Genomic DNA, 115,343 nt, shown 5'->3' with positions numbered 1-115,343 from the left:
TACTCGTTATCCAATCTCCTGACCTTCTGGCAGGATAAAACCGTTGATCAGATCAACCCGGAGACGGTCGAGCAGTATTGGAGGTCGAGTTCTCGCAAGCGGTCGACCTGCCGTCGCGAGCTCACGGACCTGAGATCTGCAGTCAATCATTCAATTCGAATGAACCGCTTGCAGGAGTTTCGCTTTCCTGAACTGCCAAAGGACAGCAAACCCAGGAAACGATGGCTGACACAATCCGAATATGTCCGCCTGTTTTGGGCCGCTGGCGATGAGTACCGGAGCAAATTCACTTTGCGGCTGTTTCTGATGATCGCCTACTACACGGGAGCCCGTAAGAACGCGATCATGGAGCTGGAATGGTCGCAAATTGATTTTGAGGCGGGGATGCTGAATTTCAATAAGGACGGGGCGGAGTTCGATGAGGAAGATGATTCCGAAGGTGGCAAACCTCGGTCTCATATCCCGATGCCACCGGAGCTATCGCGGCATCTGAAACGCAGGTTCGACCTTTATGGCGGCAAGACCAACTTCGTCTTTCATCAAAAACATGATCCGGCCAGACGCGTCAAAAGCATCGACAAAGGCTTTCGGCAAGCCGCCAAAAAAGCAGGCTTGAAGCAGGTCACCCCGCACACCCTTCGCCATACCCGTGTGAGTCTTCTGGTTCAGGCGGGCGAGAAAATCTCCGACGTCTCAGAGTACATGGCGATGAGCTTCCAGACCCTGGAGAAGGTCTATTCCCATTTCAATACGGACCATATTCGTGACATGGCGCAGCGATTAGGACGTTCGCGAAATGCTCGCGGAACCAAATCCAGGGAAAGAGAAATCCGGGAAAAATCGGAAAATTTCGAGAACAAAGAAAATCGAGAAATCGCATAAATTCAATATCTTATGGGTTTACACAATCCTCCAAAGGCAGAGGTCACAGGTTCGAATCCTGTCGGGTGCGCCATTTTCCTCATTGTCCGACCCAGATACGTAGATAGCGGTTAGTGCCGGAGACATGGGTTCAACCTTGTGCTGAACGGGGTGTCGATTGTCTGTGGTGTTCTTTGCTCCGCGTTGATGTTTGCCAGATCAGAACTCGAAACGCTGATCGGCCAGGTTTCCTCCTCCCTTTCCTTGATCGAGTGTTTTTCTTCGGTCGTTCGTCTTCGATTTGACGAGGCGGTGACGTTATCTTAAAAGAGAATTTACGATTCTCTTTTAAGATTGGATAGCTCCGATGTCAGATGCGTCTCTCGATATTGATCTTGATGCCACCGGCCAGGCTGAACTGGTCCGTTCAGGTGAGGTGGAGCCGAGGGAATTGCTTGAAGCTGTCAGGCGCAGGGTGGAACGGGTCAACCCGTTGGTGAATGCGCTGGCATCCGTCGACTTTCAGCTCGCTCAAGAGCAAGCGCAGCAGTGCGACCGGAGTGGTGTTTTTGCCGGGGTACCTACGCTCGTGAAGGATCTGAGTGCATATCCCGGCCTGCCTTGCGGATATGGATCACGCTTGTTTCAGGGCTACGTGGCGCAGACGGCCTCGCCTTACATCAATGCACTCAAGGCCTCCGGCCTGGTCGTCTTCGGCAAGTCCACGACATCCGAGTTCGGCTTGATGGGGACCACCGAAAGTCTGGCAACTGGTGCCACACGAAATCCGTGGGATCCAACCCGTTCAACCGGTGGATCATCCGGCGGTGCGGTCGCTGCGGTCGCCGCAGGCATCGTGCCGGTCGCGCAAGCTTCGGATGGCGGTGGGTCGATCCGCGGTCCTTCCTCCCATACCGGTCTGTTCGGGTTCAAGCCAAGCAGGGGGCGAACGGTGCAGGCCGATGTCCCTCCCGAAGCGCCGACGTGGAACATCCTTAGCGAGCATTGCGTCAGCCGAAGCGTTCGCGACAGCGCTGCCTGGCTGCGCGTCACCGAGACCGAGGCACACAGGCTGAATTCCAATGAAGAGCTGCGCGAAAATTGCCCAAGACTGCGAATTGGTGTCCACGCCCGTGATTGTTTCGGACAATACGCCGAGAAGGAGGTTCTTGAGGTCTTCGAGCAGGCGAGCGCATTCTGCGCCTCGCTCGGTCATGAAATCGTGCCTGTCGAAATGCCCCAGCAACCTGACGGGGCCGGTGTGGAAGCCGTCCTCGATCTCATGTCCGCGTCGGTTTTCGGGATCCTGGCGAAGATCGAGCAAATGACCGGAGCCAAACCTCCGTTAGAGGCACTCGAGCCCTATACACGGATGCTCGCGGAGCGAGGAGAGACGCTTGATACGCGCAGCATGATCGCCGCGCAGAAAACACTGGCCGAGTTGGGGGCCTTGGCGGCTCAACCGCTGAACGATGTCGATGTGCTCCTGAGCCCGACCGTTCCGTTTGCCGCATTTCCCTTGGATACCTATGCGCCGGACGCGCCTGTTGAGCGACTGAAACAGCTTTTCCAACGATCGGCGGCCTATACGGCGCCGGCCTCGCTAAGCGGATGTCCGGCGATGTCGGTGCCGCTGTTCGAAGGGCGCTCCGGGCTTCCGATAGGAAGCCATTTCGTGGCCCGGAAGGATCAGGACGCCCTTCTTTTCCAGTTGGCGTTTCAACTGGAAAAGGCCCGTCCGTGGGCGCCGCGCCTGCAAAGCCTGTTTCGAAAGCTCGGCTGATGGTTCAGGTCCTCAAGGAAGAGCTGCGCGAGGCTATTCTGAAAAGCGCAGGAGAGGTCTTCGCCGAACAGGGCTTCAAGGATGCACGCCTTTCCGACATTGCAGCGCGCGCCGGCACAAGCACCAGCAATCTCTACAAATATGCCAAGGACAAGGCGGCCCTGTTCGATCAGGTCGTTCCGAAGGCGCTCGCCGAGCGGTATGCCGGCATCCTGGAACGACGGGTGTCCGAATTTTCGGGGCGGCCCGACTGGCAAGCGTTGACCCACACAGGCTCACGCGATGCGGCAGATCTTCTGCATTTCTGGATAGCTCATCGTCATGTTGCCGTCATCCTGATGAGCCGCGGGGGTGGAACGGCCTACGAAGCATTCGGCGCGCGCATGGTCTCGATGATGGTCGAAAGCACATTGGCCAATAGCGGCGCGGCGGACAACGGGCCTCATGTGCGGATGCTTCTGGAACAGATCTTCACCAACACTTTGACGACACTCTCCAGCATTCTCATGCGCTTTGAGGAAGAGGCGGATATCACCGCCGCGGTTTCCATGTTCTGGCGCTTCCAGCTGGCTGGTCTGACAGCGCTCCATGAAGACGCCACCAAAAGCAAACAGCCCCGGTGATGACCGGGGCTGAGCAATTTAACGGTCTTCAAAACAGGCTGGTTCAGAACTCCAGCGCCCGGTCGCCGTCGGCATCCTTGATGCGGGTCGGCAGGCCGATGCGGTTGAGAATGGCGAGGAAAGGATGCGGCGGCAGCTCTTCCACGTTGGCCATCTTCTTCACGTCCCATTCGCCGGTGGCGATCAGCATGGCGGCCGCGACGGGCGGAACACCGGCGGTGTAGGAAATGCCCTGGCTGCCCACTTCCTCATAGGCTTCCTTGTGGTCTGCCACGTTGTAGATGAAGACCTCGTGGTCCTTGCCGTCCTTGGTGCCCTTGACGAAATCGCCGATGCAGGTCTTGCCGGTATATTCAGGAGCCAGCGAAGACGGGTCCGGAAGACACGCCTTGACCACCTTCAGCGGCACGACCTCTTGCCCTTCAGCCGTCATGACCGGCTGCTCGGACAGAAGGCCGATGTTCTTCAGAACGGTGAAGACGTTGATGTAATGCTCGCCGAAGCCCATCCAGAAGCGGACGTCCGCGCCGTCCATGTTCTTTGAAAGGGAATGCACTTCGTCATGGCCGCACAGATAGGCCATGCGCTTGCCGACGACCGGCAGGTCGTATTCCTTGCCGATCTCGAACATCTTGTTTTCCTGCCACTTGCCTTCCTGCCAGGAATAGACCGTTCCGGTGAATTCGCGGAAGTTGATCTCCGGGTCAAAGTTGGTGGCGAAATAGCGCTGGTGGCTGCCGGCATTGATGTCGACGATGTCGACGTCGGTCACCTTGTCGAGATAGTCGTCCTTGGCAAGGCGCGCATAGGCGTTGACGACGCCCGGGTCGAAACCGGCACCGAGAACGGCGGTAACGCCCTTGGCGGCGCATTCCTCAGTCCGTTTCCATTCGTAGTTCGCATACCAGGGCGGGGTTTCGCAGATCTTGCCCGGCTCTTCGTGAATGGCTGTGTCGATATAGGCGGCTCCCGTCTCCAGACAGGCGCTGAGAACGGACATATTCAAGAAAGCGGTGCCGACGTTGATGACGATCTGCGCGCCGGTCTTGCGGATCAGGGCGCAGGTGGCGGCAACGTCCAGCGCATTGAGTTCATGTCCTTCCAGAACACCCGGCTGCTTCAGGGCTTTCTTGGCATGCACGGTTGCGATGATGTCGTCGCATTTTGACTTGGTGCGCGAGGCAATATGAATATCGCCGAGAACATCGTTGTTCTGTGCGCACTTATGCGCCACCACCTGAGCGACACCTCCGGCGCCGATGATGAGAACAGTCTTTTTCATTTGATAAAGATACCTTCCTTGGACCTTCGGGGTGTTAAGGGTTCAAGTCTCAAGACAGACTTTGTTCGTAGTCCTGGTATGAAAACTCACGAACAACGCGGACCGTTCCGTCCACTTCCTTGACCGCAATCGCGGGCATTTTCACGCCATTAAACCAGTTTTTCTTGACCATCGTGTAACCCGCCGCATCCTGAATGGAAACCCGGTCACCGGTCTTGAGTTCGGCAGGGAAGTTGAACTCGCCGAATATGTCGCCGGCAAGGCAGGACTTGCCGCAGATCATGTAGCTGTGCGGACCTTCGTTCGGCGTCACTTTCGCTGTTTCCCGGTAGATCAGCAGGTCCAGCATATGTGCCTCGATGGACGCATCGACGATGGCGAGGTTCTTGCCGTTGAACAGCGTGTCGAGCACGGTGGTCTCCAGCGTTGTCGAGCGGGTGATCGAGGCTTCGCCCGGTTCCAGGTAAACCTGAACGCCGTATTTTTCGGCGAAAGCCTTGAGGCGGTCTGCGAAAAGGTCGAGCGGGTAGTCGTCTCCCGTGAAGTGGATGCCACCGCCAAGGCTGACCCATTCCGCCCGGTGCAGAAGCGCTCCGAACTTTGTCTCGATATCGCCGAGCATGCGGTCGAACAGCGCGAAATCGGCATTTTCGCAGTTGTTGTGGATCATGAAACCGCTGATCCGGTCCATGACCTTCTCGATCTTGTCGACATCCCATTCGCCGAGGCGGGAGAACGGCCGGGCTGGATCGGCAAGGTCGAAGCTGGACGAGCTGACCATCGGATTGAGACGCAGGCCGCGCACGATGCCGGAGGACTTGTCGGCAAACCGTTCCAGCTGGCTGATGGAGTTGAAGATGATCTTGTCAGCGTGGGAGATCACGTCATCGATCTCGTAATCGGCATAGGCCACGGAGTAGGCATGGGTCTCCTTGCCGAAGCGCTCGTGCCCCAGACGGACTTCGTTCAGCGAGGACGAGGTGGTGCCATCCATGTAGTCGCGCATGAAGTCGAACACACACCAGGTGGCAAAGCACTTGAGCGCCAGCAGGGCCTTGGCGCCGGACTTCTCGCGTACATAGGCGATCTTCTCCATGTTGCGGAGCAGCTTTGCCTTGTCGATCAAATAATAGGGTGTGTCGATCATCTCAGTCTGTCGCCGTCGTTGCCCGCAGCCGGTGGAGGCCACGTGGACAGGTGATTGGGAGCGATTGCGGTAACTCCGGTTATCCGGACCGGCCGGTCCACCGACAGGCGGTCCAGCTTCGCTGCGCGCGTGACGGATACCGTTTCCCGGCACGGCCTTGCAAGGGCCTGAAGTGTCTTTCCTGGCGCTGCCGCCTCACGGAAGGAGCCTGCAGCAGGGCGTTCGGCCAGCCTGCTATGCCATGTGTGAATAGGGCGCAGAACAGTTATGCAAAAATAGGAGGCAGATTAGTGTTTCGACTCATTGAATTCTTAACTTTCTTCCCGTATTTGTCCGGCAGATCAAATATTCACCAGTCCGCTCAAGTAGCGTGCATTTCTGGAGGTCGGTATGACCCGGGACGATCTCATTCGCGAATACAAGTCACAGAGCGGCTCCTGGCCGGCACTGGTAGGTGTGTATGCTGTTATCGTGGGTGCGATGGCTCTTTCCGGCTACCTTATGGTCGGCTGATCCCGCACGCCTGACGGAACACACCGCAGCGTTTCAATCACCCCCGGATTTTCCGGGGGTGATTTCGTTTTTGCGGCCAATTGGCCGCTTGCGGTCAGACGTCGGCCGCTTCGCCGATGGCGTCGGTGCCGCGTTCTTCCAGAAGTGTCGTCAGCCAATTCGGATCCATTTCGGGAACCGAAGACAGAAGCAGATCCGTATAGGGGTGGTGCGGCGGCGTGAACATTTCGTCCTTCGGCCCCTGCTCCACCACCTTGCCTCGTTGCATCACCACCACTTCGTCCGCGATGGAGCGCACTGTTGCCAGGTCGTGGGTGATGAACATATAGGCCAGGTTGAACTCCTGCTGCAGTCTGTCGAGCAGCTTCAGAATGCCTTCCGCCACAAGCTGGTCGAGCGCGCTCGTCACCTCGTCGCAGATGATGAAGGAGGGATCGGCCGCAAGCGCCCTTGCAATGCCCACACGCTGTTTCTGGCCACCGGAAAGTTCCGGCGGATAGCGATTGTAGAACTTTGAGGGCTCCAGCTCGATCAGGTCGAGCAATTCATCGACACGGTTTTTCAGCTTGGCACCGCGCAGCCCGCCATAGAACTGGGCCGGCCGGCCGATGATCTCGCTGATCCGGATCTTCGGGTTCAAAGCGGTGTCGGCCATCTGATAGATCATCTGCGCCTGGCGGAGCTGATCCTTGCTGCGGTCCTGATAGCGCGGCGGCAGCGGTTCACCCTTGAACAGGATCTGCCCCTTCGTCGGTGGCAACAGACCGGTGATACAGCGCGCCGTCGTCGACTTGCCGGAACCCGATTCACCAACGACGGCAACCGTCATGCCCGGATAGATGTCGAAGGAGACATCGTCCAGAACCTTGGTCTTGCCATAGGCAGCGTCGATGCCCTGAACAGAGACGATCGGGAGCGTGTCAGGCTCCGACGGCCGCTGCTTCTGCGGCCGCTGAAAGCTGCGAACCGCCCAAAGGCTCTTGGTGTAGTCCTCCTTGGGCGAATCGAGCATCTGTTCGGTCGGCGCTTCCTCGACCTCCTCGCCTTTCAGCAGCACCTTGATGGTGTCGGCCATCTGCGCCACGACCGCCAGATCGTGGGTGATGTAGATTGCCGCGGTGTTGAACTGGTCGACAATGTCCCGGATCGCTGCCAGAACCTCGATCTGTGTTGTCACGTCGAGGGCGGTTGTGGGCTCATCGAAGATGATCAGATCCGGCCGGCAGGCCATGGCCATCGCGGTCATGGCGCGCTGCAACTGGCCACCGGAGACCTGGTGCGGGTAGCGGAAGCCGATTTCACCCGGGTTGGGAAGACGCAGCCGCTCATAAAGCTGCATGGCGTCTTCCTGCGCCTCGACCCGCTTCTGGATGCGGTACTGGATCGGCGCTTCCGTGTGCTGGTCGATGATCCGGTGTGCCGGATTGAACGAGGCGGCCGCCGACTGGGCGACATAGGCAATGCGCGATCCGCGCAGTGCCCGGAGATCGCTTTCCGGCGTCGTTGTCAGTTCCATGCCGTCGAACTCGATGGAGCCGCCGGAAATCCGGCAGCCATCGCGGGCAAAGCCCATGGCGGCCAGACCGATGGTCGACTTACCGGCGCCGGACTCGCCGATCAGCCCCAGCACCTCGCCCTTGTGAAGGGTGAGATCGACGCCATGGACGATCTCGACCCATTTCTCGTCGGAATAACCCTCGATCCGGAGATCGGAGACCCGAAGCAGAACGTCTTTTCTCGGCACCATTCTCAAACCTCCTTCAGACCGGAAGACCGGAACAGCATCCAGTCGACGACAAAATTCACCGCGACTGTCAGAAGCGCGATGGCTGCTGCCGGGATCAGCGGTGTCATTTCGCCAAATGAGATCAGCGTCGCGTTTTCACGCACCATCGAGCCCCAGTCAGCGGTCGGCGGCTGAATGCCGAGGCCCAGGAACGACAGGCCGGCGATGAGCAGGAACACGAAGCAGAATTCCAGACCGAATTCGGCGATCAGAGGCGCTGTCGAGTTCGGCAGGATTTCCCGCCGGATCAGGTACCAGGTGCCTTCACCGCGCAGCTTGGCCGCTTCGATGTAATCCATGACCACCACGTTGCCGGCAACCGCCCGGGTGAGGCGGAAGACGCGTGGAGAATAAATCACCGCGACCACGATCACGATCACCACCAGGTTGGTGCCGAAGATACTGAGCATCAGCAGAGCGAAAATCAGTGACGGCACAGACATGATGACGTCGGCAAGACGGCCGATGAACTGATCGAACCAACCGCCTTTGGTGGCAGCGAGCAGACCGGCAAATGCGCCCATGAAGAAGGCCAGCAAGGTTGCCAGCAGCGCGAGACCGACAGAGTTGCGCGCCCCATAGATGATGCGGCTGAACATGTCGCGTCCGAGCTGGTCAGCCCCCAGAAGCATGGTTTCATCCGGCGGCGCAAAGGCCGACGAAATCACTTCCGCTTCCCCGAAGGGGGCGATCACAGGGGCAAAGATCCCGGCAAGAGCGTAGGTGAAGATCACGAACATTCCGAAGGAGGCCGTGAGAGGCGCTGTGCGCAATTCCTTGGCGACACCTTCGGGGGTGATGATGATCAGGAATTCACGGAACGCATAGGATGTCCCGGCTGCGAGCGCCAGAGCGCCTGCGGCCGTGGTGATGAACCGCAAGGCCGGAGTACCACCGATGATCCCGGTGATGAAGGAAATCATCGTCAGGGAGAAGACAAGAATGAAGATATTGCGCTTGTTGAAATAGGCTGCCAGGCAGGAAGCCCCGATCAGCAGCGCATAGTAGCCGATAACGAATGTGCTCATGTCGCTGCCCTCATTTCGGATGCCGCAAACGCGGATTGGTCAGGATCGCGCCCACATCGGCTGCCAGGTTCAGCAGGATGAAGGTTGCGGCGAAGATCAGACAACAGGCCTGCACGATCGGGAAATCGCGTTTGGCGACTGCGTCCACCAGAAGCTGGCCAACGCCCGGATAGACGAAGACAACTTCCACCAGGACCACACCGGTGATGAGATAGGCGAGATTGAGCGCAACCACGTTGATGATCGGCGCCCAAGCGTTGGGCAGGGCGTGCTTAACGATCACTTTCCAGGGCGGCACCCCTTTCAGCCGCGCCATCTCGATATAGGGCGAAGCCAGAAGGTTGATGATCGCGGCCCGCGTCATTCGCATCATATGTGCCGTTACCACCAGCACCAGGGTCAGCGCGGGCAGGAACGTTCGATGCAACAGATCTCCAAAGCTCATGTCCGCGCTGAGGCTGGCAATGGCGGGGAAGTAGTTGGTCTTGACCGCCAGATAGAGGATGAGAATGTAGCCGAGAAAGAATTCCGGCGAGGAAATCGATGTCAGCGTGAGAACGTTGGCAACCCTGTCGAACAGGGTGTTGCGCAACAAAGCGACGATCACGCCGAGAACAATGGAAACCGGCACCGCGATGACAGCGGCATAGGTTGCCAGGAACAGCGTGTTGACGAACCGGCCGCTAATGGCCGCGCTGACCCGTTCGCCGGAGACGAGCGAGACACCGAAATCGCCGGTGAGAGCACCGCCGAGCCAATGGACGTATCGAAAGACGGCCGGTTGGTCGAGGCCGAGTTTCTCTCTCAGGGCGGCGACTGTTTCAGGCGTTGCCCCCTGTCCGAGAACGGCCTGGGCGATGTCGCCGGGCAGCAGTTCGACTGCAAAAAAGATCAGGATAGAGACCACAAGCAATGTGATCGCACCTAAGCCAAGTCTCTTTAGGACCAGCTTTAGGATGTCCCCCATATGTCCCTCCAAAATTGGAAAGCCCGGCACGGCTCATGGCGCCACCGGACACACATCGGGCAGGTTTCCTGTCAGCTTTTTTTGATTTGCTTTGGCAGGAGTCCTGTCCGTCCAGGACGGCCCTGTCCCGAGACCGGGGCAGGGCCAGATTGCAGGCAGCGGCATGAGCCGCCGCCCGAGCCTTCAATCAGGACTCGAACCACCAGCGGCTGGCAGCGCGGGCGCCGTCGTTTTCCCAGCTGGCAGCCAGTTTTTCCGGCGTACCCACCTTCGTGCTGTTAGCGTAGACGAAGTTGTTGAAGAACGGAATGATCGTCCCGCCGTCATCACGCGCAAGCATGGCCATCTCGCGATACATTTCCGCACGCCGGGTGTCGTCCAGCTCGGCCTTGGCCTGCAGAAGAAGCTCGTTGAAGCGCGGGTTCTTCCAATGGGACTCGTTCCAGGCCGCGTCGTCCTTGTAGGCCAGCGTGTACATGACATCGGGTGTCGGACGCGCGCCCCAGGACACCAGGCAGAAGGGCTTCTTCAACCAGACGTCCGAGTAGTAGCCATCGTTCGGCTCACGCACGACGTTGATGTTTATACCCGCTGCCTTGGCGTGCTCGGCAAAAAGAACCGCCATGTCGACTGCGCCCGCATAGACACTGTCCGCTGTGCTGAGGCTGACCGTAAGCCCTTCCGCACCCGCTTTCTTGAGCAGGGACTTGGCCTGATCCGGATCGTAGTCGCGCTGCGGGATATCGTCCGGCCAGTAAGGCTGGGCCGGAGAATGGTGGAAGTCATTTCCCTTGGTCGCCGCACCGAAAGTGATCTTCTCGATGATATCGTCGCGGTTGATCGACAGCTTCAGGGCGTTGCGCACGTCCGGATTGTCAAACGGCGCGGTGTCGCAGAACATCGGCATCGTGATCGCACCCGCGGACGGGATGTTGTGGATCTTGATGTTCGGATTGCGCTGCAGCAGACCCATGGTCTTCAGCTCGATCAGCGAGACCGCGTCCACATCGCCGGTGACGAGCGCCGTCTGACGGGCATTCGGGTCGTTCAACGTGATCAGGTCAACCTTGTCGAAGTAGGCACCTTCGCGGTGCCAGCCGTCATGCCGGCTGAGGCTGAACTGGACACCGAATTCGCCGTTGTCGATCTTGTAGGGCCCCGTCCCATCGCCGGACTGCCAATCAATCGTGCCGTCGTCATTGGCCGGGCAGATTGCCAGGTGATAGTCGGTCATCAACCACGGGAAGTCGGCGTTGCCGCCGGAAAGCTTCACGATAACGGTGTAATCACCATCCTTGGTGATGTCGGTGACATCCGTCAGCAGCGCCTTGGCAGCGGATGTGGTCTTGTCGCCACGGTGGTGGTTCAGCGAGGCGATAACATCATCAGCCGTCAGCTTCTTGCCGCTATGGAACGTGGCGTTTTCGGTGAGTTTGAAGGTCCACTCGGACGCATCAGCGCTGGCTTCCCAGCTGTCGGCCAGATCCGGCCCCAGCGAACCGTCGCCCATGATCATGGTCAGGTAGCTGCGGTGGGTATGGGCGAGGAAAATCATTACACGGGTCAGGTAGGTGCCCGGATCGTGGGAGTCTGAGGTGTTGCCATCATGGATCCCCCAGCGAAACGTCCCGCCCTGCTTGGGCTGCGCTTTCGCCTTGGTGGACCAGAGGCCCGTCGCGGTGCTTGCTGTCAGTCCGGCCAACACGGAATAACGAAGAAAATCACGTTTGCTGATTCCTCCCGTGCGGGCCGCTGATTCAAGCCTCTCAAGCATCTCGGCGTCTTTAGACTTTGTCATGTGTCTCCCCTTTCGATCTTTCTTGAGCAGTTTCTTGCCAACTTCACAAATACAGCATCCGAGATTTTTTCGTATCCAAGGCGCTCATTTGCGACATTTACATAACAAAACACGAACCACCCCTGCTCGACCACCCCTTCGGACAAATTCAGAATAAAAAAATGTTTAAGTTAGAACGGCTTCCCACATATTGTGCACAGCAGCATTGCTGTGTAACATATTGTCTTTTCGCAAGACTGTAAAAATGTGGTGATCTTATATTTTTCTCTACTGAGACGTATCTCAAATAATTCTTTTAGAATAAAATCGGATTTCATTGAATACTTTACGTTAAAAGAAGGGGAAGTCTGCAGTTGGACAAGCCCAGGTGGCACAATAGGCACATGCTCCTTGTCAGAAGCGCCGATACGATGAAGCCCAGGCAGTGATCAGAAGACCCGCCATAGGCGATGCCGGCGGTTGGCAGCGGCGCAAAGTAGTGCAGCGTCCGCAGATCATGGGTATTACCAGCCTACCCAGTCTCCCATCCGTCTTGCGTGTCTTCCGCCCGTGACTTAGTTCCTTGTCTGAAGCCGGTCCGGACCGGTTCGCTAACGGAGGCCGCATCCATTCTTCCCATCAGAATTGCCGGCACTGGGCATGCCTTGCCAGCACAGTCCATCACTTCCGTAACGCTTGACCGCCGGCTTGGGTTCCCTGCCGGGCGAATAAAAAATTTGTCAGGCGTTTCAAGCAGGTTCGTCGCAGCAGAGGAAAGCCAGATAGATCTGGCGGTTTCGGCCTGCAAAGCCGCGATGGAAAAAGCGGGCCAAACGCCGAAGGACATCGATCTCATCCTCGGCGCGTGCGGTATTCCCTATCAGACGCTGCCGGCAACCGCGCCGCTGGTGATGCAGAGACTGGGTTTTGCCGATGGCACGGCAGCAGCCTACGACGTCAACGCCACCTGCCTTTCGTTTCTGAGCGCTGTTGAGCTTGCCGCCAGCAAGCTTGCCCTGGGGCAAGCTTCGTCAGTACTGGTGTTTGCCGCGGACATCGCCTCGCGGGCCTTGCCGTGGGAAGACCAGCCCGAAGTTGCCGCCCTGTTCGGTGACGGCGCCGCGGCAGCCGTTCTGACAACAGCAGATGAAACCGGTTCCGGCATTGCAGCCTCGCTGCTGCGGACCTACCCTTCCGCCTATGCGGCGTGCGAGATCGGAGCCGGCGGCACTCGGTTCGATTTTCACAAGGACCTCGAAGCCTTCGCCCGTCACGCGGTGTTTCACATGGACGGCAAGGAGCTCTTCCGGGTCACGCACAAGCACTTTCCGCAGTTTGTTGACGAACTGCTGTTGAAAGCCGGATGGGACCGGCGGGATATCGACCTTGTCGTCCCGCATCAGGCGAGCCCGCTCGCGCTGGAGCACATGATCCGGGAAACCGGGATGGACCGCGACAAGGTGGTCGACATCGGCAACACACACGGCAACCAGATTGCAGCGTCGCTGCCAACCGCACTCGATATTGCCTGGCGTCAGGGCAGGATCGAGCCCGGCATGCGTGTTCTGTTGCTCGGGACATCGGCCGGCGTCACCTTTGGCGGCATGGCGCTGGAGATTTGACCATGGGCCGTCTGCTGGTCACCGGAGCAACGGGATTTCTGGGCGGCGCGCTGATCCGTCATTTGCACGCCAAAGGCTCCAATCCCATCGCACTTGGCCGCAACGAAGTGCCCTGTCAGCAGCTTGAGGCCGAGGGCTTCGACGTCGTTCGCATGGATCTGTCCCAACCCTGCGACCCACAGCGGTTCGCGCCCTTTGGCCCGGTCAGCGCCATCGTTCACTGCGCAGCACTCTCTGCGCCCTGGGGACCGCGCAGCGCCTTTCAGGCGGCAAATGTCAGCGGGACAAAACACCTGCTTCGTCTTGCCGGTGCGCTTGGCGTGCGCCGCTTCGTCAACATTTCCTCCCCCACCGTCTGTTTCGAGATGAAGGACAAGGAAAACCTTCAGGAAGACGACCCGCTGCCGCCGCCCATCAATGCGTATGCGGCAACCAAAGCGGACGCTGAGCGGCTGGTGCTTGCACGCGCCGACCTTGGCCCCATCAACCTGCGCCCACGCGGCCTTTATGGTGCTGGTGACACGACCCTCCTGCCCCGGTTGCTGACGGCGGCCCGCAAGCGCCCCCTGCCACTTTTCCGGGAGGGAGCCGCCTCCATTGACCTGACCCATGTCGATGATCTGCTCTCAGCCGTCGACGCCGCCTTTGCAGCCCCTCCCGCGTGCGAAGGAGAGACATTCAACATATCCGGCGGCGAGCCCTTGCCCGTGCGTTTCATTGTCGACCGTGTCTGTGCTGCCAAGGGGGTTCCCGTGCGCTGGCGGAAACGCCCGCTTGCCCCGGCAGTTCTCGCCGCGAAACTCCTGGAGCGCGCGAGCCTGATGATGCCGGGTGTGGGCGAACCTCCGGTAACGCCCTACACGCTCGGCCTGTTCGCCTTCCGCCAGAGTCTCGATATTTCCAAGGCGGCGCGGCTGCTCGGCTGGCGCCCGCAGATCGACTTCGAAACCGGCCTTGCAATAACACTCGGCGAAGGGAAAGCCCGTTGACCCCGGTGTTTGCAAACAGCGCGTTCGTCTCCGCGCCGGAACGGTTGGTGGTCCGAGGCGGTGGGTGGAACCTGCTTCACCTCAAGGTACGCTATGGCGTTTATCAGCACCCGGCAGCCGGACTGGTGCTGATCGATACGGGTTACGGCCCCAGGGTTACCGAAGGACCGGGACGCAGCCTGCCGCTTCGGCTTTATGCCAATCTGCTGCGGCCAAAGCTGGTCGAAGAGCATCAGCCGGCCCGTGTGCTTGATCGGCTGGGCGCGCGTCCAGCGGATGTGACAGCCATCGTGCTGACCCATTTTCACGCCGACCACGTTGCCGCGCTCCATCTTTTTCCAGAAGCGAGGGTCTATGCGAAAGCAGCAACGCTCGCGCGTATCCAGGCACGCTCCAGGTTCGCGAACCTGCGCCACGGTATCTTTGATGAGCTGCTGCCGCACGACCTTGCCACTCGGACCGTCGATATCGACAGGCTGTCGGTCAGGGCAGCCCCCCATGGGCTTGGTCAGGGAGCCGATCTTTTTGGCGACGGCACCCTGCTTGCCGTCGACCTGCCAGGCCATGCCGAGGGCCACTTCGGCATCTGCTTTGCCGAGCTGCCTATGCCGCTGCTTTATGCGGTCGATGCCCAATGGTGTGCGGCGGCTCTTGAGCCCGGCAAGGCACCCGGGCTGCCCGCCGCACTTGTTTCTTCGGATCGAAGGGCGCTCGCCTCCAGCACCCGCCGGGTCGCCGCGTTTCGCGAGCAAGGCGGTGATGTTCTGTTGTGCCACGATCCGTCCGTCAGCCCTTACGACCTGCCGGGGCCTCCGAAATGAGCGGGCGTTTTCAGACAGGCGTTGCCTTTGCCGAAACGCTCTGGACCAGCCGCCGGGGCCGATCCCGACAGGCTTTCGAAGACTGGCAGAAACGACGGCTGGATGCCTGGCTGCGCCAGTCACTTCCCAAGGTCGATTTCTACCGCGATGCGCCACCTCGCCTCGACCAACTCCCTATCATCGACAAAGCCATCGTGATGAGCCGGTTCGAGGCCTTCAACAGGGCCCGGATCACCACAGAGGCCGGATGGCAGGCCTTGGAGACGGGCGGCCAGATCAACGGGATAAACATCGGCGCCAGCACGGGCACCAGCGGTAACAGGGGTCTTTATGCCATTACCGCGGCGGAGCGGTTCCGCTGGCTCGGCACCATTCTGGCCAAAACGCTACCCGGCTTTCTGTGGCACCCGGAACGGGTTGCTATCCTTCTGCCGCAGTCCTCATCGCTTTACGAAAGCCCGACCAAACTGCGGCAATTGCAGTTGCGGTTCTTCGATCTGCGCCAAGGCATTGCCGCCTGGCAGGACGATCTGGAAACCTTCGGCCCGACGACCATCGTCGCACCACCCAGGGTGTTGCGGCATCTGGCGGAAACATCGAACCGCCTTTCGCCCCGCAAGCTCTATGCCGGGGCGGAAACGCTCGACCCTGTCGATCGGGTCGCCATCGAGCAGAGGTTCGGCCTCACACTCGGACAGATATACATGGCAACCGAAGGCCTTTTTGCCGTCACATGCGCCCATGGCCGTCTGCACCTTGCCGAGGATGCCAATTTTTTCGAGTTCGAGCCGATTGCCAACGGTCTTGTCACCCCGCTGGTGACAGGCTTTCGCCGCGATTTCCAGATCATGGCCAGATACCGGATGAACGACCTCTTGCGTCTGTCTTCGGAACCCTGCACCTGCGGTTCGCCGCTTCAGGCCCTCGATGACGTGGTCGGGCGGATGGACGATATCTTTGTCTTCGCCAACGCGGCGGGAGTGGACGTGCCTGTCACACCCGACATCCTGCGCAATGCGGTTCTGGACGCTTCCCGCGTGATTTCCGATTTTCGCCTTGTGCAGGAAGACGATGGATCGGTGACCCTGCTGCTGCCACCCGATCTGCCGGATACAAGTGCTGAAGCGGCGCGCATGGCACTCGGCAAGACCCTGAGCACACAGGGGCTGACACCAGAAATTTCCCTTCGCCGGGAACGTTTGCCTCTGGAAAGCTCCCGCAAGCTGCGGCGGGTGGAATGCCGGCTGAAGCGGCAGGTCCGGCCATGACGACCGCACAGGATCCTGCCATTCGGGCCACTTCAGACCGCGAAGGTGTGCGCAATGACCCGGAGACCGTCCGCGCCTTCGTGCGCTTGTGCAACGATTTTGCAATGCCGGATCTTGTCGCCAACCTCACAACACGCGTCAGTTTGCTGGAGATTGCCGGGCGCTGTTTTCCGGTGACGATCAACGAATCGAGCCACCCACCGACGTGTTACATCTGCTCACCCAGCGCCGCCTATATCGACTATGCCATCGAGGAAACGCGCAACTTCCTGAAGTCGCCGCTGACCTACCGCCTGGTGCGACCGCTGATCCGGGCCTATGCGCCGCTGATCGCGGCCAGTGGGCTTGACCGGCAGGTGCAGGTGAACAACTGGCTGCTGTCGACCAATCCCGTGCCGGAGATCGACCCGGCCGCAGCCCGCGAGATTGCCAGCACCCTATCGCAGCGCCATCCCGAGCATGCCATCGTCATCCGGTCGCTCAATGGCCGGGCCGACCGAACAACGATGAATGCCCTCAGGCAGGCGGGGTTCAGGCTTCTGGCCGCCCGGCGGATCTATCTCTATTCGGGCGACAAGACGCCAGACAAGCAGACGCAAAACCGCCGTTATGACGCGAAGCTGATGCAGCGTACGTCTTATCGGCTCGCGGAAAACGACAGTTTCAGCGGGCAGGATTTTGCCCGCGCCGCAGAGCTCTACAAGATGCTCTATCTCGACAAGTACACCCCGCTCAATCCGCAGTACACGGCAACCTACATCCGCGAATGTCACCAACGGGGCCTGTTCCAACTGCTTGGGTATCGCGACGCGGGCGGCCAGTTGGCAGCGGTCGCCGGTTTCTTTGCAAACGGCCGCACGTTGACGCAGCCGCTGGTCGGATACGATACCCGCATGCCGCTGAAGGATGGGCTCTATCGGCTGGTGATGGCAGCGGGCCAGGAGATCGCCGAACGGCACACTCTCTTTTTCAACATGAGTGCGGGCGCAGGCCTCTTCAAACATCTGCGGGGCGCAGAGCCGGAAATCGAATTCAACGCCGTCTACACCGGCCACCTTTCTCGGCGCAAACAATTGGCGGTGAGGAGCCTTGAAACGCTTCTGTCGCGCATCGGCATCCCCCTTCTGGAGGCCTTCGACCTATGACTTCATCAAAGGATATCTGGCAGGCCGCCGCGCTTGTGAAAGATGTCAGTCGGCAGCCGTTGCGGCTTGAGTTCGGCGGCGAACCGGTGGTGCTGTTCAACAGCGGGACCGGCATCGCGGCTCTGGCCGATCGTTGCCCGCACCGGCTGATGGAACTGTCGAAAGGAAAGGTCGTCGGGGGCGAGATCGAATGCCCCTATCACGGCTGGCGGTTTGACGGCAGCGGACGCTGCACCACCATTCCGGGTCATCTGGGAGACGTGCCGGGATACCGCATTCCCGGCCTCAAGACATTCGTGAAGGACGGCGTGGTTTTTCTCTCCAGAGGAGACCCGGCCGGCGAACCTTACCTGCACCCGATCGAAGGCAGAAAGGTGCTGGTGCGACTGGTGCGCAGCAGCACTAGGTCGACATTGATCGATACCGCTGAAAACATCCTCGATGCGACCCACACCCACTTCACCCACAAGGGCCTGCTGCGCGGCCTCAGCAGCAAGCGCCACCGGGTTCGGGTCGATATCACCGGCGGACCGGGCTGGGTCGAGGCCGTCTATACGGGAGAAGACCGGCAGCACGGTCTGATCAGCAAGCTGCTGGAAGCCGGACGGATGCGGACAGTCGGGCGCTATCGGTTTCCCGGTATCGCCGAGCTGGAATACTGGGGCGAAAACGGCCTCGCGTTGGCAACCACCTTTCATCTGCGGCAGGCGGCCGATGGACGTGTTGAAGGCATCGGTTGCCTGATCGGTCCGCACAAGAGCGTCCTCGACCGGATCAAGTCCTGGGTGTTCCAGCCCATGTTCCGCATCGCTCTGGAACAGGATCGCCGCGTGCTGACATCCTCGCTTGAAAACGCAGCGCGGTTTCCGGACGCAAGGCCCCTGATCGGGCCGCTCGACTTTTTGCGCCGGGACATCGAGGCAATTGAACAAGGCGAGCTACCGGGCGCTGCGCAGTCCCCCAGAACCGCCTATATCGAACTTTGATCCGGCCCGTTCCACTCGATATCCCTTGTGCTAGCGCTCTGAAGACTGATGCGATTGCGAAGGGCAACCGCCGCGATTTCCAGCAAGGCGGGTATTTGTGCACGGCCGGGCGCGGGATCGACTGAGGTTCCAAGGATCTCCTCTGCCGCGCCGAGCACCTTGCGGAAGTGCCGGATGTTCCGTGAGCGGAGCGCTGCGGGCAAGCCATAGACCCACATGGCAAGACGCACGGCCTGAATACGTGCCACGTCCGGCAAGACTTCCTCGCCACCTTTCACAAGCGCGCGAACGAAGCTGTCCGCGTCCTTGAAAAAGTGAAGTCCGCTGGTCGCGCGCGGATTGCATTCCAGCGGTCGCACCGAGCCATCTTCAAGACGCATCAGGTCAAAGGAGACCTGACCGGTCCAGCCGCTGTTGCGGGCGAATGTTTCGACAAAGTCCCGTGCTGCTGTGTCCCTGACCGGTTCAAAGCAAACCCCGGCCCCTGCTCCCGCCCGGTAAAGCGAGCGGTAGATCGATACTGCCAGCACCTTACCGCCGCGTGCCACAGCAAAGGCGCTGATTTCCTCTCCCGGCACCCGCTCCTGGGCAACCCATGGCATGGCGGCGCTCGGCACCACCTGTTGCAACTTTCCAGCGGTGGGCGAAACGAGAACCTGACCGGCGAAGCGGGACCAGACCGGTTTGAACACTAGGTTTCTCGCTTCCGCACGCAGGTCAGTGAGATCCTCCTGGGACGTCAGCAGCCTTGTTTCCGGCACGGCGATGCCGAACCTCTCACACAGCCTGATGAAGTCATGCTTGTTGTGGGCAGCCTGAAGCAGGTCGAAACCCGGTGCGAACAGATCCACCGCAAGCCCGCGCCTCTCCCGAAGAGCGGCCAGATAGAAGATCTCCTCGCAGGTCGGGATGATCAGCGACGGCTTTTCGCGCTCAAGCAAATCGTCGAGCGCATCGGCGAATTCTTCCGGATGGAACCTCGGCGATGGCAGGCGCTGATAGCAGGCGCAGGCACGGCTTGAACTGGAAAGTGGCCGAGCGGGCATGTCGGCCAGAACAACGCGCCATCCGGCCGCATGAAACAGCCGGGCGTGATGCAGGGCAACAGGTGCCCGAGCACCGGTTATCAGAATGGTCTGGCCGGAGGATGCTCGGAAGGCAGGCGGCATCGTCGTCAGCTTCCTTTAACGAATGCAGATCACCGGCACCCTTCAGCGTTCGGCTTCGTAGCGCGCCCGAGTTTCCTCGTTCATCGGGTAGAGCCCCGGGAGGCGCGCACCGGCGTCGACCTGTTCGACAATCCAGGCTTCCATCCGCTCCTGCTCCGGCGCTTCCTTCAGAACCTCATCGAGAGTGGCTGCCGGGATCACGACCGCGCCATCGCCGTCGGCCACGATGATATCGCCCGGAAGAACGGCAACACCGCCGCAGCCAATGGTTTCCTGCCAGCCGACGAATGTTAGACCAGCCACCGAAGGCGGGGCGGACACGCCGCTGCACCAGACCGGAAGATCCGACGCCAGGACGCCGCTGAGATCGCGCACCGTGCCGTCGGTCACCATGCCGGCAACATTGCGCTTGCGCATGCGGGCACACAGGATATCGCCGAAGACACCGGCATCGCGGACGCCCATTGCATCAATGACCGCAACACATCCTTCCGGCATCTCCTCAATGGCCGCCCGCGTTGAAATGGGAGAGCCCCAGGAGGCGGGCGTTGCCAGGTCTTCGCGCGCGGGCACGAAGCGAAGGGTGAAGGCTGGTCCGACAATCCGCGGCCTGGCGCGATCGAGCGGCATCGCCCCGCGGATCCAGACATTGCGCAGGCCCTTTTTCAAGAGGATCGTGGTGAGCGTCGCGGTGCTGACGGATTTCAGGATTTCGACGGCTTCAGCAGACAGGGTCATAAAGGTCTCCGGAAGATGGCGCTGACATGAGCAGGGCGGGAGCAACGTTTCAAAAGCCATGTCGCTGGACCCGTTCGGGGCGTTGGCCTGGAGAACAAGCCAGCGGTGCGAGCATCATATTCAGCCGGATCGCATTGCCGGCCAAGTGATTTTTGAACTGTCAGATCTGAAGGCGGGTAGGTGGGTAAAGCACCGAATGCGCGCTTCAACCGCGGCGGCCCGGACTTTGAAACGCCTCGGTTTCAAGATCTCTGGAATTCAAAACGGCTGGGGAGGCTGGCCGTCAGGTTCGGCAGAAGATTTAAGCGCTCATCTGGTGGAGCGCAGTCCATGCCCCAACGACAGTCACAAAACATCCGGCGCTCTTGAAACCGAGGCCGGAAGTTTGCGGGCATTTCCGGTGTGCTTGCAGCAGGCTGCAGGATCAGGAAATCGTCAGTTCAAGCGCCGGGTGCAGACGCTGCAGGTTGCGGAGCGATTTCGACTGCCAGGGAATGGACTTGGACCCGAGAACGCGAACGCCGACTTCCGGCTGCTTTCTGATTTCGATCGTGAATTTGGCGAGCAGGTTGATGCCGGAGCTGTTCAGAAATTCCAGGCTTGTCAGATCCATGGTGATAAGCTCCGGCTTGGCTGCCAGAACGGAATTCATGATCTCCAGAATAGGGGCATAGGCGTCCGTTCCTGAAAGCCGCATCGTTCCTTCGTAGTGGATGTCGGAGCCTTCAGTCCAAACGCGGTAATCGTTCGTGCTGATTTCCATTTTGGTATCTTCCTTTGGAATTTGTCAGCGATCAGGAAAGTCGCAAAGACGCATATGTCGTCAACTCAACGCCTTCACTTACACGCTCAGACGCGAAAGACCAGCCCAATTTGGCTTCGTAGTCGCTCATAAGTGTGAGCAAACCGAGGCCCGAGCCGGAGGAATCCGGGTCAAGGGCGTTCTCCTCGATACGCTCCAGAAGCAGCTCTCCCGGTTCGCGTTCGAGTAGGCTTTTCAGGTGACCTTGAAACCTTGTGGCCGTTTCGTGGTCGATGCAGTTCACGATCCGGATTTCGAAGGTCTGTTCTTCCAGCGAGCTGTGAATCGTGACGTCACCGCCGTGACGGAACTTGATCGCATTTTCAAGGATCTCGTTGATCATGTAACTGATGCTGTGGCGCGCATCGACCTGGTCGATGCCCTTGCCGCAGGCCCGGCTGAAATATTCCCCGATAAAATCCGACGTAAGGCCGCAGTGATGCCAGCTCAGCTCCAGCGGCTCTGCCTTCAACGTGAGACAAAACTGTCTCGCGTCTCCGCCGTTCACAGCCGTCGTCTCTCCAAAATCCTCGACCATGCCTTACCTATGCTTCAACACAACAAGAGTGATGTCATCAAATACCTTGTAGTCGCCGATATGCGACTTCACATCATGAATGACCGCCGCCGCAATACCTTTCGCGGTTTTTTCGCGGTTTTCATGAGCGCTCTGGGCAAGCCGGTCGAGGCCATACATCTCGCCCTTGTCGTTTTCCGCCTCCGTGATCCCGTCCGTGTGCAGGATGAGAATGTCCTCCGGTCCGAACGCGAGATCCAGTGTCGCCACGAAGGGAGAAATATCAGCCTCTAGCCCGACCGGGAAACCGAGATCCATCGTATCGATGCGCTCGGTGTCTCCATTGGCACGGATGATCAGCACTTCCTCATGCTGGCCGGACAGGGTGACCTGGCCGTCCTCATAATCGACGAAGGCGAGCGTCAGGTGCTTGTCGGATCTGGTGCGGGTGATGTTCTTGTAGACGGCACGGTTCAGCACATCCAGGAAGGCGATCGGGTCCTTGTCGCCTTTTTCCTGAAGCGCCCGGGCAACCGACTGCACCATCAGCATCAGGACGCCGCTTTCCAGACCATGGCCGGTCACATCGCCGATACCGACCTTGATGCGGCTGCCGTCGAACAGAACGTCGTAATAATCGCCGCCGACCTCGTCCGCCGGTTCCATGAAGGCGGCAATCTCGATCTGCGGAATGACTTCCAGTTCGCTGAGGCGCGGCAGAACCATTTCCTGAATGCGCTTGGCAACATCCAGTTCCGCCCCGAGGCGCAGGTTTTCCGACTTCAACCGCTTGTTGAGCTCGCCGATTTCGCGGTTCGCGGTTTCCAGCTTGCTGGTGCGCTCCTCAACGAGATTCTCAAGGTTCTCGGTGTGATAGCTGATCTCTTCCGCCATGCGGTTGAAGGCCAGCCCCACAGCCGCGACCTCGTCGCGGGTCGGAATGGCAACGCGGACCGAATAGTCCTTGTTCTGAAGGGCGCGCGCCGCTTCGGCCAGTTGTGACAGGCCCTTGGTGATGCGGCCGGAGATGGCATAGACCGCGACGAACACCACGAAAATACTGACGCAGAAAGCAATGAGCTGATAGTTCAGAATGCGGGCCGTCGCTTCCGAGATGTTGTTGGTGGCATCGATCAGCGACTGGTAGATCTCGCGTTCGGACACGACGAAACCGAGCGTCATCGTTTCCGAGGTGATACCGGCACCATCCCAGAGGTTCGTCGGATTGAGCTGCTTGAGAACCAGAAGATAGGGGATCTCTTCGCCATCGTTCTCAAGGAAGATGTGCTGGATGACGGTCTCGTCCTTGGCGCTCAGCTCAAGAGACGCGATGGCCGGCTGGCTGCTTTCCTTGAGGTTCCGGTTCACGCCGGTCACCCCTTGGCCGCTGACATCGCTGGAGACCAGACCCAGGGTCTGTTCGCCGGCCTTCGGAGTTGCCACGACATTGCCGTCGGACATCGTCAGGAAACCGAAGCCGTTTTCCGAGATCTCAAGGCTTTCGACAAGCGAGGTCAGCTGCTCAAGCGTGATGTCGACCGCGACCATGCCCGCAACGTCCTTGCGATCCTGCGTCCACAGGGGATGGAAGAAGCTGACGATCAGCTTGCCCGTGATCGCATCGATATAGGGGGCGGTGGTGACGATATTGGAGTCCACCGGTCTGGAGGACGGATCCTTGATCCAGTCCTGCCAGCCTTCGTAGACGCCGGGAAAGAAGAAATCCCAGAAGTTCGCACCTTCGTTGTGACCGGGATACAAGAGGTCGAATGTCTGCGCCTGTTCCGAATAAGGCGTCGCACGCATGATCGACGCGTCCTTGGGGCCGACGTAGTAGATCTGCAGCTTAGGCGCGCCTGTCGACATCATCGACGGACCGACAAGGCTGAGGAAGGAACTGTGCTTCAGCTCTTCGGCGGCCTTGGGAACCGGGTTCTTGTTTTCATCCAGCAAATAACCCCAGACGCTGACCGCAGACGGAACACCCGCCGTATTCTGCGACCAGCCGCCCGTTTCGTCATAGACCAGGTCAGACGAAAACGCTGGACTGCCTTCGATGGTGTTTCCGACCGCTTCCTGCACCTGCGGGTGGTCGATCAGTGTCTGCATCGACGAGGCGAGCGTCTCAAGTTCGGAATGGACGCGCTCAATCAGGAGGTCGGCCCGGAAGGCCGTGGTGTCGATATAGGTCTGCAGATAGTCTTCCGTGGCGGTGGTCAGACCTTCACCGACCTGCTCCGTCGCATCCCTGGACAGTTTCTGCACGTTCCAGATGCCGATGCCGCCGGCGAGCGCGAGATCGAACAGAACTGCGACGCCGACCACAAGCATGAATTTGGCCCGAAAGCTTCGCATGGAAAAGCGGCCGATCTGCTTTTCGGTCTGAGGATCCGTTACAGGTGCATTCATAGCGGCTTACGTCCCGAAGCAACCCAGATCGGCCAGCCTGCATATCCCTTGGGATGGAGCGCTGCGAAGATATGGTCGTCGAACCCTTTGGCGAAACGTTCGATGAATTCGGCGCTGTCGCCGCGTTCCTCAGCCATTTTGCCGGCAAAGAGATTTTTCCACGACGCAATCACATCCGCGAAGTCCTGCGGATCGCCATCCGTGTTGGTGACCATGAAGGACCCGATGGTCACATTTTCAAAGCCACCGTCGATCAGGAGGCGCCGGCTCTTCGGGCCGATTTCGATATCCATATCGAAATGGTGCCAGAGTTTGGCGACCTCATTGTAGGTCCACTGAATGCTTTCCGATCTCGGTTCGCCAAGGCAGTGCGAGTTCTTTTCGTTGGTAACGTAGATACGGCCACCCGGCTTGCAGATGCGGTAAAGCTCCTTCAGGATCAGCTCCGGCTGGTCGAAAACCTGCAGGGAATGGCGGCAGGTCACGAAATCGAACTGATTGTCTTCCAGCAGCATGTCCGCAGCATCGCCGAAGACGTATTCAATGCCCCTGACACCGAAATCGGCCGCGACACGGCGCGCATAGTCGAGGCTGGATCTGGAGTGGTCCAGTGCGACCAGCCTATCCGGCTCGAATTCCTTTTGCAGAAGCACGGCAAAATCGCCGATGCCGCAGCAAATGTCGGCCACCTGCATGCCCGGTTTCAGGCCGTGCTTGCGCAGAAGTTCCTTTTCGTGCCGCCAGGTAAGTTTGGTCTGCGTCCGCAGAACATGAATGAACTCGCTGTCCTCAACGAACGACTGACCCGGATAGAATTCGTTGTCGTATTCGCTGACGGTGATCTTGTCGGACATTGTCTCAAGCACGGCGAACTTGCGCGTTGCCCAGCCAACCACGCTCGAGGTCGTGACGTGAACGCTCAGGTCGCTTCGGTTGCGCACAAGATCCAGAATTTTGCCGGCAAAGGCATGGAAGGCGACGTTGTTCATGCGCACAAGGCGTCTGACATTGACGTAGAACTTGCCGCTCACCTTGCCGACGGACTGCTCCATCGCGGAAAAGCAGCCATTCAGCTCATCGGCCCGCTCGGGGCGCAAGCTGCCATGCAGGGAGAACTCCTGATCGTTCTCGTTAAAGGTCCACTGAAAGGCCTGTGTCATATTATCAGCGATCATTCTGCGTCGTCCTCAAGCACAAGCTCCGCGACCAGTCTCATGCGGCCGTCTTCAATCCGTCCGATGGCAAGCCGGGCGCCGTAATCGACGCCGAGTTCCAAAAGTCCAAGACTCGCATCCGGTTCGGCGTCAGCAAAAAGCGCCTCCAGATACAGCGTTTCGGCGTCATCGCCGTTTACTTTGGCAATCGCCGCCTCGTAGACCTTGTAGGTCTCCTCATCGACCGGAAAGGTCAGTTCGATCCGGTCGACATTGCCGTCGCGCTGAACCGCGCATTGCAGTTTTCCGCTCGAACCATGCGTCCGGTAGACGGCTTCCAGCAGTTCGTTCAAGGCCGACGAATAGAGATTGGAGAACAGGAGCGAATCCAGCCGGTTGTGGCTGACCATCCGGGCGATGTACCCCGACATGAGATCGCAATGGGTCCAGTCGGTGCAAAAGTCCTTGATGTCCAAATCCAGGTGAATCATCTGCGGCAGACCGGAATTCAAGGATATGCCTTCAGAAGGTGCCTGCATTTTTATTCCCCCGCTGGCGTGGTCAATTGCACCAGCAAAGGGTGCACTTCTGTTTTTATACGAGAAAGCTGGAATTTCTGGCCGATTGAACTCGCGTCATCGATAGGTCACGTCTTTAGCAATACGGCGTCTCTCACTGCCAAGAGTATATCAACCGCGATTGGTTACTGAATTGTACCTGATTAGCATAGCAGCCCAACTCTAAACTTTGAGTTTCCACCGCACGTGTGTAGCGACACCTTGGTCAGAGCAACGCAAAGACCAGGAATTACCGCATTGATCCAAAGCCGCATGCTTTTGCCGACGACGTCGCAAGGCCGTGGACACCTTGAAAAAGACACGCCGACCAAGGCAGCCTTCCCCCGCGCAAGCTTTCGCCCGCCTCGATAATAGGTTTGCAGACACCTGCGCCTCCCGGCGGCAAGATGCCTGCATCCTGTCGCTGGCGCTGCCTCAATCGCGGAGATTTACCGTCTTATCGTTTTGGCACGATGTTGTGCTCCGGGCCGAACGGAAAGCCGGTGATGTTTTCAGCCCCGTCTTCCGTGACGATCAGAATGTCATGTTCGCGATAACCGCCCGCGCCGGCCTGACCTTCCGGGATCATGATCATCGGTTCCATGGAAACGACCATGCCTGGCTGAAGCACGGTCTCGACATCCTCGCGCAGTTCCACCGAGGCTTCCCGGCCGTAGTAATGGCTGAGCACGCCGAAGGAATGACCGTAGCCGAAGCTGCGGTATTTCAGGAGATCATGGCTGCGGTAGATGTCGTTGAGCTCGGTTGCGATATCGCAGCAGCGTGCGCCCGGCTGGATGCGCTTCAGCCCCTCGCGGTGAACATGGCAGTTGATCTCCCACAGGCGCAGATGTTCGTCGGAAGCATATTCACAGAACAACGTCCGCTCCAGTGCGGTGTAATAGCCGAAGATCATCGGGAAACAGTTGAGGCTGAGGATGTCGCCCGCTTCCACCCTCTTGTTGGTCACCGGGTTGTGGGCTCCGTCCGTATTGAGACCCGACTGGAACCAGGTCCAGGTGTCCATCAGTTCAACGAACGGAAAGGACTTCGCGATTTCCCGGATCATGGCATTGGTCGAGGCCATGGCGATTTCGTGCTCGGGAACACCGGCCTGAACCGCTTCTACCAAGGCTGCCCCGCCGATATCACCGATGCGCGCACCCTCGCGGATCAGAACGTGCTCCTCGTCGCTCTTGATCGTGCGCTGCGCCATGGCATCGGCAGCAATATCGACCAGTTCCACACCCGGCAGCGCCGCTTCCAGAAGCTTCAGCATGTCGAGGGAAACGTGATCGTACTCGATGCCGATGCGCTTGACCGACGGATTGGGCATGCCAAGCAGTGACTGGATGGCGTGGAAATAATTGTCCCGGCGCCAGTCGGTATAGATCACCGTATCGCCATGGGTCCTGCGCCAGGGCTGGCCCCCATCGATACCGGCTGCAATCGTGGTTGCCTTGTCCTGGGTCACCAGGAAGCCGTACTTGCGGCCGAAGTAACAATAGAGGAAGCCCGAGTAGTAGCAGATGTTGTGATAGGAGGTGAACAGGGCGGCATCTATCTGCCGGTCTTCCATCAGCTTGCGAAGCTTCGCCTGGCGGCTGTCCATTTCGGCGGCTGAGAAGGGTGAAAACGCCTTCTCTCCGTTGTTCATTTCATAAATGCGGATCATGTCGTTGCTCATTGAAGGCTCCTTCCGTTTGGTCCGGTTTCGGTTTCCGGGGCCTGAAACGCAAAACGGGCCGGCTTCCGCGAAGAAGCCGGCCCGCCAGGCCCAAATTCACAATGTCATGCTACCGGGAGACCCTGTCTCCACCCGGTGACTGGCGTTCCGCCACCGGCTCAATTTGAAAGCAGCGGGGCGCTCTTCACGCCCGTCCGGGATCAGCCCGGCGACAGACCTCTCAGGCGTTCGGACCTGCGGCGCAGCAGCTCCAGCACAGTCAGCAGACAGATGGAAATAGCCACCATCAGCGATGCCACGGCCAAAATGGTCGGCGAGATTTGTTCACGCAGCCCGGTGAACATCTGCCAAGGCAGGGTCTTCTGACCGGCAGAGCCGAGGAACAGCACCACCACCACTTCGTCGAAGGACGTGATGAAGGCAAACAGCGCACCGGAGACGACACCTGGAATGATCAGCGGCATCTGCACCTTGAAAAAGGTGGTGACCGGGTTTGCACCGAGGCTTGCCGATGCCCGCACAAGGCTTCGGTCGAAGCCGACCAGCGTCGCCGTCACAGTGATGATGACGAAAGGCGTGCCAAGTGCGGCATGGGCCAGAACGACCCCCCAATAGGTACCCTGAAGACCAATGCGCGAATAGAAGAAGTACATGCCCGCCGCAGAAATGATCAGCGGCACGATCATCGGCGAGATCAGCACTGCCATGATCGCGGACTTGTAAGGCACATGGGACTGGGACAGGCCGATGGCCGCCAGCGTCCCGAAACCCGTTGCCAGGATTGTCGCCACCGGCGCGATCAGCACCGAATTGGTCAGCGCCTGCTGCCAGTCCGGATTGGTGAAGAAGTCCTGGTAGTGCTTCAGGGAATAGCCGGCCGGGTCAAGCGCCAGCATTTCCTTGGTGAAGGTGAAGAAGTTCTCCGCGTTGAAGCTGAGCGGCAGGATCACCAGGATCGGGAAGATCAGGAAGAAGAAGATCAGTCCACAGATCACCCGGAACGAATAGTACCAGGTCCGCTGGAGAGGAGACGCGTAGGGAGGAAGTGCACTCATGCCGCCACCTATCCGAGTTTCACGTTATCGATGCCGACGATCTTGTCGTAGACAACAAAGAGGACCATGACCGCCACGAGCAGCAACGTGCCGAGCGCCGCGCCCAGACCCCAGTTGAGCGAGGACGAGATATGGTAGGCGATCCGGTTCGAGATGAAGATGCCCGACGTGCCACCCACCAGTTCCGGGGTGATGTAGTAGCCGATCGACAGAATGAAGACGAGCACGGCACCCGCGCCGATACCTGGAATGGTCTGCGGGAAATACACCCGCCAGAAGGCCGTCCAGTCATTGGCGCCAAGGCTCTTGGCCGCACGCACATAGGACGGCGAAATGGTTTTCATGACCGAATAGAGCGGCAGGATCATGAACGGCAGCAGGATATGCGTCATGGCGATGATCGTACCTGTCTGGTTGTTGATCATCACAAGTCGTCCGGCGTCACTTATGATACCTGTCCAGACAAGGAAATCGTTGATGACCCCCTGTTGCTGCAACAGCACCTTCCAGGCGGACGTCCGCACCAGAAGCGATGTCCAGAAGGGCAGTAGCACCAGGATCATCAGCAGGTTGGACGAGCGCAGTGGCAAGGCCGACAGCAGGTACGCGATCGGATAGCCCAGAAGCAGACAGGACAAGGTGATCGCGACGGACAGGAACAGGGTGCGGCCGAACAGGAACATGTAGATCCGTTCGTCTTCCGGCTTCAGTTCGATACCGTTTGCGGTTTGCTGCGCGTCGAAGGCATTCAGGAAATAACCGGGCGTGTAACGCGGTGAGAACCGTTTGAGCACCTGCCAGGTTTCGACGGTGCCCCAGTCTTTGTCCACGTCGATGAACTGTTCCTTGTAGGGACCGGCTTCATCCATACGCTTGACGCCACGTCCCGTCTTTCGGAACAGGCTGGAGAGGCCGGTTTCCTCATAGTTGAGGCGTGAACCGAGGCGGGTGTGGGTCTTCTCTTCCACGGCGACAACCATGTCGTCATAAAGGGCCGCGAAGACGGTTTCGTCAGGCGCCTGGCCGGACGTCGGATCCCACTCCTGCAAAGCGACAACGGTCTTGGGAAGAGTGTCTTCCACGATCCCGTTTTCGACCGAGCGGAACAGCATGTCCACGATCGGCGCTACAAAGGTGAGCAGAACAAAAATCAGCAGAGGCGCAATCAGCGCCAGGGCGCGCAGCTTCTCGCGGCGCAGCGCCTTGGCAAGAGATGCCTTCAGCGGCTTGCCGTCTTTCGTCGTCAGAACCTCGCCCGCGTGGGTATCGCTCATGAAACAGTCTTCCGCAAATCCGTTGGGAGATCCGGGTGGAGCGCTGCCCCACCCGGACCGGTTTCTCATCTGGCCGCATTCATCCGAACGCGGACAGCTTCAGATGATTACTGAGCCAGCCACGCCTGGAATTTGGCGTCGATGTCGTCACGGTAATCAGCCCACCACTCGTAGTTATAGAGGAAGGTGTTCTTGGCGTTTGCCGGATCGGTCGGCATGTGCGGAGCCATATCGATACCGAGATCGGCATGCTTGCCAACCAGCGGAGCCGAAGACTTGCGAGCCGGGCCGTAGGAGATGTATTTCGCCTGATCCGCCAGACGCTGAGTGTCGGTGGCGAATTTGACGAAGTCCTCAACCATGGCGAGGCGGTCTTCCGGCAGACCGGCCGGGATGATCCAGCCGTCAAGGTCGAACACCTGGGCGTCCCACAGCATCTTCACCGGCTGCTTCTGCTCTTCGATCAGGGAGAACAGGCGGCCGTTATAGGTGGAGCCGATCACGACTTCCTTGTCGGCCAGAAGCTGCGGTGTTTCCGCACCTGCGGACCACCAGACAACGTTGTCCTTGATGGTGTCGAGCTTCTTGAAAGCGCGCTCCTGACCTTCTTCGGTCTCAAGAACGTTGTAGACTTCTTCCTTCGGCACGCCGTCGCATAGAAGAGCCCATTCCATGTTGTTGATCGGGCGCTTTTCCAGCGAGCGCTTGCCCGGGAACGTTTCCAGATCGAACACGTCACAGATGTCGTCCGGCTCCTTGCCGTTCCACTCGTCAACGTCGGACCGGTAGCCGAAGGTGGTGGAGTAAACGATCTGCGGAATGAAGCACTCGGATACCAGCAGGTCGCCGAAGTCATCCGAAGCCTTGGTGCCGTCCGGAGCGTCTGCAAGATCGGTGTCCGGGTCGATTTCCATCGCCAGGCCTTCGTCGCACAGACGGATGGCATCGGAAGCAACCACGTCAACCAGATCCCAGGTGATGTTGCCGGCTTCGTTCATGGCGCGCAGTTTTGCGACAGCCTCATTCGAAGACTCATCCCAGATAACGTTGATGTCCGGGTGTTCTGCAACATACGGGTCCGCGTAGGCAGCTTTCTGGGAGGCCTGATAGGCACCGCCCCAGGAAACGATGGTCATGTCTTTCGCCATGGCTGCGCTGCCGGCAAATGCCAGAGCGGTGCCTGCGAGAACTACAGTTTTGAGCTTCATGTGAGTTAGCTCCCTCTTTTAGGATTTAACGGATTTTTCCGTTTTAGTCGCTGGCGGCCATGGACTGGCCGCCGCGCGATTTCAGACAACCGCATCAAGCGCTTTACAGTCGTTCAGCGCCCAGCCTACTTGCACTGTCTCGCCTACAGCGAGCTTGCGCTTTTCTCCGCGGTTGCGAACCTTGACGATGAACTCGTCGTTGCCGCCCACATTCATGCGAACGCGGATATGGTCACCGAGATAGATAAGTTCCTCGATCCGGCCATTGACCAAATTGTCCATCGTGTCGACGGTGTCGAATTCCACCCGCTCGGGCCGCAGGGACAAGGTCGTCTTGTCGCCGACAGCGTCCACGTTGACCTTGTCGGCCTTGAGCCTCGTACCGTCATCGATTTCAACAAGGCATTCCGAACCGCTGATCTCAACGACCTTGCCGTTCAGCTTGTTGTTTTCCCCGATGAACTGGGCAACGAAGGAATTTTGCGGATCCTCGTAGAGGTCGTCCGGCGTCGACAGCTGCTGGATGATACCGTCGTTGAACACCGCGACACGATCCGACATGGTCAGCGCCTCGGTCTGATCGTGGGTCACATAGACCACGGTGACACCCAGATTCTCGTGAATGTGCTTGATCTCGTACTGCATCTGCTCGCGCAGCTGCTTGTCGAGTGCGCCGAGCGGTTCGTCCATCAGCACCAGTTCCGGGTCGAACACCAGGGCGCGGGCCACGGCGACGCGCTGCTGCTGGCCACCGGACAATTGGGCCGGGCGACGATTGCCGAAGGCACCAAGCTCAACCATCTCCAGCGCCCGCTTGACCTTTTCCTGCTGGTCGGCCTTGCCGACACCACGCACCTGAAGCGGAAAGGCGAGGTTCTCGGCCACCGTCATGTGCGGAAACAGGGCGTAATTCTGGAAGACCATGCCGATGCCGCGCTTGTGCGGCGGCACGTTATTGATCGGGCGGTCGTTCAGATAGATTTCGCCGTGCGTTGCCGGTTCGAAACCGGCCAGCATCATCAGGCAGGTGGTTTTGCCGGAACCGGACGGACCGAGCATGGTCAGAAATTCGCCCGGCGGAATATCGAGATTGAGGTTCTTTACGACCAGGGTTTCCCCGTCATAGCTCTTTTGAACGCCATCATACTTAACAGCAGCGCCCCGTGTATTCGCCATTGTGTCCCCAAGTCAGGTTCTATCATTATTATTAGACGCACGACCAATAACCCTCAGGTAACCTCCGTCCCCAAAGAGCTATCGCTTGGTGCGAACGCGCATAGAAAAACAAAATTACTGCCCTTTGGAAAGGGGTTATGAAAAAAAATTGGATATTTTTTGAACAGGGGCCGACTTAATATTTTGCAACGCGGCAGTGAGGAGGAATTTTTACTCGCGAAGATGCATCCGGCGAAAAAAATATCTTCGGCCGGTTTTGTCGATCTTTACTGCGCAGAAACGTACGTTTTTGCGCTTCTGGAAGAGTTTCGCGCAAGCAAACTTGCGCATGTGGCCCCATTACGTCACGGAATGCTCTGGCTGCGTCATCCGCCAAACGGGCCGCAAAATGGAAGCCGATTGCCTGCCGACACCGAAAAACCCGCCCGGCAAAGCCCGGAGGGGCACTTGTGCAAAGCGGCAAACCTGCTGCGACTGCGGCTTACTTCCGGTTGCGCACCCCGTGCAATCATGCACGCCAGACGTGCTCGAGCCGGTCGGTACGGTTTTGCCTGTCCGTGAAACCATCAAGCTGAAGACCGTCCGGACGGTCTTGTCTCTCCGGAAGTTCCTCCGGTAAGGTCCTGTCATTCAACCATGGGCGACGCTTTGCAAGACACCGGCACTCAGCACCTACAGTTTCTGACCACGAAGGAAGTGGCCGACCTTTTGAGGGTCAAGGAGCGCAAGGTTTACGACCTTGCCGCCGCCAACGAGATTCCGCATCGGCGGATCACGGGCAAGCTGCTTTTTCCCGCAGCTGAACTCCGTTCCTGGATCGAAGGGCCAACTGCGGCCAACGCACGCGAACGCCCTGGCGTCCTGGCCGGCTCCCACGATCCGTTGCTGGACTGGGCGGTTCATGCGTCCGGCTGCGGGCTGGCCATGTTGTGTAATGGCAGCGCGGATGGTCTGAACCGCTTTGCCGCCGGTGACGCGGCCCTTGCCGGGCTGCATCTACCGGAGGAAACCGGCTGGAACGTCGAATCGGTCAGCCGCCTGAACACGAAGGAGGCTGTCCTGATCGGGTGGGCGAAGCGTCAACGCGGCCTGCTTGTCTCCCGGGAGGCCGCAACGACGATACGCTCCGTTGCCGACCTGAAAGGCAAACGCGTCGCCATGCGGCAGCCGGGTACGGGTACGGCCCTGCTTTTTTCCAGACTGCTTGCCGAGGCCGGCCTGAGCGAAGCCGATCTGACCCTGGGCCCTTCCACCGCCCACACGGAAAACGATGCGGCATCGGCGGTCGCCGCTGGCGAGGCCGAAGCCGCTCTTGGCATCGAAACCGCGGCAAGGCCTTTCAAACTGGCGTTCGTGCCACTGGCCGAGGAATGCTTCGACCTTCTGATCGACCGCCGCTCCTATTTCACCCCGCCTGTTCAAAAGCTGTTCGAGTTCGCGCGGACACCGGAGTTTCAGGGCAAGGCCGCGGCGCTTGGCGGCTATGACCTCGACGGTCACGGCGCTGTCCGCTGGTTGTCCGCTTGACCCGAACGGCCTCTCGTCGGTCCCTCGCACATTCAGCCCTCCTTCAGGCATTCATTCAGGAAAGACACGATGAGCGATATCCGCCCGCACGAAATCTCGGTTCCCATAACGGAACCGGACGATGCCAGGCTCTTTTTCATCGGCAGGATCCACACCCCCTTTAAGGAGCGCAAGGACTGCCCACGTCAGGGCAGCGTGGACGGCCCGGAATGCCGGATCCAGATTTTCGACCCCTGGGTGCCGGCATTGCAGGGCATCGAGGCCTACGACAGTGTGGAAGTGCTCTACTGGCTCGACAAGGCCAGGCGGGACCTGGTGGTCCAGAACCCGGCTCATAGCGAAAACATATTCGGCACCTTCGCCCTGCGCTCGCCCGTCCGGCCAAACCCGATTGGCACCGTTCTGGCCAAACTCGTTTCCGTCGATGGGCCCAATCTGATCGTACGCGGGCTTGACTGCCTCGACGGCACCCCGCTTATCGACCTGAAGCCTGACCGCTGCGCTTTCACGCCAAAAGCACCGCACAAGGGCTGACCGCACCGCTTGCCCTCTTCGGTCACCTTGACAAGCTCTGCCCGGACCTGACAATCCGGCCCAAAATCCGCGCCCGCGATTGGCGCCCTGGGAGGAATTCATGCCTACAGAAACCCTTGCCGGCGAAACCGGTATCAACGACGTCGTCTCAATCGAGATCAACGGCTCTGTCGGCCTCATCGCCCTCGACAACCCGCCGGTCAACGCCGCCTCCCATGCCATCCGATCCGGACTGTGGCAGGCCGTGGATACGCTGCAGCAGACGGATGGCGTTGAGGTGATCGCACTTTATGCCAAGGGCCGCACCTTCATTGCCGGCGCCGACATTCGCGAGTTCGGCAAGCCGCCGCTTGATCCGTGGCTGCCCGAGCTGTGCAATTTCATCGAAAACGCGTCGAAGCCCGTTGTCTGTGTCCTGCACGGCACCACGCTTGGCGGTGGTCTGGAAGTTGCCATGTCGTGCCATGCGCGTGTCGCGCTGAAGGGCGCGAAGGTGGGTCTTCCGGAAGTCACGCTCGGCATTCTGCCGGGTGCTGGCGGCACCCAGCGCGCACCCCGGCTTGCGGGCATCGCGGTGGCCCTCGACATGATCACCAGCGGCAAGCCGATAGGTGCCGACGATGCCCTGGCCAACGGGTTGATCGACCGGATCGTAGAGGGCGATCCGCGTGACATCGCACTGTCTTCGGCCAAGGATCTGCTGGCCGGCGACCTGCCCAACCGCAAGACAGGCGAATTGACCGCCGAACCGGACCGGGCCGCCATCGAAGCGATGCGCGCCAAGCTTGCCAAAAGCCAGCCACTACTGTTCTCGCCGCACAAATGCGTCGACGCCGTCGAAGCCTGCCACCTGCCGATCCGCGAGGGCATGACCGAAGAGCGCCGGCTGTACGAGGAATGTATGGCAAGCCCGCAGCGCGCAGGTCTGATCCATGCCTTCTTTTCCGAACGTGCCGTCACCAAGATCCCGGAAGCGTCCGCGACCACGCGCGACATCAACGCCGTTGGCGTCATCGGCGGCGGCACCATGGGGTCCGGTATCGCGACCGCTATCCTGCTGGCCGGCCTGCCGGTGACCCTGACCGAACGCGATCAGGGAGGCCTCGACCGCGGTGTTGAAACGATCACCAGGAACCTGGAAGGCGCCGTCAAACGCGGCAAACTTTCCAGTGAAGCCCGCGACGACATTCTGGCCGCCAAACTCAAGACCTCGACGGATCTCGCCGCGCTGTCCGATGCCGATCTCGTCATCGAGGCCGTGTTTGAGGAAATGAGCGTCAAGCGCGACATTTTCCAGACACTGGACAAGGTCTGCAAACCGGGCACCGTGCTTGCCTCCAACACGTCCTATCTCGACATCAACGAGATCGCGGCGACGACCGAGCGCCCGCAGGATGTCATCGGCCTGCACTTCTTCTCGCCCGCCCATGTCATGCGGCTTCTGGAAGTGGTGGTTGCCGAAAAGACCGGCGCCGACGTTGTCGCCACCGGTTTCGCGCTGGCCAGGAAACTGAAGAAGATCGCCGTGCGCTCGGGCGTCTGTGACGGCTTCATCGGCAATCGCATCATGACCTTCTACAAGAAGGCCGCCGATTACATGATGATGGATGGCGCCTCGCCGGAGGAAATCGATACAGCCATGCGCGGCTTCGGCTTTGCCATGGGGCCTTACCAGGTCGCCGACCTTGCCGGGCTCGACATCAGCTGGGCCGCCAACAAGCGCCGCGCCGCCACCCGCCCGGCCGAGGAACGCTACATTCCGATTGCCGACCGTCTCTGCGAGAACGGCTGGTTCGGCCGCAAGACCGGCCAGGGCTTCTACATCTATGACGACCAGGGCCCGCGGCCAAACCCGGAAGCGCTTTCGATCATCGATGCGGAACGCGAAAAGGCAGGCGTGACGCCGCGCAGCTTCACGAAAGAGGAAATCGTCAGCCGGTTCATGACCGCGATGATTTCCGAAGCCGTGCGCGTTCTGGAAGAAGGCGTCGCCCTTCGCCCCATCGACATCGACGCCGTCTTCCTCAACGGCTACGGCTTCCCGCGCTTCCGCGGCGGCCCGTTGCACACGGCCGATGTCATCGGTGCGGGTGAACTGGTCCGCCGCATCGAAGACTATGCCAAGGAAGACGCCTACTACTGGAAGGTCCCGGCTCTCCTGCGGCAGATTGCCGAGAACGGCGGAACCTTTGCGGAGATGAATGCGAAGGGCTGATTGAGGGCAAAAGCCCTCAGCACACCATATGAGGCGCCACCCAGTAAAAACACACGCCGCGACGTGAGGTGTCTGGAAGAGGTCAGCAGCAGCGCGGCTTCTTCCGGAACCTCGTCATAGCCTCTCTGGAATGGGTGGGCTCCGGCTCTGCCTGCGGTCGGCCGGTGTAACCTCAGGGGCATGGTGATCCTGAGCAGGCTTCTTACGGCTTGCAGGAAGGTGTCTAGCCTTCCAGCGCTGCCTTCAAGCCGCCAGCGGCATAGTCCGGCACGCTTGCGCCCAGCTTCAGGCCGAGTTCCGGATTGGAAGCATTGCCGTCGAGGGCGCGTTTCTTGACGCCCTGCAGGATCGCTCCCATGCGGAAGAAGGCAAAGGCCAGGTAGAAACCAAACTCCGGGATGCCCGTGAGCCCCATGCGGGCGCAGTAAGCATCGATGAATTCCTGGTCTTGCGGAATGCCGAGTGGCTTCCGGTCGACCCCGGCCAGACCTCTGCCTTCCGTGCCGGGCGGGCGCTGCCATTGCATGATCAGGGCGGCCAGATCCGCAAAGGGATGGCCGATGGTCGACAGCTCCCAGTCGAGAACGGCGACACAGGCCGGGCCGTCTTCCGCAAACAGCATGTTGTCGATGCGATAATCGCCATGAACCAGCGTCCGCCGGCCGTCGTCTTCGGGCACATTGGCGTCGAGCCAAGCAATGAGCTCGTCCATTGCGGGAATGGGGCCAGTTTCGCTTGCCCGGTACTGCTTGGTCCAGCGGTCGATCTGGCGGCGATAGTAATTTCCGGAGGGGCCGAAATCGGTGAGGTTCCGCGCTTCCAGATCAATGCCATGGATGGCGGCCAGAACGCGGTTCATCTCAGTATAGATGCCGCGCCGGGTTTGCGGATCAAGATCCGGCAACCGCGGATCGTCGAAGTTGCGGCCCCGGACGAGATCCATGACGTAGAACGCCGACCCGATCACGCCCTCGTCCTCGCACAGGACATGCATGTGCGCGACCGGCACTTCCGATCCGGCCAGCGCCTTCTGCACCCGAAACTCGCGGTCAACGGCATGCGCGGACTTCAGCAACACCCCCGGAGGCTTGCGGCGGAGGACATATTCGCCAGAGGCGGCACTCATGCGAAATGTGGGATTTGACTGGCCCCGGTTGAACTTTTCGGCTGTCAGCGGTCCCCTGAACCCGGGAAGGGTCCCTTCCAGCCACTTGCTCAGGGCCGTGAGGTCGAGATCTGCGTTTAGGGTCATGAGGGGGATGCCCCAGCGGTGACCTGGCTTTGCCCAGTCTTTACACAACCTGTAGCGCCACATGCTCCCCCCTCATCCTGAGGAGCCGCGCCAGTGGCGTCTCGAAGGATGGGCCACTTGTTCCGGAGTATGCCGCCCATCCTTCGAGACAGCGCTTCGCGCTTCCTCAGGATGGGGGTTGGGGAAGGCGAGACTTCGTGGCAGTCGCGCTCTGTTGGAAGCCGGAGAAAGACCATCCTCACAGCTTCCCGTTGGAATACTTCCGCAGCTCCGTACGTGCGACCTGGCGGCGGTGGACGGCGTCTGGGCCGTCAGCAAACCTGAGGGTCCGCAGGTGTGTCCACATGGCGGCAAGGGGGAAGTCCTGACTGATGCCGGCGGCACCATGCACCTGCATGGCTTCATCTACCACCTTCAGGGCCGTGAGCGGCGCGACCACCTTGATCTGGCTGATCCACGGCTGCGCGGCGCGGGTGCCCTGTGTATCCATCACCCAGGCCGCCTTGAGGCAGAGAAGCCGCGCCATTTCGATTTCCATGCGCGCATTGGCGATGATGTCGTAATTGGCGCCAAGATCCATCAACTTCTTGCCGAAGGCTTCCCGGCCCATGGCCCGTTTGCACATGAGCTCCAGTGCCTTTTCCGCTTGCCCGATGGCCCGCATGCAATGGTGGATACGGCCCGGGCCAAGGCGGCCTTGAGCAACCTCGAAACCCCGCCCTTCGCCCAGCACCAGGTCTTCCTGCGGCACGCGCACGTTGGTGAAGCGGATGTGCATGTGGCCGTGTGGCGCATCGTCGGCGCCAAAGACATGCATTGGCCGCAGCACCTCGATACCTTCGGCATCCGCCGGGACCAGGAACATCGAATGGCGGCTGTGCTTGTGGGCCTCCGGATCGGTTGCGGCCATGACGATGTAAAGCGCGCAGCGAGGATCGCCGGCCCCGGTTGCCCACCATTTGTCGCCATTCAGCACCCAGCCCTCGCCGTCGCGCACGGCCGTCAGCGCAATGTTGGTTGCGTCCGAGGAGGCAACATCGGGTTCCGTCATCAGATAGGCGGACCGGATATCGCCCTGGAGCAGCGGCTTCAGCCACTTTTCCTTGTGAGCCGCTGTGCCGTAGCGCTCCAGAACCTCCATGTTGCCGGTGTCGGGGGCGTTGCAGTTGAAGACTTCCGCGGCAATACCAACCTTGCCCATTTCCTCGGCCAGATAGGCGTATTCCACCGTCGTCAGGCCAAAGCCCTTTTCGCTGTCCGTCAGCCAGAAATTCCAGAGCCCGCGTTCCTTGGCCGTAGCCTTGAGGCTGTTCAGAATTTCAAGCTGGCGGTCCGTCATCCGGAAACGGTCGCCGGACGGGTGGCGTCCGACGTCCTCGTGATATTCCCGGTCGAGGGGGGCGATTTCGGTTTCCACCATCTGGCGCACCTGCTCGATCAGCGGCCGCACCCGGTCGGTCATTCCAAGATCCATCATTTCCCCCTAGCAGATATCGGCGCGCAGCCGCTCAATGGCAGCGCGGTATTCGGTTTCCAGACGCTCGACCACGGCCGCTGCCGGTGCCACGGACTTGATCGCCCCAATGCCCTGGCCTGCGCCCCAGATTTCCCGCCAGGCTTTCGGCTTGGGGCTGTCATCCGGCATGACGCTGACATCCCACTCCTCCGGCAGATGATCGGGATCAAGACCGACGTTGCGGATGGAGCCTTTCAGATAGTTGGCCGGATGTCCGGTGAAGAGCGAGGAGGTCAGCACATCCTCCGCCCCGCCTGCCACCATCATGTCCTTGTAGGTCGTGTCGGCATTGGCTTCCTCCGTCGCCACGAAAGGCGACCCGACATAGCCGAGATCAGCTCCTATGACGCGAGCCGCCAGCAGGGCTTCGCCGGTGGAGATCGCGCCGCCCAGAAGCAGCGGGCCGTCAAACCATTCCCGTATTTCCCGAACCAGGGCAAAGGGCGATTGCGGCCCACCATGACCGCCTGCTCCGGCGGCGACTGCAATCAGTCCGTCTGCCCCTTTTTCGACAGCTTTCCTGGCGTAGGTGTTGTTGATGACATCATGCAGGGCGATGCCACCGCAGGAATGAGCGGCCTCGTTCACCTCGACCCGCGCACCCATGGAGGTGATCCAGATCGGCACCTTCCACCTTGTGCAGATCTCGACATCCCGTTCCAGCCGCTCATTGGACCGGTGGACGATCTGGTTGACCGCAAAAGGGGCGGCCGGGCGATCCGGATTTTCCTGGTTGTGCCGGTCAAGCGCTTCGGTGATTTCCTTCAGCCAGGCTTCAAGCATGACCGGGCCACCGGGCTCGTCCCTTGCATTGAGCGCCGGAAAAGTGCCGACAATGCCGGCCTTGCATTGGGCGATCACCAGCTTCGGACAGGAGACGATGAAAAGCGGGGCCGCAACGGCGGGAAGCCTCAAACTCTGAAGCGCCTTGGGAAGGGATCTTGCCTTCAGCATGATGTGCCCACCTCACCGTCCAGATAGAACCGGTTCAGCCATTCCGCGACCAGTGCCGGCCGCTTGCTGCCCTCGATCTCCACCGTCGATTGCCAGACGATATCGACCTCTTGTGGCTTCGGCCTCGTCAGACGCGCCAGAACAAACCGCCCGCGCAGCCGGCTGCCAACTTTGACCGGGGCCAGAAACCGCACTTTCTCGAAGCCGTAGTTGATGCCCATCGTCGCGCCTTCGATCTTCGGCTGGGCTTCGACGCCCATCGCGGAAAGCAGCGACAATGTCAGAAATCCGTGCGCAATCGTGCCGCCAAAAGGTGTTTCCGCCGCCCTTTCAGGGTCAACATGGATGAACTGATGGTCCTGCGTTACCTCGGCAAAAGCGTCTATCCGGGCCTGATCGATCAGGTGCCAGGAGGACACGCCAACCTCCGTTCCGACAAGCGTTTCCAACTCGCCGGCGGCAAGGGGGCGCCGCAAGGTTTCAATGCTCACTCAATAGGCCTCCTGGAAAAGGTCCGGCCCTGTTTCCACGTTGATGCCGCCGCTGATCGGCAGGATGGCGCCGGTAAGATAGGAGCCGCCGCGCCCGCACAGATATTGCAAGGCGGCCGCAATATCCTCCGGACGACCGACCCGGCCAAGCGGCACCTGCGCCCCGACACGAGAGCGCACGTCCTCATCCGCCGTTGCAAAGGCTGTCATGTTGCTGACGAAAGGCCCCGGTGCCAGCGCATTGACGGTGATGCGCCGGTCGGCAAGCTCCTTGGCAAGGATCCGCGTCAGGTGGTGGACGGCGGCCTTGGAGGCCGCATAGCTGTAGGCCCGGTCGCCATGCGCGGTTTCCCCCATCACTGAGCCGACATTGACGACACGCGCCGGATCATCATCACTGGAGGCGGCTTCCAGCAGGGGTAAAAGGCTTTGCGTCAGTTGAAACAGGCCGGTGACATTCACCCGCATCACCCGCTCCCACGCGTGATAGGGAAAGTCGCCAAGCGGCTGGCCCCAGCTTGTGCCGGCGTTGTTCATCAGGATGTCCAGCTTGTCCGTGCGACGGCCGATCTCGGCTGCCAGAGCCGCAATGCCCTCTTCCGTCGCAACGTCCCCGGCAAAGCCTTCCGCCTTGCCGGAATAGCCGAGCGCGTTGAGCTCATCAGCGGCAGCATGGCAGGCGTCCTCCTTGCGGCTGGCGATCATCACCCGTGCGCCGGCCGCAATCAGACCTTCGGCAGCCATGCGGCCGACACCGGTTGCCCCGCCCGTGACAAGTGCGGTCTTGCCTCCAAGGCCAAACAAATGCTCAGGCGTCATGCGGGGGCTCCGGAAATTGTTGTCTCAAGGTGAGTTTCGAAACCTTGCCCGTTGCCGTCATCGGCAGTTCATCGACAAAAACGACTTCGTCCGGCAACTGCCATTTGGCAACATGTTCGGCCAGATGCTCCAGGATTTCGGCTTTCTGCGGTTGGGCATCGTCGCGGGCTTGCACGATCAACAGCGGACGCTCGTCCCACTTGGCATCGGGCACCGCGATCACCGCGCAATTGGCGACGCCGGGATGCGACATGACGATATTTTCCAGATCGAGCGAGCTGATCCATTCGCCGCCCGACTTGATAAGGTCCTTGGAGCGGTCGGTGATGGTCAGGAAACCGTCGGGGCTGATGGCGGCAATGTCGCCGGTGCAGAACCAGCCCTCCTTGTCGAACACCGGCTTCGAGGCTTCCGGATTCTCGTAATATCCGGAGGTGATGGTGTTGCCGCGCACATAGAGATGGCCCGGAGTCTTGCCGTCATGCGGCAGATGGTTGCCGGCATCGTCGACAATCTTCATGTCGACGCCGAACACCCGCCGCCCCTGGCTCTGCTTCCTGTCGATACGCTGGTCGAACGGCAGCTCCGCCATCTCCGATGGCAGGTTGCACTGGGTGCCGAGCGGGCTCATCTCCGTCATGCCCCAGGCGTGGCAGACATTGACGCCTTGCTTCTCGAAAGCCTCGATCAGTGAGCGAGAGGCCGCAGATCCGCCAACAACGACATCCCCAAAGCCCTCTGGAATACGGCCGCGCTGGCGGATTTCGTTCATGAGGCCGATCCAGACAGTCGGCACGCCCCAGGCGGAGAACACCTTTTCACGGTCCATCAGGTCGAACAGGCTTTTGCCGTCCAGCGCGCCCCCTGGAAAAATCAGGCTGGAGCCGGAAAGCGGCGCGCCATAGGGCAGGCCCCAGGCGTTGACGTGAAACAGCGGCACCACCGGCAGAATGCGCGAGCCTTCCCTGAGAACCCTCGGAATGGTGACGCACATGTCGTAGGCATGCAGCACCGTGGAGCGATGCGAATAGAGTGTGCCCTTGGGGTTGCCCGTCGTGCCGGAGGTGTAACAAAGCCCGGCGGCCTGATCTTCGTCGAAATCCGGCCAGTCGAACGCGTCCGGCTGCCCCTCAAGGATCTCTTCGTAACACAGGGCGCCTTCCAGCGTCGTCTCCGGCATATGCGCCCGGTCCGTCATGATGACGATCCGCAGGTCTGCCGGAAAATGCGGCCGCAGCTTTTCCACGATCGGCACAAAGGTGAGATCGACAAACAGCAGCCGGTCCTGGGCATGATTGACGATGTAGATCATCTGTTCCGCTGAAAGGCGCGGATTGATGGTGTGGCAGATCGCGCCGATGCCGGAGATTGCATAATAAAGTTCGAAATGCCGGTAGCCGTTCCAGGCGAGGGTCGCGACACGGTCGCTTTCACCCATCCCGAGCGACCTCAAGCCATGGGCAAGCTGGGCAATGCGGCCAGCCGTTTCCTTGTAGGTGGTGCGGTGAATATCGCCTTCCGTGCGCACGGAGACGATCTCGCTGGCCGGATAGATATCCGCTGCAAAGGTGATGAGGTCCGCAATTTTCAGCGGACGATGCATCATCATTCCCTTCATGTGTTTCCTCCCAGAACACGGCCGCTTTTAACGGTCCCCCAACGGGTTAAAGGAGAAGCCTAGCGTGCGGTCGATGCGCTGGAAAGGTCAATTTCCTCAAATGACATGTCCCGAAACCCTTTGACAGCGGCGGACACATGCGCCAAACCCTGCCAAACCCTAGTGGAATGGTTGAGACCCCTTCATGACCCAGAAACTGGTCATCGCCGTGTGCACCGCGCAGCGGCCGAAAATGCTGCAGGCGTGCCTTGAAAGCCTCGACAATCTGGCCGAGCCCGAGAACACGGAAATGGCGATCGTCGTTGTGGAAAACGATCCCGTGCCACATTTCACCGGCGCCGCCGCTGATGAGGTGAAGGAAAGGCTGTCGCTGCCGATCTTCTTCTATCACGAAAAACGCAAGGGCATTCCCTTTGCCCGCAACACGGCACTGGAAGCCGCACTGGAGCACAAACCGGATTGGGTCGCGCTGATCGACGACGATGAACGCGCCGAACCCGACTGGATCGAGAAACTGGTGGCCGCCTGCAAGCTGTACAAAGCCGAGGTTGCCAACGGACCTGTGCGCCGCATCTATGAAAAGCCGGCACCGCACTGGTGGAAATCGCAGTTGCTGAAGTCCCGGCCGACAGGAACGTTGATCACCGAGGCCCCGACCAACAACGTGTTGCTGAGCGGCCGCATCATCGCCAATGACGGCCTTGGTCTGCGGTTCGATGAAAGGCTGACCTTCGGTAGCGAGGACATCGATTTCTTCCGCCGCACCCACGCAGCCGGTGCCAAGATGATCTGGGTGGATGATGCCTTTGTCGAAGAGGACATTCCGGCCTCGCGCGTCACCACCGGCCGCCTGCTGAGCCGCATGCACATGGCCGCAACATCAGGTGCCTTCAACATCGTGCTGCGCGAAGGCCGGCTGAAGGCCGCGCTGCATTTCATTCCCAAGAGCCTGCGGCGCATGTTCTTTGGCCTGCTGGCCACAGTCGTCGGCTTCGTGCTGAAGCCCTTTGCAAAAAAGCGCGGCGAGAAGCTTTACTATTATGGCCTGATCCGGCTGATGAAGGGCTCGGGCAACCTGCGCGGACTTCTGGGCCGGGCACATAACTATTACGATGTGATCGATGGTCACTGACACGCCGATAAAACCGAAGAAGCTCGCTCATATCCACCTGGGTGTCGATGGCGGGGCAGAGAGGTTTTTCGTGCGCCTGACGGCGGCGCTTGCCCGGCGGGGCGTGGAGCAGATCGCCTTCATCCGAAAGGACCGGCCCTGGCGGGACGATCTTGCAAAACACTGCGATGTGCGGGAAATGACGTTCAGCCGCTCACATCTGAAACGCCATGTCATCCGCTGGAACATCGCCCGCCAGATCCACTCCTTTGGAGCCCGTGCCACCATGGGGTGGATGAGCCCGGCCAGCAAATGGATGCCGAAGCCTGGTCCCAACATGCGCACGTTCCTGCGGCTTGGCGACTGGCCGGACGGCTTTCACACCTACGGCAATGTTCAGGACCTGATCGGCAACACGCCTGAGATCATCCGCCAGGCCATCGAAATGGGCTGGCCGGCGGAGCGTGCCCACGTCATCAGCAACTTCGTCGACCCTCTGCCCGCGGACCTGAAACCGGTCAACCGGGCGGATTACAACACGCCGAAAGATGCTACGGTTCTGATCCACCTCGGCCGCTTTGTCGAACGCAAGCGCTTCGACCTTGCCATTCAGACAGTCGCCGGCCTGCCGGAGAGCGTACATGCCTGGTTGATCGGCGACGGCGAACTGATGGCTGACATGAAGGAACTGGCCGCAAGCCTTGGCGTTCAAGACCGCGTCCACTTCCTCGGCTGGCAACGCGACCCCTCGCCTTTCCTGAAGGCCGCCGATATCCTTCTGTGCCCGACCGATGAAGAACCACTCGGCAATGTCGTCCTGGAAGGCTGGAACGCCAACCTCCCCGTCGTCGCCACCGCCTCACCCGGGCCAAGCTGGCTGATCGACCACGGCAAGACCGGGCTGCTATCCCCCTGCGGGGATGTTGACGGGCTGGTGGGAGCTATAAATGAGGTAATTCGCAGCAGCAGGTTAAGAAAGAGTCTTCGAAGAGGCGCAACCGAAGAAATTTTAAAACGGTGGTCTGAGGACTCCATTTGTCAAAAATATCTCTCGATACTTTTTGAGCTCCGAAAGTAAAAAAAGGCAAAAAATGACACTCATCGACAAAGAAAAAAATAATTCTTTTGATGTTTTAATTGTCTCTGGGGCACGACCAGAACTACTTAAGGCTACATTGGACAGCTTTGAGAAAAATCTATTCTCCAATATCGAAATTAATGACTGCTACATAAACATAGATCCGTTCGAAGGAGGCATCGAACACATAAATAAATGCGAAATTCTTTGCAATAATTACTTTAAGAACGTATACGCAAACAAGCCGACATCGCCACAGTTTACTAAGGCCGTACAATGGCTTTGGTCCAAACCTCAAACTGAATGGGCCTTAAGCATTGAAGATGACTGGCTTCTAAGCCGCAAAGTCGAAAAAGAAGAGATATTTTCCGCAATGAAATCCAAAGTAATGCAAATTTCTTTCATGACAAAAGAGAAAATGTGGAAATTTCGATCATATTATCACTATAAGCCAAATAGACGAAAAATATTCGGAATCGATATTGGGCGTGGACTTGATAGAAATCGCCCCATTTTCACGACAAGTCCATCTTTTATCAAATCTACATTTGCTAAAAGATGCTCACAGTTAATGACTCCAAGCCTCGACCCAGAAAAACAACTCAACAAAATTAACCAGCCTCTTAGCGAATATACTTCTCAGTATCGAAATCATTTTATTGGTTCGCGTAAAGACCATGTAGCCATCGATATTGGACGTGATCACCGCGCTAAAAAAGGCATTACCAAGCAAGTCATTGATGGGCAGAGCTTTTGGCACACTAATAAATAATAAGTAGCGCACTCTTAAACATGCAATCAAATCAGTACTGATTTGTTTCATGTGTCCAGGTGATCCCTATGGATTTGGCAGATTTTTAGTTTAAGATGGTCTATTATGATGGATTGCACCGGGACGGAATTTCCAGGGTGTCTGAATCTGGCCTCATAGATAGTTGACGATAATCGTCTCCCCATCTAATTAAGACTCATCCGTTATTGAATATCCTTTCATCCGTTCTGAAATCGCATCTGTCGACGAATAACAAATGCCGAATCTTCTATTATTGGGTGGCCATGGGATTGTTGGCAGACACTTCATTCGTAAAATTCGCGCACTTTCTCCTTCGATTATTTGCGAGAGTTTCTCCGGTGACATTCGCTCTTCCGCAGATCTTAGTGCTACAATTAGCCACTTATCTCGAGTAGACCTCGTCGTAAACTTGGCAGCCGTTGTTGAAGTTTCGAAAGTTCAAGATCGCCCCGACAATGCGTATTTCGTTAATGCTTTCGGTGTTTTGAACATACTGAGAAGCCTGATAGAAGTGAAGCAACAGCCCTATTTCTTCCAGTGTTCCACATCACATGTCTATGCGCCTTGCTCAGTTCCTGTTTCTGAGTCTAGCCGAACCGAGCCACATACTGTCTACGGCAGAACCAAACTCATGGGCGAAATTCTTGCACGTGATATTTGTTGTGCAAATGACATTCCATTTTGCATCGGACGTCTCTTTTCCATTCATGACCCGGAGCAAACTGGTAGCTATCTGCGCCCAAACATAGTACGCCGCTTGCGTGAAGAGGATCTCAGTAAGCCGTTTGAGTTGGCGGGGGCTGATAGCATAAGAGACTTTCTTACTGCCGAGGACGCAGCCGAACTGATCGCCAGACTGGTCTTGAAACGTGCTGAAGGCGTCGTGAACGTTGCCTCCGGCAGGGCCGTGAAAATCCGCGATTTTGTTCAATCCCTGAGTGAACGGAAACTTGAAATTGTTTCTAAGGGAGTTTCAAACACACTCGTGGCCGACACAAGATTGCTGACTTCTATTTTGGGTTCCAGCGCGGCACAGGACTGATATGGACCAAGCCAGAACTTCCATCGTTATCCCGACATATAACCGTGCCCATTTGCTGCCGAAAGCCATTCAGACCTCTTTGGACCAGACAGTAAAATGCGAAGTGATTGTCGTTGATCACGGGTCAAGCGATGATACGCCCGACGTTGCAAAATCATTCGGGGAAGCCATCACCTATATCCGTCGGGAGCGTGATTTTGGCCCGCATTTTTGCTGGCTTGAAGGAGTTCTGCATGCAAGTTCTGAATTCGTCCATCTTCAGTATGACGACGACTGGATTGAGCCGACATTCGTAGAAGCGTGCCTACAGCAATTTGATGCGAAGACTGGGTTCGTCTTCACCGCAGCAAGGGTAGTTCGGGAAGGCACCGAACAGGTTCTCGACATCCAGTTCGATGAATGGCTGCCGACAACTGGTGTTTACCCCGTCGGCATGCTTGAGAAAAAGATTCTCTCGTCCCTTATCTCTCCAGGTGCCGCTGTGTACCGGAAGCAGATCTTAATTGATACCCTTTACCAGGGGCGATTGCCATTGTCGGAAGCTGAATATCACGGGGTCGGGCCCGATTGCTTGGTGACGTTGCTATCTCTGTTGAAGTACGAGAAGTTAGGCTTTGTCAAAGAGCCGCTTGCCACTTTTCAGGCACATCCACAATCGATCACAATTGATGCAAAGTCGGATCCGAAAAAAAAGCAAAAAATCAATGATGCGTATAAAGAAGTAAAACGTTATTACAAAGAACTCAAACTCCTTAAAAAGATCCGACGACTGAAGGGCTTGATGAAAAGGTGACGGACGCAATCAAACCAATCACGCTCGCGGAAGACACAATTTCGCAGCAAGAACTCAGCACATTATGTGAGTGGATACTGGAAGGAAATCGGCTGACGAAGTCAGCTCAAACAATTGAGTTTGAACAGGAGTTCAGTGACTGGATCGGAAGCAAGCACGCTGTCTTCACAAACTCAGGATCCTCTTCAAATCTACTTATGATCGCTTCGCTCAAAGAAGCAGGCAGGCTTAGGAGTAATAAGGTCGTCGCGGCGTCTGTTAGCTGGGTGACAACCATCGCTCCATTGATGCAACTCGGCCTAGAGGTGTTCTTGTGCGACTGTGACGAGGCTAATCTTGGCCTCAACCTCGTTCATCTCGAAGAGATTTGCGAAAAAGAAAAACCATCCGCGCTGATTTTGTGCCATGTCCTTGGCCACGCTAATCATATGAATGAAATCCTGGACATTTGTAAACGGCATGATGTCATTCTGCTGGAAGATAGCTGCGAGGCACTCGGCAGTGAGTACAAGGGCAAGAAACTCGGTACGATTGGAGCAACCGGTTCATTTTCCTTTTACTATGGGCACCACATTTCCACGATCGAAGGCGGCATGGTGGTCACGGATGATTCCGATCTGCATCAGGTCATGCTTTCTTTAAGGTCACACGGTTGGTCTCGGGACTTGTCTCCGGAAAGACGTGATGCTCTAACATCTGAGTATGAGATTGATGAATTTCGAAACCTGTATACGTTTTATTATCCTGGTTACAATCTTAGATCCACGGACTTGCAGGCGTTCATAGGAAGGTCTCAATTAAAAAAAATTGACAAAATAATAAAAACTCGTAGTGACAACTTTGCTTGTTACGCCGCAATGCTTCCTGATTATTTTCAGCAAATAAGCAACACTAGTACACTGTCATCTTTTGCGTATGGAACATTCGTAAAGAACCGCCTGGAAGTCTTTGAGGTGCTCAAGGCCGCGTCAATAGAGTGCCGTCCGCTTATCTGCGGGAACATCGCACGTCATCCTTTCTGGCTAAAAACGCAAGGAGCGTTGACTCTTGCGAATGCCGACAAAGTCCATGACTACGGCATATACTTGCCAAACCATCACAATATCACGCGAACAGATATTGAGCGTATCGTCGAGATATTTACTCGGGTAGCCATCCCTACGTAAGCAGCACCAAGAGAAGTCTAGGGTGAATATAGTAGCGGATGCTCAATCAAAAGCTTACTGAAATATTTCTTGGCAGTTACGCACCCACTTGTGTATCTGGACAGATTTGTTGCAGCTTCAAGGATAGCTTCAGCGAATTCGCGATTGCTAACTACAGCATTTGCATTTCCGTGCGAGAGAAAATCCTGCATGGAAATGCCCTTTGAATGAACGATAATCTTCTCTGCGGCGACAGCATCTTGAACAAGTCCTGAGCCCTGAAGCCCGTAGACACCTATATCATAGGGTAAAAGGATCAGATCTGTCGAAAGAAACAGTTCCTCAAAGTCTTCAGGATCAAGCCGGTTCGAAATGCACGTGACGCACAGCTTATCAGCTGTCGAAGGAAAGCTCTTCGCAAAGGCATAAACGCCGTCTTCAGCATAGTCGTCATCAGAACCTTGAAGCAGAACCTCGACCTGTAGCCCTAGGCTGGCTCCATCAAGCATTGAAGACAGTTCTTTCACGATTGCTGCTGCCCGTTCATAACCTTTGCCTGGACGCGGTGCGCCGAGGAGGCCAACACGAAACGTGTCGTACTGTCCAGCAGCCTTGCGGGTCGGCTCCAGCGGATTAATGCTGCATGTCAGGTAAAAGCCTCTGGTAACAGACAGACCGAATCGCTGCTCCATATAGTTGGCGAGTTCACCTGTTTCACTAAACAGTCGAACTTTTGCAGAACGTTGGATTACCTCTTGAAGAACATTCATTCTCTGCAACCGGCGGCGTTCTTTTGGATCTCCAAGGGTCGGATCTAGGAGGCGCATGCAAATCTGAGGTGCCTTTTCGCCAAGTTTTGAGACTAGGTCAGCGACTGATTCCAACGCGTCCAGATTTGTGGAAGGAATGATCACCTTGTCATATGCGTCAAATTGAAGTTGCTCACACACTTCCAAGATTGTGTCACCAAAAGGTGAGGATGGGTAGGACGCAATGCCCCCATCGAACACAGCACGCAAAAACGCCACTGCCTTTCGTCGTAGTTTGCCGTGCCTGAAGTGCCAGTGAAGTTTCGCCTTCTCAATAGCGGCTGTAGATAACGTGGCTGTGGCTTTTCCCGCAAAACCGTCGTAGCCCTCGCCTGCAATTAGGTGCAGTCGGTAATCTGGGAACAATGTCTTCAGAGCAGTGATTTGTGTATGGTGATGACCGCGGTTTCTGATCAGTTTGGGCTCAACGACCAAAAGTTTTGGGACTTTGGAAGAAAGCGCTTCAGCACTCATGACGTACGAACACCGCAACTGTTTTCAAGGAAAGCATCCCGGTAGGTTTCTCGCAATCCGTAGGCAAGTGACCGGCACTCGGCCCAGCCAAGCGCAGTCAGCCGTGACGTGTCGGTCAGTTTTCGCGGTGTGCCGTTTGGCTTGCTCGCATCAAATGCCAATTCGCCCTCAAAACCAACAATGTCGCAGATCAATTCTGCGAGTTGCCTGATGCTGATTTCCTTACCGGTTCCGACATTCACCGGCATCGGATCAGAGTAGCGTTTGGCCAGAAAAACAACAGCGTCTGCCAGATCGTCTACGTGCAGAAACTCCCGCAAAGGTGAACCGTCTCCCCACACCTCCAGAAAATCCCTGCCAGACGTTTTGGCTTCATGTGCTTTGCGCAAAAGCGCGGGCAATACATGGCTCGATTGCAGATCATAGTTGTCACCAGGCCCATAGAGATTTGTCGGCTGAGCAGAAATGAAATCGCAACCATATTGCAACCGGTAGGCCTCACAGAGCTTGATGCCAGAGATCTTAGCCAGCGCGTACCATTGGTTTGTCGGCTCCAACGGGCCCGAAAGAAGACTCTCTTCCCGGATTGGTTGTGAAGTCATTTTGGGATAAATGCAGGTGGAGCCCAGAAAAACGAGCTTGTCGACCGGCGATTGATAAGCTGAGTGAATGACGTTGCTCTCAATCATTAGGTTGTCGAACAGGAATTCCGCCGGTCTGGTGCTATTTGCCAGGATACCACCAACTCTTGCTGCAGCCAGGAACACCACATTCGGGCGCATCTCCGACATCCAGTTTTCAACGTCTGCCTGCCTTCGCAGGTCGAGTTCCCGGCTGGGCACGGTCAAGATTTCACAGTCTTCTGACATCAAGCGCCGCACAATCGCACTGCCGACCATCCCGGTATGGCCCGCAACAAAAACACGCTTGCCTGCAAGGTCAAACGGAGTTTCCAGGGCTTGTCCAGTTTCCGAGGTGCCGGTCATGCTGCCATGTCCTCAACCAGCTTTGATCGAAGACGCTTAAGACCCATTCTTCAGGTCCTCCGGCACCGATTTGAGATCGCTTCGGACCATCTGTTTGACCATGTCGCGAAACGGTGTTGTAGGTGTCCAGCCAAGTGCATTTTTCGCCTTTTCTGGATTACCGAGCAGCAGATCAACTTCTGTCGGTCGGAAATAGCGCGAATCGACAGAAACCACTGCTTTTCCAGTTTTCGTGTCGAATCCTTGTTCGTCTACACCGCTACCTTCCCAGCGGATACCGATGTCCAGTTCGGCAAAGGCAAGTTCGACAAATTCGCGAACCGAGTGTTTTTCTCCCGTCGCCAGAACATAGTCATCCGCCTTGTCCTGCTGCAGCATCAGCCACATGCCACGGACGTAGTCCTTTGCGTGGCCCCAGTCGCGTTCGGCGTCCAAATTGCCAAGGTAAAGCTTGTCCTGAAGGCCCAGCTTGATCGCGGCGGCGGCACGGGTGATCTTGCGGGTTACGAAGGTTTCGCCGCGGATTGGGCTTTCGTGGTTGAAAAGGATGCCGTTGCTGGCGTGTATGCCGTAGGCTTCGCGGTAGTTGACGACGATCCAGTAAGCGTAGAGTTTTGCCGCAGCATAGGGGCTTCTGGGATAGAAGGGAGTCGTTTCCGACTGCGGAACTTCCTGCACCTTGCCGTAAAGCTCTGAGGTGGAGGCTTGGTAGAAACGCGTTTTTTCGCTCAATCCGAGAAGACGGATGGCCTCAAGCAGGCGCAGGGTGCCAAGCGCGTCGGCGTTTCCCGTATATTCCGGGGTCTCAAAGGACACCTGAACGTGGCTCTGCGCGGCCAGATTATAGACCTCGTCCGGCTGCGTTTCCTGCATGATGCGGATGAGGTTGGTGGAATCCGTCATGTCTCCGTAGTGGAGGTGCAGCTTCACATCACGGTCGTGCGGGTCCTGGTAAAGATGGTCGATCCGTCCCGTATTGAAGGACGAAGACCGCCGCTTGATACCGTGAACCGTGTAGCCTTTCTCAAGCAGCAGTTCTGCGAGATAGGCGCCGTCCTGGCCAGTGATACCGGTGATGAGAGCTGTTTTTTGCATAGGACTCTTTTGTCTCAATCCAACTCCGTAAAAGCGTCTTCACGAAGCAATACGGGTATGCGTTTCATTGTACGGCGCAAGTATCTGGGCAGTGTTCGCAACCAGTGGGTCATCCGGGTAGGTCTGACCGGATCTCATTTCGCACCGAAGATTCCGGGGGTTATAATCGGTTCCAAAACCAATTGAAAGAGAACCCTTGGTCACGCGTAACTCAAACACGGCGCTGAGACGAAAAATGAGGTAACAAAACAGCGGTATGCAGACCAATGATCGCTGGATGTAGCGCTGAAGGCTTGGCATAGACACGATGGCACGACAAACTCCGCCGGAAGCCACCGGACGATTTCAAGAGCGAAAGGCTTCTCGGTCGTTTCTCGCAATTTCTTTTGCAGACGAGATTAATGACAGACACAGTGAAAATCGATGTTCTTCTGGTTTCCGGAGCCAGGCCGTCGTTGCTGGAGAAAACACTCGCGAGTTTTTCGAAGCGATTGTTCAAGAATTTTGAGATCGGCGCACTTTACGTCAACATCGACCCCTTTGAAGGCGGGCCCGTGGAGGTTGATGCTTGCGAGACGATCTGCAAGCGGCATTTCACCAACGTTGTCGCCAGGAAGCCGGAGGCCTCCCATTTCACAAGAGCGATCCGTTGGCTCTGGCGCCAGCCGGCTGCCCACTGGTGCCTTCACCTGGAAGACGACTGGATGCTCAACCGCGATGTTCACCCGGAAGAAGTCAAACGGGCAATGACACGCAATGTTCGGCAGGTCAGCCTGATGACGCGCGAGAAGAACTGGGGGTACAGATCCCTCTACCATTTTGAGCCCGGCCGCAAGACCTTCCTCGGAATGGATCTTGGCAAGGGCCTCAACACAAAGCGGCCGATTTTCGGCACCAGTCCTTCCTTCCTGCGCAGCGATTTCGCCGCAAGGTGCGCGGAACTGATGGATGAGAAACTCGATCCGGAAAAGCAGCTGAATTACATGAACCCGGACCTGAATGCCTATACAGCGCAATTCAGAAACAGGTTCATTGGGGCGCGGCGGGACTATGTGGCGGTCGACATCGGCCGCGAGCACCGCGATGCACTCGGTATAACCAAGGAAGTTATCGACGGAAACAGCGTGTGGAGCCGGACTGAGTAAGACCTCTCCACAGGCATGCGGAAGTGTTTGGCGCCAGGGTCAGCTGAAAAAGACGTTCCGCTTGGCCGGTGTATCGAAATCGAAGCCGAACAGCTCGATCTCGGATTCATACCAGTCGGCAACGATGCCGATGTTCCGGTCGGTGTAGAACTCTCTCTGGTTCGCAAAGGCATTGCGGGAGATGTTGCGCTTTTCAAGCGTGTCTTCCGCACCCAGGTAGTTCGCGAGTTCCGGGCCCAGTTTTTCCTGGCGCAGAATATTGACCGCCACCTCCCCCGTTTCATCGACCACATAGTCGGTTTGCGGGTACCAGCCGAGCGAGGCGCGGTGCCAGAAAAAGTCGACCTGGCCCCACTCGTGGCGCGTCTCCAGGAATTCCTCGAAACCCTTCACCGTGAGATCGAGTTCAGCCTCGTGAGATCCGCTGGTCTGAAGGTAGAATTTGAATCTTGAAAACGTTCGTGCCCAGGGGTTGCGGACAACGGCAAAAGGCACTGTGCCTGCGCGCACCGAAAGGTCGATATCCCGCAGCCGGGCGTGCTCATAGCCCGTATGAAAGCCACGATCTTTCATGAAGGTCATAAGAGCGTCGGCATAGGCTTTGCTTTTGAGGCGCCTGCGGTTGGCGAGCACCAGCTTGTTCTCAAGCGCCTTGGCATGGCGCACCGACATGCCGCCGTTCTTGGGAATGTGGACAAGCAGGTGTTTCTTCGGGGCGAGCCCCAGCCTGGCGGGTGCGAACTTGAGAAAATTCTTGAGCTGGTATTCGTCCATACTGTCCGTCTCTTGAAAGCGGTGCCCTGCGCCTTCCCGCACCTTGCACGGCTGACGGAAAGACGTCGTTTCAGCCTGCCGGGTGCAGCGACCGTCAACGCCTGAGGTCGATCTGGTGGTGCCTTATCCCAATCTGCCAGGACTGTCCATTCATTGGCTCGCCGTCCAGATTGAACTGCACCGGCTGCTGGGTGTCGATTTTCAGATTGCGCACCCGGCGCTGGATCGGGCCGCCATTGATGTCTTCCACGCCGCTGTCCAGCAGGGCTGACAACAGGTCGATGACCTTGCCCGATTGCGGAAAGGGGACGATGGTCAGATCCAGGTAACCGTCATCCAGAACCGCATCGGGACAAAGGCGAATGCCGCCGCCAGCGCGGCGGCCGTTGCCGATGGCCAGGGCCAGGAACGAGCCCTCCCATGAAAAATCCTCCGCCTCGATGCGTGCTTCGCAGGCGGAAAGTTCAGAAAACCGCTGCAGGCCGGTGAAAAGATAAGCGGCACCGCCCAGAACCCGTTTCAGGTTCGGGTCGGTCTGCGACGTAACCTGCGTCCCGAAACCTCCGGTGGCCATGTTTATGAAGACGCAGCCGTTGACCTCGCCGATATCCGTCGGCTTGGCGGATGCACGCACGGCGAACCTCAGGCAGGAGGTAACGTCCGCAGGGTCGAGGCCAATGTGATGAGCAAAGTCGTTTGCTGTGCCGAGGGGCATAACGGCAAAGGAGAACGGCGGCTTTTCTCCATCTTTCAAATCACGCAGGGCCGCGTCCAGAACCTCGTTCAAGGTGCCGTCGCCACCACCACTGACAAGCGTATCGATCCTGTCGCTTTCATGATCGCGCAGAGCATCACGAACCAGTCTTTCCACATCGCCGGCCTCGTAGGTCACACGGACGGAGACCTTGTGGCCCATGTCCCGCACGGCTTCGACCGCGCTGCGGACATCGTCCCGATCGGCGGACTTGCCGTTGAGGATCAGACGCAGATGGTGCTTTTCCAATGAAATCTCCTTGTCCCCGCTTTTGCGGGTCGCCAACGCGGCCGACACCCGTTCAACCACTGCGGCAGATGATACCCCTGAACTGTTATTTGGAAGTCAGAAAGTGTGGCAGGCCTGCCGGGCTCGCATCCCTTTGAAAAACGCCGACTGGGTGTAATCGTTCCGGTGAAAGATGGCCCCTGCGCGTGTCCGTTTCAATTTCTCCCGCTGACCGAATAACTGGAAACACCCCAAAAGCCATCAAAGCTGTAATGGTTTGTCGCTTTCTTCAGCCCGGCAGCATCGTTTCTCGGCGCGTGCGTGCGCTGCGGGCTTCCTCCATGAGCCATTTACGGAACGCCGACACAACCGGCCGCATCGTCCGTCCTTCCGGATAAACGAAATAATAGGCCGTTTGTTGAGACAGGGAGAGATCGAAAAGCCGGACTAAGCGCCCGGAGGCCAATTCCGTCTCGACAAAAAACCGCGGGATCAACGCTGCCCCGGCGTGGTGGATCGCTGCTTCCGAGATCATGACGAATTGCTCGAAACGCGCGCCCTGAAAAGCCGCATCCGTTTCAACGCCGGCAAGGTCGAACCAGTGCCGCCAGGCGAGCGGACGGGTCGCCAGCTGCAGACGCGGCACACGCGCCAGGTCAGCAGGTGTGCGGATTTCGTGCCGGTCGCGAAAGACGCGAGAGGCAACCGGGACAACTTCCTCATCGAACAGATGTTCGGCAATCGCCCCCGCCCAAACCGGGTCGCCGTGATGGATCGCGCCATCAAAGGGCTCCTCATCGAAGTCGAACGGCTGCAGTCGAACACTCAGGTTCAAGCCCGCGTCGGGATAGCGCCGGCCGAATTCGGCGATCCGCGGCGCCAGCCAGCGGGTGCCGAAGGTCGGTAGAACCGCAAGGTTCAGAACGTCCGCGCTGCCGGCGTAGGACATCACCTGACGCGTGGCCGCCGTCATCTGCTCCAGGGCGCCGCGGATGTCGTGCAGGTAGATCCGGCCCGCGTCGGTCAGGACAATGCGCTGGCGCACCCGGCGAAACAGCTCGACGCCCAGCCGGTCTTCCAGTTGCCGCACCTGCTTGGAGACCGCACCCTGTGTCAGGTGCAACTCCTCCGCGGCGCGCGTAAAGCTCAAATGCCGGGCCGCGCATTCGAACGCAATCAGCGTGTCCGCCGGCGGGACGAAGGCACGGCGCATGGCAATTTTTCCCACTTCATTCCATTTCGTAATGAATGATGGACGAGGTTTCGCTTTTCTGCAATTGAAATTGCAGCAAGACTAGAGAAAACAGAATGACCCTGGCCGTCAAACGGCTTTACATCAACGGCCGGAGCATGGCCTGGGAGACATGATCATGAACGCACCCGCAAACGTTAAATCCTCACCGGCAGGCGGCGGTTCCTTTGACTGGCAGGACCCGTTTCACCTGCGTGAACAGCTCAACGAAGACGAACAGCTGATCCAGGATACGGCACGCGCCTTCGCGCAGGAACAACTGCTGCCACGCGTTATCGAAGCCTACCGGGAAGAAAAGACCGACCGGGGTATCTTCAACGAAATGGGTGAACTTGGCCTGCTCGGCGTCACCTTGCCGGAAGACTACGGCTGCGCCGGTGCGTCCTATGTCGCCTACGGCGTGGTTGCCCGCGAGATCGAGCGTGTCGACAGCGGCTACCGCTCCATGATGAGCGTTCAGTCTTCGCTGGTGATGTATCCGATCTATGCCTACGGTTCGGAAGAACAGCGCCAGAAATATCTGCCGAAACTGGCAACCGGCGAATTTGTCGGCTGCTTCGGCCTGACGGAGCCCGATGCCGGCTCCGACCCGGCCGGCATGCGTACACGTGCGGAAAAGATCGACGGCGGCTACAAGCTGACCGGCTCGAAAATGTGGATCTCCAATGCGCCGATCGCGGATGTTTTCGTCGTCTGGGCAAAGTCGGAAGCGCATGACGGTGCCATCCGCGGCTTCGTTCTCGACAAGGGCATGAAAGGTCTCACCGCACCAAAGGTCGGCGGCAAGCTCTCCCTGCGCGCGTCCATCACCGGTGAAATCGTCATGGACGGAGTCGAGGTTGGGGAAGATGCGCTCCTGCCGAATGTCTCCGGTCTGAAAGGTCCGTTCGGCTGCCTCAACCGTGCACGCTACGGCATTGCCTGGGGCGCCATGGGGGCCGCAGAAGATTGCTGGACCCGTGCTCGCCAGTATGGTCTCGACCGCGAACAGTTCGGCCGCCCGCTGGCGCAAACCCAGCTGTTCCAGAAGAAGCTCGCGGACATGCAGACCGAAATCACGCTCGGTCTCCAGGCAGCGCTGCGTGTCGGCCAGCTGTTCGATGCCGGCAAGGCGGCGCCGGAAATGATCTCGCTGATCAAGCGCAACAACTGCGGCAAGGCTCTGGATATTGCCCGCCAGTCTCGCGACATGCATGGCGGCAACGGCATTCAGGAAGAATACCACATCATGCGCCACGCCCAGAACCTGGAAACGGTCAACACCTACGAAGGCACGCATGACATTCATGCGCTGATCCTTGGTCGTGCGCAGACCGGCCTGCAGGCATTCTTTTAAGACCCTGAAGGCATGACATTTGATGCGGGCGGCCCCAGCCGCCCGTCTCGCGTTCGGTTCTCTTGACAAGGGTTTGCTTCAGCAGGCCCATTGTTTTTCCTGACCGCGCTTTCGGAGGCTCCATGGCGGACCAGACAGCAGATGTCGTCATCGTGGGGGGAGCCGTCATGGGCTCGTCCGTCGCCTGCCACCTGGCCATGCGCGAGGATTTTTCCGGACGCGTCGTCGTCATTGAGGCAGATCCCGCCTATGAGATCTGCGCGTCCGCACGGTCGGCCGCGTCCATCCGCCAGCAGTTCTCCAGCGCCATCAACATCGAGATCTCGCTTTACGGCATCCGCTTCCTGCGGGAGATCGGCTCGGTACTGAATGTGAGCGGCGACCGGCCTGTCATCGATCTTCACGAAGGTGGCTATCTGTTTCTGGCGACGCCGGACAAGCTTGACATCCTTCAGGAAAACCACCGCCTGCAGCAGGAGCTCGGTGCGGATATCGCCTTTCTCGAACCCGACGGGCTGAAGGTAAAATTTCCCTGGCTGGAAGTGTCCGACCTTGCCGCAGGCTGTCACGGCCTCACGGGAGAAGGCTGGTTCGACGGCTACGGCCTGATGCAGGCCTTCCGAAAGAAGGCTCGCTCACTGGGTGTGGAGTATCTTGCCGCAAAGGCGTCGCTCGAAAAAGACGGTGCCGGCGGCTGGACTGTAACGCTTGCCAGCGGAGAAACTCTGTCGACGCCTGTCATCGTCAATTGCGCCGGTGCCTCCGGCGGCGCCCAGCTTTGCCGTCAGGCCGGGCTGGACGTGCCGATCGTTTCGAAAAAGCGCTGTGTCTTCACTTTCGAATGCAAGGACAAGCTTGAGCGTTTTCCGTTGCTGATCGATCCGAACGGCACCTATGTGCGCCCGGAAGGCGCCGGCTATATCTGCGGTTCGGCGCCGCCTGAAGATCAGGATCCGGACTGCCATGATTTCGATGTCGATTACGCGCTCTTCGAAGAGCACATCTGGCCTACGCTGGCGACGCGGGTTCCCGCGTTCGAGGCCATCCGTCCGGGCGCGGCCTGGGCAGGGTGCTATGACATGAACCTCTTCGACCACAACGCCTTTGTCGGTGCAGTCGCGGGGCTGGACGGGTTCTATCTGGCGCTCGGGTTTTCAGGTCACGGCCTGCAGCAATCCCCGGCGATCGGGCGCGGACTGGCGGAAATGGTCGTGACCGGCAGCTATCAGACGCTGGATCTTTCGCCGCTTGGGTTCGACCGTCTCACCGCCGGAACTCCGATTGTGGAAAAGAACGTGGTCTGACTGTCCGAAGCTTATTCGGCAACCAGCAAGGGCGTGACGGGGCCTTCCTCGACCTTGCTCGGCTGGGTGCTGGACGCCTGGGTCGGGCGCTTTGCATCAACGGAAATGATTTCCGCCTTTTCCAGCAGGTCATCGGCCATGTCTACCGCAAGATCTTCCGGCGTTTCTGCTGCGCTTTCGGCAGCCGGATCGGCTTTATCCGCGCTATCCTGAGCAGCGGTATTGTTCGGGGCGTCAACTTCCGGTGCTTCATGAGAAAGCATATCGACCGGCAAGGCCTGGACCTGGTTCTCGTCAATTGACTCCCCACTAACCGACGTCGCGTCCACCAGCCGGGTCATCATATTCTGCAAGACCGTCTGCAGGCGCGCCATTCGCGTCTTGTCCGGCTCGAACGGCGGAGATTCATGACGCAGGTAAGAACGCTGTGCCAAGAGCAAGGTCATGGCATGCAGGCCGAGTTTGGGTCGTCCAAAGGTATGGTTGATGAAGCCGCCCTGGATCGTTTCATCGACGCTGACCGTGAAGCCTTCAAGCCCCTCGAACGAACCGACCAGCACATTTCGCAGGTCCGGATCGCATGACTTTCCACCCTCGGTTCCTATGCTGACAAGCGGCAAGCCATTTTCGGTCACACCCTTGATATGCGAACGCATGGATTGGCAGTCCAGCAAGATCACCTTGCCATGAATGCGCAGGAGACGGCCAATCTGGCGGCGCAGGGCCTTTCGGAACGGATTGTAGAAAAGCAGTATGCGCTGTTCGATCTCGGTCGGGCCCGGCTCTGTCCCCTCCTGATAAATGCGCTTGCCGTCCAGTGTGGTCACTGGGCAAAGGGCCTGCGCAGGATCCTGCGCAACACTGATAGAGGTCTTCGGATCCCGGTCCAGGTCAATGACATAACGGGAGATGGTCGAGCGGACTACCGTCGCTTCCAACGTACCTTGAAAGTCGAACAAACGTTCCAGACGCCACGCAAGATCAGCCTGAAGCCGGCCAGTGGCATTCAGCCTCTGTTCGATTGCATCGGGAACATCCGTGCCCGAATGGGGCAGGCAGACAATAAGGGGACTTTGTCCTTCTTCAACCAATATCATGCTGCAACAACGCCTAAACGACGAGACCGTAAGGCCTCTACCTTGTAGAATTTACTTAGAGGAAACAAGACATTTTCTTTTCAGCTAAATGACACCTGATCCCAGGAGCAGCAAAGCACCATCAAATAAATCATTGTTATAGGCTGATTACCAAACCCTTATCACCCGTACCGTTTCCGGGCGAAAGCCGTTTCGGATCGGCGACTCTCTTTCCCACACCATTTCGCAACTGCACAACCGATAGATCATGACACCGCCACGTGCCGGCCCTGAAACTGGCGTCTTGACGGATGCGTGCAGGCAGGCAATTTTCTCAATCAACAACCCTTCCGGTGGCCGCGGCTGCCCAATTCCCTCCGCTCAGGATCTGCCTTCACATGAGGACCCGGCCATGACGCTTCGCAATGGCAAAGAATTTTTGATGATTCCAGGACCGACCAATGTGCCGGAGGAGGTCCTGCGAGCCATGCACCGGCCGGCAATGGATATCTATGAAGGTCCGCTGCTGGAAACGACGGGGTTCTGCCTGCACGGCTTGCAGCGTCTGTTCCGGACCGAAGGCAAGACCTACATTTACGCCGCGAACGGCCATGGCGCCTGGGATGCCGCGCTGTGCAACACGCTGAGACGCGGCGACAGGGTACTGGTGCTGGAATCCGGCCGCTTTGCTGTTGGGTGGGGCGAAGCGGCCAATGTTCTGGACCTCGATATCGAGGTTCTACCAGGTGCCTGGGACAAGGGGGTTGATCCCACACGGCTGCAAGAACGCCTGAAACAGGATACGGCCCACGAGATCAAGGCCATTCTGGTGGTTCAGGTCGATACGGCATCCGGCGTCTGGAATGATATTGCTGCCCTGCGCGAGGCCATCGACGCCGCCGGGCATCCAGCACTCCTCATGGTCGACACCATCGCTTCGCTTGGTTGCATGCCGTTCGAAATGGATGCCTGGGGCGTCGATGTGGCGCTGACAGGCTCTCAGAAAGGCCTGATGTGCCCACCCGGCCTTTCCTTTGTTGCGGCCGGTCCGAAGGCCGACAAGGCACATGAGACGGCGGAGCTTCGCACCAACTACACTGACTGGACGTTCCGGCAGGGCCCGGAGCACTACCAGAAATATTGTGGCACTCCGCCCGAGCACCTTCTGTTCGCCTTTCACAAGGCGCTCGACCTCATTTTCGAGGAAGGCTTGGAAAAAACCTGGCACAGGCACGCTCTTCTGGGTGAGGCTACCCGGCGGGCCGTTGCGGTCTGGGCGGAGAAGGGCGCTGTCGACTTCAACATCACAGATCCGCACGCCCGCTCGAACTCCGTCACCGTGGTGCGGTTCAACGAAGGCGATGCGGCAGCGCTCAGAACCTTCACCAAGGAAGTCTGCGGCGTCACCATTGGCGGAACCATCGGCGAACTCGCCTGCAAGGGTATCCGCATTGCCCACATGGGCCACGTCAACGCAGTCATGCTGCTGGGCACCCTGTCCGCCATCGAACTCGGCTTTCAGAAACTGGGCATTCCCCACGGGCGCGGCGGTGTGCAGGCGGCAATGGACTATCTGGCGACCGCCCTCTGAGAACGGTGGTTTTTCACTTCACCCACCCAGTCCTCATCCTGAGGAGGACCTGTCAGGTCCGTCTCAAAGGATGCGCTGCGCGCTTCCTCAGGATGAGGCTGCTATTTATGAGTCCACACCTTGGCACGACAGGGTCCAGGCCCACTCGCTAAAGCTTTTCCTCCAGCCGGTCGCAGATTGTCTTCAGTACCTTGACCCGGGCGTGGCGCTTGTCTTCGGAAGAAACGAGCGTCCAGGGGGCGTAGTGGGTTGAGGTGCGGTCGATCATGTCGCCGGCGGCGATGGCGTATTGATCCCATTTCAGGCGGTTTCGCCAGTCGTCGTCGGTGATCTTGTGCTGCTTGTAGGCGGTGTCCTCGCGCGCCTTGAACCTGCGCAATTGTTCCTCTTCGGAAATTGCCAGCCAGAATTTGCAGACGATGTAGCCGAAATCGGTGAGTTCCTGCTCGAATTCGTTGATCTCGTTATAGGCCCTCAGCCAGTCGTCGTGACCGGCGTAGCCTTCGACCCGTTCCACCAGCACGCGCTCGTACCAGGACCGGTCGAAAATGGCGAAATGGCCCTTGGCAGGCACGCGTCGCCAGAAGCGCCACAGGTAGGGGCGGGCCTTTTCCTCGTCGCTCGGGGCGGAAATCGGGTGAACCTTGTAGATGCGCGGGTCGAGCGGGCGGATCACCCGGCGGATCGCACCGCCCTTGCCAGCCGCGTCATTGCCCTGAAACACCAGCACGACGCCAGTTTTGGACAGGGACTTCATGTCCGACAGATCTGACAGCTTCTTCTGGTACTTGTCGCGCAGATCTTCGTATTCGCCCTTGTCCAGCTTTTCCGTCAGGTCGATGGCATCGACGGCTGTTTCCCGATGCAGTCCACCGACAACCGGCGGGGCGGCAATCGACTGCGGCTCGCCGTCCTCCAGCTTCAGCTTCATGGAGTTGGCAACTGTCTGCGCCAGGGCCGCATCGCGGTATTCCGGGTCCTGCGAGGGAATGACGAACCAGGGTGCATGTCCCTTGCTGGTTTCCAGAATGATCTTTTCGCCGGCTTCGCTTGCCTTCTTGTGGTGCTTCAATGCAGCCCAGTCGGCCAGCACGTGGCGCGCGACATTTTTTTTCTGGATGTGCTTCAGCCGTTCTTCTTGTTCCTTCTTCGGCAGGTAGAACCAGAACTTCAGGATCAGTACATCCTCGTTCGCCAGCATTTCCTCAAACCGGCGGATCCGGTTCAGAGCCTTGTCGAAGGCATCCTCGTCGATCTTCTTGTAGATCCAGTCGCGCAGAACGGTCTGATACCAGCTTCCGAACACGATTGCGGTTTCGCCCTTGGGCGGAAGATCGCGCCAGTAGCGCCACAACGGTGGGCGCAGCCGGGCCTCGTCCATCATTTCGCCATAGGCATTGCAGACCAGGTGGCGCGCATCCATCCAGCCATACAGCCTGGCAACTGCCTCGCCCTTGCCCGCTCCATCGAGGCCATCCACCAGAATCATCGTCGAAAACGGCTGTTTCTCGACAACTGGCAACTGGGCCGCCAGCAGTGCCTCACGTAACTGCGGCTCCAGTTTCTTGAAGGTTTTCTTGTCCATGTTTTGCGGCAGGCGGGCAGATTCGAACATGAATACCTCAATAGAAAAGACACATTGGCGGCATCTTGAAACAGCAGCGTACAAAAAACCATCTCTTGCTCCATTCTTGCCGAAAGAAGGCGGATTTTAATTTTTCGCTATCGGATGGGAAGCAGCGCGCCTATATGAAGCGCTAACAGGTTCATTCGTATCTTCGAAAGGGCCTGACATTTGACTGTTTTTGACTTTTCTCGATCAATACGACCGACCCTGTGACCGAATACCTTGATCCCGTCCTGACCTTCATCGCGGACAACCCATCCCTGGCAGGTCTGATCTGTTTTCTGGCCGCCATGGGCGAAGCGCTGTTCCTGATCGGCCTGTTCGTGCCGACGACAGTGGTTCTGGTGGGTGCAGGTACGCTGGTCGGGCTTGGCAAGCTGGATCCCGTGCCTCTGTTCATCTGGACAACCCTGGGCGCGACCGCAGGCGATGCGATCTCCTACTGGATCGGTTACACCTTCAAGGACAAGCTCAAGACGATGTGGCCGCTGAACAAATACACGGACATCGTGGAAAGCGGCGAGAATTTCTTCAAGAGGCACGGTGGCAAGAGCGTCTTTATCGGCCGTTTCGTGCCCGGCGTGAAATCGGTGGTTCCAGGCATCGCCGGCATGGCCGGCATGAATTTCACCCGGTTTTCGGTGGTCAACATTACCTCCGCCTTTGCCTGGACGGTTGCCCATATCGCTCCTGGCATCATCGCCGGTTCGGCACTAGGCGCCATCGGCCAGATCAGCGGACGGCTGGCGCTGGTGCTCGGGGCATTGCTGGTTATCGTCTTTCTGGCGGTGATGCTTGGCCGCTGGCTGATCCTGATCGTTCTGCCGCTGTTTCCCAACACTCATGCGGCCATCATCAAACGCATCGCCCGGCGCCAGGACCGCGTCTCGAGGTGGATCGCACTCAATTTCGATCCCATGCACCCACGCTCGGCCGGTATGCTGGCCTCGGCGCTGATCCTGCTGATTTCCCTGCCGGCTTTCTTCTGGATCGTCGGCGAAATCGCTCCCGGCGAACCGATGGTGCGGGCAGACCTTGCCATCCTGAACCTGTTCGACAGCCTGCGCACCCCCGTCGGTGACAGGATTATGATCTTTGTGACCTCTCTCGGAGACGGCATCGTGGTGACCGCTGTCTCCGTTGCGGTTGCCGCCTATCTGTTCCTGCGGAAAGCCTGGCGGCGCGGCATCGGTTTCGTCATTGCCATGGCCGGCACCGCCCTGTTCGTGCCCCTGGTCAAGATGATGCTGCACCGGTCGCGGCCTATCGAGCTTTATGCAGGGGCCGACGCCTACAGCTTTCCGAGCGGCCACGCGACGCTGAACGCGGTGCTCTACGGTATCTGCGCCGTGCTGATCGCGCATGATCTCAGCCGCTGGGCCAAGGCCAGCATTTTTACCGTTGCCGCAACGCTGGTGATCACCATCGGCTTTTCGCGCGTCTACCTCGGCGCTCACTGGATGTCGGACGTCCTGGCGGGGCTGTTGTTCGGCATCGGCATGGTCTCGGCTTTCGCCTTCGTGTTCGGCCCGATCCACAACGAGAAGATCGGCCGGACGACGCTTGCCGCTATCGTTGTGGCGACGCTCGGCATCTTTGGTGCCTGGCACCTGTTGAATAGCTATGAGAAGGCCCTCCAAATCTATCACCCGCGGTCCCACAAGGAAGTGCTGACCTCGGCAGGCTGGCTCGCGGCGGGCTGGCGGGCCTTGCCCTCGGAGCGCATCGAACTGAACGGCGATACGGAAGAACCGCTGGTGATCCAGTATTCCGGGTCACTGGACCGCTTTGCTAAGATCTCGGAAGCCAATGGCTGGCAGATCCCACCCAAATGGTCCCTCTCGAGCGCAAACGGTTTCGTGGAAGGCAAGACACCGCCGGATTCCCTGCCGATCCTGCCGCGCAGCCAGAACGGGCGGCAACCGGAGCTCATGCTCATCCGCAAGGACCAGTCTGCGGACGCGGAAAAAAGCGGTCGCTGGGTGCTGCGGCTCTGGCCGAGCCAGTATGCGATCCTGAATGCGGGACACCTGCATCCGCTTTACCTTGGCAGCGTGGTGCATGAGGACATCCTGCGTCCGATGGGCGAATTTTCCGGTCCCAAGACGGATATCGAAACGCCGGCGTCGACCGACAACCCGGCCCATCTGCTGCCCGGCGCGGTAACGCGAACGCGGGCGGACGGCACCGAAGTCGTGCTCGGCTTTGACTATGGGCCGGTGCCTGCAACGCCTCCGTCCGACGTCAATCCGACCGATAAGCCACGGACCAATCCTCGGGCCCGGTGACCGTCTCGTCACAGTCACTCTGTTCACGGAAGAGAAGCACTAAGACGACCGCAAGCAACCGCACGCGGGTCGAGGTTGCGGGTGGCAGACGATTGAGCGGCTTCATCAGGTCGCCCAAAGCCTTTTCAGTTTCTGCGAATGCGACTTTCGGCTGTACTGGCCAATCTTGTGTCCAGAAGCTTGTGTAGCCGCCAGTTTCCTGAGGGGTTAGCTTCTTCCCTTTCCAGTGGCCCCTTAAAAATACCCCTTGATACTTTTTTCTTATATTCATATATTTGAATATATCGTAATCAAGGGCGCATCATGACTGACTTTACACCCCTTATGAGTTTCCTGGGCGGAACGCTGATCGGCATTGCCACGGTTGCCCTGATGGCTGTGCTCGGGCGCATTGCCGGCATCAACGGCATTGCCAGCGGATTTCTGACGACCCAGCTCAATCAGGACTGGGCGTGGCGCGCCGCCTTTCTGGCCGGCATGGTTGCCAGCCCGCTGATCATGCTGGGTGTGACGGGCCAGTTGCCGGAAATCACCGTCCCGTCCTCACCGCTTCTGCTGGTTGTCGGCGGTTTTCTGACCGGTATCGGCACCACCTATGGCTCCGGCTGCACAAGCGGGCACGGTGTCTGCGGTATCTCGCGCCTCTCGGCACGGTCCATCGTTGCCACCGTGACCTTCGTGATCACTGCGGGTGTGACCGTCTACCTGACACGACACGTCTTTGGAGGATAACGGCATGAAACTGCTTTCCGCTTTTGCCATTGGCCTCCTCTTCGGCTGCGGCATCCTGATTTCCGGCATGGGTGACCCTGCCAAGGTGTTGAACTTCTTCGATGTGGCGGGTACCTGGGACCCGAGCCTTGCCTTCGTGATGGGCGGTGCGCTTCTTGTCACGGCCATCGGCTATCGTTTGGTCTTCCGGATGCACACACCGCTGCTGGCTCAGGGTTTCACCCTGCCCACAACAACCGACCTCGACGCCAAGCTGATCGGCGGTTCGGCGGTTTTCGGCATCGGCTGGGGCCTCAGCGGCTTCTGCCCGGGCGGCCTCGTGCCGGTGCTCGGCCTCGGCATGGAGCCTGTGTTGACCGCCGGTGCTATCGTCGCGGGCATTTTGACCGCAAGATGGATGATCACCCTCGGCCATCGCCAGCAACCCGCAAAGGCCTGACCCGGCTCTGCCGGCAAAAACAAACGGGAGACTGATATGAGCAATTCGAACTATCCGGTCGACATGGATGTCAAACCTGACGTCACCCCCTTCTTCGACCCGGCCACCAACACCATCAGCTACGTGGTCAAGGACCCGGCCTCCAACGCCTGCGCCGTTGTCGACAGCGTGATGGATATCGACTACGCCGCCGGCCGCATCACCTATGACCATGCGGATCAGATCATCGCCTTTATCCGCGAGAAGGATCTCAAGCTGGAATGGCTGATCGAGACCCATGTCCACGCCGATCACCTGTCGGCCGCGCCGTATATCCAGCAGAAACTGGGCGGCAAACTGGGCATTGGTGACAAGATCACCGTGGTTCAGGAAACCTTCGGCAAGGTGTTCAATGAAGGCACGGAGTTCCAGCGCGACGGCAGCCAGTTCGACCGTCTGTTTGTTGACGGCGATGTTTATCAGATTGGCGAGATGACAGCCTTTGCCATGTATACGCCCGGCCATACTCCGGCCTGCATGGTGCATGTTATGGGCGATGCGGCCTTTGTCGGCGACACGCTGTTCATGCCCGACGGCGGGTCGGCCCGTGCCGATTTCCCGGGCGGCGACGCGGCAACACTTTACGACAGCATCCAGAAGGTGTTGGCGCTGCCGGACGATATGCGCCTGTTCATGTGCCACGACTACGGCCCGAATGGCCGCGACATCCAGTGGGAGACCACCGTGGGCGCCGAAAAGGAACACAACATCCATGTTGGCGGCGGCAAGACCAAGGAAGAATTCGTCAAGTTCCGGACAGAACGCGATGCCCAGCTCGATATGCCGAAGCTGATCATCCCCTCGCTGCAGGTGAATATGCGCGCCGGCAAGCTGCCGCCCGCGGACAATAGCGGCAAGACCTTCCTGAAAGTGCCGGTGAACGGTCTCTGATCGAGGTCTTCAACAGGGCCTTCCTGCGGGCCCTCTAACAGAACCGGAGCAGTCGGCCAGAGCCCCGTATCAAACACGGGGCGGGCCCCTGCGTAACCCGGTCTCGACTTCATCGCCGGGAGGAGGCGGACAGGACCCATGAAAGCAATCAATTCTCAGATATCGGTAGCTCCCCAGGTAAAACCCGAGGACGTGGCCGACTTTGCACAGCAGGGCTTTCGCTCGGTGATCTGCAACCGCCCGGACGGGGAAGGCGCCGACCAGCCTTCGTTCGAGGAAATCGAGGTTGCTGCCAAAAAGCTCGGCCTTGAGGCGCGCTACCTGCCCATCGTCGCAGGCAAGGTCGGCGATGAGGACGCAGAAGAGTTCGGCCGGTTGATGGAAAGCCTGCCGAAACCAATCCTGGCCTATTGCCGGACCGGCACGCGCTCGGCAACGCTCTGGTCGCTGTCGCAGGCCGAAAATCTGCCACTTTCGGATATCCTCACGAAAACCAAGGCCGCCGGCTACGACATGGCGGGGGTGGTGCGGCGCATCGCCAATGGCGGACGCACGCCGACCGAGACTACCGAGGATGCTCGTTTCGACATCGTCATCGTGGGGGCCGGCGCAGCCGGGATCTCGGTGGCCTCCAGTCTGCTTGCCCGCAAGTCGGATCTGGAGATCGCCATCATCGATCCGGCGGACGTCCACTACTATCAGCCGGGCTGGACGATGGTCGGCGGCGGCATCTTCAACGCGCCTGACACTGCCAAGACCATGGGATCCCTTATTCCCAAGGGCGTTCACTGGATCAAGTCCGCCGTCGCCGCCTTCGAACCGAAGGACAATGCCGTCGTTCTGGACGGTTGCCGGGTGGTCAAATACGGGCGTCTGGTGGTGTGCCCCGGGCTGAAGCTCGACTGGCACAAGGTGGAGGGCCTGGTCGACACGCTCGGCAAGAACGGTGTGACCTCCAATTATCGCTACGACATGGCGCCCTACACCTGGCAACTGGTGAAGGACATGAAGCAGGGCAAAGCGCTGTTCACCCAGCCGCCGATGCCGATCAAATGCGCAGGTGCACCGCAGAAAGCCATGTATCTCTCAGCCGACCACTGGCTGAAATCCGGCACGCTCGACAAGATCGACATTCAGTTCATGAATGCTGGCGGTGTCCTGTTCGGCGTGAAGGACTATGTGCCCGCGCTGATGGAATACGTGAAGCGCTATGATGCCGACCTCAACTTCTTCCACAATCTGATTGCCGTCGACGGCCCTGCCAAAAAGGCCGTGTTCGAGGTGAAGGAACCGGAAAAGGACGCGCGTCAGGTGGAGGTCGACTTCGACATGATGCATGTCACGCCGCCGCAGACGGCGCCTGACTTCATCCGCGTCTCGCCGCTGGCGGATGCCGCCGGCTGGGTCGACGTCGACCAGACCACACTGCGCCACAAGACCTTCGATAACATCTGGTCCCTTGGTGATGTCATGAACGCGCCGAACGCCAAGACGGCCGCGGCCGCGCGCAAACAGGCACCGGTGGTTGCCGAGAACATCGTCTCCGATATCGCAGGTCACAGCGCAACAGCGCAATATGACGGTTATGGCTCCTGTCCGCTCACAGTGGAGCGCGGCAAGATTGTCCTGGCCGAGTTCGGCTATGGCGGAACGCTGTTGCCGAGCTTCCCGCGTTGGCTGGTGGACGGAACAAGGCCAACGCGCACTGCATGGCTCCTGAAGGAGCGCATCCTGCCTCCCATCTATTGGCGCGCCATGCTGCGTGGCAAGGAATGGCTGGCCAAGCCTGAAAAAGTAACGGCAGCATAAGAAGCCCGGCATACGGGCCCCGATACACCAACCTTCAACACGAGCCGGCTTCCCGGCTCGTGTTTCTACCAGCCCCGACAAAGGCCAAGAAAAATGATCCGCCTCAAGCGCTACCTGCCCATTCTCGACTGGGGCAAAAGCTATGACAAGGAAACAGCGACAAACGACCTCGTCGCCGCCTTGATCGTGACGATCATGCTGATCCCGCAGTCTCTTGCTTATGCGCTGCTGGCAGGTCTGCCGCCGGAAGTCGGGCTTTACGCGTCCATTCTCCCGCTTGTCGCCTATGCCCTTTTCGGCACCAGCCGCGCGCTGGCGGTCGGACCGGTTGCCGTGGTCTCGCTCATGACGGCGTCGGCCGTTGGCGAACTCGCCAAACAGGGCACCCCGGAATATCTGGGCGCGGCGATCATTCTTGCTTTCCTGTCCGGCCTGATGCTGATCGCCATGGGGTTTTTCCGGCTCGGCTTTCTGGCAAACCTCCTGAGCCATCCGGTGATTTCAGGCTTCATCACCGCGTCGGGTCTGCTGATCGCGTCCAGTCAGCTCAAGCATATCCTCGGGGTCAGGGCGAGCGGGCATACGCTCTACGAAAACCTGGGCTCGATCTTTCAGCATCTGGGCGAGATCAACTGGATCACCCTCGCAATTGGCGTCTCTGCCACCGCTTTTCTCTTCTGGGTTCGCAAGGGCTTGAAGAAACTGTTGCTCGGCATGGGAATGAAACCGTTTTTTGCCGATATCCTCACCAAGGCCGGGCCGGTGGCGGCCGTTGCCGTGACCACGATTATCTCCGCCGCGTTTCAGCTTGGTGACAAGGGCGTGCGCATCATCGGCGACATTCCCTCCGGTCTGCCGGTGCCACATCTGCCCGGTTTCGACAGCGAGCTGTGGCTTGCCCTTGCCACTCCCGCGTTGCTGATTTCGGTCATCGGCTTTGTGGAATCCGTTTCGGTTGCCCAGACGCTGGCCGCCAAGAAGCGTCAGCGGATCGAGCCCGACCAGGAGCTGATCGGCCTCGGGGCCTCCAACATCGCTTCCGCCATTTCTGGCGGCTATCCGGTGACCGGCGGGTTCGCGCGCTCGGTCGTCAACTTCGACGCTGGAGCTGCAACACCCGCCGCGGGCGCCTTCACCGCTGTCGGTATTGCGCTGGCTACCTTGTTCCTGACCCCGCTGCTGACCTATCTGCCGCAGGCGACGCTGGCCGCCACCATCATCGTCGCCGTTCTGTCTCTGGTCGACCTTGACGCGATCAAGCGGACGTTCGCCTATTCGAAGAGCGATTTTACCGCGATGGCGGCGACGATCCTGATCACGTTGTTCTTTGGCGTCGAGCCGGGTGTGGTGACCGGCGTTGCCCTGTCGATCGCGCTTTATCTCTACCGCAGCAGCCGTCCGCATATGGCCATCGTCGGTGTGGTGCCGGGAACCGAGCATTTCCGGAACGTCGACCGGCACACCGTGGCCACCGGCGACCGGGTGCTGACGCTTCGGGTGGATGAAAGCCTGTTCTTCGCCAATTCGCGGTTTCTGGAAGACCGGATCTATGCGCTGGTAGCCGAAAAGCCCGACATCGAGCACGTTGTGCTGATGTGCCCGGCCGTGAACGAGATCGACGCAAGCGCCCTGGAAAGTCTTGAGGAAATCAACCATCGCCTGCAGGACTCCGGCGTTTCCTTCCACCTGTCGGAAGTGAAGGGACCTGTGATGGACCGGCTGAAGCGAACCGATTTCCTGAAGCATCTGAGCGGACAGGTGTTTCTCAGCCAATATGACGCGCTGTGCACGCTCGACCCGCTGACGGCACATATCTCGGAAAGCCGCACGCCCAAGAAGGCCGCGAAATCGAACCTTTGGAGCGGGCCGGAAATCTGATCCGGCCCTCTGGCGACAAGCGAATGATTACCTGACACCCCGCCGACAGATGGTTCTGTCCTTATCCCCTGCCTCATCCTGAGGAAGCGCGCCAGCGCTGTCTTAAAGGATGGGCGGCATATTCCGGAGCAAGTGGCCCATCCTTCGAGACGCCGCTTTGCAGCACCTCAGAATGAGGGTGTTGTGCTCAGGGCTTCCGGTTTCCAAATCAGGCAGGAAAGGAAGATCAATTGCTGTTTGACGATTGCAGGATCGGCACGATCTTTTCGCAGAAACGGAAATGGACCGGCGGTTTCTCGCCTTCCTGAACGATCAATCCTTCCGCGCCTCTTGGCTGCACCGTGACCAGTTCGATCGCCTCGCCGCCATCCGTCAGCAGGCAATTGATGGCTGCGCGCTGGGTCGTCTTGCCGCTCTTCTCGGCGCCATAGACCTGGCAGATGCGGCCCGGGGTTTCCAGAAGGCCACGATAGATGGCAAGCGTCGAGCCCGGCGGGCTCCGGTCGATCCTCGGCGCCGGGCAGTCCTGCTGATCGCGAACCCAGATGCCTTGTGCGAAATCCGCGAAACGCAGATCCAGAGCGCGGCCCTGCATCAAGGGTGCAGATTTCGGCACCTTGAACATCAGGTCGCCCTTGCCTGCCAGCGCAGACCCGCATGCCATCGCCAATGCAATGCCCACAAAGGCACTTCGTTTGAAACCGTTCAACCGCTACCCCCTCCCGGAGTGACAAGATCTGTCCGGAGTATCCAATGCGCCGCAAGATCGCGCATGTTGGCAGGAAAGGTCAATGTTGCTGGCGGCGAAACTTGCAAAAAACGAACAAATGTGGAACAAAATTCGCATGAAACCCGATCATCAGCCAATTGCGGGGCGGATCCAGCTGGATGACCCGCTCACGGATGGACGTCAGTCGGACACCGCGCTGAAGGTCTGGCGCGGAGCCGCGCGTCTTTTGCGGCAGCTCGATTTCGCCTGCCTGCCGGAAGTCACCCTGGCATCCGCCCGCCGGGCCGACCTTCTGGCGCTCGGGCCGAAAAACGAACTCTGGATTGTCGAGGTCAAATCCTCGATTGCAGACTTCCGGGCCGACACCAAGTGGCCGGACTACCGGCTTCATTGCGACCGCCTCTATTTCGCGACCCATCCGGATGTTCCGCTGGAGATCTTTCCCGAGGACGCCGGGCTGATTGTTTCTGACGGGTATGGAGCCGAGATCCTGCGCGATGCGCCGGAACACAAACTGGCGGCAGCCACCCGAAAATCCGTGACGCTCCGCTTCGCTCGCCATGCCGCACACCGGCTGCACAATCTGTCCGATCCGGACGGTGTGCGGCTGTTCCAGAGTTACTAGGGAGAGGCTTTATCTCAAGCCCTTGCGGGGGCTTGCCGAACCCGAAAGCGGAGGGCCAGGATCAATGCGAGCAGGGCCAGCACCGGCGCGGACACCGCAGCCAGGCCCGTCCAGCCTGTCCCGGCGTACAGCACACCGGCGAGAAGTGAGGCTCCGGAAGATGAAATCGCAAGAAGCGTATCATTTACGCCCTGAACCAGCGGCCTTTCCTCATCGCTCAACGCGGCCTGCAACAGATGCGTTCCGCCGATGAAACCGAAGTTCCACCCCACGCCCAGCAGCACGAGCGCTGCGTAGAATTCGAACAAATCGATGCCGGACCAAGCGGTCACCGCAGACCCGAACAGAAAGACCAGCCCCAGAACCGCAATTCTGGTTCCGCCGAAGCGGCGGATCAAAGACCCCGTAAAAAAGCCCGGAGCGAACATTGCCACCACATGCCAGCGAATGACATCGGCGGCCTGGCCTTCGGCGAAGCCGCACCCGATCATGGCCAAGGGCGTCGGGGTCATCAGGAGCACCATCATCGCCTGTGACAGCGCGGCAAGGCCGATTGCCCAGGTGGCTTTGGGGTTTTGCCTCAGGATCCGTACCGCACTACCGGCTCCGCTGCGGGCCGCTTTTACCCGCGATGCAGGCATCCTGAGCCAGCAGACCGGCACTGCCCCCAGAATTCCGAGAGCGGCGATTGCCAGATAAGCGCCGGCAAGCGGAGTTGGCGCCAGGATATCCTTTGCTTCGTTGAACAGTTGCGGCCCCAGCAATGCGGCCACCAGTCCAGACGCCAGCGTGAAGGAAATCGCCTGTGCCCGATGGCCTGCGGGAACAGCCTCGGATGCGGCAAACCGGAAATAGTTCACGCTGATCAAGGCGGCACCGAGAGCCGCATGGGCGAGGCAGAGCAGGAGGAAATTCTGCAGAACGAGCGCCACTGCCGCGGTGATACCGCCAACGACCAGACACATGGCGCCCAGCAGGAAGCCCGCGCGCCTGCCGAACCTTCCCATGAAAAGAGAAACCGGCGTTGCCACGATGATCCCGATCAGCATCTGCGTCGATGGCGGTGCGGTCGCGAGCCACTCCCGAGGGGCAAGCCAGCCACCGGCCAGTCCTCCGAGGATGATCAGCATCGGCATTGCCGACCCAAGCACGATATTTGCAAGAAGGATGAGCAGAAAGTTTCTCGTGAACATGTCGCAGTCCAAACCGGTTACGCGAGGGATTGCTCCTGTTTACCGGTTGAACCGCTTGTCTATAATGACATAGTATCGTCAATTATGGACAATTCACTTCGCCTGATCGACGTATTGCTTTTCGACGGCCTGAACATTCTGGATGTGGCGGGCCCTGTTCAGGTTTTCAGTTCCGCAAATGAGGACGGTACCGAACGCTATCGGCTGCGCTTCGTCACCATGGACGGTGCCGGGATTACGTCCTCCTGCGGGCTCCGCGTGCAGGCGGATGCGACCGCGGCCGTCGACGGCGACCGTGATCTCCTGATTCCGGGCGGAACCGGTGTCGATCGTGCCATGCACGACGGGAGTATCCTGGATTTCCTGGCAAAACGGTTTTCTGCATCGAAGGACGGACGGATTATCTCGATCTGTTCCGGCGCGCTGATCCTGGCCAATGCGGGTCTGTTGAGAGGCCGCAAAGCCACGACCCATTGGCGACGCGCCCAACAGGTCCGGCAGCAGTTTGCGGACGTGCTGTGGTCCACCGACGAGCTCTACCACATAGACGGCCAGGTGATGACATCCGCGGGCGTCGCCTCAGGCATAGATCTGGCGCTGGAAGTCATCAAGATCGACCACGGTAGCCCCCTCGCCCTTGCCGTTGCCCGCGAGCTGGTCGTCTATCTGAAACGAACCGGCGGCCAGGCCCAGTTTGCCGACCTGCTTGAAGCGCAGTTTTCCAGCGACCGTGAACTCGGCCGGCTGCTGGACGCCTTGCGGGACAATCCCGAACGCGACTGGACACTGGAACTGATGGCTGAGGTTGCCGGCCTGACGCCAAGGACCCTGACCCGGCGGTTTTCGGCAAGTGCGGGACTATCACCTGTGAAATATCTCGAACGCTATCGGCTCAAGCGGGCGGCGGATGTCCTGTCCGGCGGTGCGCCGGTGGGAAGCGCAATCCGCGTTTCCGGGTTCACCGATTTTCAGCAGATGCAGCGGGCGTTCAAGCGACATCTCAACACCACCGTCGGGGAGTACCGCGAAAAGTTCGCGGACGGCTGAAAACCGGTAGAGGCAAACCGCCGATTGCCCGCGGCCAGCCCCGAAGGAACACACATAAAGCCTGCATCCGGAGCGCCAATCGCGGCGCTCCGGATGCAGATCGGATCAGACGAACAGGTTGACCAGGCTTTCCAGGTATTCCTGCTTGCCGGATTTCGGCTGCGGTTCCAGATCGGCCTTGTGAACGCGTTCGGCCAGGGCCTCGAGCGAGGAACCACCCTTGAGGATGTCAGCGTTTTCCGGTTTCTGCCAGCCGGCATAACGGTCATCGACGAAGCCTTTGAGACGGCCGTCCTCGATCATGGCTGCGGCCCCCTTCAGGCCCCGGGCAATCGCGTCGGCGGAGCCGACGTGCGCCTGGATCAGGTCGACCGGGTCGAGAGACTGGCGGCGCAGCTTGGCGTCGAAGTTGGTGCCGCCGGTGGTGAAACCACCCGCCATGAGGATCTCGTAGTAGGCAAGCGCCAGTTCCGGCACGTTCATGCCGAAGTGGTCGGTGTCCCAGCCGCACTGGTAGTCGTTGCGGTTCATGTCGACCGAGCCGAAGATGCCAAGCGAACGCGCCATGTGCAGCTCGTGCTCGAACGAGTGACCGGCCAGGATGGCATGGCCCTGCTCGATGTTCATCTTGACGTCGTTTTCCAGTCCGTAGGCCTTCAGGAAGCCATAGACGGTGGCAACATCGTAATCATACTGGTGCTTGGACGGCTCCTGCGGCTTCGGCTCGATCAGGATCGTGCCCTTGAAGCCGATCTTGTGCTTGTATTCGACCACCATGTTGAGGAAGCGGCCGAACTGGTCCAGCTCCTGTTTGATATTGGTGTTGAGCAGGGTCTCGTAGCCTTCACGGCCACCCCAGAGCACATAGTTCTCACCGCCGAGGCGATAGGTAACGTCCATCGCGTTCTTCACCTGCGCTGCGGCATAGGCAAAGACGTCCGGATCCGGATTGGTGGCCGCCCCCGACATGAAGCGGCGGTTGGAGAACATGTTGGCCGTGCCCCACAGGAGCTTGATGCCGGTATCCGACATCTTCTTTTCGAAGATGTCTGCAATCGCGTTGACGTTGGCATTGCTTTCGGCAAGCGTCCGGCCTTCCGGCGCGATATCGCGGTCGTGGAAGGTGAAGAAGGGCATGCCCAGGATCTGGAACATCTCGAAGGCAACATCCGCCTTCAGTTTCGCCTGTTCCATCGGGTCGCCGCCGGCCGCCATCCAGGAGCGGTTGAAGGTCTCGCCGCCGAACGGGTCGGACCCCGGCCAGCAGAAGCTGTGCCAGTAGCAGACAGCAAGGCGCAGATGGTCTTCCATGCGCTTGCCGAAGACGACTTCATCCTTGTTGTAGTGACGGTAGCTCAGCGGCTCGGTGCTGGAAGGACCGGCGTATTGGATCGGCTGCAGATCGCCGAAAAACCCAGTGCTCATATTGTCATCTCCTTGAAAGTGTTTCCTAAAAGCCGGCTTGTTTGAGCGCCGGATAAAGCTTGCGCCAGCGCTCGTAACCTTCGGCGTATCTTTGTGTGAGGGCCGGGACCGGATCGATGCTGGTCTTGAGAGCGGGTTTTGAGAAAATCCCCTCGGTGGTGCCAAGCGCGGCCGCCTGGCCGAGCCTTGCCGCCCCGAGCGAGCCGCCAAAATCGCCATCCACCGGAACGTCGACCGGAACATTGAGCAGGCTGGCGATAATCTCCAGCCAGACCGTGGACCGTGATCCGCCGCCGACCGCCAGAACGCGATCGATGCTGGTGCCGGCAACGCTGAGTGCTTCCAGACAATCCTTGAGCGCGAAGGCGACACCATCCAGCACCGCGTGACAGAGCTCGGCATCGTCGGTTGCGTGCGAAATGCCGAAGAAACCTGCGCGAATGTCGACATCGTTGTGCGGTGTCCGTTCACCGCCGAGATAAGGCATGAAGGACACTGGCGAAGGCCCTTCCACCCTGCCAACCAGACCCGTGAGGTCTCCCGGGCTGCGCTTCAGCACTTTTGCCAGCCAGTTGAGACTGTCGGTGGCCGACAGGATCACGCCCATCTGGTGCCAGGTGTCCGGCACCGCATGGCAGAAGGCATGCACTGCGCTGTCCACGTTCGGCGAGAAACGGTCGTTGGTCACGAACAGCACGCCGGAGGTACCGAGCGAGACGAAGGCCGACCCCGGATCGACCGCGCCGACCCCGCAGGCCGAGGCGGCATTGTCGCCGCCGCCACCGGCCACCACCGGCGCGGCATCGATGCCCCAGCGGCCACACAGCTCTGCCTTGAGCGTGCCCGAGCTTTCAGAGCCCTCGACAAGGCGCGGCATGTTCTCGCGGGTCAGGCCCGTAGCGGCCAGAAGTGCGTCGCTCCAGTCGCGCTTTGCGACATCCAGCCAGAGCGTTCCGGCCGCATCCGACATTTCGCCGACGTAGTCGCCGGTCAGCTTGAAGCGGACATAGTCTTTGGGCAGCAGAACCATCTTGGTCCTGGCGAAGACTTCCGGCTCATTCTCGCGCACCCATTGCAGCTTGGGCGCGGTGAAGCCCGGCATGACCCGGTTGCCGCCAAGCGTCAGGAATTTCGGTTCGGCCTCTTCCAGCTCCGCGCATTGCTTGCCCGATCTGCCGTCGTTCCACAGAATGCACGGGCGCAGCGGTGTACCGGAGGAATCCAGAAGCGTGGCACCGTGCATATGGCCGGACAGGCCAATGCCGCGCACGGCCGCCATGGCCTGCGGCGCTGCCGCCTTGAGCGCGTCCAGAACGGTTTCGCAAGCGTGCCACCAGCTGTCCGGATCCTGTTCCGACCAGCCCGGATGCGGCCGCTCGACCGTCAGCTCCGCAGTTGCCGATGCGATCAGGGACTGGTCCTCGCCAAGAAGAATGGCTTTGACCGAACTCGTACCGATATCGAGACCGATATACATGAGGTGCGTTCCTCAGAATGAACCAAAAAGAATGCCGATGACCCCTGAACGGGCTTCGGCATGAGGTTCCACACCGTTTGAACAGGGGCCAGGCCATCTGTTCAAACCATGAGGAAGCCCCGCGGGCAAGAGCCCGCGGGTCCGGCCGGTTTATCCGACCACTGTATCGTCCACAAGGGCACCAGGACCCGGGGTCGCCCCTTCCGGGCACTTGCCGAGGATGATCATGCCGAGCACGTCATCGTCGGTGACGTCGGTGGTGCGGGCGGTGCCGACAAGCTGACCGTTCTTCATGACCGCGATACGGTCGCAAAGCTGGAAGACGTCGTGGATGTCGTGGCTGATCAGGAAGATGCCGAGGCCCTGTTTCTTCAGTTCCTGGATGAGTTCGGCCACCATCTGCGTTTCATGCACACCGAGCGCGGCAGTCGGTTCGTCCATGATCAGGATCTTGGCATTGAAATAGACCGCGCGGGCAATGGCCACCGACTGGCGCTGACCGCCCGACAGGGCTTTCACCGGCGCATGGAACTTTTTGAAGTTCGGATTGAGCCGGCCCATAATCTTGCGGGTTTCCGCTTCCATGGCATCGTCATCGACGAAGCCAAGCGGCGAGGTCAGTTCACGGCCGAGAAACAGGTTGGACGCGGCGTCGAGATTGTCCGCCAGAGCGAGTGTCTGATAGATCGTCTCGATGTTCTGCGCCCGCGCGTCGCGCGGCGAGTGAATGTGCACTTCCTTGCCGTTGATGCGGATCTCGCCGCTGTCGGCCTTGTAGGCGCCGGAGAGGATCTTGATCAAGGTCGACTTGCCGGCGCCGTTGTGGCCAAGCAGGCCCACAACTTCACCCGGATAAAGATCGACGGTGACATGATCCACGGCCTGCACCCCACCAAAGGAGATGCACATGTCTTTCATTTCTACGAGAGGCGCGTCCATGTCTTAGTCTCCCGTGCGCTTGCGATAGATGATGTCGACGAGGACGGCGATAACGAGCACCGTGCCGACGACGATGTTCTGCAACGGCGCATCGACACCGACCATGGCCATGCCTGACTGCAGCGACTGCATGATCAGCGCGCCCAGAATGGCGCCATAGATCGTGCCGACACCGCCGGCAAGCGCCGTGCCGCCGATCACCGCCGCGGCGATGACCCGCAGTTCGTCCAGCGTGCCGATGTCATTGGTCGAAAAGCCGAGGCGCGCAGCTGCGACGGCCGCGGCGAGCGCGCTGAGGCCGCCCATGATGGCAAACACCTTGACCGTCAGGAACCGGGTGTTGATGCCGGACAGCTCCGCAGCATCCGGATTGCCACCGGTTGCGAAGATGTAGCGTCCGAGGCGCGTGCGGCGGGCAACAATGGTCATGATCACGGTGACCACGATCAGAAGCAGCACCGAATAGGGAATGCCGTAGCCCATGACCAGGCCTTCCGGCATGGTTTCGCCGTTAGCCTGGAAGATGCGTTTGAGGCGCGCCGTGGGAATGTCATAGGAATTCAGCACCCAGACGAACCCAAGAATGGCTGCGGTCGTGATGACGCCCATGGTGATCTCGGCCCAACCGGGTTTGACCGGGAAGCCGTGCGCGGCCTTGCGGCGGCGCGAGGAGACCTGCATCCACAAGGCTGCGGCCACGGCCAGAATACCGAAGATCCACGATCCCGTTTCCCCCATGGTGCCGCCAATGCCGCCGATCTTGGTGAAGGTTTCGTCGAGCGGGCCGATCGTCTGGCCGGAGGTGATGAACCAGGCAACGTTGCGCCAGACCAGCAGGCCGCCGAGCGTAACGATGAAAGCCGGAATGCCGAGATAACCGATCATCCAGCCCTGAAACGCGCCGATCAGCACACCGACGACCACACCGGCCAGAATGGCCAGGATCCAGATGGTCGGATTGCCGAGCCCCAGGAGCGGCGGCAGGACATCGGTCTGGACCACCGCCATGACGGCCGCAACGGTTGCCAGCACGGAGCCGACCGACAGATCGATGTGGCGGGTGACGATCACGAACACCATGCCGGTGGCCATGATGGCGACGGACACGGTCTGGATCGTGAGGTTGAAGATGTTGCGCGGCGTCAGGAACCGGCCATCGGTGATCACATTGAACACCAGGCACAGGACGATGAACGCCCCGATCATGCCGAGAAGCCGGGTGTCGAGCTGCAATGCGGCAAACAAGTTTCGTGCTGTCGGGCTTTTCTGCCCTGACAGAGCGGTGTCAGACATAGAGGTTACTCCTGCTTGGAGACCATTACGCTTACGCATCGGGTGGCCCATCCCGGGGTGCGGCTTCTTCAGCAGCAGTCCTTGTTGTTACGGCCCCGGTTTAGAATAACCGGGGCCGCACATTAAGCGTAGTGTTATTAGTTACAGGGAGCCGGGCCGTTTTCAACGCCCTGGCACAGATCGTCCTTGGAGATCCAGCCTGCATCAACCACAGCCGTCAGGTTGTCCTTGGTGACCGGGAGCGGTGCCAGGAACTTGGCGGTCAGCTCGGTGCCGTCCGGAGACGTCCAGGTCTGCGCGCCGTCGACGGCGGACATTTCGGTGCCATCGGCCAGCGAAACGGCGATTTCACCGGCCGCCTTGCCGAGTTCACGAGCGTCTTTCCATACGGAAACGGTCTGGGTGCCCTTTGCAACACGGTTCAGCGCGGCGTGATCGCCGTCCTGACCGGAGACCGGAATGCCGTCCATGCCCTGCGCGGTCAGAGCGGCAACTACACCACCGGCCGTGCCATCGTTGGAGGCAACAACTGCATCGACCTTGTTGTCGTTTGCAGTCAGGATCTGTTCCATGTTGCGCTGCGCATTCGCCGGCAGCCAGCCATCGGTGTAGGCTTCGCCAACGATCGTCACGTCACCAGCGTCGATTGCGGGCTGCAGGATTTCCTGCTGACCACCGCGGAGGAAGTCCGCGTTCGGGTCAGTCGGCGATCCTTTGATCATGACGTAGTTGCCCTTCGGCGCAGCGGCCAGAACGGCACGGGCCTGCATACGGCCGACTTCGACGTTGTCGAAGGTCAGGTAGAAGGCGCGCGGATCGTCGATGAGACGGTCGTAACCGACGACCGGAATGCCTTCATCGGCGGCAGCCTGCACAGCCGGGCCGATTGCCTGGGAATCCTGAGCCAGGATGATAAGGGCGTTCGCACCCTGTGCGATCAGCGCCTCAACGTCGGAAAGCTGTTTTGCGGAAGAGCTCTGGGCATCGGCGGAAATATACTTCGCGCCGGCAGCTTCCAGTGCGCCCTTGATGGCGGCTTCGTCGGTCTTCCAGCGTTCTTCCTGGAAGTTGGACCAGCTCACGCCGACAACAATGTCTTCTGCATGGGCAAGGTTCAGTGCGGTTGCGGACAGCAGAACACCCGCCAGCAAAGTGGTGATTTTACGCATTGCGATGTTTCCTCCAGTCGGCACATCCCACGTCGGACGGATGTGCCAGAAATGCGTCGATGTCGAAGCGCCTTTTCGAGGCGCCTTTAGATAGGACAGCCTTATTGTTATTTTTTTTGGTACCCGAAAAAAAGTTGCAGGAAAGCGTTGCTCCTGTCAACATGGTTTTGCAAAACACTGTTCCGCAGGGTTTGAAACACCCGGTGAGAACCAGGAAAACCGGGAGAAACCCGGGGCAGAGGAAACACCGTGGGAAGAGCTGAGCGAGCATGAAACGCAAGGCGGACCGGGACCAGATCCGGCGGCAAAACAGAAGTATTGTTCTACAGGCCCTGCGCCGGAACGGCCCTATGGCCCGGATAGATCTCGGCCAGACGACGCGGCTGAGTCCGGCGACAGTGACGGCCATTACCTCCGACCTTCTTGAGCAGGAACTGATCCTGAGCCTGGAGAGCGAGGAACCGAAAACGCCACAGGCGCGCGGCCGGCCACGCACCCTTTTGAAACTCAATCCGGACGTCGTTTACACGATTGGCGTGCGTCTTTCGGTGAACAACATCGACCTTGCCCTGGTGAATTTCGCCGGCGAGGTGGTGCGCAGCGAGCGCTGCCATTTCGACAGCGCCACGGAAGATGCCGACAGCTTTCCCGAAACGCTGATTGGCACAATTCGGCAGTTCCTCGATGAAGCCGGGATAAGTTCCTCGCGGGTTCGGGAGATTGGCGTTGCGGCGCAGGGCGTCGTTGAAACGGAAACAGGTGTCGTGGCCTGGAGCCCCGCCTTTGCCGGACGCAAGATCCCGGTCGTCGGACCATTGCACGAAGCCTTTGGCGCGGATTGCTACATTTCCAACGATACCAACATGATCACCGAAGCGCTGCACTGGTCGGATCCGGCACGCTACAGCGGCACCTTCGCCGTCATCATGCTCGATTACGGTGTCGGCATGGGTCTTTACCTCGACAATCGGCTGTTTTCCGGTGCAAGCGGCACGGCAGCGGAATTTGGCCATGCCAACCATCTGCCCGGCGGCGCCCTCTGCCGCTGCGGCAAGAAGGGGTGCCTCGAGGCCTATCTGTCCGACTATGCGCTGGTGCGCGCGGCCTCGCACCTGCCGGAAAACACGGATCCGGGCACCATCAAGGCAGGCGTCAGCGGCCTTGCCCGGCTGATCGAACTGGCCAGCTCCGGTGACAAGGATGCCTGCGGTGCCTTTCATGAGGCTGGCCGGGTTCTTGGCTACGGTCTTGCCCGGGTGATCGCGATGATCGACCCAAAGCGCATTGTGCTGACCGGTGCGGCCATGCGCGCCTTCTGCTTCATGGAAAAGGGCATGTGGGAAGGTCTGGAGGAAGCTCTGGTCGCCGACCTGAGAAACAATTTCTCCCTGGATGTGATGCCGTGGAACGAGGATTTCATCCGCAGTGGTCTGATCGCCCAGTCCATGGAGCGTCTCGACAAGGATTTTCGGGGCAACGCGACATCGCTTTCAGACCGTATCGCCCGGCTTGACGGCAAGGAGGCGACCGCATGACCGGCCTGTTCCGTCCGGCGGTTTCCACCCTTGCCCTCAGCCTTTCCTTCGGCCTCGCCCTTTCCGCTGCCACGCACGCCGACCCTGCGCCGTGGAGTGAACGCGCGATCAAAGAAGATGTCGACATCGATGCGCTGGCGCAATCCGGCGAGGATGCGATCGAGGTGCTGCAGCCGCTCGGCAAAGAGCTTTTCAAGGCCAAGTTCACCACGCTGGATGGCGCGGGCCGTCCGGAGGCGACGGCGGCCATCGTGCCCACGAAAGTGCGCCGCAAGTCCCCCCAGGCATTCCAACGCCTTGCTGGAATGGACGCCAATTCCTGTTCGTCTTGCCACAATGAACCTGTCATCGGTGGCTCCGGTGCGTTCACCGCCAATGTGTTCGTGTCTGAAGGGTTCGAAAGCGCTGACTTCGACACGATCGATCCGCAGTTTTCCAACGAGCGCAACACGGTTGCGGTTCAGGGGGCCGGGTTGATCGAGCTGCTTGCCCGGGAAATGACCACGGACCTGCGCCGACAGCGGACCGAGCTGCTGGTCCGGGCACGGGCGAGCGGCCAGGAAGAGGCCGTCAGCCTGAAGACAAAAGGTGTTTCCTTCGGCCAGCTGACCGCTTTTCCGGACGGAACCCTGGACGTTTCCCGCCTCGACGGGATCGACGATGACCTGACCGTACGGCCCTTCAGCCAGAAGGGCGTCTTTGCCTCTCTTCGCCAGTTCACGGTGAATGCCAGCAACGATCACCACGGCATGCAGGCCGCCGAGCGGTTCGGCGCCGTGTGGACGGGTACGGACGATTTCGACGGTGACGGCCATACGAACGAAATATCGCCCGGCCAGATCTCGGCGCTGGTTGCCTTTCAGGCGACCCTTCCGGCTCCGACGCGAAAGCAGGATCTGCCGGATGTCTGGCAGGACGCCGCTGACAAAGGCGAGACGCTCTTTGGAGCAATTGGCTGCAGCGCCTGCCACATTCCCGAACTGCCGCTTGAAAGTCTCATCTTTCAGGATCCGGGTCCGTTCGACACCGCCGGCACCTTGCGCCAGAGCGATGTGACGGCGCCGCTGGACCTTGATCTCGGCACGCTGGACTGGGTCAAGGCCCTGCCGCGGGACGACCAGGGCCGCGTGCTGGTTCCCCTTTATGGCGACCTGAAGCGCCACACGATTGCCGATGCAGCCAACGACACCTTCGGCAACGAACTTCTGGCCCAACGCTTCGTTGCCCGCGACGTGTTCCTCACCTCCGAGCTATGGGGGATCGGCAGCACCGCCCCCTACGGACACCGAGGCGATCTCACGACGCTGCATGAGGCCATTCTCGCCCATGGCGGCGAGGCAACCGACAGCCGCAAGGCCTATGCCGATCTGACGGAAACCGAACAGCAGACGATCATCGCCTTCCTGCGCAGTCTGGAGATCGCCGAATGAAACGGTTCGCTCTTTCCGTAGCCGGCGTGTTGCTGGGGGTGTCCGCTGCTGCGCCCGCTCTGGCAGACGATACCCGGCAGACGTCCGTTGCGCCCGTTCCTACGTTTGTGGAAGAGGCCGCCGCTGCGGGCATCGAACACAGTTATGACGGTGCTTGGGAATTCTTCGTCGGTGGCGGCACCGCGATTTTCGATTGCGATGGCGACCGCAAGCCGGATCTGTTCTTTGCTGGCGGCAAGAACCCGGCGCAGCTTTACCGTAATGAAAGCCGCGTCGCGGGGCCGCTGACGTTCACAGCTCTGGACACCGGCCTCAGCGACAAGCAGGCGAAGGGCGTGCTCGGCGCCTATCCGCTGGACGTCAACAACGATGGCCTTCTGGATCTTGTCGTCCTGCGTCTGGGGGAAAACCTGATCCTGGAAGGCAAGGGCGCCTGCACCTTCGAGGTTGCCAACCGCGCACTCAGGTTTGACGGCGGCCGCGAATGGAGCACCGCCTTTTCCGCCACCTACGAACCCGGGCTCGACTACCCGACGCTCGCCTTCGGCAATTATGTCGACCGCTCCGCCCCCGGCTCGCCCTGGGGCACCTGCCACGACAACTTCCTGTTCCGGCCGGAAAAGGCGGAAGACGGCAGCGTGCGCTATCCGGAGGCAACCCGCCTCACGCCCGGCTATTGCAGCTTGTCGATGCTGTTTACCGACTGGAACCGTTCCGGCGAGCCGTCGCTCAGAATCTCCAATGACCGGCAATACTATCGCGGGGGTGAAGAGCAGCTCTGGGCCGTTCCACCCGGCCGCCCGCCTCGCCCCTATCGCAAGTCCGATGGCTGGCAACACCTGAAGATCTGGGGCATGGGCATTGCCTCCATCGACCTCGACGTCGACGGGTTTCCCGAATATGCGCTCACCAGCATGGGCGACACCAAGCTGCAGAAGCTCGATCCGGAATCGGACGAGACGGTGCCGGTCTATCAGGACATTGCCTTCGATCTCGGCGTCACCGCTCACAGGCCCTATGCGGGAGAAGACCTGAAACCTTCTACCGGCTGGCACTCGGAGTTTCAGGACGTCAACAACGACGGGCTCTGGGATCTGTTCATCGCCAAGGGCAACGTGGAAGCGATGCCTGACTTTGCCGCTTATGATCCGGACAATCTGCTGCTCGGCCAATGGGACGGGCAGTTTGTGGAGACCGGCGATACAGCCGGGATCGCACTGAACCGGCGTGGCCGCGGCGCGGGACTTGCAGACTTCAACGCGGATGGATTGATGGATCTGGTGGTCGTGAACCGCTCCGGTCCGGTCAGCCTGTTCCGGAACGTTGGCCAGGGTACGGCTGACGAACCAAAGCAGCTGGGCAACTGGCTGGCCGTCGAAGTGCGCCAGCCGGGCAAGCCCAATGCCCGCGCTGTCGGTGCCAAGATCAGCGTCAAAACGGGAAACCGCACTGTCACCAAGGACATTCAGGTGGGGGCGGGCCATGCATCCGGCCAGATGGGCTTCGTTCATTTCGGCCTGGGCGTGGCGGAGCGCGCCAATGTGCGCATCAAGTGGCCCGATGGCGACTGGAGCCACGGCTACCGCGTCTTTGCCAACGGTCACGTGATCATCGAACGCGGTGCGGAAAAGGCAAAACTCTGGTACCCGGAATAGATCCCGGCACAAGATCATTCCGGGCGCGCGCCGCTGTGCTGCACGGCCAGTACAAACTCAGAAAAGTTGCATTTTTTCAATGACTTTCCGGTCCTTTTGCCGGAACATATGGGACAGATGCAACTTCCGGAGTTTCCCCGATCATGGCCGGTCCAACCGACAAGAAACCCTTCAATCCGCCTTCCGTCCGCACGCCCTTCGGACAGTATAATCACGGCCTTTACGTGCCGCCGGGCGCCAGCCTGCTGGTGACCTCCGGCCAGCTCGGTATCGCGCCTGATGACACGATCCCGCCGGACGTGACCGGTCAGGCCGAAATCTGTTTTGAAGCCATCGCCGCGATCTTGAAAGAGGCGGACATGAGCTTTGACGATGTTATCCGCATTTCCGGCTTCGTGACGCGGCGAGAGGATTTCGCCGACTATATGGCCGTCCGCGACCGCTACACCGGAGCGCTGAAACCGGTCTCGACCCTTTTGGTGGTCGGCGGTTTCACGCGCCCGGACTTTCTGGTGGAAGTGGAAGTGACGGCGGCGAAGGTCTTTTAGCCAGAGCCGCCCGGAGCGGTATCAGAACCGCTCCATTTCCCCGCCGACCTTCTCCAGAAACGCGCCGGTCGAGGCCGGCGTGCAGTTGTTCATGTCGTAATGGGCCAGATACTTCACCGGCGCGCCGATCTTGATCTGTGCCCGGATGACCCGTTTGACGATCTTGCGCGGCGGATCGCCGACCAGAAACGCCCGCCACCGACTGCCGCCATAGGTCATGACAGCCGCCATCTTGCGGATATGGCGAAGGGTTGGGGTCAATGTTCCGTCTTCCAGATGGAACGAAACACCCGGCAGCCAGACCCGGTCGAAGTAGCCTTTCAGCATGGCCGGGAAGCCGAAGTTCCAGACCGGCGTGCAGATGACCAGACCCTCGGCCGCCAGCAGGCGCTGACAGTAGCTGTCGACCAGCTCCCGATTCTCAGGGACCGTATGATAGATGTCCCTGTCGTGAGCGGACAGGACAGGGTCGAAGCCTTCCTCGTAGAGATTGCAGCCATCAACCTCGTGCCCCGCCTTCGCGAGACTGTCGCACGTCTTGTGATAGAGCGCCCGGCCGAAGCTCTGCTCCTGCGGGTGGGAATGAAGAACCAGTACGCGCATGGGATCAAGCCTCGGCAAAGGCCTGGAGGCCCGGGAAGAGGTAGTTCTTGCCCGCGTCGAAGTCGAAGTCCGGATTGTCCCAGGCGATCATCTTGCCCGGATTGAGCAATCCCTTGGGGTCGGTCTCCTTCTTGAAGGCAAGCTGAACCTGGTCGGTCTGCTTCATGCCGCCCTCTTCCAGCGTATAGCGGTGAGGGTTGAACACCCGGCAGCCGTTTTCCTCGTGCAGGCGAATGATCTCGTCCAGCCGTTCTTCCGTCGTGTAGCGGACCAGCGGCAAGCCGGAACATTGGACCTGACCGTCAAAACGCAGGAACTCCAGATGGCCGAAGATCTCGCCCGGGAACATTTCGGTCGTCTTGCGCACAAGCTCCACATGGTCCGGCCCGGGATACTGGGTCTGCAGATAGGTGAAGGAGTTGTCGAACTTCAGCGCCCGAAGCGTCGTGTGGTTCCAGGCAAGCTCATAGGCGTGGGGAATGCCCTTCATGCTGTCCACTTCGTCCGAGCGGAAGCGGACCTCGCCTTTCATCCGTTCGGCAAGGGCCAGCATTGCCGACATGGAATGCGGCGCCACCATCAACACGGTAACGGCCTCGCCTTCCTTCAGCCAAGGCTTGTGCCGGGTGAAATATTCGAACGGGATGGGCGCGGCAATCGGCGCGACTTCCTTCAAGAGAAGCCCGTTGCTGCGTGCCAGCTTGTCGGAAAAGACCACCGCATCCATGAAGGTTTCATGGCCGACAATCACATCCACCCAGTCGTGGGCCGTCGTCAGCGGCATTTCGACTTCGGTGATGATGCCGTTGGTGCCATAGGCATGGCTGACCTTCTGCAAGTCCCAGGTGGAAAGTTCGATCACCCTGGGCTGGGCTTCCATGGTGACGATCCGCAGGCGCATGATGTTGCCAAGATCGCGCAAACCGCCCCAATGCACCGAACCGACACCGCCCGACCCGCCGGCGATGAAGCCGCCGATGGTCGCCGTTTGCGCCGTTGAAGGGTGGAAGCGCAGCTCCTGGCCGGAATGCTCCTTCGTGATCTTGTCCAGCTTGGCAATGACGATGCCCGGTCCGCAGACGACCCGGCCCGGCGCGATTTCCTTGACCTCGTCCATCTTCGACATGTCGAGCACGATGCCACCGGAGAGCGGCATCGCCTGGCCGTAGTTGCCCGTGCCCGCACCGCGCGGCGTGACCGGCACACCGTGGGCGAACGCCGTTTTCAGCACCTTGATGACCTCAGCCTCGTTTTTCGGCGAGACCAGAAGATCACCGGTGACATTGTCGAGCTGCGCCTTCAGAACCGGCGAATACCAGTAGAAATCGCGGCTCTTCGCCTGAACCAGACGCGGATTGTCCTCAACCGCAATGCCGTCAAGTTCGGCCTTGATTGTCTCGTAGTCGGCCATCGTCAGCCTTTCGTCAGAGGGTCAAGTTCAGAATAATCCGGCAGGCAGCGGTCGATGCCCATGCCATTCCGCATAACAATGCGGTCCGCCTGCGGACGGGACAGAAATTCGCTCCACGTTCGAGCGTTGAAAATAACGAGATCGGCACCCAGCCCCTCGGCAATCCGTCCGGCTTCGGGCACTTGCAGAATGTCCGCCGGAAGGCTGGTGACCACCCTGGCCGCATCGTCGAGCGGATGATCCAGATGTGCGATGCGCACAGCCTCGCGGAACACTTCCACCATGTCGAGATCGCCATAGGCATAGAAGGGATCGCGGGTGTTGTCGGATGCGACGGCCACGGGCACCCCTGCCGCGCGCAGCTCATGCAGCAGCGTGATACCGCGCGAGCGTGGTGTGCAGCCCGGGTGCCTGTCCTGCAGATACATATTGCACATAGGCAGGGACACGACGGACAGGCCCGCCTCCCGCACCTTGTCGATTGTCGCCTTGGCCTTGTCGTCGTCCTGCCGCGCGAGGGAGCAGCAATGGCCAACCGTAACGGCACCTTCAAACCCGTTGCGCAGCTTGGCTTCCGCAATGGTGAGCAGCGTCAGGACGTTGGCATCCTGGGTCTCGTCCACATGCAGGTCGATATCGAGACCGTTGTCCGCGGCCGTGCGAAACAGGATATCGAGCCTTCGCGCAAGATCCGGCATCGGGAAGGTGACACCGCCGAGCAGACCACCGGTCGCCACGACGACTTCCACCAGATCGGAGAAGTAAGCTTCGTCATCGATGGCGTCTATCGGGAACAGGGCGGCAGCCTGCAGGGCGATCCGGTCTTTCCAGCGGTCGCGCATGTCGGCGAAAACCTCGAAGGATATCCGGTGCTGCGGCGCCAGACTGTCGAGGTGGGTGCGCAGGAGGCTGGTGCCGTGCGCATAGGCACAGCGCAGGGAGAAGTCCATGCGTGTTTCGACGTCTTTTGCCGTCCAGTTCGCCTCCCGGTCAGCCCGGACGGCGGCAAGCGCGCCGTCGAAATCGCCCGTCGGGTTGGGTTGCCGGTCCCAGATATGGCCTTTGTCGATGTGAGTGTGCATGTCGGCAAAACAGGGCCAGACCATGCGCCTTTGCAGATCCACGCTTTCGAGATCCGCAGGCGCTTTGCCGGCGGCAAGAATGGCCTCGATCCGGCCATCCGCGATGATCAGATCGGCGGAAGACAAGCCTTCGTGCGCAGGCAGCGTTGCCCCTTGCGTGACAGCGGCGGGCAGGGTTGCGGTGCGCAGTGCGAACCGGCCGGTTTTGGGAAGATTGAACATCATCAGTTTTCCCGCTTCAGGCTGCTTTCGTGCCAGCGATGCAGCGTCCACCAGGAGATGAAGGACGTCAAAGCGAAGATCAGAACACCCAGGCTGGCAAGCAGGAACAGCGCCGCGAACAGACGCGAAATATTGAGACGGAACTGGGATTCCAGAAGACGGAAGGCTAGGCCCGATCCTGCCCCGGCCGATCCGGCCGCGAATTCCGCAACCACAGCGGCAATCAGCGCCAAACCGCCACCGATCCGCAGGCCGGTCATGAAATACGGCAGGGAGGCGGGCAGCTTCAGATAGATCAGCGTCTGCCAGCGCGAAGCGCCATAAAGCTCAAACAGGTTCAGAAGGTTATGATCAACACTCTTCAGCCCCTGAACCATGTTGGACAGGATCGGAAAGAAGGCGACGACAAAGGCGCAGATCAGAAGCGCTGACTGCGTCGACGGTGCGTAAATCAGGATCAGCGGCGCGATTGCGATGATTGGCGTGACCTGCAAAATTACCGTGATCGGATAAAGCGCCGTCTCGATCCAGCGGGACTGCACAAGCAGGATCGCCATGCCGCCACCGCCAATCAGCGCCAGGGCGAGAGAGGCAAGGGTGATTTTGGTCGTCACCCACAAGGCTGGCAGAAGGATAGGCCAGTCCGACATGAGCGATTTCACCACCAGCCCCGGACCGGGAAGGATGTAGTGAGGAATATCGTTCACCGTGACCAGGATCTGCCAAAGGGCGATGAGGATGGCGATGACGCAGATCGGAACCAGCACCGTCAGAATACGCTCCCGGCGCTTGGCCGCTGCTGCGCTTTCCTTTGTCGGCAATTTGAGGGCCGATGACTGCTTTTTGCCAAGGGCTTGCGCCTTGCCATCCGTTTCCTTCGGCAAGTCGGGGGATGTCAGCGTTTCATTTGCGGTTGTGGACATCAGTGCTCCTCGCCTCCCATGGCTTCCAACAGCATGGTGGAGACTTCCGCACAGGCCTGCCTGTATTCCTCGGAGGTGCGGTATTGAACATCCCGCTCCAGGCTGGTGTGCAGGGGAAAATCCGAATGAACGCGGCCCGGCCGCGCTTTCATCACCACGATGCGGTTCGCCAGATAGGCGGATTCATAGACGGAGTGGGTCACGAAGATCACCGTGATGCCGGTGGCCTTCCAAAGCGCCAGCACGTCGTCATTGAGTTTCTGCCGCGTGATCTCGTCAAGCGCTGCGAAAGGTTCGTCCATCAGCAGCAGCTTGGGCTCGGTTACCAGCGCGCGAGCGATGGAGACGCGCATCTTCATGCCGCCGGACAATTCGCGCGGATAGGCGCCGGCGAAGTCCTGCAGTCCCACGCTTTCCAGCGCGGTCAGGATCCGCTCCGATGCCGCTTTTTTCGAAACGCCCTTGAGGCGCAAGGGCAGATAGACGTTGCCGAACACGGTCTGCCAGGGCATCAGCGTCGGTTCCTGAAACACGAAGCTGATTTCGCCGTCAGGAAGACCCCTGGAGTTGATCCGGAAGCTCGGCCAGTCGATTTCGCCTTCCGATACTCCACCGAGGCCCGCGATGATCCTGAGTGCGGTCGACTTGCCGCAGCCGGAGGGCCCCAGAAGGCTGATGAACTCTCCGGGACGGACCGTCATGGACATACCGGACAAGGCCAGCGTCCCGTTGGAGAAAACCTTCGAAACATTGTCCATCGCCACCAGCGGGCGAGACGATTTCAGACTGCGGGCCGACGGCGTCTTCGTTTCTGCGCTGCCCTGTTCGGCGATGACCATACTCAACTCTGTATCTGGAGGCGGCCGCTCCGCACGCTGCCGTGCGAAGCGGAATGGGTGTGCCGGAACCGGCTTATTTCTTCAGATCGAGGCCGACGCCCTTGCACACGAACTCGGTGGTGTAGGACTTCTTGTAATCAAGGGAGGCATCCACGACGTCGATCGACGCGAGCGTATCGAAGAACCCCTTGAAATGCTCGTCCGTCATGCAGCCGATGCCTTTTTCTTCCGTGTCGCCGGAATCGACGATGCCGTATTCCTTCATCTTCTTGAGGGAATAGGCGAGCTGACCGTCGGTCATCTCCGGATTGTCTTTCTTGATCAGCTCGTTTGCCGCGGTGTTGTCGCCATACAGGTAGTTGTACCAGCCCTCGATGGAGGCATCGACGAAGCGCTGCACCAGATCCGGGTTTTCCTCGACCAGCTTCGTGGACGTGGTGATCATGGTCGAATAGGGCGTCCAGCCCTCGTCGGCCAGAAGAAACACTTTCGGCGCCCAACCGGCCTGGTTTTCGATCTCATACGGCTCGGACGTCAGGTAGCCCTGCTGCGCGGACTTGGGATCGACGATGAACGGCGCCGGGTTGAAGGTGTAGGGCTTGAACTGGGCGTCGGAGAAGCCTTCGAAGTTCTTCTTCATCCACTCGAAGTAAGTGACGTAGCCGTCCTTGCCCATGTAGATGGTTTCAAGCTTGGCAAGGTCCGTGAACTTGTCGATGCCCTGGTCCGGATGAGCGGCCAGGATCTGCGGATCCTTCTGGAAGATGCTGGCGACGTTGATCAGCGGAATGCCTTCCTTGACGTAGTCGAAGCCCTTCAGCGTTCCACCCATGTAGAAATCGATCTTGCCGGAGATCAGCAGCGCATCGTTGGCAGCCTGCGGGCCGCCCGGTACGACGGTGACCTTCAGTCCGTATTTTTCGTAGGTGCCATCGGCCACAGCCTGGTAGAAACCGCCGTGTTCCGCCTGGGCAAGCCAGTTGGTGCCATAGCTCACCTCATCCAGCGCCATTGCCTGGTGAGTGGCGGTTCCGGTGAGAAGAACCGCTGCGAGAAGCGTCTTCGCAGATGGGAAAACTGTCATTTCGTACCCTCCAGATAAAACAAAACTGCCGTAAAACCGCACATTTCCGAAAATATTTGATCTCTTGCAGCGCACGTTGAAAAGCATCAAAATTCGCCTGCAGCGATGCCTTATAGTCATCGCTACCATTTCTGGCGATCAATTGTGCCGCGTGCACAAAAAGGAGGCACAAGTTGGCCCTGCTGCATTCCCGCAAACTGCTGTATCTGGACGAGATCGCACGCTGCGGCTCCATCCGGAAGGCCGCTGACCGGCTCAACGTATCATCCTCTGCCATCAACCGGCAAATCCTTGCACTGGAAGAAGAATTCGGTGTGCCCCTGTTCGAGCGCCTGCCGCGCGGACTGAGGCTGACCGCAGCCGGAGAGCTGTGCGTGGAGCATATCCGCGGCGTTCTGAAGGACTATGCCAGGCTTGAGACCAGAATCAGGGCGTTGAAGATGCCGCAGGCAGGTCAGGTCTCGCTGGTGACGACTGTCGGCCTTGCCTCCGGGCCATTATCGGCAATCATTGCCAAGTTCATCGAGAAGAACCCGCGCGTCCACATCAAGTTGCGCAGCGATGGCGGCACGACCACGATCAATCCGGTCCTAACCGGCGAAGTCGACATCGGTCTCGGCTTCAACATCGCCGCAACGCCGGGCCTGCGGACACTGGCCACCTTCGACATCCCCATCGGTGCGGTGGTTCCACCGGATCACAAGCTGGCGCAGGAAACCGGTCCGGTCGATCTGGTGGATGTGGTTCAGGAGCGTCTTGTCCTGGCCCAGTCGGGCACAAGCCTGCGGGACGTGATCAACCTGGTGCTGTCTTCCGTGCCGATCCCTGTGGAGCCGATTCTGGAAACGAATTCCTCGGAGACAGTTCGCCAGCTTGTCCGGCGCGGCATCGGCATCAGCTTGCTCAATCCACTCGACGTTCTGGAAGAATGCCGGCGGGGCGAGCTGGTCTTCCGCCCGCTTAACGCCGCGCGAACGCACCATCAGCCGATGAAGCTGTTCACGCGGGCAAGAGCCTCGATGGACGCGGCGACGAGCCTTTTCATCGAGTTCCTGCTTCAGGAACTCGTTGCCCAGGTGGAAGAATTGCAGCGGGAAGGAAGCTTGCCCGTCTGAACAACGGGAGAAGGTTATGGCTTATACAGGTTGGCCAGCGGATAGGCGGTAAAGTCGCGCAGCATTTCAATGAAACCGGCAGCTTGATGCGCGCTGATGGCCGCGCCTTTTTCGGCTGTCCCCCTGGAAGCATCGCCAACAACACCGGCCGGATTGAGGTCATGCGCGATCCAGGCCAGAGCGTGAGGCGGTGTCGGCTGGATGTATTTCGAGTTCTCCAGCATTTCCTCTGCCCTGGAGACGAAGTTCTCCGCCTTGTCCATGCGCACAAGGTCTGGCCGGAAATGCAGCATCAAAGAGGTCTCGACCTCGCCGCCATGGATGCCGAATTTGGACTCATGTGCTGAAATCATGCCGTCCGGGTGGCCGAAGCGGCTCCAATGGGTCACCAGCACAGCCATCTCGTAGCGTACGCGCATTTCTCGCGAGACGATGCTGATGATGTCGTTGTTGCCGCCATGGGAATTGACGATCACCATCTTGCGGATGCCGGCTTCCGACACTTTCTGGCCGATGGCGGTCCAGACCGGAATCAGAAGCTCGGCCGCAAGGGAAAGCGTTCCCGGGCCATAAATGTGCTCGTTCGCCTTGCCGATCTCCTGCACAGGCAGAACAAGAATATCGAGATCTTCCGGCAATTGTTTGCGCGTTTCGGCCAGCATGCCCTGGGCGATGGCAACATCGGTCGCAATCGGCAGATGCGGTCCATGCTGCTCTGTCGAGGCAGTCGGCAGGATGGCAATGACCCGGTCGGGATCGAGTGCCGCAAAATCGGAGGCATTCAATTCGTTCCAGAAGAAATACTTGGCCATTGGCGCTGCCCCAAGTCTGTTGCGGTGATGCTTACCTGTTTGGGGTAGGCAAGTCCGCGACACTTGAAAAGCATCATTATGTCTTCAGGCCGCTGCCTTTTTGCGCGCAGTAGATCTGACTTGCCTTGCGTCCCCCAAAAAAGGCGCCTGCCGGACGTTGCAGGCTTGGGCACCCCGGAAGAACAGACCAGGCGCCGTCATTTCCACAAGTCTGCCCACAGGCTCCATTGCCGATATAGCAGTGATGAAAAAGACCTCAGTGTCACAATTTCAAAAACTAAAACCATAGAAAAACCAAAAGACTAACCCGGTTTTCAGGCACAATGGACGCCTGGGAAGCGTGTCCAATTCGCTCAAAACGCCAAAAGTTTGAGCAAAGTTTTATCTACCATGAAGAGAAATGGTCACATTTACACCAAATGTTTGCTCTGTGATGCAGGTGGTAGGACGCCGCATTGAGGCTCGGGATGCGGCATTGGGTTCAATGTAAGGTGGGTAACCGACATGTATCTCCTGTTCTTCTTGGGAGCCATCGCCTATGGCGCCGTCACGCTGGTGTTTCTGATCCTGTCGTCTTCGGAACTGGTCGATAGCGGAGTGAGCACACCAAGCCGACTGTTCGGTGTTCTGGTCACTTCGGTCTTCTGGCCGGCGACCCTGGTCGCAGTCGGTCTTGCGCTTGGTTTCCAGAATGCATCTGGGCGCTTGCATCGCCCCCGGCAGACAGTGCCGCTGCACTTGTCGCATCGGTCACACTGAACCGGACACTGTTCGGCAAAGACTGGCTTTCAATCCGCTCGGCTGACACCTCAGCCCCGACGCATGTCTGTGCGCGGGGCCTCTTGCGCATGCGCTTGTGCTGATCCGGGCACCCTTCTCCCTATGAAATCACCGTTGACTTCGGCCACCAGGCCGGATTTTGCGCCATGGCGTAAATTTCATCACAGGGCACTTTTCACCTTAAGCCGCTGTTTTTCCGGTAATTTTATTGCTGATTTTTTAGCTCAAGTTTTTAATCATTCCAAAAAAAATTTGACTACCTGTTCAAATTTTCCTCCAATGCATTCCTGAGCTTCCTCACCAAACGAAGGAAGCCGCCTTGAAAACGATCGCCAACCTTCCGGAGATCTACATGACCCAGACCAAAGCCGGCCCGGACATCGCCGCCGGGCGCTTGCCTGAGGACGCATACGCTGAGAATTTCAGCGACCTGCACCCGCTGCTGGACCAGCACGAAGCTCAGGTCGAGGCTGACCGCTGCTATTTCTGCTACGACGCGCCTTGCATGCAGGCCTGCCCGACCAGCATCGACATACCCCAGTTCATCCGCCAGATCTCGACCGGGAACCCGACCGGGGCCGCGAAAACCATTTTCGCGCAGAACATCCTGGGCGGCATGTGTGCCCGCGTTTGCCCGACCGAGACGCTTTGCGAAGAGGTCTGCGTGCGGGAGGTTGCCGAAGGCAAGCCGGTGAAGATCGGCCAGCTTCAGCGATATTCGACAGATCACTTCATGTCGGAATTCAGCTCCACGCCCTTCACGCGTGCAGCCGAGACCGGCAAGAAGATCGCCGTTGTCGGCGCCGGACCCGCAGGCCTTTCCTGCGCACACCGGCTGGCCGTGCATGGACACAACGTCACGCTGTTCGATGCCCGCGAGAAGGCCGGCGGCCTGAACGAATACGGCATTGCCTCCTACAAGTCGGTCGATGACTTCGCCGCGAAAGAAGTGGATTTCATCCTGTCCATCGGCGGCATCGACGTGCGCACCGGCATGCGGCTCGGCAGCAATCTGGACCTGGCCACCCTGCGCGCCGAATATGATGCCGTCTTCCTCGGTATCGGTCTTGGCGGGGTCAATGCGCTCGGTCTGGAAGGCGAGGACAAGAGCGGCGCCATCGACGCTGTCGACTACATCGCCGACCTGCGTCAGGCGAAAGATCTGTCCGAATTGCCGGTTGGCCGGCGCATCGTGGTTATCGGCGGCGGCATGACCGCGGTCGACATTGCAGTCCAGACCAAACTGCTGGGCGCGGAAGAGGTCACGATCGCGTATCGCCGTGGCCAGGACCGGATGAATGCCTCCGAGTACGAACAACAGCTGGCCCAGACCAGCGGCGTCCGCATCATGACCTGGGCCCAGCCCAAGGGACTTGTCGGTGAAAACGGGGCAATTACAGCGATTGAGCTGGAACGGACCCAGGATCAGGACGGTGCTCTGACCGGCACAGGCGAGGTCATCACCCTGCCAGCGGACATGGTGTTCAAGGCCGTTGGACAGACGCTGGTGCAAACGGAGCTTGGCGATGCCCTGACCCTTGAAAGAGGGCGGATCGTTGTCGATGCGGACCGCAAGACCAGCCTCGCCGATGTGTGGGCAGGCGGCGACTGCGTGCAGGGCGGTGAAGACCTGACGGTTGCGGCTGTCGAGGACGGCAAGATTGCCGCCGAGAGCATCAACGCTGCCCTGACCGCCTGAGACTTGCGCGCCTGGAACCTGAGCGCCCGACAGCAGCTGACGCGCTCGGCGCCACCGATTTGAGGGAGAGCCACCATGGCTGACTTGCGTACTGATTTTATCGGCATCAAATCGCCGAACCCGTTCTGGCTGGCGTCCGCGCCGCCGACGGACAAGGAATACAACGTCGTCCGGGCCTTCAAGGCCGGTTGGGGCGGCGTCGTCTGGAAGACGCTTGGGGAAGATCCGCCGGTCGTCAACGTCAACGGGCCGCGCTATGGGGCGATCCACGGCAAGGACCGCCAGTTGATCGGCCTCAACAACATCGAGCTGATCACCGACCGGCCGCTGGAAGTGAACCTGCGCGAAATCAAGCAGGTGAAGCGCGACTGGCCGGACCGGGCACTTGTCGTCTCGCTGATGGTGCCCTGCGAGGAGCAGAACTGGATCGACATCCTGAAGAGGGTCGAAGAGACCGGGGCCGATGGTGTCGAACTAAACTTCGGCTGCCCGCATGGCATGAGCGAGCGCGGCATGGGCTCCGCCGTTGGCCAGGTGCCGGAATATATCGAGATGGTCACCCGCTGGGTGAAACAGCATTCGCGCATGCCCTGCATCGTCAAGCTGACACCGAACATCACCGATGTCCGCAAGCCGGCGCAGGCCGCCAAGGCGGGCGGTGCCGATGCTGTCTCGCTGATCAACACCATCAACTCCATCATGGGTGTCGATCTCGACATCATGTCGCCGTCACCCGCCGTCGACGGCAAGGGTGCCCATGGCGGCTACTGCGGACCGGCTGTGAAGCCGATCGCGCTCAACATGGTTGCTGAAATCGCCCGTGACCCGGCAACCCACGGATTGCCGATCTCCGGCATCGGCGGCGTGACCACCTGGCGCGACGCAGCCGAGTTCATGGCGCTCGGCGCAGGCTCGGTGCAGGTCTGTACGGCCGCAATGACCTATGGGTTCCGGGTTGTCGAAGACATGATCGAAGGGCTCAGCGACTGGATGGATACCAAGGGCTACACGTCCGTCGACCAATTCGTCGGCAGTGCGGTGCCCAATGTGTCCGACTGGCAGTATCTCAACCTCAACTACATCGCCAAGGCCAAGATCGATCAGGATCAGTGCATCGAATGCGGCCGCTGTCACATCGCCTGCGAGGACACATCCCACCAGGCGATCACCAACATGGTGGACGGGGTGCGCAAGTTTGAGGTGATCGACGAGGAATGCGTCGGCTGCAATCTGTGCGTCAATGTCTGCCCGATCGAGGGCTGCATCACCATGGAATCCATGGCCGCCGGCAGCATCGACCCGCGCACCAAGAAGCCGGTTGAAAAAGACTACGCCAACTGGACGACGCATCCCAATAACCCGATGGCCGTAACGGAAGCTGCCGAATAGGCAAGGTTTCGGCGGTCACCTCAAGCGCGGGCAGGATCCTTCCTCGCCCGCGTTTTTTTGTTCGGAGAATTGCCGGAGACTGCAGCTCACCCCCTTGCGGAGCGTAGCGCCTTTGCCACCTGAAAGGGAACGTGCGGCCTCAACTCCGAAAGGGGCTGCGGCCTGTCGAACAGATAGCCCTGGAGGAAATCGCAGCCCGCCTCTGCCAGGAAATCTCGCTGTGCTTCCGTCTCCACGCCCTCGCCGACGCTTTGCATGTGCATCACCTTGGCAAGGCTCAACATGGAGCGGACGACCATGTCGGCCTCCTCATCCTCACCAATGCGCGATACGAAGCTCTGATCGATCTTCATCTTGTCGAAGCTGTATTTGTGCAGGTAGCTCAGGCTGGAAAATCCGGTGCCGAAGTCGTCAATGGCAAGGCCAACACCCATCTCGCGCAGCTTGCCAATGGTCTCCCGTGTCTGCGCGCATTCTTCCAACATCAGGTCCTCGGTGATTTCCAGAATGAGGCGATCCGGCGGAAAATCGTATTTCTTCAGCAGTAAGGCGACTTTCTTCTCGAAACTCGGTCTTTGAATCTGGCTTGAACAGACGTTGACGGACACGCCGGTCTTCGTCCAGCTACTGGCATCGCAAAGTGCCCGCTCCAGAACCCAGGCTCCGATAGCCGGCATGAGCCCGGCGTCCTGGGCAATCGGCAGAAACAGGGTCGGTTGCACCAGACCCCGATACGGATGCCGCCAGCGGATCAAAGCCTCATAGAAAGCCAGTTGGCCTGACCGCGCGTCGATGATCGGCTGGTAAAACAGTTCGAACTGCGCTTCGCGCAACGCTGAATCCAGCTCCACCCGGATTTCGCGTATTTGGCGCAGGTGATGGTCCATCCGCTCGTCGTAGATACGAAACGAGCTTTTCTGCTCCATCTTGCAGCGCTGAAGGGCGATATCGGCCGCCCGGATCAGGTCCGTCAACGTCTGGCTGTTATCGGGGAAGTTGGCAATGCCGGCGCTGACAGACGTCTCGATACGCTTTCCTTCATACTTGAAAGGCTGACGCAGCTTCTCGAACAGCTTCTCCGCTTCCTGAACGGCCTGTTCCGCGGTTTGCCAGCGATCCGTCAAGATCAGGAATTCGTCGCCACCGCTGCGGGCGACAAGATCGGACGGGCCGAGAACGGACCTGATGCGTTCCGCCTGAGCAACCACCAGGGCGTCGCCCACGGTATGACCGTGAATGTCGTTCACCTGCTTGAGATTGTCGACATCAAGATAAACCAGCCAGACACCACGATGCTGATACTCGCTCACGGTCAACCTCTTGGTGGCCGCGGCGTGGAAATACCGCCGTGTGACGAAGCCGGTCAGAGAATCATGATCGGCGGCATATCTGGCTTCCTGCTCGCGCGCTGCCAGCCGCGCCTTGGCGTTGGCGTTCTGCCGCAGCGCGATCAGGGCAAAGGTCAGAATGACGCCGAGAGACAGCAACAGGACCGGAAGCGAGGACAGGATGATCCTTGAAGCCTGGCTCATCGGATGCCAGACAAGGTAACCAAGCACTGACCCAGCGCCATTTTTCACCGGAATGCCGACCATGCCGTCCGGGATATCAGACGCCAGCTGCAGATTGTCGAGGGCCAGGCTGGACAGAAGATTGCTGAGATGCGCCGGGTCGATCTCAAAGGCTGTCACGAGAACGTTGGGGGGCCCGAAGGACATCTCGATGCCGCCGGGATCCGGCACGACCGCGAAGGCCGCAACGATGTAGGGGAGCTTGTCGATCTCGACAACGTCGATGGCGGAGATATCGGCAAGGGCACCGGCAAAACGGATCTCGCCCGATCCACGCCGGACCAGAGCTTTGACGTAGTTGCCACGGATGCTTTCCAGCGTGCCGTTGATACGTGTCCGGAGCCGCGTGGAAAAGTCTTCGGCAATCTCGTTGCCACCGGCGTTTGAAGAGAAGACGATCTTACCATCACGGCCCAGAAGCACCGTGTAGTCGTGGGCAAAATCCCACGCCATGTCGACACCGAAACGTGCCTTGATCCAGTCCAGAGACAGATTGGTATCGATGTTCTGATAGGCCGCGTTGGACGCGGCGTAGCGCTCCATCTCGCGCAGCAGCAATTGCTTGTGGTTTTCAAAAACGCGAGCGACTGACCGTGTTTCCCGCGCCTCGGCTTCGTGTTCAGCCACCACGACCTTGAACAGCACGGCACCGAAGGAAAAAATAAGGGCGCAGAACATCAGGATGATGACAAGGCTGGAAGAAATGCCGAACAGGCTTGAGTGCGTCGGGCGCAGTTCGTCGGGCGCCGTTGCCGACGCTGAATGACCCGAATCGAATTTGCCTGATTCCCCAGACAGATCGTGCATTGCGCTTTCAAAACCCCAAAGCTTTGTCAGCGCAGCAGTCTGGGTTGAAACCTTTAATTTTTAGTGCCTTGTCAGGCATATGGCCGAGGCAGCCGGAACACTGGAGTGCTCCGGCTGCCCGATTGACGTTTTACATCTTGTCGGTGACGACCGTGGTAGTTGCGCCTTCCGGCTCCTTGGTGATGACCGGATCGGACCCACCGGAGAGCAAGGACTTCACGGTGCGCTCGTAGGCAGACATGTCCAGCTTGCCGTCGGAACCATCAACCAGCTTGTTGATTTCGCCGACCATGCGGATCTGATGCTTTTCGGTCTGCGCGCCAGTCGCGTCGTTTTCCAGAACGATTTCAGCAGCTTCTTCCGGGTGCTCGGCGGAGTAGGCCCAGCCTTTCATGGAAGCCTTCACGAAGCGGGCGAGCTTGTCGACCATTGCCGGGTCGTCCAGGCTCGATTCCAGAACGTAAAGACCGTCTTCCAGCGTGGCGACGCCCTGATCTTCGTATTTGAAGACGATCAGGTCTTCCGCCGGAATGCCCGCATCGATCACCTGCCAGTATTCATTGTAGGTCATGGTGGAGATGCAGTCGGCCTGCTTCTGCAGCAGCGGATCGACGTTGAAGCCCTGCTTGAGGACAGTCACGCCTTCCTCACCGCCATCAGTCGGAATACCGAGCTGGCTCATCCAGGACAGGAACGGATACTCGTTGCCGAAGAACCAGACGCCAAGTGTCCGGCCCTTGAAGTCTTCCGGCGAGGTGATGCCGGTTTCCTTCAGGCAGGTCAGCATCATGCCGGATTTCTTGAACGGCTGAGCGATGTTGACGAGCGGCACACCCTTTTCGCGCGACGCGAGGGCGGATGGCATCCAGTCGACGATCACATCTGCACCGCCCCCGGCGATGACCTGCGGCGGCGCAATGTCCGGACCGCCCGGCTTGATCGTTACATCAAGATCTTCTTCCTCATAGAAGCCCTTGTCCTTGGCCACGTAATAGCCGGCAAACTGGCCCTGAGTGACCCACTTGAGCTGCAGTGTCAGCTCGTCCGCGGCGTTGGCCGCGCCTGACGCAAGGCTTACGCCCAGGACGGACGCGAGCGCCAGACTTTTCAATGCCTTCATTGCCATTCCCCTATTGGTTATGGGCGAACCGGTATCGGTCCTGCCCTTCTCTGGAACATCAAACCCCTGCCCATGCGGACTTTCGAGCGGTTCCCGGCCGCCTTGCCCGCATCCGGCAGTTCGGTCGCACCTGCACGTTAGGGCATTTTGCCTTCTCAACGAACCGCGCTGACCAAATGGTCAAGAAAATCTAGAAAGGTGCCCCGTCTCTGGTCAAGGTTATTTTTTGATCAAGGCCATTTGGTGTTTCCAGAGTGAGCATAGGCGCCCCCGGTTCCGGTTGTGAAGCGGGTCGACCTGTTTTTAGTTGCGTGACGTCCGGTTAGACGGTCCATACTTCCAACCACATGTTGGGAGGAGATTGCGCGGCCGGGATTCCTTATGTACCCGCGGGCCGGCAATGCGAGTGGATACAAAAAACATGATTTCCAAATCAGCCCTGGATTACCAGCCGTTGCCGCTGCCTGACCGGCGGCAATACGACGACGACGAAATGCTGCTGCGTGCGCAGGACTTTTATGACGGGGTGCGCACCCGTCACACGATACGGCATTTTTCCGACCGGCCGGTGGACCGTTCCGTCATCGAACTCTGCATCCGCGCAGCCGGAACAGCGCCGAGCGGTGCCAACCACCAGCCGTGGCATTTCGTTGCAATTTCCAATGCCGGGCTGAAGCACAAGATCCGCCTCGCCGCAGAGGAAGAAGAGCGCAAGTTCTATGATGGCGGCGCGGGCGACGAATGGATCAAGGCGCTGGAGCCGATCGGCACCAATGCGAACAAACCGCATCTGGACATAGCACCCTGGCTGATCGTGATCTTTGCGCAGCGTTGGGGCACCTTTGAAGATGGCACGCGCTACAAACACTATTATGTGCCGGAAAGTGTCGGCATCGCCACCGGCGTGCTGATCACCGCGCTACACCATGCAGGCCTTTCGGCCCTGACGCATACGCCCAACCCGATGAAGTTTCTGAACGGGATCCTGAACCGTCCGGAAGCTGAAAAACCGGTGATGATCCTCGCCGTCGGCCACCCCGCCAAAGACGCAACGGTTCCGGCCGTCGCCAAAATCAAGAAGCCACTGGATGAGATCTTGAGCGTGTTCGACGAGCAGGCCTGACAGCCGCGCCGAGGCAGGCTTCCAATGTGTCACCCCTGGGTGAGCGGCATGAGACCAGAGACGTGCTCATTTCCAGATTGCTGATGTGGCGGCAAGCCTCAAATCGCATTTCCGCTGCTCCATCAAGCGACGCTGCGAGTAGCCGCCGGATCGGCGCTTCGCTTGTCCGGTGACATTGGTGCGCATCATCAGGCCCTATAGCTTGATGGACCCGGCTTCACCAAGGCAGGGAAATTCAACGCACTACCCTTTGCGTCGATACGACCCCAAAGCACAGCAATCCTCATCCTCAGGAGGACCGGCAGGTCCGTCTCGAAGGATGGCCACTTGCGCCCGAGGATGCTGCCGATCCTTCGACACAGTGCATTCGCGCTGCTTCAGGATGAGAGCATCCGAATAACCCGAAACCTGACCAATCACCCCGTTACATGGGTCGGGGCGGCGCGGACATTTGCCTTGATCTTCTCCAGAAGCTCCTTGCGGTCCGGGCTGCCGTCGGCGGCGTAATTGAGGTTCTTGAAGAGGGACGTCTGCTCGGTGAAGAACTTGCGGACGGCTTCCTTGTCATCGAAGGCGAAGTCGGTGCCGGCGATGCGGTAGACGAGGTCGAAAGTTTCCTGCTGGCGCTTGAGCGGGGCCGACACGTCAACATCGTCAAACGCGTCCTGCTGCAGATAGACCATATCCAGGAACAGCGCCTTCTGCTGAAGGACGAAGTCCTCGGTGGAGACGCCTTCTTCGCCCGTTACCTGCATCATGCGGGTGATCTCGTCACCCTTGCGCAGGAGTTCGATCATCTCCGAAACACGGGGAACCCAGTCCGGGCCGATGTTCTTGCGGTACCAGTCGTTGAGCTGAATGTGATACCGCGACCAGGACAGCAGCGGGTCGACCGCCGGATAAAAGCGCTTGTAGGCCCGTTCGGACGAGAGGCCCAAGAAGGTTTTGACCGTGCCAAGGGTCGATTGGGTGACCGGTTCCTCAAAATTGCCGCCGGCCGGAGACACGGTGCCGATCATGGTGAGGCTGCCGGTCTCGCCGCTGGCCAGGCGCAACACGCCTGCCCGTTCGTAGATGCCCTTGATGGCGCTGTCGAGATAGGCGGGAAAGGCTTCCTCTCCGGGAATTTCCTCCAGCCGGCCGGAGGTTTCGCGCATCGCCTGGGCCCAGCGGGAGGTACTGTCGGCGATCAGGAGGACGTCATAGCCCATCTGACGGTAATATTCGCCAAGGGTGATGCCGGTGTAGATCGAGGCCTCACGCGCTGCGACCGGCATGGAAGAGGTGTTGCAGATGATGACCGTGCGGTCCATCAGTGTGCCGTCTCCGGACGGATCCGGCTGATGCGGAAATTCGGTGATCGTTTCCACCACCTCGCCTGCGCGTTCGCCGCAGGCGACCACGATCACGATGTTGACCGCCGAAAAGCGCGAAATCAGCGATTGCAGCACCGTCTTGCCCGCACCGAACGGACCGGGAATACAGCCCATGCCACCGCGGGCTATGGGGAAGAAGGTGTCGATTAGACGCAAGGTGGTGATCAGCGGTTCGCTGGGGTAGAGCCGCTCGCTCTGACCGGCCTTGACCAGGCCTTCGGGGATTGCCCGGCGAACCGGCCAATGCTGAACCATGGTCAGGTCACGGGTTTCGCCGCGTTCGTTTTTCAGCGTCGCCACCACCTCGTTGATGGTGAAGGTGCCTTCGCGGATCCGGTCCACCGTCCAGGTGCCGCTGGTGACGAAGGGAACCATGATCCGGTGTTCGAACCGGCCTTCGGGAACCGTGCCGAGCGTGTCACCGGCCTTCACCACGTCACCGGACTTCACCTTGGGTTCGAATGACCATTTGCGGTTCTGGTCAAGAGCGTTGGTGAGCACACCGCGCGGCAGGAAAAAACCATGCTCGGCGGCAATGTCGGCAAGCGGGTTCTGCAGGCCGTCGAAGACGGTGCTGAGCAGCCCCGGTCCAAGGGCAACCGACAGCATCTCGCCGCTCTGGATCACCTGGTCACCGACCCGCACGCCCGCAGTGCTTTCGAACACCTGTGCTTCCGCCGACTTGCCGCGCACGCGCAGAACCTCGGCCTTCAGATATTCACGCGGCTTGCCGTCCCGCTCCGGGCCGTGCGGAATGATATAGACCACCTCGTTCTTGATGAGGGGGGCAGACCCGAGCGGCGACAGTGTGACGAGATCGTCCTGAACGGCGACGATTTCCGCAGTCGGTTCCGGCAACTGAACATGGCTCGTCATGAAGGGGCTCCCTCAAGGGCAGATGTGAAGTCTGAGAAAAGATCCTGCCGGCCGGCCTGGCGGCCGCCATTCGTCTTGCCGTCCTCCGTCTGCCCTGCAAGGGCGGCCGCCACAAGCGTTGCCAGCCGGGCCCGGGCATCGGCCTCGTCGTAGCGCGACCAGCGTTCGACGATTACCCAGCGCAGCACGTAAATCGCGACTGCTTCGAAATCGAACTCATGGAGATTGCCATAGTGCCCCAGTTGATCGAACACCTGGGTCAGCACAAGGCGTTCCATGGCAATGTGATCGCCTGCCTGCATCAACCGGTGCGCCTCGCCGACCCAGGGCATGAAGTGTCCGAGACCGAAGGCCGGATCGCTCCAGTTCGCCTTGATCTGCGCGCACCATCGGCCCATGCCCCAGTTTTCGATGTCGGCGGCGTTTTCCTGTCCGTCCCGGCGGCGACGCAGCGCCGCAATCAGCGTGCGGGTTTCCATGCGCGCACCGAGCAGATGCTGCAGATCCGGATAGGCCTGGAGATCGGCGAGGACCTTGTTTGCCCGCCGGATCACGTCGATGTCGCGGTCAAATCCGGCAACGCCCGCCCAGGCTGTGACTTCCACCATCTCGCGCAGCAGGCTCGCATGCGCTGGTTCCAGCATCGACAGCCGCTGTTTCAGCCGGAACCCGGAGATCGGCACGCCCTTGCGCGAGAACAGCTTGCCGAGATTGGGCAAGCTGGAGACCAGCGCGATATATTGGTGAGGCCCGCTCATGTCAGCGCAGCACCCCTTCCATCACCGCCCGAAGGCGCGGTTGCAGGTGCCGCTTCAAAAGTGTCGCAATCGCCTCTTCGGTCAGGTCAATGGAAACGTCCCTGTCGGTCAGTTTCACCTTGATGCCATCGAAGCCCGGCGCGGTGGAGAAGGTGACCCCTTGCCGCAACACCTCGCCCGCCAGCGCGATGACAAAGTGGGTGAGCGTTCCCGGTTCAACCGCCTCCGGCGATTGCTTGAGTTCCTCGAAGGTGACGACCTTCTCCGGCAGGACGATCTCCATCGGCTCGGCGTTGCCGACTGAGGCGTTGTCCTTTGCGTTGGCGGCCATCGCCAGAATGAGGTTCTTCAAGAATTCCTGGTCGGCAAGCGTGGTTGCCACCAGCCGCCCGGCTTCCTGCTGGATGCGGTCGCCAAGCTCGTTGCGCATGCTGAGGACAAGATCACGCGCAGCAACCTTCAGCCCGTCTTCCGTTGCCGCCTTTTCGCGGGCGGCCTCCGCCCTTGCTTCGGCCAGCAGGCTATCCGCCTTCTGCCGTGCCTCTGCGACAATCGCCTCCGCCTTTTCCCGGGCCTTGGCCAGGATGGCATCGCCTTCCGACTGGCCAGCGGCCACGCCTTCGGACTTCAACCGCTCGATCAGGGCCTGGACACCGGCGCCGGCGGCATTCTCCAGATCATCTGCTGCGTCATGTTTGGACATAACCGCCTCCTCTTCCTTCTGGTCCTAAGCGGGGATCGAACCGGACAGGACCAGTGCGAAGACAAGAGCAAAGACCGAGAAGCCCTCCAGCACCGCTGCCGGAGCAAGCGAGATGCCGAAAATTTCCGGTTTGGCCTTGGATGCGTGAATGGCCGAGGCGAGAACCTCTCCCTGGCGGATGCCGGTGAAGAGCATGGTGACGCCTGACAAGAGCCCTATGCCGAACAGCGCTGCGCCATTGGCCGCGTCGATGGTGGGCTGCTGCAGCGAGAACATGATGACGATGCCGTAGATCACCTGGGAAGATGGCATCAGCGAGACGCCGATGAACCGACCATAGCCACCGTCGCTGTCCAGCATGGCGCCGATCGCGGCGCTGCCGCCAAGGGCGCAGCCCCAGGCGCTGCCGATGGCGCCGAGGGCGACTGGCGCGAACAGTCCAAACCAGCCGAGCGCCACAACGAATTCGTTCACAGGCGTGTCTCCTCTTTCCTGAAGGGACGGAAGGGCGTGCCCTCGTCCTTCAAACCCCAATTGAAAAATTCAATGACATTCAGGCGCAGACCATGCACACAGCCGGCGATCAGCCCCAGCCCGATGTTGATGGCGTGCCCAAGCACCAGGACCGCGATGGCGATCAGGAGGCCCACGCCCGGGACCGCGTGATTGAGCTGGCCCGACAGCGAATTGATGGTTTCGGCGAGCGAGGCTGCCGCAAGCCCCAGCGCAAACAGGCGCATGTAGCTGAGAACGTCGGAAAAGATGTTGACGACACGGGCCAGGGACGCGAGCCCGTCGAAGACCCTGAGGCCACCGGTCCTGAGCGAGGTCACCTTGCGGTCGCTGCCGAAGATACCGACCAGCAGAAGCCCTGCAACCACAGCGACCGGACCGGCGACATCCAGGGAGGTGCCCTGCGCCAGAAAGGTCGCCAGACCGCCAAGTGCCACCAGACACCAGCCGGCAGGCTGCATGCGTCCGCTCAGGGACTGTTCGTGCCAGGCGCGCATCAGGTTGGCGATGACGATGTGGATCACGCCGATGGCCAGCGTGATCTTCATCATCGTGTTGACATCCTTCAGGTGAAGCACCTTCAGGTGTGCCAGGAACGTTCCGTCGGGAGGCGTGACACCGAAATAGCTGCCCGTTGCCACACCGAAGGCCGCCGTGGAGATCATCAGCCAGACCGACATGCGGAACATGCGGCGGCCCAGCGCGGACCCCTTGAAGCGGTTTCGGAACAGAAACAGCAAGACGAGAAGGAGAAGGCCATAGCCTGCGTCCGTCATGATCATGCCAAAGAAGATCACGAAGGAAACATAGACAATCGCCGAGGGGTCCCATCCCCTGTAGCCGGGGGTCTGATAGAATTCCACCAGATCCTCTCCCGCTTCCAGCGCCGGCCTGTTTTCAAGAAGCGTGGGCGGCGTGTCGGCTTCTTCGACGTCCGTCACCAGCAGGGCAATGCCGAGACTGTCCGCAAGCCTGCTGATCTCCGCAAGCTGATCCCGCCGCGCCCAGGCCTGAAGCACGAAGACCCTGTCGGTATCCGCAGTTTCGAGCGCCACCCTGTGCCGGGCGGAATGGTCTCTGGCCGCAGCAAGGTTCTGGGCGAGCACGAACCGCCATTTGGTGAGCGCCTGTCGCTGCAGCTCCAGCTCTTCCTGTTGAATGGCTGCATCTTCATATTGGCGCCGCAGCACCGAAAGCGCCTCGGCCCCCACGTGAACACGGGGTACAGGCATGGCTTTTGCCTCCGGTTCATCCGGGGACAACAGCACAATGTAGCTGCGATACTTGTCGCGATGGACGACTTCCAGGATCTTGCCGACAGGATCGACCTGCCTGAGCTTGGCATTGGGCACCACGTAGAACCACAGTCGGTAGTCGCCGATCTCGGCCAGGTCGGAAAAGCTGAACTCGCCCCAGGGCTCCACGTCCTGAATGCGCTGCTCAAGGCGTGCCAGCCGGTCCTCGCAGTCACGGATGGCCTTGCGATTGGCAAGCGTCTGTTGGACGACCGCTTCCAGGTCGAAGCCGTCAGGATGGGTGACGGGGCGACGCTGCGCGTTGCTGTCCATGAGCCAGCGCAGGGCTTCGCTCGCCTCGCGCCCCCGGCCAGCCGGCACGGCTTCCAGTTCCTTTTGCGCTGACGTCAGGGGGATCAGATGAAAGGCGCCGAATTCCTGCGCGGCTTCCAGCACCCTGTCCTTGTCTTCAAGGATGCCGACCAGGTTCACCTTGACGAGCGGGACGATGGTCATAGGTCGGCCACCGAAGGTTCGGCAGCGCGGGCTGCCGTCTTGCGTTTGGAGATCTTGGCGCGGACAACGGCATCGCGTTCCGCGTCGGCAAGGGCCATGCGGATCTTCTTGATGTTGCGTTCCGCCTGCGGGATCAGCACCTTCTCGAACAGGTTGACCCTGCGCGAAATCACCGCTTCGGCTTCAATCAGCCGGGCAATCCGCTCCCTGGCAATGTCCCTTTCCTTGCTGAGCCGCAAAAGCTCCCGCATGCCGTCGACATAAGGGTCGACCCAATGCGGCCGCGCCAGACGGGAGTAGGGTTCCGTCTCGACTTCGATATCCTCCAGCACCGGCAGCCGGGTTCCGGAGAGATTCTGTTCGCCCACAACGACCTGCTTCAGCACCACGAGCCCTTCCAGCGGGACATGCTGGTTGGCAAGCATCGGCAGGGAACGCGCAAGGCCGTTGAAACGCTCTTCATATTCAGCCTCGAGCCGGACGGCCGTTTCCCTGGCCTTGGCGCGCTCGGCCATGATCTGGAGGCGCTTCAGCTCAAGCGACGGCAGGAAGCGCTTGTATTCCGAGAGCTGTCCGCTTTCCCGTGCCAGAGACGACTTGTTGAGGGCGAGCCTTGCCATCAGGCGGCCTCCTCGTCAGAGGTTCCACCGACAGGTTTCGGTTTCGGAAAATACTTGTCGATCAGCCCCTGCTTCATCAGAAGCTGTTCCGGCTGAAAGCATTCGGCAAGCGTCTGCCAGCACAGGTCGAGCGCTTCCTCCAGAGGGATGGCGACGTTGATATCCATGAAGCGCCGCCGGAACAGGCCGCCGAACTTCAGGAGCTGGCGGTCGTATTCCGACAATTCGAACGCCATCGACTGTTTCTGTTCCGCGTCCCTTGCTCCGGAATAGAAACGGATCATGGTGTTCATGATCTGGTTGTGGTCCTCACGCGTCACCTTGCCGATCACATGCTGCTTCAATCGAGAAAGCGAGCCGAAGGGATCCAGCACACCGCTGTGCAGATAAAACTGGCCTTCGGTGATGTAGCCGGTGTTGTCCGGCACCGGGTGGGTGACATCATTGCCCGGCATCGTGGTGACCGTCAGGATGGTGACGGAGCCGGAGCCTTTGAAATCGCATGCCTTTTCGTAGCGCCTGGCAAGCTGGGAATAAAGATCGCCCGGATAGCCCCGGTTTGCGGGCACCCGCTCCATGGCGATGGAAACTTCCTTCATCGCATCGGCGAAGGCGGTCATGTCGGTGAGCAGCACCAGCACGCGCTTGCCTTCCTCGACTGCGAATTTTTCAGCAACCGCAAGCGCCATATCCGGAACCTGCAGACGCTCGACCACCGGATCGGACGCCTGGTTGATGAACATGACAGTGCGCGGGAAGACGCCCGCATCCTCGAACTGCTGCCGGAAGAAGGCATAATCGTCGAAGATCAGCCCCAAGCCGCCGAACACCACGATGTCGGCGTCTGCCTGAATGCCGATCCGGGCCAGAAACGGGTTATAGGGCTCACCGGAAACCGAAAAGATCGGGATCTTCTGGCTTTCCACGAGGCAGTTGAAAATGTCGATCATCGGCACGTCGGTGCGGATCATGCGCGAGGCAAGCACGCGCTTCATCGGATTGGCCGAGGGGCCACCGATCGGAACCGACGGATCGCTGGACAGATCCGGTCCCCGATCTATCGGCTGACCGGCGCCGTCGAACACACGGCCCAGGATATTGTCCGAATAGGTGACCTTGGCCGGTTCGCCCAGGAAGCGCACCGACGCATTGTTTGCGAGACCCTTGGTGCCCGAGTTGACCTGCAGCGATACCATGTCCCGGTCGATGTTGATGACCTGCGCGAGAGACGTCTCACCATTGCCCGCATCGACCAGGGCCAGATCGCCGAGACAGGGACGCCCCTCCGACTCGCTCTTCGTCGAAGACACCTGAATGCGAATGATGTCGCCAACGATGTCGACAATCCGTGTATGGGAGACCAGCATTTATGCCCCCTTGGGAGTGAAGGTCATTCAAACGGGTCAGACCCGTTCTGTTGCAACGCACACCATCTTAGGCGGGTTTTTCAAGCCTGCACAACCAGGCCTTATGTACCGTTTCGGCCTCACCTCAACCGAATTGAAGTTAAGAGAAATATGATCGCATTCGTATGACCTGTATCAAAATCTCACCGAACAATACGGCGGGATTCCAAGCGCGTTGCCGTTCAATTGATTAACGCGGGTCAATGACGGCTCCACGACGAGGCCTTTCGGGAAAGGCAAAGACCTTGCGATGACAAGTTCTTGAGAGACGGATGAGGGGCATGCGATGAGACGTCGCAAGCATATCCTTAAATATCACTTAAAGATTAGCCTGTTCCTCTAAATATATTTTCTGTATTTTGAAAAATTTGAGAAAATTCAAACAATCATTAGTAAATCTACATCCTCATGAAAATAAAATTGATTTCTCATCTCAAATGCTTCCCAAGAGTAATAATATAATGCATGCATCAGACTGCCCGGATAGGTTTAAAGCTGGTTGCAATTGCCATTTTTTCTTCACTTTCGTTAAAATGTGATATTTTTTGGCTTAGAGCTTTGAAATTTCCCGACATCCGGTTGCACAACCTGTACCGGTAACCCGGTCGCGACGCTGGCGGCCCTGGAGAAAACGTTGACGGACCAAGTGACAGATCACGCCCTCGAACTGCCTTCATCGTCCAAGACCGACGGGCAAACAATTTCCGGCAAGTCGTCGGAAGGCGCGAACAGGCGGCCGGAAGACCGTTCTCCGCCGGTGCGCAGCGACATCGGAACGATCCTCCTGCACTGGACGCTGGTGGTCGCGATTGTCACCAGCCTGTTGACCGGTATGCGCCTGTCGGCCGATGCGGAAAACGCCTGGTTCTCGAGCCTGTTCGAACCGATCCTGCCACAGGGCGAAATCTGGACCTGGCACTATGTGTCGGCCGTCTTCGTGCTGGCGCTCATCTTCGCCTATGCGGCCTATATGACGCTTGCTCGCCTGAAACGCCGCATTTCTTCCAAGAAGATCGTCGTGCTGACGCTTCCCGCCAGCACGAAACTGCGCCTGGCCGCCGTCAACGTCATTGCCTATTGGATTCTTTTCGGCGCCGTACTCACCTTGTCGACCACCGGCGTTCTGCTCTACCTCGGGCATGGCGGCATCTGGGTGACGGTGCATTATACCGCGGCGCTCGTGGTGCTGACCTATATCGTTGCCCATGTGGTGCTTCATTACTGCTACGGCGGTGTCGCCCAATTGCTGCGGCTGTTCCGTCCCCAGGCCCTGCGCCGGTTCCCGGGCATGAGCCGCCATCCGCTTGCGCTTGCCCTTGTCCTTGGCGCGATTGTTCTGGTTGGCGCCGTCAGCCTCGATTTCGGAACGCGTGACAACCTTTTCGTTGCCGAAGGTGCCACACTGCCCGTGCTTGACGGCAAACTGGACGACCCCGTCTGGCAGTCCGCACCCCCGGTCTTCATCAGGACCCAGCAAGGCTCGAACCTGAACGGGACGGGTGAATCGACGGTCGAAGCTCGTGCCGTGCAGGTGGGTGACAAGATCGCCTTTGCCTTCCGCTGGGAGGACAAGAACCGCTCCTTGAAACGGCATCCGCTGATCAAGCGTGAAGACGGTTGGCACATGCTGAACAACCGGGCCGATTTTTCGGACGAGACCGCCTATTACGAGGACAAGTTCTCGGTTGCCTTTTCGACCACCGACACCTTTGGTGGCGGCGGCGCAACCCACATGGGACCAAAACCACTGGGGGACAAACCGGCTGCCTTCAACGGCCGCGGCCTGCATTACACCACCGATGGCAGCCTCGTCGACGTGTGGCAGTGGAAAGCCGCGCGCGGCGGCATGCTGGGGCGTGTCGACGACATGCACTTTTCGACACCGGTGGAACCGAATGAAGCCCAGGCCGCCGGCAAGAGCCGGTACAGCGCCGGCTACAATCCCGACGAGGGCAAGGCCTTCTACGTCTACAATTACATCGGTGATCCCGAGACCCATTACCATGGCACGGTTGGTGTGCACCGGCTTCCGGCCGACTACAAGAAGATGAGCGCACTGATGGGCTCCGTCGACCTCGCCCCCGATGCGATTGCGGACGAAGGATCGCAGTGGTGGATGTTCGAAAACGAAAGCGTACCCTATTCGCCGGAAAAAGACGCTGAAATTCCCGTCGGCACCATTATTCCCGGCGTTCTCATTCAGGGTGAATATTCCGGCAGCCGGGCGGATCTTCTGGGGGGCTCCAAATGGCAGGACGGCTACTGGACGCTTGAAGTTGTCCGGGACATGGACACCGGCCAAAGCCAGGACCTTGCAATGAAGGACGGCCTGTTCATGTGGGTCTCCGTGTTCGACCACAACCAGACCCGCCACACCCGTCATTCCCGGCCCGTGCGGGTGACCTTCAACTGAGCCCTGCCCTGCCCTTCCCGTCCTTCCCTAACGTTTCTTTCAACGGATGTAATCAGACATGTCGAAAAGCACCTGCACGGTCACCATCAACGGGAAGGCCATCAAGGCCAATGTCGGCGACACGCTGATCGATGCCGGCCTCGGCGGACGTCTTGTCATTCCGCACGACTGCTGTTCCGGCCAATGTGAAACCTGCCGTGTACGGGTGTTGAGCGGCCAGATCGACGACATGGGAACGAGGGAAAAGGACACCGTGCTCGGGTGCCTTTCGGTTCTGGAAGGCGATGCCGAGATCGCCTACGACCCGGTACCGCTCGTGAAGACGACCAAGGGCACGGTGGAAAGCATCCGGACGATCAAGGACGGCTATCTGAAAGTGCGGGTCAAGACAGCGCGGCCGGTGCCCTGGCTGCCCGGTCAATATTTGCGCGCAACCTTTGCCGGTTATCCGCCGCGCGACTATAGCCCGACGACCCCGCTCAACCTGGATGCGGAAGAGAATATTCTTGTGTTTCACATCAAGGTGTATCCGGACAGCACCGTGTCCTCGAAACTGGGCAAGGAGATTGCCAAGGGACATGCGGTAAAGCTGCGTGGCCCTTTCGGCAACGCTTTCCTGCGGCGGCAGCCGAACCCGATCCTGCTCACATCGACGGGCACCGGCTTCGCACCGATCTGGTCGATTGCCGTTGCGGCGAGCCTGGCGCAGACTGGCCGCGACATCCGGATCATTGCCGGGTCCAGGACACGAGACGGGATTTATATGCGTGACGCGGTCCGCTGGCTGCAAAGCCGGGGCATTCCCATCACCCTGACAGCGAGCGACGGGGACGGCGAGACGGTCAGCACCGCGCGCCCGCACGAACTTGTCGGCCCGCTCACGCCCGATCATGTCGTCTATTCGGCCGGCGCACCGTCCCATGTCGATGCCATGCGGGAGATCGCGCTGAGCGCCGGGGCGACATTCTACGCCGACCCGTTCTTTGTGGCGGAAGAAGACAGGGGCCTGATGACGCTGGCCGGCAACCTCCTCCGCAAGGCCTCCGCTCCTTTCAGTTCGGCCTCAGCCGGCTGAACCACGACCATGGCGCCAGGCCCCTGACCCAGAACCGGACACATCGGCACGTCAACCGTTGATCGGCCTGCAAGCACACGGGCGTTTTCCGCGCTCAGGTGGGTATTGGGAGGGTCTGGAAAGAAGTCGCCGGAGAAAGCAGCTGGAGCTACTGGGCGGCCGTGGTGAGCGACCGCGTTCCGGCAAAAATCAACTCTTCGGTGCTGTCGACCGGCATGGGCCTGCCCAGATAGTAGCCCTGTGCCTCGGTGCAGCCGATTTCGGTCAACATGTCGAGAAGCTTTCTCGTCTCCACACCTTCGGCGGTGGTGGTCATGTCGAGATTGTTGGCAAGTTCGATGACCGCTTTCACGATGGAAATGGAATCTTCCGAATACGCCATCGAGCGGACAAAAGACTGGTCGATCTTGATCTTGTCGAACGGGAACCGGCGCAGGTAGCTGAGCG

Annotated in this window: 98 protein-coding genes (2 of these 98 cut by a window edge); 42 read left to right on the top strand and 56 right to left on the bottom strand. The window is 59.4% G+C overall.

Translation table 11 applies throughout. The annotated features are described in order from the left end of the window. From FMN63_RS01030 to FMN63_RS01020, 3 genes are all read left to right on the top strand, one after another. Positions 1 to 882, top strand: the 3' portion of a protein-coding gene (locus FMN63_RS01030; RefSeq protein WP_162529956.1) for a tyrosine-type recombinase/integrase. 54 nt of this gene lie to the left of the window's left edge; 882 of the gene's 936 nt are visible here — the last part of the coding sequence; the start codon falls outside the window, past its left edge; it ends in the stop codon at positions 880 to 882. Between the two features lie 346 nt (positions 883 to 1,228). Further along, a complete protein-coding gene (locus FMN63_RS01025; RefSeq protein WP_148582090.1) occupies positions 1,229 to 2,644 on the top strand; it encodes an amidase in 1,416 nt (471 codons plus the stop codon). Continuing rightward, the gene (locus FMN63_RS01020) at positions 2,644 to 3,267 is read left to right on the top strand and encodes a TetR/AcrR family transcriptional regulator (RefSeq protein WP_148582089.1); all 624 of its coding nucleotides are present in this window, start codon (positions 2,644 to 2,646) and stop codon (positions 3,265 to 3,267) included. The genes FMN63_RS01025 and FMN63_RS01020 overlap by 1 nt, the downstream gene beginning before the upstream one ends. Positions 3,268 to 3,310: 43 nt before the next feature. Here the strand turns inward: FMN63_RS01020 and FMN63_RS01015 are convergent, their stop codons facing one another. Beyond that, the gene (locus tag FMN63_RS01015) at positions 3,311 to 4,549 is read right to left on the bottom strand and encodes a saccharopine dehydrogenase family protein (RefSeq protein ID WP_148582088.1); all 1,239 of its coding nucleotides are present in this window, start codon (positions 4,547 to 4,549) and stop codon (positions 3,311 to 3,313) included. A gap of 49 nt (positions 4,550 to 4,598) precedes the next feature. Then, complete coding sequence (gene nspC / locus FMN63_RS01010; protein WP_148582087.1) at positions 4,599 to 5,696, bottom strand: carboxynorspermidine decarboxylase; 1,098 nt, start codon at positions 5,694 to 5,696, stop codon at positions 4,599 to 4,601. A gap of 390 nt (positions 5,697 to 6,086) precedes the next feature. On the opposite strand from nspC, the gene FMN63_RS29780 reads away from it, so the two are divergent. After that, entirely contained in the window at positions 6,087 to 6,209 is a 123-nt protein-coding gene (locus FMN63_RS29780; RefSeq protein ID WP_286192510.1) for a hypothetical protein, read from the top strand. A 94-nt stretch (positions 6,210 to 6,303) separates the two neighbouring features. Here the strand turns inward: FMN63_RS29780 and FMN63_RS01005 are convergent, their stop codons facing one another. The 4 genes from FMN63_RS01005 to FMN63_RS00990 form a co-directional block, all read right to left on the bottom strand. Then, complete coding sequence (locus tag FMN63_RS01005; protein WP_148582086.1) at positions 6,304 to 7,956, bottom strand: ABC transporter ATP-binding protein; 1,653 nt, start codon at positions 7,954 to 7,956, stop codon at positions 6,304 to 6,306. Between the two features lie 2 nt (positions 7,957 to 7,958). Further along, positions 7,959 to 9,023 carry an ABC transporter permease gene (locus tag FMN63_RS01000; protein WP_148582085.1) on the bottom strand — a complete coding sequence of 355 codons (1,065 nt, stop codon included), beginning with the start codon at positions 9,021 to 9,023 and terminating at the stop codon, positions 7,959 to 7,961. Between the two features lie 10 nt (positions 9,024 to 9,033). Further along, positions 9,034 to 9,990: an ABC transporter permease gene (locus tag FMN63_RS00995; RefSeq protein ID WP_148582084.1), complete on the bottom strand. Its 957-nt coding sequence runs from the start codon at positions 9,988 to 9,990 to the stop codon at positions 9,034 to 9,036. A gap of 187 nt (positions 9,991 to 10,177) precedes the next feature. Next, on the bottom strand, positions 10,178 to 11,788 hold the full coding sequence (locus tag FMN63_RS00990; protein ID WP_148582083.1) for an ABC transporter substrate-binding protein: 1,611 nt from the start codon (positions 11,786 to 11,788) through the stop codon (positions 10,178 to 10,180). A 716-nt stretch (positions 11,789 to 12,504) separates the two neighbouring features. Here FMN63_RS00990 and FMN63_RS00985 point away from each other — a divergent pair. The 6 genes from FMN63_RS00985 to FMN63_RS00960 are packed head-to-tail and all read left to right on the top strand — an operon-like array spanning position 12,505 to position 18,598. Next, positions 12,505 to 13,389: a 3-oxoacyl-ACP synthase III family protein gene (locus FMN63_RS00985; RefSeq protein ID WP_286192509.1), complete on the top strand. Its 885-nt coding sequence runs from the start codon at positions 12,505 to 12,507 to the stop codon at positions 13,387 to 13,389. Positions 13,390 to 13,391: 2 nt separating this feature from the next. Next, entirely contained in the window at positions 13,392 to 14,378 is a 987-nt protein-coding gene (locus FMN63_RS00980; protein ID WP_148582082.1) for an NAD-dependent epimerase/dehydratase family protein, read from the top strand. A 5-nt stretch (positions 14,379 to 14,383) separates the two neighbouring features. Then, on the top strand, positions 14,384 to 15,199 hold the full coding sequence (locus tag FMN63_RS00975; RefSeq protein ID WP_286192525.1) for an MBL fold metallo-hydrolase: 816 nt from the start codon (positions 14,384 to 14,386) through the stop codon (positions 15,197 to 15,199). Then, on the top strand, positions 15,196 to 16,467 hold the full coding sequence (locus FMN63_RS00970; RefSeq protein ID WP_148582080.1) for a CoF synthetase: 1,272 nt from the start codon (positions 15,196 to 15,198) through the stop codon (positions 16,465 to 16,467). The genes FMN63_RS00975 and FMN63_RS00970 overlap by 4 nt, the downstream gene beginning before the upstream one ends. Beyond that, complete coding sequence (locus FMN63_RS00965; protein ID WP_148582079.1) at positions 16,464 to 17,612, top strand: GNAT family N-acetyltransferase; 1,149 nt, start codon at positions 16,464 to 16,466, stop codon at positions 17,610 to 17,612. The genes FMN63_RS00970 and FMN63_RS00965 overlap by 4 nt, the downstream gene beginning before the upstream one ends. Beyond that, positions 17,609 to 18,598 carry a Rieske 2Fe-2S domain-containing protein gene (locus FMN63_RS00960; protein ID WP_148582078.1) on the top strand — a complete coding sequence of 330 codons (990 nt, stop codon included), beginning with the start codon at positions 17,609 to 17,611 and terminating at the stop codon, positions 18,596 to 18,598. The genes FMN63_RS00965 and FMN63_RS00960 overlap by 4 nt, the downstream gene beginning before the upstream one ends. Here FMN63_RS00960 and FMN63_RS00955 read toward each other — a convergent pair. The 12 genes from FMN63_RS00955 to FMN63_RS00900 form a co-directional block, all read right to left on the bottom strand. Beyond that, positions 18,583 to 19,767, bottom strand: coding sequence for an ATP-grasp domain-containing protein (locus tag FMN63_RS00955; protein ID WP_148582077.1), 1,185 nt, complete (start codon positions 19,765 to 19,767; stop codon positions 18,583 to 18,585). The two genes, FMN63_RS00960 and FMN63_RS00955, sit on opposite strands and share 16 nt — an antisense overlap. Positions 19,768 to 19,809: 42 nt before the next feature. Next, positions 19,810 to 20,505: a ribonuclease activity regulator RraA gene (locus FMN63_RS00950; RefSeq protein WP_148582076.1), complete on the bottom strand. Its 696-nt coding sequence runs from the start codon at positions 20,503 to 20,505 to the stop codon at positions 19,810 to 19,812. Positions 20,506 to 20,929: 424 nt separating this feature from the next. Beyond that, on the bottom strand, positions 20,930 to 21,268 hold the full coding sequence (locus FMN63_RS00945) for a slr1659 superfamily regulator (protein WP_148582075.1): 339 nt from the start codon (positions 21,266 to 21,268) through the stop codon (positions 20,930 to 20,932). A 31-nt stretch (positions 21,269 to 21,299) separates the two neighbouring features. After that, a complete protein-coding gene (locus FMN63_RS00940; RefSeq protein ID WP_148582074.1) occupies positions 21,300 to 21,845 on the bottom strand; it encodes a slr1658 superfamily regulator in 546 nt (181 codons plus the stop codon). 3 nt (positions 21,846 to 21,848) lie between these two features. Continuing rightward, positions 21,849 to 24,233 carry a SpoIIE family protein phosphatase gene (locus FMN63_RS00935; protein ID WP_148582073.1) on the bottom strand — a complete coding sequence of 795 codons (2,385 nt, stop codon included), beginning with the start codon at positions 24,231 to 24,233 and terminating at the stop codon, positions 21,849 to 21,851. Continuing rightward, positions 24,230 to 25,408 (bottom strand): class I SAM-dependent methyltransferase, encoded by a 1,179-nt coding sequence (locus FMN63_RS00930; RefSeq protein ID WP_148582072.1) that lies wholly within the window; start codon positions 25,406 to 25,408, stop codon positions 24,230 to 24,232. Before FMN63_RS00930 ends, FMN63_RS00935 begins: the two co-directional genes overlap by 4 nt. After that, a complete protein-coding gene (locus tag FMN63_RS00925; RefSeq protein ID WP_148582071.1) occupies positions 25,405 to 25,926 on the bottom strand; it encodes a ubiquinone biosynthesis methyltransferase UbiE in 522 nt (173 codons plus the stop codon). Before FMN63_RS00925 ends, FMN63_RS00930 begins: the two co-directional genes overlap by 4 nt. A gap of 475 nt (positions 25,927 to 26,401) precedes the next feature. Continuing rightward, positions 26,402 to 27,631, bottom strand: a complete 1,230-nt coding sequence (locus tag FMN63_RS00920) for a M24 family metallopeptidase (RefSeq protein WP_148582070.1) — start codon at positions 27,629 to 27,631, stop codon at positions 26,402 to 26,404. A gap of 200 nt (positions 27,632 to 27,831) precedes the next feature. Beyond that, the gene (locus FMN63_RS00915) at positions 27,832 to 28,686 is read right to left on the bottom strand and encodes an ABC transporter permease (protein WP_148582069.1); all 855 of its coding nucleotides are present in this window, start codon (positions 28,684 to 28,686) and stop codon (positions 27,832 to 27,834) included. Between the two features lie 8 nt (positions 28,687 to 28,694). Beyond that, the gene (locus FMN63_RS00910; protein ID WP_148582068.1) at positions 28,695 to 29,960 is read right to left on the bottom strand and encodes an ABC transporter permease; all 1,266 of its coding nucleotides are present in this window, start codon (positions 29,958 to 29,960) and stop codon (positions 28,695 to 28,697) included. 107 nt (positions 29,961 to 30,067) lie between these two features. After that, on the bottom strand, positions 30,068 to 31,168 hold the full coding sequence (locus FMN63_RS00905; RefSeq protein WP_148582067.1) for an extracellular solute-binding protein: 1,101 nt from the start codon (positions 31,166 to 31,168) through the stop codon (positions 30,068 to 30,070). Between the two features lie 81 nt (positions 31,169 to 31,249). Then, positions 31,250 to 32,344 carry an ABC transporter ATP-binding protein gene (locus FMN63_RS00900; protein ID WP_148582066.1) on the bottom strand — a complete coding sequence of 365 codons (1,095 nt, stop codon included), beginning with the start codon at positions 32,342 to 32,344 and terminating at the stop codon, positions 31,250 to 31,252. A 636-nt stretch (positions 32,345 to 32,980) separates the two neighbouring features. Between FMN63_RS00900 and FMN63_RS00895 the strand changes: the two genes are divergently transcribed. The 3 genes from FMN63_RS00895 to FMN63_RS00885 all read left to right on the top strand — a co-directional run bounded on the left by FMN63_RS00895 (position 32,981) and on the right by FMN63_RS00885 (position 36,620). Continuing rightward, positions 32,981 to 33,871, top strand: a complete 891-nt coding sequence (locus FMN63_RS00895) for a substrate-binding domain-containing protein (RefSeq protein WP_148582065.1) — start codon at positions 32,981 to 32,983, stop codon at positions 33,869 to 33,871. A 69-nt stretch (positions 33,872 to 33,940) separates the two neighbouring features. Further along, entirely contained in the window at positions 33,941 to 34,405 is a 465-nt protein-coding gene (gene tsaA, locus FMN63_RS00890; RefSeq protein WP_148582064.1) for a tRNA (N6-threonylcarbamoyladenosine(37)-N6)-methyltransferase TrmO, read from the top strand. A 100-nt stretch (positions 34,406 to 34,505) separates the two neighbouring features. Beyond that, positions 34,506 to 36,620, top strand: a complete 2,115-nt coding sequence (locus tag FMN63_RS00885) for a 3-hydroxyacyl-CoA dehydrogenase NAD-binding domain-containing protein (RefSeq protein WP_148582063.1) — start codon at positions 34,506 to 34,508, stop codon at positions 36,618 to 36,620. A gap of 223 nt (positions 36,621 to 36,843) precedes the next feature. On the opposite strand, the gene FMN63_RS00880 is transcribed toward FMN63_RS00885, so the two are convergent. From FMN63_RS00880 to FMN63_RS00855, 6 genes are all read right to left on the bottom strand, one after another. Next, positions 36,844 to 37,872 carry a phosphotransferase family protein gene (locus FMN63_RS00880; RefSeq protein ID WP_148582062.1) on the bottom strand — a complete coding sequence of 343 codons (1,029 nt, stop codon included), beginning with the start codon at positions 37,870 to 37,872 and terminating at the stop codon, positions 36,844 to 36,846. A gap of 238 nt (positions 37,873 to 38,110) precedes the next feature. Further along, complete coding sequence (locus FMN63_RS00875; RefSeq protein ID WP_148582061.1) at positions 38,111 to 39,346, bottom strand: acyl-CoA dehydrogenase family protein; 1,236 nt, start codon at positions 39,344 to 39,346, stop codon at positions 38,111 to 38,113. Positions 39,347 to 39,355: 9 nt separating this feature from the next. Next, complete coding sequence (locus tag FMN63_RS00870) at positions 39,356 to 40,342, bottom strand: NAD(P)H-dependent flavin oxidoreductase (RefSeq protein ID WP_148582060.1); 987 nt, start codon at positions 40,340 to 40,342, stop codon at positions 39,356 to 39,358. Beyond that, positions 40,336 to 40,833: a MaoC family dehydratase gene (locus FMN63_RS00865; protein WP_148582059.1), complete on the bottom strand. Its 498-nt coding sequence runs from the start codon at positions 40,831 to 40,833 to the stop codon at positions 40,336 to 40,338. The genes FMN63_RS00870 and FMN63_RS00865 overlap by 7 nt, the downstream gene beginning before the upstream one ends. Further along, entirely contained in the window at positions 40,834 to 41,652 is an 819-nt protein-coding gene (locus FMN63_RS00860; protein ID WP_148582058.1) for an SDR family NAD(P)-dependent oxidoreductase, read from the bottom strand. It abuts the gene before it with no gap. After that, a complete protein-coding gene (locus tag FMN63_RS00855) occupies positions 41,642 to 43,270 on the bottom strand; it encodes a long-chain fatty acid--CoA ligase (RefSeq protein WP_148582057.1) in 1,629 nt (542 codons plus the stop codon). Before FMN63_RS00855 ends, FMN63_RS00860 begins: the two co-directional genes overlap by 11 nt. 184 nt (positions 43,271 to 43,454) lie before the next feature. On the opposite strand from FMN63_RS00855, the gene FMN63_RS00850 reads away from it, so the two are divergent. The 6 genes from FMN63_RS00850 to FMN63_RS00825 all read left to right on the top strand — a co-directional run bounded on the left by FMN63_RS00850 (position 43,455) and on the right by FMN63_RS00825 (position 49,253). After that, complete coding sequence (locus tag FMN63_RS00850) at positions 43,455 to 44,402, top strand: glycosyltransferase family 2 protein (protein ID WP_148582056.1); 948 nt, start codon at positions 43,455 to 43,457, stop codon at positions 44,400 to 44,402. Further along, positions 44,392 to 45,459 carry a glycosyltransferase gene (locus FMN63_RS00845; protein ID WP_148582055.1) on the top strand — a complete coding sequence of 356 codons (1,068 nt, stop codon included), beginning with the start codon at positions 44,392 to 44,394 and terminating at the stop codon, positions 45,457 to 45,459. The genes FMN63_RS00850 and FMN63_RS00845 overlap by 11 nt, the downstream gene beginning before the upstream one ends. Positions 45,460 to 45,472: 13 nt before the next feature. Continuing rightward, positions 45,473 to 46,231: a hypothetical protein gene (locus FMN63_RS00840; RefSeq protein WP_148582054.1), complete on the top strand. Its 759-nt coding sequence runs from the start codon at positions 45,473 to 45,475 to the stop codon at positions 46,229 to 46,231. Between the two features lie 256 nt (positions 46,232 to 46,487). After that, positions 46,488 to 47,294 carry an NAD-dependent epimerase/dehydratase family protein gene (locus tag FMN63_RS00835; RefSeq protein WP_148582053.1) on the top strand — a complete coding sequence of 269 codons (807 nt, stop codon included), beginning with the start codon at positions 46,488 to 46,490 and terminating at the stop codon, positions 47,292 to 47,294. 1 nt (position 47,295) lies between these two features. Further along, positions 47,296 to 48,087, top strand: a complete 792-nt coding sequence (locus tag FMN63_RS00830; protein WP_148582052.1) for a glycosyltransferase family 2 protein — start codon at positions 47,296 to 47,298, stop codon at positions 48,085 to 48,087. Continuing rightward, positions 48,084 to 49,253: a DegT/DnrJ/EryC1/StrS family aminotransferase gene (locus FMN63_RS00825; RefSeq protein WP_148582051.1), complete on the top strand. Its 1,170-nt coding sequence runs from the start codon at positions 48,084 to 48,086 to the stop codon at positions 49,251 to 49,253. Before FMN63_RS00830 ends, FMN63_RS00825 begins: the two co-directional genes overlap by 4 nt. A 17-nt stretch (positions 49,254 to 49,270) precedes the next feature. Here FMN63_RS00825 and FMN63_RS00820 read toward each other — a convergent pair whose 3' ends face one another. Genes FMN63_RS00820 through gmd form a run of 3 tightly spaced genes read right to left on the bottom strand, consistent with a single transcriptional unit; the run spans position 49,271 to position 52,596 of the window. Further along, complete coding sequence (locus tag FMN63_RS00820; protein WP_148582050.1) at positions 49,271 to 50,515, bottom strand: hypothetical protein; 1,245 nt, start codon at positions 50,513 to 50,515, stop codon at positions 49,271 to 49,273. After that, positions 50,512 to 51,501: a GDP-L-fucose synthase family protein gene (locus tag FMN63_RS00815; RefSeq protein ID WP_148582049.1), complete on the bottom strand. Its 990-nt coding sequence runs from the start codon at positions 51,499 to 51,501 to the stop codon at positions 50,512 to 50,514. The genes FMN63_RS00820 and FMN63_RS00815 overlap by 4 nt, the downstream gene beginning before the upstream one ends. Positions 51,502 to 51,537: 36 nt before the next feature. After that, positions 51,538 to 52,596: a GDP-mannose 4,6-dehydratase gene (gene gmd, locus FMN63_RS00810; protein ID WP_148582048.1), complete on the bottom strand. Its 1,059-nt coding sequence runs from the start codon at positions 52,594 to 52,596 to the stop codon at positions 51,538 to 51,540. A 401-nt stretch (positions 52,597 to 52,997) separates the two neighbouring features. Between gmd and FMN63_RS00805 the strand changes: the two genes are divergently transcribed. Beyond that, entirely contained in the window at positions 52,998 to 53,741 is a 744-nt protein-coding gene (locus FMN63_RS00805) for a hypothetical protein (RefSeq protein ID WP_148582047.1), read from the top strand. Positions 53,742 to 53,780: 39 nt separating this feature from the next. On the opposite strand, the gene FMN63_RS00800 is transcribed toward FMN63_RS00805, so the two are convergent. From FMN63_RS00800 to FMN63_RS00790, 3 genes are all read right to left on the bottom strand, one after another. Beyond that, entirely contained in the window at positions 53,781 to 54,515 is a 735-nt protein-coding gene (locus tag FMN63_RS00800) for a hypothetical protein (protein ID WP_148582046.1), read from the bottom strand. Positions 54,516 to 54,609: 94 nt separating this feature from the next. After that, on the bottom strand, positions 54,610 to 55,518 hold the full coding sequence (gene yegS, locus FMN63_RS00795) for a lipid kinase YegS (RefSeq protein ID WP_209000870.1): 909 nt from the start codon (positions 55,516 to 55,518) through the stop codon (positions 54,610 to 54,612). 268 nt (positions 55,519 to 55,786) lie between these two features. After that, positions 55,787 to 56,710, bottom strand: a complete 924-nt coding sequence (locus FMN63_RS00790; RefSeq protein ID WP_148582044.1) for a LysR substrate-binding domain-containing protein — start codon at positions 56,708 to 56,710, stop codon at positions 55,787 to 55,789. A 151-nt stretch (positions 56,711 to 56,861) separates the two neighbouring features. On the opposite strand from FMN63_RS00790, the gene FMN63_RS00785 reads away from it, so the two are divergent. Beyond that, complete coding sequence (locus FMN63_RS00785; RefSeq protein ID WP_498930679.1) at positions 56,862 to 58,085, top strand: acyl-CoA dehydrogenase family protein; 1,224 nt, start codon at positions 56,862 to 56,864, stop codon at positions 58,083 to 58,085. A gap of 122 nt (positions 58,086 to 58,207) precedes the next feature. Continuing rightward, the gene (locus FMN63_RS00780; protein ID WP_148582042.1) at positions 58,208 to 59,389 is read left to right on the top strand and encodes an NAD(P)/FAD-dependent oxidoreductase; all 1,182 of its coding nucleotides are present in this window, start codon (positions 58,208 to 58,210) and stop codon (positions 59,387 to 59,389) included. An 11-nt stretch (positions 59,390 to 59,400) separates the two neighbouring features. Here the strand turns inward: FMN63_RS00780 and FMN63_RS00775 are convergent, their stop codons facing one another. After that, positions 59,401 to 60,486, bottom strand: a complete 1,086-nt coding sequence (locus FMN63_RS00775) for an N-formylglutamate amidohydrolase (RefSeq protein ID WP_148582041.1) — start codon at positions 60,484 to 60,486, stop codon at positions 59,401 to 59,403. Positions 60,487 to 60,877: 391 nt separating this feature from the next. On the opposite strand from FMN63_RS00775, the gene FMN63_RS00770 reads away from it, so the two are divergent. Continuing rightward, the gene (locus FMN63_RS00770; protein WP_148582040.1) at positions 60,878 to 62,056 is read left to right on the top strand and encodes a pyridoxal-phosphate-dependent aminotransferase family protein; all 1,179 of its coding nucleotides are present in this window, start codon (positions 60,878 to 60,880) and stop codon (positions 62,054 to 62,056) included. 148 nt (positions 62,057 to 62,204) lie between these two features. Here FMN63_RS00770 and pap read toward each other — a convergent pair whose 3' ends face one another. Then, positions 62,205 to 63,671, bottom strand: coding sequence for a polyphosphate:AMP phosphotransferase (gene pap / locus FMN63_RS00765; protein ID WP_148582039.1), 1,467 nt, complete (start codon positions 63,669 to 63,671; stop codon positions 62,205 to 62,207). 221 nt (positions 63,672 to 63,892) lie between these two features. Between pap and FMN63_RS00760 the strand changes: the two genes are divergently transcribed. The 6 genes from FMN63_RS00760 (at position 63,893) to FMN63_RS00735 (ending at position 71,759) form a co-directional block, all read left to right on the top strand. Beyond that, on the top strand, positions 63,893 to 65,971 hold the full coding sequence (locus FMN63_RS00760) for a bifunctional DedA family/phosphatase PAP2 family protein (protein WP_148582038.1): 2,079 nt from the start codon (positions 63,893 to 63,895) through the stop codon (positions 65,969 to 65,971). 303 nt (positions 65,972 to 66,274) lie between these two features. After that, positions 66,275 to 66,703 carry a YeeE/YedE family protein gene (locus FMN63_RS00755; protein WP_205513770.1) on the top strand — a complete coding sequence of 143 codons (429 nt, stop codon included), beginning with the start codon at positions 66,275 to 66,277 and terminating at the stop codon, positions 66,701 to 66,703. A 4-nt stretch (positions 66,704 to 66,707) separates the two neighbouring features. Beyond that, the gene (locus FMN63_RS00750) at positions 66,708 to 67,142 is read left to right on the top strand and encodes a DUF6691 family protein (protein ID WP_148582036.1); all 435 of its coding nucleotides are present in this window, start codon (positions 66,708 to 66,710) and stop codon (positions 67,140 to 67,142) included. A 36-nt stretch (positions 67,143 to 67,178) separates the two neighbouring features. Then, positions 67,179 to 68,072: an MBL fold metallo-hydrolase gene (locus FMN63_RS00745; RefSeq protein ID WP_148582035.1), complete on the top strand. Its 894-nt coding sequence runs from the start codon at positions 67,179 to 67,181 to the stop codon at positions 68,070 to 68,072. Between the two features lie 138 nt (positions 68,073 to 68,210). Beyond that, positions 68,211 to 69,881, top strand: a complete 1,671-nt coding sequence (locus tag FMN63_RS00740) for a bifunctional protein tyrosine phosphatase family protein/NAD(P)/FAD-dependent oxidoreductase (protein ID WP_148582034.1) — start codon at positions 68,211 to 68,213, stop codon at positions 69,879 to 69,881. A gap of 93 nt (positions 69,882 to 69,974) precedes the next feature. Next, positions 69,975 to 71,759, top strand: coding sequence for a SulP family inorganic anion transporter (locus FMN63_RS00735; protein WP_148582033.1), 1,785 nt, complete (start codon positions 69,975 to 69,977; stop codon positions 71,757 to 71,759). A 226-nt stretch (positions 71,760 to 71,985) separates the two neighbouring features. On the opposite strand, the gene FMN63_RS00730 is transcribed toward FMN63_RS00735, so the two are convergent. Then, entirely contained in the window at positions 71,986 to 72,468 is a 483-nt protein-coding gene (locus FMN63_RS00730; protein ID WP_148582032.1) for a hypothetical protein, read from the bottom strand. 136 nt (positions 72,469 to 72,604) lie between these two features. Between FMN63_RS00730 and FMN63_RS00725 the strand changes: the two genes are divergently transcribed. Next, positions 72,605 to 73,114, top strand: a complete 510-nt coding sequence (locus FMN63_RS00725; RefSeq protein WP_148582031.1) for an MmcB family DNA repair protein — start codon at positions 72,605 to 72,607, stop codon at positions 73,112 to 73,114. 14 nt (positions 73,115 to 73,128) lie between these two features. Here FMN63_RS00725 and FMN63_RS00720 read toward each other — a convergent pair whose 3' ends face one another. Further along, complete coding sequence (locus tag FMN63_RS00720) at positions 73,129 to 74,307, bottom strand: MFS transporter (protein WP_148582030.1); 1,179 nt, start codon at positions 74,305 to 74,307, stop codon at positions 73,129 to 73,131. A gap of 84 nt (positions 74,308 to 74,391) precedes the next feature. Between FMN63_RS00720 and FMN63_RS00715 the strand changes: the two genes are divergently transcribed. Beyond that, on the top strand, positions 74,392 to 75,354 hold the full coding sequence (locus tag FMN63_RS00715; RefSeq protein ID WP_148582029.1) for a GlxA family transcriptional regulator: 963 nt from the start codon (positions 74,392 to 74,394) through the stop codon (positions 75,352 to 75,354). A 105-nt stretch (positions 75,355 to 75,459) separates the two neighbouring features. Here FMN63_RS00715 and xylA read toward each other — a convergent pair whose 3' ends face one another. The 5 genes from xylA to xylF all read right to left on the bottom strand — a co-directional run bounded on the left by xylA (position 75,460) and on the right by xylF (position 81,657). Next, positions 75,460 to 76,779 carry a xylose isomerase gene (gene xylA / locus FMN63_RS00710; protein WP_148582028.1) on the bottom strand — a complete coding sequence of 440 codons (1,320 nt, stop codon included), beginning with the start codon at positions 76,777 to 76,779 and terminating at the stop codon, positions 75,460 to 75,462. 25 nt (positions 76,780 to 76,804) lie between these two features. Then, the gene (xylB, locus tag FMN63_RS00705) at positions 76,805 to 78,256 is read right to left on the bottom strand and encodes a xylulokinase (RefSeq protein WP_148582027.1); all 1,452 of its coding nucleotides are present in this window, start codon (positions 78,254 to 78,256) and stop codon (positions 76,805 to 76,807) included. Between the two features lie 150 nt (positions 78,257 to 78,406). Next, a complete protein-coding gene (locus tag FMN63_RS00700) occupies positions 78,407 to 79,174 on the bottom strand; it encodes an ATP-binding cassette domain-containing protein (RefSeq protein ID WP_148582381.1) in 768 nt (255 codons plus the stop codon). 24 nt (positions 79,175 to 79,198) lie between these two features. Next, positions 79,199 to 80,488: a sugar ABC transporter permease gene (locus FMN63_RS00695; RefSeq protein WP_148582026.1), complete on the bottom strand. Its 1,290-nt coding sequence runs from the start codon at positions 80,486 to 80,488 to the stop codon at positions 79,199 to 79,201. A gap of 137 nt (positions 80,489 to 80,625) precedes the next feature. Further along, complete coding sequence (gene xylF / locus FMN63_RS00690; RefSeq protein ID WP_148582025.1) at positions 80,626 to 81,657, bottom strand: D-xylose ABC transporter substrate-binding protein; 1,032 nt, start codon at positions 81,655 to 81,657, stop codon at positions 80,626 to 80,628. 269 nt (positions 81,658 to 81,926) lie between these two features. Here xylF and FMN63_RS00685 point away from each other — a divergent pair, with 269 nt between their 5' ends. The 4 genes from FMN63_RS00685 (at position 81,927) to FMN63_RS00670 (ending at position 86,825) form a co-directional block, all read left to right on the top strand. Next, positions 81,927 to 83,192 (top strand): ROK family protein, encoded by a 1,266-nt coding sequence (locus FMN63_RS00685; protein ID WP_148582024.1) that lies wholly within the window; start codon positions 81,927 to 81,929, stop codon positions 83,190 to 83,192. After that, positions 83,189 to 84,622 carry a di-heme oxidoredictase family protein gene (locus FMN63_RS00680; RefSeq protein WP_148582023.1) on the top strand — a complete coding sequence of 478 codons (1,434 nt, stop codon included), beginning with the start codon at positions 83,189 to 83,191 and terminating at the stop codon, positions 84,620 to 84,622. The genes FMN63_RS00685 and FMN63_RS00680 overlap by 4 nt, the downstream gene beginning before the upstream one ends. Then, positions 84,619 to 86,277, top strand: a complete 1,659-nt coding sequence (locus FMN63_RS00675; RefSeq protein WP_148582022.1) for a CRTAC1 family protein — start codon at positions 84,619 to 84,621, stop codon at positions 86,275 to 86,277. The genes FMN63_RS00680 and FMN63_RS00675 overlap by 4 nt, the downstream gene beginning before the upstream one ends. Positions 86,278 to 86,420: 143 nt before the next feature. Further along, positions 86,421 to 86,825 carry a RidA family protein gene (locus FMN63_RS00670; protein ID WP_148582021.1) on the top strand — a complete coding sequence of 135 codons (405 nt, stop codon included), beginning with the start codon at positions 86,421 to 86,423 and terminating at the stop codon, positions 86,823 to 86,825. Between the two features lie 21 nt (positions 86,826 to 86,846). On the opposite strand, the gene FMN63_RS00665 is transcribed toward FMN63_RS00670, so the two are convergent. The 6 genes from FMN63_RS00665 to FMN63_RS00640 all read right to left on the bottom strand — a co-directional run bounded on the left by FMN63_RS00665 (position 86,847) and on the right by FMN63_RS00640 (position 92,989). Then, the gene (locus tag FMN63_RS00665) at positions 86,847 to 87,428 is read right to left on the bottom strand and encodes an NAD(P)H-dependent oxidoreductase (protein WP_148582020.1); all 582 of its coding nucleotides are present in this window, start codon (positions 87,426 to 87,428) and stop codon (positions 86,847 to 86,849) included. Positions 87,429 to 87,432: 4 nt separating this feature from the next. Continuing rightward, positions 87,433 to 88,839: an FAD-binding oxidoreductase gene (locus FMN63_RS00660; RefSeq protein ID WP_148582019.1), complete on the bottom strand. Its 1,407-nt coding sequence runs from the start codon at positions 88,837 to 88,839 to the stop codon at positions 87,433 to 87,435. A gap of 2 nt (positions 88,840 to 88,841) precedes the next feature. Continuing rightward, positions 88,842 to 90,146, bottom strand: coding sequence for a cytosine deaminase (locus FMN63_RS00655; protein WP_148582018.1), 1,305 nt, complete (start codon positions 90,144 to 90,146; stop codon positions 88,842 to 88,844). Continuing rightward, entirely contained in the window at positions 90,146 to 91,066 is a 921-nt protein-coding gene (locus FMN63_RS00650) for an ABC transporter permease (protein WP_205513767.1), read from the bottom strand. The genes FMN63_RS00655 and FMN63_RS00650 overlap by 1 nt, the downstream gene beginning before the upstream one ends. Continuing rightward, positions 91,066 to 91,905, bottom strand: a complete 840-nt coding sequence (locus FMN63_RS00645; protein ID WP_205513765.1) for an ABC transporter ATP-binding protein — start codon at positions 91,903 to 91,905, stop codon at positions 91,066 to 91,068. The genes FMN63_RS00650 and FMN63_RS00645 overlap by 1 nt, the downstream gene beginning before the upstream one ends. A gap of 73 nt (positions 91,906 to 91,978) precedes the next feature. Continuing rightward, positions 91,979 to 92,989, bottom strand: coding sequence for an ABC transporter substrate-binding protein (locus FMN63_RS00640; RefSeq protein WP_148582017.1), 1,011 nt, complete (start codon positions 92,987 to 92,989; stop codon positions 91,979 to 91,981). 179 nt (positions 92,990 to 93,168) lie between these two features. Here FMN63_RS00640 and FMN63_RS00635 point away from each other — a divergent pair, with 179 nt between their 5' ends. Beyond that, a complete protein-coding gene (locus FMN63_RS00635; protein WP_148582378.1) occupies positions 93,169 to 94,104 on the top strand; it encodes a LysR family transcriptional regulator in 936 nt (311 codons plus the stop codon). A 14-nt stretch (positions 94,105 to 94,118) separates the two neighbouring features. Here the strand turns inward: FMN63_RS00635 and FMN63_RS00630 are convergent, their stop codons facing one another. Beyond that, complete coding sequence (locus tag FMN63_RS00630) at positions 94,119 to 94,916, bottom strand: creatininase family protein (protein WP_148582016.1); 798 nt, start codon at positions 94,914 to 94,916, stop codon at positions 94,119 to 94,121. Positions 94,917 to 95,420: 504 nt separating this feature from the next. Between FMN63_RS00630 and FMN63_RS00625 the strand changes: the two genes are divergently transcribed. From FMN63_RS00625 to preA, 3 genes are all read left to right on the top strand, one after another. Further along, positions 95,421 to 95,675, top strand: coding sequence for a hypothetical protein (locus FMN63_RS00625; protein ID WP_148582015.1), 255 nt, complete (start codon positions 95,421 to 95,423; stop codon positions 95,673 to 95,675). Between the two features lie 373 nt (positions 95,676 to 96,048). Beyond that, entirely contained in the window at positions 96,049 to 97,395 is a 1,347-nt protein-coding gene (locus tag FMN63_RS00620; protein WP_148582377.1) for an NAD(P)-dependent oxidoreductase, read from the top strand. Positions 97,396 to 97,470: 75 nt separating this feature from the next. Further along, positions 97,471 to 98,784: an NAD-dependent dihydropyrimidine dehydrogenase subunit PreA gene (gene preA / locus FMN63_RS00615; protein ID WP_148582014.1), complete on the top strand. Its 1,314-nt coding sequence runs from the start codon at positions 97,471 to 97,473 to the stop codon at positions 98,782 to 98,784. Positions 98,785 to 98,870: 86 nt separating this feature from the next. Here preA and FMN63_RS00610 read toward each other — a convergent pair whose 3' ends face one another. Further along, positions 98,871 to 101,162: a putative bifunctional diguanylate cyclase/phosphodiesterase gene (locus FMN63_RS00610; RefSeq protein ID WP_148582013.1), complete on the bottom strand. Its 2,292-nt coding sequence runs from the start codon at positions 101,160 to 101,162 to the stop codon at positions 98,871 to 98,873. 130 nt (positions 101,163 to 101,292) lie between these two features. After that, positions 101,293 to 102,282 carry an ABC transporter substrate-binding protein gene (locus FMN63_RS00605; RefSeq protein ID WP_148582012.1) on the bottom strand — a complete coding sequence of 330 codons (990 nt, stop codon included), beginning with the start codon at positions 102,280 to 102,282 and terminating at the stop codon, positions 101,293 to 101,295. Positions 102,283 to 102,703: 421 nt separating this feature from the next. On the opposite strand from FMN63_RS00605, the gene FMN63_RS00600 reads away from it, so the two are divergent. Further along, positions 102,704 to 103,405, top strand: coding sequence for a nitroreductase family protein (locus tag FMN63_RS00600; RefSeq protein WP_148582011.1), 702 nt, complete (start codon positions 102,704 to 102,706; stop codon positions 103,403 to 103,405). Between the two features lie 416 nt (positions 103,406 to 103,821). Here the strand turns inward: FMN63_RS00600 and FMN63_RS00595 are convergent, their stop codons facing one another. From FMN63_RS00595 to FMN63_RS00565, 7 genes are read right to left on the bottom strand one after another with little or no spacing between them, the layout of a single operon-like run. Then, positions 103,822 to 105,657: a V-type ATP synthase subunit A gene (locus FMN63_RS00595; RefSeq protein ID WP_148582010.1), complete on the bottom strand. Its 1,836-nt coding sequence runs from the start codon at positions 105,655 to 105,657 to the stop codon at positions 103,822 to 103,824. Next, positions 105,654 to 106,415 carry a hypothetical protein gene (locus tag FMN63_RS00590; RefSeq protein ID WP_148582009.1) on the bottom strand — a complete coding sequence of 254 codons (762 nt, stop codon included), beginning with the start codon at positions 106,413 to 106,415 and terminating at the stop codon, positions 105,654 to 105,656. The genes FMN63_RS00595 and FMN63_RS00590 overlap by 4 nt, the downstream gene beginning before the upstream one ends. Position 106,416: 1 nt before the next feature. Next, positions 106,417 to 107,118, bottom strand: a complete 702-nt coding sequence (locus tag FMN63_RS00585; RefSeq protein WP_148582008.1) for a hypothetical protein — start codon at positions 107,116 to 107,118, stop codon at positions 106,417 to 106,419. Positions 107,119 to 107,142: 24 nt separating this feature from the next. Then, the gene (locus FMN63_RS00580; protein WP_148582007.1) at positions 107,143 to 107,592 is read right to left on the bottom strand and encodes an ATP synthase subunit C; all 450 of its coding nucleotides are present in this window, start codon (positions 107,590 to 107,592) and stop codon (positions 107,143 to 107,145) included. Next, complete coding sequence (locus FMN63_RS00575) at positions 107,589 to 109,382, bottom strand: V-type ATP synthase subunit I (RefSeq protein ID WP_148582006.1); 1,794 nt, start codon at positions 109,380 to 109,382, stop codon at positions 107,589 to 107,591. The genes FMN63_RS00580 and FMN63_RS00575 overlap by 4 nt, the downstream gene beginning before the upstream one ends. Further along, on the bottom strand, positions 109,379 to 110,002 hold the full coding sequence (locus FMN63_RS00570) for a V-type ATP synthase subunit D (RefSeq protein ID WP_148582005.1): 624 nt from the start codon (positions 110,000 to 110,002) through the stop codon (positions 109,379 to 109,381). Before FMN63_RS00570 ends, FMN63_RS00575 begins: the two co-directional genes overlap by 4 nt. Next, positions 110,002 to 111,369, bottom strand: a complete 1,368-nt coding sequence (locus tag FMN63_RS00565) for a V-type ATP synthase subunit B (RefSeq protein WP_148582004.1) — start codon at positions 111,367 to 111,369, stop codon at positions 110,002 to 110,004. Before FMN63_RS00565 ends, FMN63_RS00570 begins: the two co-directional genes overlap by 1 nt. A gap of 673 nt (positions 111,370 to 112,042) precedes the next feature. Between FMN63_RS00565 and FMN63_RS00560 the strand changes: the two genes are divergently transcribed. Next, positions 112,043 to 113,821, top strand: a complete 1,779-nt coding sequence (locus tag FMN63_RS00560) for an ethylbenzene dehydrogenase-related protein (RefSeq protein WP_286192508.1) — start codon at positions 112,043 to 112,045, stop codon at positions 113,819 to 113,821. Between the two features lie 58 nt (positions 113,822 to 113,879). Beyond that, the gene (locus FMN63_RS00555; protein ID WP_148582002.1) at positions 113,880 to 114,896 is read left to right on the top strand and encodes a 2Fe-2S iron-sulfur cluster-binding protein; all 1,017 of its coding nucleotides are present in this window, start codon (positions 113,880 to 113,882) and stop codon (positions 114,894 to 114,896) included. A gap of 148 nt (positions 114,897 to 115,044) precedes the next feature. Here FMN63_RS00555 and FMN63_RS00550 read toward each other — a convergent pair whose 3' ends face one another. Continuing rightward, on the bottom strand, positions 115,045 to 115,343 hold the 3' end of the coding sequence (locus FMN63_RS00550; RefSeq protein WP_209000868.1) for a putative bifunctional diguanylate cyclase/phosphodiesterase. 2,593 nt of this gene lie beyond the right edge of the window; only the last 299 of its 2,892 coding nucleotides appear in the window; the start codon falls outside the window, past its right edge; it ends in the stop codon at positions 115,045 to 115,047.

Source organism: Stappia sp. BW2 (assembly GCF_008107695.1).
GTDB lineage: Bacteria > Pseudomonadota > Alphaproteobacteria > Rhizobiales > Stappiaceae > Roseibium.
Note: the sequence above shows the minus strand (reverse complement) of the source record. Positions and strands in the feature narration are given on the sequence as shown.

Excerpts from the sequence above, each read along its gene's own strand:
- FMN63_RS01025 (WP_148582090.1), top strand. The coding sequence starts at position 1,229 with ATGTCAGATGCGTCTCTCGATATTGATCTTGATGCCACCGGCCAGGCT.
- FMN63_RS01020 (WP_148582089.1), top strand. The coding sequence starts at position 2,644 with ATGGTTCAGGTCCTCAAGGAAGAGCTGCGCGAGGCTATTCTGAAAAGC.
- FMN63_RS01015 (WP_148582088.1), bottom strand. The coding sequence starts at position 4,549 with ATGAAAAAGACTGTTCTCATCATCGGCGCCGGAGGTGTCGCTCAGGTG.
- nspC (WP_148582087.1), bottom strand. The coding sequence starts at position 5,696 with ATGATCGACACACCCTATTATTTGATCGACAAGGCAAAGCTGCTCCGC.
- FMN63_RS29780 (WP_286192510.1), top strand. The coding sequence starts at position 6,087 with ATGACCCGGGACGATCTCATTCGCGAATACAAGTCACAGAGCGGCTCC.
- FMN63_RS01005 (WP_148582086.1), bottom strand. The coding sequence starts at position 7,956 with ATGGTGCCGAGAAAAGACGTTCTGCTTCGGGTCTCCGATCTCCGGATC.
- FMN63_RS01000 (WP_148582085.1), bottom strand. The coding sequence starts at position 9,023 with ATGAGCACATTCGTTATCGGCTACTATGCGCTGCTGATCGGGGCTTCC.
- FMN63_RS00995 (WP_148582084.1), bottom strand. The coding sequence starts at position 9,990 with ATGGGGGACATCCTAAAGCTGGTCCTAAAGAGACTTGGCTTAGGTGCG.
- FMN63_RS00990 (WP_148582083.1), bottom strand. The coding sequence starts at position 11,788 with ATGACAAAGTCTAAAGACGCCGAGATGCTTGAGAGGCTTGAATCAGCG.
- FMN63_RS00980 (WP_148582082.1), top strand. The coding sequence starts at position 13,392 with ATGGGCCGTCTGCTGGTCACCGGAGCAACGGGATTTCTGGGCGGCGCG.
- FMN63_RS00970 (WP_148582080.1), top strand. The coding sequence starts at position 15,196 with ATGAGCGGGCGTTTTCAGACAGGCGTTGCCTTTGCCGAAACGCTCTGG.
- FMN63_RS00965 (WP_148582079.1), top strand. The coding sequence starts at position 16,464 with ATGACGACCGCACAGGATCCTGCCATTCGGGCCACTTCAGACCGCGAA.
- FMN63_RS00960 (WP_148582078.1), top strand. The coding sequence starts at position 17,609 with ATGACTTCATCAAAGGATATCTGGCAGGCCGCCGCGCTTGTGAAAGAT.
- FMN63_RS00955 (WP_148582077.1), bottom strand. The coding sequence starts at position 19,767 with ATGCCGCCTGCCTTCCGAGCATCCTCCGGCCAGACCATTCTGATAACC.
- FMN63_RS00950 (WP_148582076.1), bottom strand. The coding sequence starts at position 20,505 with ATGACCCTGTCTGCTGAAGCCGTCGAAATCCTGAAATCCGTCAGCACC.
- FMN63_RS00945 (WP_148582075.1), bottom strand. The coding sequence starts at position 21,268 with ATGGAAATCAGCACGAACGATTACCGCGTTTGGACTGAAGGCTCCGAC.
- FMN63_RS00940 (WP_148582074.1), bottom strand. The coding sequence starts at position 21,845 with ATGGTCGAGGATTTTGGAGAGACGACGGCTGTGAACGGCGGAGACGCG.
- FMN63_RS00935 (WP_148582073.1), bottom strand. The coding sequence starts at position 24,233 with ATGAATGCACCTGTAACGGATCCTCAGACCGAAAAGCAGATCGGCCGC.
- FMN63_RS00930 (WP_148582072.1), bottom strand. The coding sequence starts at position 25,408 with ATGATCGCTGATAATATGACACAGGCCTTTCAGTGGACCTTTAACGAG.
- FMN63_RS00925 (WP_148582071.1), bottom strand. The coding sequence starts at position 25,926 with ATGCAGGCACCTTCTGAAGGCATATCCTTGAATTCCGGTCTGCCGCAG.
- FMN63_RS00920 (WP_148582070.1), bottom strand. The coding sequence starts at position 27,631 with ATGAGCAACGACATGATCCGCATTTATGAAATGAACAACGGAGAGAAG.
- FMN63_RS00915 (WP_148582069.1), bottom strand. The coding sequence starts at position 28,686 with ATGAGTGCACTTCCTCCCTACGCGTCTCCTCTCCAGCGGACCTGGTAC.
- FMN63_RS00910 (WP_148582068.1), bottom strand. The coding sequence starts at position 29,960 with ATGAGCGATACCCACGCGGGCGAGGTTCTGACGACGAAAGACGGCAAG.
- FMN63_RS00905 (WP_148582067.1), bottom strand. The coding sequence starts at position 31,168 with ATGAAGCTCAAAACTGTAGTTCTCGCAGGCACCGCTCTGGCATTTGCC.
- FMN63_RS00900 (WP_148582066.1), bottom strand. The coding sequence starts at position 32,344 with ATGGCGAATACACGGGGCGCTGCTGTTAAGTATGATGGCGTTCAAAAG.
- FMN63_RS00895 (WP_148582065.1), top strand. The coding sequence starts at position 32,981 with ATGGGCGACGCTTTGCAAGACACCGGCACTCAGCACCTACAGTTTCTG.
- tsaA (WP_148582064.1), top strand. The coding sequence starts at position 33,941 with ATGAGCGATATCCGCCCGCACGAAATCTCGGTTCCCATAACGGAACCG.
- FMN63_RS00885 (WP_148582063.1), top strand. The coding sequence starts at position 34,506 with ATGCCTACAGAAACCCTTGCCGGCGAAACCGGTATCAACGACGTCGTC.
- FMN63_RS00880 (WP_148582062.1), bottom strand. The coding sequence starts at position 37,872 with ATGACCCTAAACGCAGATCTCGACCTCACGGCCCTGAGCAAGTGGCTG.
- FMN63_RS00875 (WP_148582061.1), bottom strand. The coding sequence starts at position 39,346 with ATGGATCTTGGAATGACCGACCGGGTGCGGCCGCTGATCGAGCAGGTG.
- FMN63_RS00870 (WP_148582060.1), bottom strand. The coding sequence starts at position 40,342 with ATGCTGAAGGCAAGATCCCTTCCCAAGGCGCTTCAGAGTTTGAGGCTT.
- FMN63_RS00860 (WP_148582058.1), bottom strand. The coding sequence starts at position 41,652 with ATGACGCCTGAGCATTTGTTTGGCCTTGGAGGCAAGACCGCACTTGTC.
- FMN63_RS00855 (WP_148582057.1), bottom strand. The coding sequence starts at position 43,270 with ATGAAGGGAATGATGATGCATCGTCCGCTGAAAATTGCGGACCTCATC.
- FMN63_RS00850 (WP_148582056.1), top strand. The coding sequence starts at position 43,455 with ATGACCCAGAAACTGGTCATCGCCGTGTGCACCGCGCAGCGGCCGAAA.
- FMN63_RS00845 (WP_148582055.1), top strand. The coding sequence starts at position 44,392 with ATGGTCACTGACACGCCGATAAAACCGAAGAAGCTCGCTCATATCCAC.
- FMN63_RS00840 (WP_148582054.1), top strand. The coding sequence starts at position 45,473 with ATGACACTCATCGACAAAGAAAAAAATAATTCTTTTGATGTTTTAATT.
- FMN63_RS00835 (WP_148582053.1), top strand. The coding sequence starts at position 46,488 with ATGCCGAATCTTCTATTATTGGGTGGCCATGGGATTGTTGGCAGACAC.
- FMN63_RS00830 (WP_148582052.1), top strand. The coding sequence starts at position 47,296 with ATGGACCAAGCCAGAACTTCCATCGTTATCCCGACATATAACCGTGCC.
- FMN63_RS00820 (WP_148582050.1), bottom strand. The coding sequence starts at position 50,515 with ATGAGTGCTGAAGCGCTTTCTTCCAAAGTCCCAAAACTTTTGGTCGTT.
- FMN63_RS00815 (WP_148582049.1), bottom strand. The coding sequence starts at position 51,501 with ATGACCGGCACCTCGGAAACTGGACAAGCCCTGGAAACTCCGTTTGAC.
- gmd (WP_148582048.1), bottom strand. The coding sequence starts at position 52,596 with ATGCAAAAAACAGCTCTCATCACCGGTATCACTGGCCAGGACGGCGCC.
- FMN63_RS00805 (WP_148582047.1), top strand. The coding sequence starts at position 52,998 with ATGACAGACACAGTGAAAATCGATGTTCTTCTGGTTTCCGGAGCCAGG.
- FMN63_RS00800 (WP_148582046.1), bottom strand. The coding sequence starts at position 54,515 with ATGGACGAATACCAGCTCAAGAATTTTCTCAAGTTCGCACCCGCCAGG.
- FMN63_RS00790 (WP_148582044.1), bottom strand. The coding sequence starts at position 56,710 with ATGCGCCGTGCCTTCGTCCCGCCGGCGGACACGCTGATTGCGTTCGAA.
- FMN63_RS00785 (WP_498930679.1), top strand. The coding sequence starts at position 56,862 with ATGATCATGAACGCACCCGCAAACGTTAAATCCTCACCGGCAGGCGGC.
- FMN63_RS00780 (WP_148582042.1), top strand. The coding sequence starts at position 58,208 with ATGGCGGACCAGACAGCAGATGTCGTCATCGTGGGGGGAGCCGTCATG.
- FMN63_RS00775 (WP_148582041.1), bottom strand. The coding sequence starts at position 60,486 with ATGATATTGGTTGAAGAAGGACAAAGTCCCCTTATTGTCTGCCTGCCC.
- FMN63_RS00770 (WP_148582040.1), top strand. The coding sequence starts at position 60,878 with ATGACGCTTCGCAATGGCAAAGAATTTTTGATGATTCCAGGACCGACC.
- pap (WP_148582039.1), bottom strand. The coding sequence starts at position 63,671 with ATGTTCGAATCTGCCCGCCTGCCGCAAAACATGGACAAGAAAACCTTC.
- FMN63_RS00755 (WP_205513770.1), top strand. The coding sequence starts at position 66,275 with ATGACTGACTTTACACCCCTTATGAGTTTCCTGGGCGGAACGCTGATC.
- FMN63_RS00750 (WP_148582036.1), top strand. The coding sequence starts at position 66,708 with ATGAAACTGCTTTCCGCTTTTGCCATTGGCCTCCTCTTCGGCTGCGGC.
- FMN63_RS00745 (WP_148582035.1), top strand. The coding sequence starts at position 67,179 with ATGAGCAATTCGAACTATCCGGTCGACATGGATGTCAAACCTGACGTC.
- FMN63_RS00740 (WP_148582034.1), top strand. The coding sequence starts at position 68,211 with ATGAAAGCAATCAATTCTCAGATATCGGTAGCTCCCCAGGTAAAACCC.
- FMN63_RS00735 (WP_148582033.1), top strand. The coding sequence starts at position 69,975 with ATGATCCGCCTCAAGCGCTACCTGCCCATTCTCGACTGGGGCAAAAGC.
- FMN63_RS00725 (WP_148582031.1), top strand. The coding sequence starts at position 72,605 with ATGAAACCCGATCATCAGCCAATTGCGGGGCGGATCCAGCTGGATGAC.
- FMN63_RS00720 (WP_148582030.1), bottom strand. The coding sequence starts at position 74,307 with ATGTTCACGAGAAACTTTCTGCTCATCCTTCTTGCAAATATCGTGCTT.
- FMN63_RS00715 (WP_148582029.1), top strand. The coding sequence starts at position 74,392 with ATGGACAATTCACTTCGCCTGATCGACGTATTGCTTTTCGACGGCCTG.
- xylA (WP_148582028.1), bottom strand. The coding sequence starts at position 76,779 with ATGAGCACTGGGTTTTTCGGCGATCTGCAGCCGATCCAATACGCCGGT.
- xylB (WP_148582027.1), bottom strand. The coding sequence starts at position 78,256 with ATGTATATCGGTCTCGATATCGGTACGAGTTCGGTCAAAGCCATTCTT.
- FMN63_RS00700 (WP_148582381.1), bottom strand. The coding sequence starts at position 79,174 with ATGAAAGACATGTGCATCTCCTTTGGTGGGGTGCAGGCCGTGGATCAT.
- FMN63_RS00695 (WP_148582026.1), bottom strand. The coding sequence starts at position 80,488 with ATGTCTGACACCGCTCTGTCAGGGCAGAAAAGCCCGACAGCACGAAAC.
- xylF (WP_148582025.1), bottom strand. The coding sequence starts at position 81,657 with ATGCGTAAAATCACCACTTTGCTGGCGGGTGTTCTGCTGTCCGCAACC.
- FMN63_RS00685 (WP_148582024.1), top strand. The coding sequence starts at position 81,927 with ATGAAACGCAAGGCGGACCGGGACCAGATCCGGCGGCAAAACAGAAGT.
- FMN63_RS00680 (WP_148582023.1), top strand. The coding sequence starts at position 83,189 with ATGACCGGCCTGTTCCGTCCGGCGGTTTCCACCCTTGCCCTCAGCCTT.
- FMN63_RS00675 (WP_148582022.1), top strand. The coding sequence starts at position 84,619 with ATGAAACGGTTCGCTCTTTCCGTAGCCGGCGTGTTGCTGGGGGTGTCC.
- FMN63_RS00670 (WP_148582021.1), top strand. The coding sequence starts at position 86,421 with ATGGCCGGTCCAACCGACAAGAAACCCTTCAATCCGCCTTCCGTCCGC.
- FMN63_RS00665 (WP_148582020.1), bottom strand. The coding sequence starts at position 87,428 with ATGCGCGTACTGGTTCTTCATTCCCACCCGCAGGAGCAGAGCTTCGGC.
- FMN63_RS00660 (WP_148582019.1), bottom strand. The coding sequence starts at position 88,839 with ATGGCCGACTACGAGACAATCAAGGCCGAACTTGACGGCATTGCGGTT.
- FMN63_RS00655 (WP_148582018.1), bottom strand. The coding sequence starts at position 90,146 with ATGATGTTCAATCTTCCCAAAACCGGCCGGTTCGCACTGCGCACCGCA.
- FMN63_RS00650 (WP_205513767.1), bottom strand. The coding sequence starts at position 91,066 with ATGTCCACAACCGCAAATGAAACGCTGACATCCCCCGACTTGCCGAAG.
- FMN63_RS00645 (WP_205513765.1), bottom strand. The coding sequence starts at position 91,905 with ATGGTCATCGCCGAACAGGGCAGCGCAGAAACGAAGACGCCGTCGGCC.
- FMN63_RS00640 (WP_148582017.1), bottom strand. The coding sequence starts at position 92,989 with ATGACAGTTTTCCCATCTGCGAAGACGCTTCTCGCAGCGGTTCTTCTC.
- FMN63_RS00630 (WP_148582016.1), bottom strand. The coding sequence starts at position 94,916 with ATGGCCAAGTATTTCTTCTGGAACGAATTGAATGCCTCCGATTTTGCG.
- FMN63_RS00625 (WP_148582015.1), top strand. The coding sequence starts at position 95,421 with ATGTATCTCCTGTTCTTCTTGGGAGCCATCGCCTATGGCGCCGTCACG.
- FMN63_RS00620 (WP_148582377.1), top strand. The coding sequence starts at position 96,049 with ATGACCCAGACCAAAGCCGGCCCGGACATCGCCGCCGGGCGCTTGCCT.
- preA (WP_148582014.1), top strand. The coding sequence starts at position 97,471 with ATGGCTGACTTGCGTACTGATTTTATCGGCATCAAATCGCCGAACCCG.
- FMN63_RS00610 (WP_148582013.1), bottom strand. The coding sequence starts at position 101,162 with ATGCACGATCTGTCTGGGGAATCAGGCAAATTCGATTCGGGTCATTCA.
- FMN63_RS00605 (WP_148582012.1), bottom strand. The coding sequence starts at position 102,282 with ATGAAGGCATTGAAAAGTCTGGCGCTCGCGTCCGTCCTGGGCGTAAGC.
- FMN63_RS00600 (WP_148582011.1), top strand. The coding sequence starts at position 102,704 with ATGATTTCCAAATCAGCCCTGGATTACCAGCCGTTGCCGCTGCCTGAC.
- FMN63_RS00595 (WP_148582010.1), bottom strand. The coding sequence starts at position 105,657 with ATGACGAGCCATGTTCAGTTGCCGGAACCGACTGCGGAAATCGTCGCC.
- FMN63_RS00590 (WP_148582009.1), bottom strand. The coding sequence starts at position 106,415 with ATGAGCGGGCCTCACCAATATATCGCGCTGGTCTCCAGCTTGCCCAAT.
- FMN63_RS00585 (WP_148582008.1), bottom strand. The coding sequence starts at position 107,118 with ATGTCCAAACATGACGCAGCAGATGATCTGGAGAATGCCGCCGGCGCC.
- FMN63_RS00575 (WP_148582006.1), bottom strand. The coding sequence starts at position 109,382 with ATGACCATCGTCCCGCTCGTCAAGGTGAACCTGGTCGGCATCCTTGAA.
- FMN63_RS00570 (WP_148582005.1), bottom strand. The coding sequence starts at position 110,002 with ATGGCAAGGCTCGCCCTCAACAAGTCGTCTCTGGCACGGGAAAGCGGA.
- FMN63_RS00565 (WP_148582004.1), bottom strand. The coding sequence starts at position 111,369 with ATGCTGGTCTCCCATACACGGATTGTCGACATCGTTGGCGACATCATT.
- FMN63_RS00555 (WP_148582002.1), top strand. The coding sequence starts at position 113,880 with ATGTCGAAAAGCACCTGCACGGTCACCATCAACGGGAAGGCCATCAAG.